Origin of the sequence: Yeguia hominis (assembly GCF_014384705.1) — a bacterium.
GTDB lineage: Bacteria > Bacillota > Clostridia > Oscillospirales > Acutalibacteraceae > Yeguia > Yeguia hominis.
The window spans coordinates 1-115,343 of record NZ_JACRSN010000003.1 but is presented as its reverse complement, the minus strand read 5'-3'; the positions used below and the strand labels follow the sequence as shown (position 1 = coordinate 115,343).

Genomic DNA, 115,343 nt, shown 5'->3' with positions numbered 1-115,343 from the left:
AATGCCTACAGACGCAGAAGGCATTTTTTGTTTTTTACGGGAGTTTTTGCAGCTTCTCGGTTTGGCACTTTTGGTTCTGCTTTCGCGCTTGCAGCACCAAGCGGGGTTTCCATCACAACGCGCAACAAGCTTTGCGGCGGCCTTTGCCGCCCGGCATACGTACAGCTTCGAGGTTATTATAGCATATTCCCCTCTTTTGTTAAAGAGCTAATTATGATAAAATAAAAATAGGATGCTTTGAAAACGGAAGCTTCTCCGGTTTCAGGCGGATTCATTCGTATTTTCACGACAGGAGACGGACACTATGGATTTTGATGCATTTAATGCCGGTATTGAACCGGGTGGACTGCGGAGCAAAAACGATATCCGGATTTTAATTTGTTACATGCTTTGCGGTGCTGGCGCACCGCTATCCAAAAACGATATTATCACCGTAATGGTAGAAAACGGATTTGCCAACTATTTTGAGGTTATGGACGCCATTTCCGGCCTGGCTTCTATGGGCAGTATCGATTCTGTTCCCGAAAATCCGGATCTTTTTTCCGGAAATGACCGGACACGGGAAATCTCTCAGCAGCTCAACACCACCTTGCCTTCTGCCGTACGCAACCGCGCAGTTGCTTGCGCGGTAAACTTACTTGCCGCGGCAAAACGAGAGCGCGAAAACAAGGTCGAAATTGAACACAGCAAAAACGGCTACAAAGTAACCTGCCATGTTTCCGGCGGAGAGATGGATTTGATGTCCTTTTCGCTCTATGTTCCGGATTTTGCACAGGCAAAGCTGGTCCGCAAACAATTCCTAAACGATCCGGAGCTTGTGTACCGCGCTCTGCTTGCGCTTGTAACCGGAGAGCAGGAATTGGTTGCAGATATCTTAAAAAGGCTATAATTCCGCTGAAAAGGCCCTCTTTTAAAAGAGAGCCTTTTTGTTTTCTTTTTTAGAGCAGATATTTTTCAATTGCTTTTGCCACACCGTCCTCGGTACAAGCGTCTGTCAACACCTTGGCGGCCGCCTTGGCTTCTGCGCTTGCATTGGCAACGGCCACGGAAAGCCCGGCGTAACGAAGCATGGAAACATCATTTCCGTTATCACCAATCGTCATCATTTCCTCCGCCGAAATTCCCAAAACCGCACCGAGTCCGCGCAGACCATCCGCTTTGCTGGTTGTGCGGTTGTTCAGTTCGATATTGGTAAATCCGGAACACGCGACGACGATTTCTTCCTGCTTTTCCAGGAATGCCATCAAATCTTCAAAAATAGTTTCCGGGACATACGGCATATTATATTTTTCCACCTTCACATCTTTACGGCGCAAAAAGGTGCGGAAATCATCCACAATATGGTACGTTTTATTTTTCATAAATGCAACCCGTTCGGGCGGATAGCCAAACTCCGTCTCCCGGCGTTCCCACATAAACCGATCCGTATACGCTTCTCCATTCACGTAGACTTCCGAAAAGACATGATACGGCGCAACCAAGTCAAAGCAGTGTTCTGCTAGAGACGACGGCATCATATTTTCATAGATCACCTTTTTTTCTTTCCGGTCATAAACCGCGGCGCCGTTCGAAGACACCACGTATCGGATAAACGGAAGCTCCGCAATAGACGGCGGAAGAAACGTGCGCATTCTCCCGGTCGCCGGAACGATTTCAACCCCCTGCTCATGCGCGCGGCGAAGCGCTTCTGCATTGCGCGGAGAAAGCGCATGCTGATGATGCAAAATAGTACCGTCCAAATCAAATGCAAAGAGCCGGATTTTCATAATATCGTTCCTTTCCCTCCGATCATTTCTGCCGCTTCCGACGATCGGGCCGATTGCCGGGCCGCCCGAAAAAGCAGAACGCTTGCCGGTTCCCGGGCGCGGAAAAGCCGTCCTGCGGACGGCTTCCCCCTGCGCGAATGCGCAGGCCTGCATCCGCCAAGGCAGATGCAGGATCCGCGCCGGAAGCTTTCAGGAAAACACTCTGCTTTCCAAAAGCCGGGCGGCCAAGCGTAGCCACCCTTCTATTCTGCTGGAACAGTATACCACATTTTTCAAAAAAATCCAACCCTGCAGCCTTTTCTGTATTTGCAAAAATTGCATATTGAATGCTTTTTCAAAACATGCTATACTTTGGAAAACACCCACAGAAGGGGGACCCCGCATGCTGCTTGCTGTAGAAATTGGAAATTCACAAATTACATTCGGCATTTACGAAGGCTGCAGCCTGTCCTACGCAGCACATGTCGTAACGGATCATCGTCTTACAGCCGATCAGTATGCCATTTCCCTCCATCAAATTCTCGATCTTTACCACGTCAACCGTGCTTTGCTAAGCGGATCCATCATCTGCTCTGTGGTTCCGGAGCTAACCGCGCCCATTGCAGAAGCGATTCACAAACTGCTCGGCATCCAGCCGCTTATTCTCGGCCCTGGCGTTAGAACCGGGCTTAACATCCGCATTGACAACCCCGCACAGCTCGGCTCTGACCTGGTTGCCGATGCCGTTGCCGCCATTGCGCAATTTCCGATGCCGTGCCTGATCTTTGACCTAGGAACTGCCACCAGCATCAGCGTTCTGAATCAAACCGGCACGCTGCTCGGCGTCAGCATCTGCGCAGGTGTCGGCATGATGCAGGAAGGCCTTTGCAGCCGCACAGCCCTTCTGCCGCATATTGATTTGACCATGCCGGATTCTCCGATTGGCCGAAATACGGTTCAGGCGATGCAGTCCGGGCTCCTTTACGGTGCAGCCGCCATGATTGACGGCATGGCCGATCGGCTGACCGAAACACTCGGAGCACCGGCTACGCTTCTCGCAACCGGATGCTATGCCCAAAAAGTTCTTCCCGCCTGCAAACGGGCATTTCTGTTTTGCGATCATCTCTTACTTGATGGTCTGCGAATCATCTATGAAAAAAACAAAAAATGAAAAATCTTTTTCGAATCGGGGCATTCTATCACTGGATAAAAGCAGGAAATTCCTGTTTTTAAATCATTATTTTGCGCTGCATCCCTCTTGGGAGCAACAGCAAGGAGGAATACCATGAAATCCAAAAAGACAAACATCCTGCGCCTGACCCTGCTCGCCATGCTGACTGCGATCATCCTGTTGGTGACGTGTCTGCCTCTGCAAACACTGGGGCTCGAAATTTCTCTCGCAATGGTTCCGATCTCTGTAGGAGCCGTGTTGCTTGGGCCATCCGGCGGTGCAATTTTGGGCGGCATCTACGGCATTTTCAGCTTTCTGCAGTGTTTGGGATTCTTAAAACCCAGTACACTCGGCATTGCGCTGTATGCCATTAATCCAGGGTTTACGGCTGTCACTTGCATCGTACCGCGTATCCTCTGCGGTCTGCTGGCGGGACTTATTTTTGTCGCGATCCAAAAAATTGACCGCACCAAATGGCTCCGTTACACGCTGGCCTGCCTTGCCTGCCCGCTTTTGAACACGCTGTTCTTTATGAGTGCGCTGCTTTTCTTTTTTGGGCAAACCGATTTGATCCAGGGATATATGCAACAGCTCGGCGTCTATAATCCGTTCCTGTTTGTTCTGGCGTTTGTCGGCATCAACGGACTGGTCGAAGCGCTCACCTGCTTCTTCATCGGCGCCGCAATCTCCAAAGCGCTTGCAGTGACTGCAAAAAAATTCCAGATTACACTTTGAGACAGCAAAATCGAAAAAAGGACCGGGACATTCTGCATGTTCCCGGCCCTTTTGTTTCTTTTTAAGCTGTTATTTTGCGCAGCAGCAGAATGTGGAACACTCTGTTTCGCTTTCTGTTTTCGGATCATTGCAGCAGCAGGAAACGCATACACAGTCCGCTTTGCACTGTCCTTCTGCATTATACTTGCAGTTGCACGCATCGCAGGAAATCTCCGACGAACGGTCCGGCTGCTCATACTGCACCGCGTTATTGGCTGCAGCGCTGTTTCTTTCAGCGTAAGAAGCGCAGCAAGTATCTTCGCTGGTTCTTGCCTGATGGCCGGAAACATGGATTCCCGGTTTGCAGCACTGATTGTTCGCATGATAAGCACACGTAGAAACGTTACATTCCAAATTCGACATCGTATCAAACACCTCCTGATTGTTACCCGTCCGCAATTCGTAGAGCCGGGCACTAAGAGATAGTGTTCCCGTCAAAGCGCAGAATATCCGAATTGGAATTTTTTTTAATTTTTATTTTTGATTGCGTCTCTTTCAGCATTCGGATGTAATGGTAGAAAATTGAAACCGTCTACTGCGATGCCACAGCATGCAGGATACTGCTCTTTCGAAGCAGCTGCCATTTTTTAAAGAAAAATCTGCATAAATTTTTCGCTTTTCTCAAAGCCGTAATCCGCATAGAGCAGGCTCCCCATTGCAGAGGCCGTAACCTGTACGGTTCCGCAGCCATACGTACGCGCCTCTTCGATCACGTGATCCAGCAACGTTTTGGCAAGGCCCTGTCTGCGGTATGCTTTGCGGGTATACATGCCGGATAGCAGCCCGATTTTTCCGGAAGGGTTCCCGCCATAGGGCGGTTTTTCTACAAAAGACATTCCGCTCACCGCAACCAGCTTTCCCTCGCAAACTGCAGCCCAGGAGACAAAGGTTCCGTCCGCCAAATGTGTTTCGTAGTAGCGCCGAAGCGCCGGCAACAGCATTTTCGGATTTTCCGCACCTTCCTCTGTAAGCTGCAAAATCCGCATTTCCAAAAGCGCATCCACCCATTCCAGCGTCAGCTTCCGGTACGTCATTTTTTCATTCCTTTCTCTAAAAAACGCCGTTCTGCAGAGCAGTAAGACTCCGCAGAACGGCGCATGAAATTTTCCTCAGCCTTTTTCCGCCATGAGTTCGCAAATCTGATTCGAGAACGCAACCGGATCCTCCACCGGCAGTCCCTCAATCAGCAGCGCCTGCGTGTAAAGCAGCTGTGCATACGCTTTGACCTTTTCCGGATTTGTTTCATAGAGCGCACTCAGCGTCCGGAATACCGGATGGGACGCATTGAGTTCCAGAACCCGTTCTGCATGTACCTTCTGTTCCGACGCCGGCATGCTGTTGAGCACCTTTTCCATTTCCAGGGAAATAGCGCCCTGCGCAGAAAGACAGACCGGGTGCGTTTTCAGGCGGGAAGACAATACAACATCCTTTACTTTTCCGCTGAGCGCTTCTTTCATGCAATCCAAAAGGCCGCGGTTTTCTTCCGCTTCTTTTTTCGCCTGCTCTTTTTCCTCACCGGTTTCGAGATCCAGCTTGTCGGAAGAGATGTTTTTGAATTCCTTATCCGCATATTTCATCATCATACGCAAAGCAAACTCATCGACATCGTCTGTCAGGAAGAGCATCTCATAACCCTTATCCCGCAGCAGTTCTGTCTGCGGAAGCTGTTCAATCCGGGCGATACTGCCGCCGCATGCATAGTAAATATCCTTCTGATCTTCTTTCATCCGGCTGACATATTCTTTCAGCGTCACCAGTTTCTTTTCTTCGGAAGAATAGAAGAGCAAAAGATCCTGCAAAAGCTCCTTGTGCATCCCATAATCGGCATACACGCCATATTTCAGCTGAAGTCCAAAGCTTTTAAAGAATGTCTCATATTTTTCGCGGTCATTTTCCAGCATGGAGAGCAGTTCGGACTGAATCTTCTTTTCGAGCCGCGAGGCAATAATCTTCAGCTGCCGGTCATGCTGCAGCATTTCCCGGGAGATATTGAGAGAAAGATCCTGTGAGTCGACCAAACCGCGCACAAAGCTGAAGCAATCCGGGAGAAGATCCGGACAACGCTCCATAATCATGACGCCGTTGGAATAGAGCTGCAGGCCTTTTTCGTACTCCTTTGTATAGAAATCCATCGGCGCTTTTGCCGGGATAAACAGAAGTGCATTGTACGTTGCCGCGCCTTCGGTACTGCTGTAAATCACCCGAAGCGGATCGGTATAATCGTAGAACTTTTCTTTATAGAACTGATTGTATTCTTCGGCGCTGACTTCGCTCTTCTTCTTTTTCCAGATCGGCACCATGCTATTGAGGGTTTCCAGCTCAAAATAAGTTTCGTAGTCCTCGCTCTTCGCGTCCTTAGGTTCAACGCCTTCTTTCAGCCGGGAATGCTGCATCTCCATCTGGATCGGGTAACGGATATAATCGGAATACTTTTTGACAATTTCTGCGAGACGATACGGCTCCAGATATTCGTCGTACGATTCCTCCTCGGTATTCTTTTTGATATCGAGAATGATTTTTGTCCCGTGTCCCTCCTTTTCGCAGGGATCCACGGTATAACCGGCAGTTCCGTGAGACTGCCACTGCCAGGCTTCGTCACTGCCATATGCACGGCTGCAGACCGTTACGCAATCGCTGACCATAAACGCCGAATAGAATCCGACGCCGAACTGGCCGATGATGTCAATTTCCTCTTTGGCGTCCATTTCCTTTTTAAAATTGAGGGAACCGCTTTTGGCGATCACGCCGAGATTGTTTTCGAGATCTGTTTTGGTCATGCCGCATCCATTGTCGGTGATGGTCAATTTGCGGGCATCCCGGTCGACATCAATCCGAATGTAAAAATCATCGCGGCTCAGACCGGTATCTCCGTCGCTGAGCGTTTTGTAGTACAGTTTATCAATTGCGTCGCTCGCATTCGAAATCAACTCACGCAGAAAAATCTCCCGATGGGTATAGATGGAATGGATCATCAAATCCAGTAACCGTTTCGACTCTGCTTTAAATTGTTTAACTGCCATAAACGACCTTCCTTTTCCACTGTTTTAGCACTCAAATGTTTTAAGTGCTAATTTTATTGTAATACATTGGAAGTTTGAAAACAAGAACAATTTGTAAATTTTTTCTTGCAGCCGAAAAAACAGCAGTTTCCGGCGCTATAAAAATTCGTCATAATCCCTCCGGAATTTTAACGTGCAGACCGGGCGGAGCACGCTGGCACGCGGAAACCTCGGCCGCCCGAAGGGCGGCGCCGAGCGGGCCGTTTTCGAACGGCCTGGCGCGTAAAACGCGCGTTTCCGCGTACCCGCGTGCTCCGCCCTGCCCCTATAGAAGCCGTCAGCCCTACCGCGCCTCTGCTTTCTTTCTGCCATTCATTTTTTGAAGCCGCCTTCGCGCCTACAGACGTTTTTTCATCGGGAGTTGTTTACTGATTTCCACACAGACTTGTTCTCCGCACCCCATGAAACCTGACCGAGCCCATGCTCTCCCTATCGCTTCCGGGTTTATGGGGTTGCACTATGGGGTTGCACCTTGTCTAAAAAACTTCTATAATAGACACAGAACAGTAAAAGGAGGCCACTCCCATGATCTCACCGCAAAAACACGAATTCATCGAATTCATGGTACAAGCCGGCGTTTTGCGTTTCGGCAGCTTTCAGACCAAAAGCGGACGCCTTTCCCCTTATTTCATTAACACCGGAAATTACCGTACCGGCGCGCAAATCTCCGCACTCGGCAAATTCTATGCCACGCTGATTTGGGAAACCTGCGGCAACCGATTTGACGCCATGTTTGGCCCGGCTTATAAAGGTATCCCGCTCGCCGCTTCCGCAGCCGCATTTCTCTATGAGGATTATCGAATTGACAAGCCCTATTTCTTCAACCGTAAAGAAATCAAAGACCATGGTGAAGGCGGCACCCTGATCGGTTACAAACCGCAGGACGGCGACCGCGTCATCATCATCGAGGACGTCATCACCGCCGGAACGGCAATTCGGGAAACGCTTCCGGTTTTGAAAGCAGCCGCAGATGTCACGGTCACCGACCTGTTCATCTCTGTCAACCGCTGCGAAATCGGAACACAGGCAGGCAAAACTGCCGTTTCTGAAGTCATGGACGAATTTGGCATCCGGGTGCATCCGCTCGTAACGGTGCAGGACATCTATGAATACGTAAAGGGATGCCCCGAATACGCCGAGAGCATCCCTCTGATGGAACAATACATGCAGCAGTACTGCATCTTTTAAACTGTAAACTAAAATTCAAATTGCCCCGCTTGCGGGAACACGATCCACTGTAATGACCGTACGCAAACTCGGGTCTTTTGCCTGAACACGCTTGCTGATCTCTTCGGCAAGCGTGTTTTCGTCACAATGATAGGAAAATGGCACTGCAATATCAAAAATTAAATTGGAATGCGTCGGCCCTTTCACCACCCGGAAGTCATGTACCGTAATCGCATCTGAAATTCCGCGCACAATGTCTTTCGTCATCTCACGCAACGCATTGGTCACCGCGTCATCCGTAACGATCGGATCCATATGAATAACCAGCTGGATATTGAGCTCCCGTTTGAAATCGTGTTCGATATTGTCGACAATATCATGGCTGACCATAATATCCTCGGAAGCCGGCACCTCACAGTGCACACAGGCAAAGCACTGTCCCGCACCGTAGCTGTGTACCATCAGGTCGTGCATTCCGATAATTCCGTCATAACTTAAAATCTTCTCGGTAATTTTTTGCGTCAATTCCCGTGACGGCGCCATTCCCAAAAGCGGATCCGCCGTGGAAATCAGCAGACGAATTCCGGAAACGATCAGATAAACCGCTACAGCAAGGCCCATATATCCATCCAGATTAAATCCGGTCAGCGCAGTGATCACCGTACCGAGCAGCACCGCGCCGGTTGCAACAACATCGCCGCGGCTGTCCGTTGCTGCAGCCTCCAGTGTTGGGGAATCAATCGCCTTTCCGAGCTTGTGATAAAAAAGCCCCTGCCACAGCTTTACGCAAATCGCACCGATGAGGATCAGAATGGTCAAAAGACCGAAGGTACTTTCTTCAGGCGCAAGGATTTTTTCAATGGAAGTCTGTGCAAGCTGAAACCCCAGAATCGCAATGATAAAGGAAATAATCAGCCCGGAAATATACTCCATTCGCGCATGCCCGAAGGGATGCTCTTCATCGGCAGGCTTTTCGGAAAGTTTAAACCCGACCATTGTAATGATCGAGGACGCAAAATCCATCAGGTTGTTGACTGCATCTGCCAAAATCGAAACGCTGTGAAAAAAGATGCCGATCAACAGCTTAGAAAGAAAAAGCAGAAAATTGGTTGCAATCCCCACAAGTCCGGCCAATTTTCCATAGCGCACATGCACCTGCGGATTGGAAACATCCTGATAATTCTTGATAAACAGTCGCAAAATTAGGGTTGTCATAAACGCCTCCCTGATTTTCTGATTTTAAATATGAAATCCAAACCGCAACCGCAGACGCACCTGCAGTTTTGCCAAACCTTAAACATGGAACAGCCAGCTGCGCCATTTTCTGCAATCTTTCGTAAAACACAATTCCATATCGAATCAATTTTTCCCGCTGCAAACATTTCGCCGCACAAATATAGACAACCCATCAGCAGTCGGCGTTCGCTGCCGGACTTATTCTAAATTCTTATTCCAAAGAATAGATTCCTATGCATAAAGCCTGCCGGATTCCGGTACAAGGAATTGGACTGCCGCCTTATTGCGGCAGTCAGCAAACCGGATTTCCGTCCGGAACCGCATCGTTCTCTTCTTCCTGTAAACTGCCGGTTCCCGCATCACCGGCAGTTCTGCGCGGCCGACTGCTCGCCCGCTTTTCATACGCGGCGGTTGTTTGTCTGCGTTGCATTCTATTCAGGCAAAAACAGAAAAACGCATGTTGTCGCAGCGTGCGATCTCCAAATTTTTTCCGATACAAAAAGGACGGGACTACGCCCGTCCTTTTCTATTTTTCAGCTGCATATTCCGGCGCATCGATTCGATGCGCATACCGGAAAATCCAAACGCCTTTTGCGCTTATTTCCGATTAAAAATCGACATGATGTCGATAAAGGTATCGTCATCATCGACATTCGGCACAGCACGGCTGCGATCCGAACGCGACTCCGTCGGAGAGGTCATCCGATCCGGCAATGTACGATCATCCGGACGCACGGTTGACTTCGTGCCCGGACGATACGGCTGCTGGCCGCCGTTCGGATAAGTGCTCGAAGATACCGCAGGACGAGTCGGGAAGCTGCCGGCGCCGCGCTGCTGTGCAGAAGCAGGATGCGCCGCTGCCGCCGGGGCTGTCGCCGCAGGTTTATTCTCCGGCTGTGCTGCTTCCGGTTCTTTCTCTTCGGCTGCGCCGTCGTGAGAGGTAAATCCGGTTGCAATAACCGTGATCTTCATTTCATCTTCCATTGACTCATCAAAAGCAGCACCCCAGATGATATTTGCATCTTCATGCGCCTGAGAAGCAATCATGGTCGAAGCAGTATCGATCTCATCGAGTCCGATATCGGGCGAAGAAGTAATATTGATGATGACGCCTTTTGCGCCGTTGATTGCCGTTTCAAGCAGCGGGCTGGAAATGGCCATTTTGGCTGCCTGCTCCGCCTTGTCTTTGCCGCTTGCGCTTCCGACGCCCATATGGGCATATCCGGCGTCCTTCATGACAGAAGTCACATCAGCAAAATCGAGGTTGACAAGGCCCGGAAGTTTAATCAGATCGGAAATACTCTGCACGCCTTGGCGCAGAACATCGTCCGCCATCATAAATGCATTCATCAGCGTAATTCTCTGCTCGCTGATGAGTTTGAGGCGTTCATTCGGAATGACAACCAGAGAATCCACATGTTCACGCAGGGCAGAAATTCCTTCTTCCGCCTGTTCCATGCGGCGTTTCCCCTCAAAAGCAAAGGGCTTTGTCACAATTCCAACCGTCAGGATTCCCAATTCACGGGCTGTTTCTGCGATCACCGCAGCCGCGCCGGTACCGGTACCGCCGCCCATGCCCGCAGTAATAAAGACCATATCGCTTCCACGAAGCGCAGCCGCAATTACTTCGCGGCTTTCTTCAGCAGATTTTGCACCGATCTCCGGCTTTGAACCGGCACCCTTTCCGTGCGTAACCTTTTCGCCGATCTGAATTTTCTGCATCGCCTGCGAACGGTTGAGCGCCTGGATATCTGTATTGACACTGATAAACTCTACGCCCTGCACCCCTGCAACGATCATGCGGTTTACCGCATTTCCGCCGCCGCCGCCGACTCCAACTACTTTTATGATAACGCCGTCGTTCATCTCATTATCGAGCTCGTATGGCATGTAACGCATCCTCCTTGCTTTTTATTGTCCTTCGGATGAATCCACACATATCTCACACACATCCTAGTTTTCCCATCGTGCCGCCGTTTTCCGGAAAATTCCGGGCTCGTCCATTCCGAGCGCAGCAAAAAGATATACATCAAGATCCACTCTACATAATTTAACACTTTTACCGGAAAATTTCAACCGTAATTTTTGAGATATCCAAAATAAAACGCACTTTTTTATAAACAATTTCTTAACTTTTTTAAATCGCAGCCGAACGCCCGAGAAAAACACGGTTCCGGCTTAAAAAATTCCGATATCGTGCGATTTATTCCGCCGTACTCTGATCTCCTCCTTCCGTCGGATCCGGGTCCGTACTGCTGGCAGTTCCGTCCCCTGATGCATCATCTCCGCCTTCCGAAGAAGCAGCGGAATCGTCCGGAGCCGAAGCGCTTGAAGCGGAAGAATCCGCATCTAAATCTGCCGGCGTGAACACAGCGCGATCCGTATCCGCCGCACGGGAAAGATCCAGCGTTCCGGCTGCATCCGACTCAATTCCGTTTCCGTCTTTATTCAGGATGATATCCATCCCAAATGCCACTTTGTATTCCAGATGATCCGGCACGCCGAGATTCATCGTCACCCGGCCGTCATACACCATTTTAATCTGTGCAAGATCCGTCAAGTCGATTTCAGTCACATGTTCAACATTGCCGGAAGCAATTGAATTTTGCAGCGAAACAAGAACCTTTCCGGCCTCCTCGTTTTTGAATTCCGCAACCTTTCCGGGTTCCGGAGAGATCAGCGTAATTCCCTTGAGGCTCATCTCCGACTCTACCGGTGTCTCCGAGATTTCCAGCACCTTGTAATCCTTGCTGAGCACAATATATTTCCCGCTCTGCTCGATCGTCCCCAGTTTTTCCGCTTCCGAGACCGTCACGACAATCCGGGAAGGAAATTTGCGTTTCACGGTTGCCTCCCCAACATAGGGCAGTTTCTGCTCAATTGCCAGGGCAGCTGCTTCTGTATCGGCTGTCAGAAGATTATCCTGCGGCTGAATGGGACAGGCAGACAGAATATCCGCTTCGGAATACCGGGAAGAGCCGGCCACCTGCACCTCAGAAACCTTCATAATCAAACTGCAAAAAATCACCACAGCCGCAATGACAACCGCAGCAAAAATGCAGACATAGAAAATCCGCATATTTCTCCGCCGTTTCTGTGCGGCATTATATCCGCGGCGCGGACCCTTCCGGACATGCACCGCTTCTTCCCGTCCCGAAGGCCGCCGATTCTGCGGAGATCTGTAAGATGACGCTGCCGTTCTATTTCTGTTTTCCATCCAAATCAATCCTTCCCGGACAACGGTCGTCCGTTTTCACTTCTCTCTATTTTGTATTCCTGGATTTCTATTAGGGGATCACTACACGCCGAATGTCTGCTCCAATCTGCTGCAAGGTCGTCTCCAAACCGGCGTATCCGCGATCGAGATGCCGCACACCGGTTATCCCGGTCGTGCCTTCCGCCGCAAGCCCGGCCAGCACCAGTGCTGCGCCGCCGCGCAAATCCGGCGCTTCGACCAGCGCGCCGGAAAGTTTCGGTACGCCCTCAACCACCGCCACACGCCCTTCGACCTTGATATTGGCGCCGAGCCTTGCGAGCTCTGCCGCATGTTGATAGCGGCTTTCAAAAACGGTCTCTACAAACAAACTGGTCCCTTCTGCAAGACTTGCCATCGCCATAACCGGCGCCTGTGCGTCGGTCGGGAACCCGGGATACGGCATCGTCCGCACATTCCGCAAACGGCGCAGCCTGCCGGGTGCCTGAATGGATAGGCTGTTTTTCTGCGCACAAACCGTGCATCCGGCCTCCTCAAATACGTCCATCACCGGATACAAATGCGCCGGGACTACATTTCTTAAAAGGAGGCTGCTCCCGGTAATTGCCGCAGCCGCCATATAGGTCGCCGCTTCAATCCGATCCGGGATCACCGTATATTCACACCCGTGCAGGGTACGAACGCCCTCAATCACGATCGTACTGCCGCCCGCTCCGCGTATCCGTCCGCCGCAGCAGTTGATAAAATTCGCAAGATCCACAATTTCGGGTTCACGCGCCGCATTGGAGAGAATGGTCGTCCCCTTTGCAACACTTGCTGCAATCAGCACATTTTCTGTCGCACCGACGCTGGGGAAAGAAAAATGAATCGGGCAACCGGACAGCCCCCCTTCTGATGTACAGTGCAAAAATCCGTGATCTTCCTCAATCCGCATGCCCATTTTTCGGAAAGCCTCTAAGTGCAGATCAATTGGACGCGGTCCGAGCTCACAACCGCCGGGAGTCGAAAGCTCTGCATATCCGGTTCTGGAAACCATTGCACCGAGAAATACGATTGAAGAACGCATCTCCCGCATCAGCGCGTCGGAAATTTCACTTCTGCAGACCGTTTCCGGATCCACCAGAATATCGCTGCCCTCCCAAACGACACTGCAGCCGAGCCGCTTTAAAATGGCCACAGCCGTGTACACATCTGAAAGCGCCGGACAGTCATGAAACAAAGCCGGTTCCCGGCAAAGCAGCGACGCCGCAAGCAGCGGAAGCGTGCTGTTTTTGGCTCCGTGTACCGTCACCTCTCCGCTCAGGCGATTTGGCCCGTTGACTGTGAGCATCTCCATCCACCATCACCCTTTCCTCCGCGCCGGAAGAACTCCGCCGCATCTGTTCCCATACTATGCACAGGAGGAAAAAAGGGTGAAATCCCGATTATGCCCGCTTTTCTCTCAATACAGACCGGATGGTCTGATAAATTCGCTCATTTGCGTCTGTAATGGCCATTTCCGCCGCGTGCGCACCCAGAGCAGCTGCGCCGCCAGGCTGCGCAAAGATTTCATCCACCTTTTGACAAAGTATTTCGCCGTTTAGGTCTTTTTCTTCAATCAAAGCCGCCGCGCCTCGTTTAACAAGCGCCATTGCATTGTGGTACTGATGATTTTCCGCAACATTGGGGGAAGGAATTAAAATTGCACCTTTTCCCTGCGCCTGCAGTTCGCTCAGCGTAATCGCGCCCGCACGGCAAATCACGAGATCCGCTGCAGCCAGGCACTCCGCCATATTATCGATATATTCCCGCAGGTCAATATTGCCGGCATCCTGAAGAGAAAGGCCCTTTTCCTCTAGAAGGCCGGGCATCCAGGTACCGTACTGGCCATAGCCATGAATATGCTGAAAGCGTCCGTCTTTTCCGCTGCGGACAAGCAAATCTGCAACCGCTTCGTTGATTGCACGCGCGCCGAGGCTTCCGCCGAACGAAAGGATCATCGGCCGTTCGTCGAGAGAAAGCGCCCGCCGGGCTTCTTCCCGTCTTGCCCGAATCACGGCAGGTCGTACCGGATTTCCGGTCAGTTCACACGAGACACCGGGAAAATAGGATTCTGCATCCGCAACAGCCAGCATCACGCGATCGACTTTTTTCGCAAGCATTTTCGTCGTAACCCCGGGATAAGCATTCGATTCATGAATCACGGTCGGAATTCCCAGCTTTGCAGCTTCCCGGATAACCGGCCCGCTCACATAGCCGCCGGTCCCCATGCAGATATCCGGCGCAAATTCGCGGAGAATCTTTCGTGCTTCTGCACTGGAAGTAAAAACGCGGACAGCAGTCCGGAGATTTCGCCCCACGTTTTTCAGCGTCAATTTTCGCTGAAATCCGGAAATCGTGATACTCCGGAACGGAAACCCCGCCTTCGGCACAAGCTTCTCTTCCATGCCGCCTTTTGCGCCAACATAAAGGATCTGCGTTTCCGGCTCACGCTCCCGGATGTACCCCGCCACTGCGAGAGCAGGATTGATATGTCCGCCGGTACCGCCGCCGGCAAATAAAATTTTCATACGCCGCACTTCCTTTGCCACATTCTCGTTTCAATGCTGTTTTCAAAATTTTTCAAGATTGGAATTTCGCGAAATTGACAGTACAATTCCCATTTGCGCAAGCAAAAGCACCAGAGAAGTTCCTCCGTAACTGAAAAACGGCAGGCTGATACCGGTATTGGGAATGGTATTGCAGACCACGCAGATATTCAGGATCACCTGCAGCCCGACCTGAACCGAAAGCCCGGTACCGAGCAGCATCCCAAATTTATCCTTGGCTCCAAGCGAAATGGTAATTCCGCGCCAAACCAGTAGCGCAAACAGGATCACAATAATCAGCGCGCCGAGGAACCCCAGCTCTTCGCAGACAATCGCAAACACAAAATCGTTCTGCGGTTCCGGAAGATAGAGGTATTTTTGGCGGGACTGGCCGATTCCGACGCCAAGCAATCCGCCGGAACCGACCGCATACAGCGACTGCCGCGTTTGCCAGGTATCGTCAATCAGCTGCTGCGTGGCATTGGAAAACGGATTCAGCCACGCTTCAATCCGGTCGCTTGCATATCCGATATCGGAAGCAAACAGCACAAGATATGCAATTACTGCACCGACCGCACCGATCGCAACCGCAAACCAGCGCAGTTTCACACCGCCGACAAACAGCAGCACACCGGCCAGCAGCACCATAATGACTGACGCCGAAACATGCGGCTCCGCCAGCAGCAGTACAACGGTTACAAGCAGAATAACCACAAACGGAAGAATTCCGATCCGGAAGGTGTCCATCTTCTTATAGTTGATGGAAATGAGGTGCGAAAAAATCAGAATCAACGCAAATTTTGCGACCTCTGAGGGCTGGAACTGTCCGAGCCCCGGAATGACAATCCACCGGTGCACATCCTTAATCGGCGGAAGCAGCAGAACCAGAACAAGAAACCCCCACGCTACCATCAGGATCGGGATCGCAAGCTTATGAAAGTGATGATAATCAAAAAAGGAAATCGCAAACATGGCGACGATTCCCAGCACAGCGAACAACGCCTGGCTGCGGATAAACATGTAGCTGTCGCCATAATTGTAATAGGCATATGCATAGCTTGCCGAAAACATCATGACAAGCCCAATCGAAACCAAAATCAGCGTTAAAAACAGGAAGGGCATGTCGAGTCCGGAACGCACAGAAAACAATTTAAATTGTTTCCGGATCCGCCTGACCACAGAATAATGCGGCTTTTCTGCCGGACGTCCGGGTGCGCCCCGCAGAGAAGCTCCGGATGCACCGGAGGCAGCTCTCTGGCGCGGCATCTCACCCATCCGCGGGTTTCGGCTGCGGCTACGTTCCATTTCGACACGCCTCCCTTCTTCTCTTGAATATGTATGACCAATTATGCGCCGAATATCACAAGCAGCAGCGCGCAAAGGCATCCTACCGCCGCCACTGCACTGAAAACGATACAAATTTTCATCTCGCTCCAACCGCACATCTCAAAATGATGGTGAATCGGGCTCATCTTAAACAGCCGTTTTCCGTGGGTCAGTTTAAAATAGCAGACCTGCAAAACAACCGAGAGAATTTCCAGAACATAGACGATTCCGATCGGCAGCAAAAGAATCGGCATATTCATTCCGAACACCAGCGCACAGACAATTCCGCCGAGGAACAGCGAGCCTGTATCCCCCATAAAGACCTTGGCCGGGTTAAAGTTCCAGATTAAGAATCCCATGCAGGCGCCCGCCATTGCAATGGCAACGATGCTCAGGCCGAACATATTGAGATATCCAGCCATAATCATCAAAAACACGCAGACAAAAAAGGTTACGGAACCGTTCAGGCCGTCAATTCCATCTGTAAAATTCACCGCATTGACGATTCCGACAATCAAGAGCGCAGAGAGGATCCAATACCAGAAACCGAGCTCCACCTCACCGACAAATGGAATCACCGTTGCAGTGCCGCCGCCCGACAATGCGATCGAAACCAGATATGCCGCCGCAACCACAAATTGCAGAACCAGCTTTTGCAGCGCAGAAAGGCCCAGATTGCGTTTTTTGACAACCTTGATGTAATCATCCAGAAATCCGATCAGACCATATCCGAGCGCCATGCCCAGGCCGGCAAAAATGCGCGCCTTCATCAGGAACGTTTCGCCGCCTTCCACGCCGTCGACAACCAGTGTCGAATAATAGCCCGGCAGACAAATCGCGACCGCAACACCAAACCCGATGATAAACATCAGGCCGCCCATTGTCGGGGTGCCCTCTTTCTTTTTGTGCCATTTCGGTCCTTCTTCCCGGATCATCTGCCCAAAATTGAGGCGTTTCAGAAACGGGATCATGGCCTTTCCGATCAGCGCCGTCACAATAAATGATGCAAGCGCCGCAACCAATGTCCAAATTCCGCTCATATCCGTATCCACCCTTTTCCATATTTTCGAGTTTTTTGAGCTGCAGTTTTTCAAGCCGCTGTCTGTTTCGTGCAATTCTGCATACATCCGCCGCAGAACGGAACGCACTTTCTCCCGCGTCCGGCGCGCATACCGAACGGCAGAAACTTCCTGACGCGATGAACGGCACTTCGTGCGCGTGTTTTCGTTCCATCCGGAACATACAGCATAGCCATGCTGTATTATACCACATCATGGCGCAATATGCACCGCAACCGCAAAAAAACTTTCCATTCTCACAAAGTTTTCCGCCCCCGGAGGATGCAAGTTTATCATAGCAAACCCGATCCGGCTTTTTCCGTCGAAATTCGGTGGATAGAATATCCGGAATGCCCATTGCGGCGCAGAATCACTGCACCTGGTCGAGTTCAATAAACATGACCTGCACAACCGTTCCGGGCTTGACGCTCTTTCCTGCCGCAACGCTTTGCGAATGGGCGATCACGTCGCTGCCGTTTGCAGCAGCACCGCCCAGCGTAATTTGAATCCCGCTGGCCGCGGCCGCCTCATTTGCTTCTGCCAGCGTCATCCCTTCAAAATCCGGAACAACCACACGTTCCTCCAGACTCTTGTTATCCGTAAACAGCACCACGGTTCCGCCTTTGGGAATGCTGTTGCCCTCATAGGGGATCTGATCCAAAACGGTATCGCCGCTCCCCTCAATCCGGCAAACAATCTCCGCGTTTTCCAGAATCGACTTTGCTTCCGAAACTGTTTTTCCGACAACCGCCGGTGTATCCAGATCCAATTCCTGCATTTCCGATTCCGTGTACTGCCGTTCCACGCCGAGATACGGCAGCACCTCTTCCATCACCTTGGCAAATACCGGTCCGGCAACCGCACCGCCATAGTAGCTGTCGCCCAACGGTTCATCGAACAAAATCAGCAGTGCGTACTGAGGATCATCCGCCGGTGCGAATCCGCAGTACGAGGCAATATACCGCATTTGCTCATCCGGATGTTCATTGTGCCAAGCAACCTTTTCGCTGGTACCCGTCTTTCCGCCGATCCGGAACCCTGCGACATATCCGTTCTTAGCGGTGCCGCTCTCCCCGTTTTTCTGCAAAATGGCGCTCAGCCGTTCAGAGATGTCCTCTGAAATCACCTGCCGCTTAATTTGCGTCTCTTTCACTTCTACGATATTGCCTTCGCTGTCTGTAATCCGATCCATCACATGCGGCGTGACCAGTTTCCCGCCGTTTACAATCGTCGCACAGGCCGTTACCATCTGCAGCGGTGTAATACTGAAGTTTTGGCCGAAGGAGAGCGTGGCCAGATCGGATGCATATGTTTCCAGGCGTTCTTCCGAAAAATAGATGCTTCCCGATTCTCCGGGGAGGTCAATTCCGGTCTTTTCTGTCAGCCCAAAGGCTTCAAAATATTTATAAAACGTAGACGGCCCGATTTTTTGCCCGATATCAATAAAGAACGGGTTGCAGGAGTTGCAAAGTCCCTCGACAAAGGTCTGCGTTCCGTGTCCGCCGTATCTCCAGCAGTTGATCGGTTTTAAAAAATCCGGATGATGGTATGCGCCGGTACAGGTATAGGTTGTATTTTCGTTGATGATGCCTTCTTCCATACCGATTGCAGCCGTCACCATCTTAAACACCGATCCGGGATAATAGGTGTCATTCACCGCCTTGTTCCGCCACTGCGCCTGCAGGGCGTTGTTATAAGCCTCGTCTTTTTCGTCTCCATCCGGCATTGCTTCGATCTCTGCGGCCAGCTCGGAATCCACAATCGAAAACGGATCGTTCGGGTCAAAGTTTCCGGCGCCCGCCATCGCAACGATGGCGCCGGTGTTGACATTCATGAGAATTCCGGCTGCGCCGTTTGCAACCTTGTTTTGCTCCACACCTTCATTCAGATGCTTTTCCAAAATGCTCTGCACGACCTCGTCGAGCGTCAAGTGCAGATTGTATCCGTTCTGCGGATCGATCTGCTGTTCATATTCAAACGGCATATCCGTCCCGACGGCGTTTTTCGCCGTCACCAGCCGTCCGGCCGTTCCGCTGAGCTCCGTATCATACTCCGCCTCAATTCCGGCAAGGCCCTGATCGTCCGTTCCGGTAAATCCGAGCACCGTGGAAGCCAGCGTCCCATAGGGATAATACCGCTTGTAAGCCTCTTCAAGAATAATCCCGCGGGAGATTTCCTTTTCCTCCATAAAGGCAAGAATTTCATCTTTGATTTCCGTCTCGACTTCCCGCTTCAGATAGGTGTAGTAGTTCTGCTGCTTTGCCTTTTCCATGATGGTTTCCCGATCCATATCGAGGATCTCAGAAAGTCCATCCGCAATGATCCCGCGCGTTTCGTCATCCTTAATATAGGCAGGCTCCAGAATCACCGTCCAGACGCTTGCGCTCTTGGCGAGAACATTGCCGTTCACGTCATAAATGATGCCTCTTTGCGCGCGCAGAGAAGTGTTCCGCAGGCTTTGCTCCACAGCACGCTGCTGCAGATCCTTTCCGTCCACAATGGTCACACGGAACAGACTTCCGATCACCAGCCCAAACCCTAAAACCGTAATTGCGATCATCACGACCAGTGTTCTGCGCCACATCCGAACCGAAGGTCCTTTTGCCATTTTTCCTGCCTCCTTCCCGCGCTGCGGGATCTTGTAAAAAGGAGAGCCGAGATTCTGCTCCCGACTCTCACTTTTCAAAAGCTTAACTCTCTACCTTTAAGCTTATTTTTCATCCACATGGATTATGATAGCCAACTCCAAATACTCTCCAGGAACAGCGTCAGCCAGTCCTTCTCTTCTTCAGCCTGCAAGACGGTTCCCTGATCCTGATCCGATACGCTGAAATACTGAATCTGACTCTGCGAAACCTTGCGCATGCCCAAATCTTCCGCTGCTTCCCGAACGACGGGCAGAGAATACTTTTCCGCCTGCTGTGCCTGAATTTGCGTCTCGATGCTCTGCTGTTCTGTCAGCGCCGTCTGTGCTTCGCTGACTTCTTCCGTCAGTTCGGTCAGAACAGCCTGGCTGTGAATCAGGTTCATGACAAACCCGAAAATCACCGCCGCAAACAGCACGCGCGTAACCGCACGCAAAACCTTGCCTTTATTCCGATGGACCGGATGCGCATCGGGAAATGCAAGAATTTTGCCTTTGGGCTGTACAGCGGGTTCCTGCTGCGGCTTTCTTACTGCAGCGGAAGCATGGCCATGATCTTCAAATAAAGAAAAATCATATGCCTCTGCGCGATCTCCCAACGCCATTCCGGTCACCTCCTTTGATCGTTTTGAATGTATCCTTTTACGGCTTGCAGGCCAAACGCTTACGAAATGCATTTTGCATTCCGTTTGTGCCGTCTTAAAAACACAAGATCTTTCAATCCGTCTTTGCTGCTTTTCGCCGTTAGTCTTCTATTTGCAGTTTTTTGCAGACACGCAGCCGCGCGCTCCGCGCCCGCATGTTTTCTTCCTGCTCTTCGGCTGACGGGCTGATTCCCTTTTTGAAAATCAGCTCCGCGCGCGGTTTTTTCCCGCAGACGCAAACCGGGAAATCCGGTGGGCAGGTACATCCGCTGCACCATTCGTTCATCCGGCGCTTCACCATGCGGTCTTCCAGTGAGTGGAACGTGATCACGGCAAGCCGTCCCTCGGGGCGCAGCATGGAAAACGCTGCGTCAAGCCCTTCGGAAAGCGCATCGAGTTCCCCGTTCACCGCGATCCGCAACGCCTGAAAGGTTTTTCGTGCCGGATGTTTTTCGTCCCTGCGCACCTTTGCGGGCACTGCTTCCTTGACAATTTCCGCAAGCGCCAATGTTGTACGAATCGGCTCGGTTTCCCGGGCTGACACAATGGCGCGCGCAATCCGCGCCGCATTTTTTTCTTCTCCATACCAGTCGAGAATCCGAATCAGTTCCTGCACAGAAAGCGTATTGACCAGATCTGCGGCAGAAACACCTTCCTGGCTCATCCGCATATCCAGCGGTGCGTCGGTGTGGTAAGAAAATCCGCGTTCCGGCGTATCAAGCTGATGGGAAGAAACACCGATATCCAGCAACACGCCGTCCACTGCTGTCACGCCGCACGTCGCGGCCAGCTCGTGCATCCGCGAATAATTGCCGCGGAGAATCCGGACATTCTGCCGTCCCTGAAATCGGGCTGTCACCGCTTCGATTGCATCCGGATCCTGATCGATCGCAAGAAGCAGTCCATCCTGAGAAAGCCTGTCCAAAATTCCGGCGGAGTGTCCCCCGCCGCCGGCCGTCCCATCGATATAGATCCCGTCCGGACGAACCGAAAGCGCATCGATCGTTTCGCGGAACAGCACCGGGCGATGGGAAAATTCCATTGTCAAGCCTCCTTATCAGAACTCCAGAAGCGTCATGGCCTCCATAATCGTTTCCTGCGTCTGCGATTCTGTAAACTTCTGCCAACGGGCAGTATCCCAAATTTCAGCTCGGGAGGAAACTCCCGCAACTGTTACATCCTTATCAAGCCCCGCATAATCGCGCAGCTGCTGCGGAAGCAAAATTCGGCCCTGCTTGTCCGGCTCCACCTCTGCGGCCCCGGAAAAGAAAAACCGCTGCAGCGCGACGGACTTGGAAATCGGCATGGCCTTCATCCGATCCTGCAAACGCTGCCACTCTGCGGCAGAAAGGACAAACAGGCAACCGTCCAGGCCCTTCGTGACATAAAAACAGTCCCCCAAATCCTCACGGAATTTTGCGGGAATCGTCACGCGGCCCTTTTGGTCCATATTATGTTGGTATTCACCGATCAACATAACTGCCACTTTCGGGAGAAATTTTGCACCAAGCAGTCTTTTGGCGCCACTTTCCCCCACCTTTCACCACTTTGTAGTTAAAATTATAACGTAGAGTCTACATAATTGCAAGTTGTATTTCTTGGATAATTCTGGAGAAATTCCGCTGATTTTGCGTCATTCCTAAATCTTGTTGCAATAAAAAAGAGAGACACAAGATGCAGTGCCTCTCTTTTTAAATCATTCAAAAAGTTTTCATGTAGAAAAATTGCGCTCTTTTTTATGCAAAAATCACAAAACGCACAAAAAAGAAGCGCTTTTTGGAGGAATGCGCTCCCCCAAAAAGCGTTTCTCGCATTTTTTCACAATATTCCACTTATTTTCCGCCGCGTTGGGTGGCTTTGATATTCTGCCGTGTCTTTCGCAGCTCCGAAAGCGTCGCTGCAAGGGCATCATCCGTACGGAGCATCAGATCATCCACGTAATCGTTGGAGGCCTGCCGCATTTCGCGCACCTTCTGCTGGGTCTGTTCGAGCAAGGCGTTTGCTTTATCCTGCGCCTGGCGCACAATGGTGTCCTGGTTTACCATAACCCGTGCGCGTTCCTCAGCCGTGCGGACGATAGAATCTGCTTCGCGCCGCGCATCATTCAAAATGTGAGAGCGATCTGCAACAATTGCCCGCGCCTGACGGCTTTCTTCCGGCAAGCATTCGCGCAACTCATTTAAGATGGAACGCACTTCCTCCGGATCTACCAGACATTTTCCACCGCTGAGCGGCAGCTTGGCTGCACGATCCAACATTTCATAAAGTTCGTCCAACAGTTCATCCACTGTTACTCTGCTCATCCGAGTCTTCCCCCTGTATACAACCGTTTCTTCAAATCCGACAAAATGCATTCCGGAACAAAATTGGAAATATCCCCGTCAAATCCGGCGATTTGCTTGACCATACTGGAGCTGAGATACATATTCTCCGCACTCGTGGTAAAAAACATCGTTTCCAAATCCGGATTCAGTTTTCGGTTTGTCAAGGCCATCTGGAATTCATATTCGAAGTCCGAAAGCGCCCGCAGACCCTTTACGATAATATGAATCCCGCAGCGGTGCGCATAATCCGCAAGCAGTCCTTCAAAGCCCACAAAGGAAATGTTTTGGATTCCGATCTCTGCGGTTGCACGCTTTAAAAACGCAAGCCGCTCTTCAATTGAAAACGCCGTATGCTTTTCCGGGTTGACGAGAACCGCGACGACCAGTTCGTCAAACACCTTGCATGCGCGCTGGATAATATCGAGATGGCCGAGTGTCACCGGATCAAAGCTTCCGGGATAAATTGCCGTTTTCATTCTGTTTCCCCATCCTTATGCCGGTAAAAAGTCAGCGCAATTTTCCCATACCGGTATGTTTTCTTCTTTTCAAAGGGTCCGCGCGATTCCGGCGCCTGCATGTCCAGCGGATGCTCACAGATAATCGTTCCGCCCGGCTGCATGATGGCCGTCGTCTTTTCAAGTGCATTCCACAAAAGTCCGCTCTGATAAGGCGGATCTAAAAAGGCAAGATCAAAAAGCCCTTGGTTTCGCGCAAAAAATGCCAGATAGTCCATCCGCAGGAGTTTCGATTCCCGTTCGAACGCACAAACCGCAATATTTTTTTCAATGACCGAAGCCGCTTCTTTTCCGGCTTCGACAAAAACGGCTTCCCGCGCACCGCGGCTCAACGCCTCAAGCCCCATTTGCCCGGAACCGGCAAACAAATCCAAAAACCGTCTGCCCGCAATTTCAAACTGAATGGCGCTGAAAAGCGCCTCTTTCACCCGCTCCGGTGTCGGGCGCGTATGGTCACCCGCCGGGGTTTGCAGACGCTTCCCCCGCGCAGAACCTGTAATAATTCGCATATGCATTCCTCTATTTCTCAAGGTATCAGCCTGTGTGTATTATCCCATCTATCCGATAGGATGTCAAGTAGTGCGGCTGGCATCCGTCTTTTTCCCCGGTCACGGCTCCTGATGAAAATAATCATAGATCTTTTGCGCCGCAGGCCGATTCATGCCTTTTACTGCAAGCAGTGTATCCACATCCGCTTCGCGAATTGCCGAAATCGTTTTAAAATAGGAAAGCAGCGCGCGTGCACGCGCCTCCCCGATGCCCTCAATCGCGGTCAGTGTGGAAGAAATCGCACGCTTTTTTCGCTGCTGCCGATGATAGCCGATCGCAAAGCGGTGAACTTCGTTTTGGATTTCCGACAAAAGCGTAAAAGCCCGGCGTGAAGAGGTAATGGAAATCTCTCCGCCGTCCGTCGAGATTGCGCGGGTCCGGTGCTTATCGTCCTTCACCATTCCGAAAAGCGGCACGGAAATTCCAAACGCTTCGAGTACCGGCCGAACCGCCGAGACGTGCCCGCGTCCGCCGTCGAGAAGAATCAGATCCGGCAGCTTTCCAAAGCCTTCCTCCCGGTTTTCTGCCTTTTGATATTCTTCAAACCGCCGAGAAAGCACTTCCCGCATGGAGCCGTAGTCATCCTGCCCGACAACGGTCTTAATTTTGAATTTCCGATAGGCGGATTTGAGCGGCCTGCCGTCGCGAAACACCACCATTCCGGCAACGTTTTCTTCGCCGGCCAAATTGGAAATATCATAGGATTCGATATATTCCGGAGGCTTGGAAAGCCCCAACAGGCGCGCCAGTTCATCCAGCGCCGAAGCCTCCCGCCCGGACTTCTCCTTGCCCTGTGCAAGCTGTTCCGCAGCATTTGCCCGGCACATTTCCACCAGCTTTTTCTGCTCGCCTTTTTGCGGAACGGAAACTGTCACGCGCCGTCCGGCCTTTTCAGAGAGCCACGCTTCCAACAGCGCCGGATCCGAAACCGCCTCATCCAGCGTCAGGCGCGGCGGGATCTGTTCGCGCATGGAATAGTAACGCTCCAGAAACTCTGTCCGCATCTCCTCCGGGTTTCCGCAGTCCTCCAGCAAAAAGGATTCCCGATCGCAAAGACGCCCGCCTTCAAAGCGAAACACCTCAAAGCAGGTTCGCCGGGTGTCCTGTACCATCGCAACAACATCCTGCTCTGGAAATTTCCAGGCAACTACTTTTTGCCTCTCGTTCATCCGGCGGATCGCCTGGATTCGATCGCGCAATCGTGCGGCGCGTTCAAATTCCAGATTTTCTGCCGCTTCATTCATCTTTTCTGTCAGTGCTTTCAGCGATGCATTGCTGCCGCCGCGCAGAAATTCCAACGCCTCCGCGACAATCTCCCGATATTCCTCCCGGGTCATCTTGCCGCGGCAAGGCGCACAGCACTGCTCAATAAAATAGTTCAGACACGGCCTCCCGCGGCCGATTTCCTGCGGAAACCGTCTGGAACAAGTCGGCAGCCGGAAAATTTTCTGTGCTTCGTCCACCGCCTGTTTGAGCGTCCAGGCACTGACGTACGGGCCGATATATTCCGCGCCGTCTGAACCTTTCTGTTTGGCAATTGAAATTCGCGGCCAGTCCTCCTGCGTCACCCGGATATACCGATATCCTTTATCGTCCTTTAACAGAATATTATATTTGGGCGAATATTGTTTAATCAGGCTGCATTCCAAAACCAGCGCCTCAAATTCGCTGTCGGTTACAATATATTCAAAGGTATCCACGTTTCGCACCATGCTGCGAACCTTTTCCCCGTGGTTTCGGTCGGAGCCGAAATATTGGCTGACCCGGTTTTTCAGCGCTTTCGCCTTGCCGACATAGATGATTTTTCCGCTCTTGTCATGCATCAGATACACGCCCGGCTGCAGCGGAAGCTGCATCGCGCGCGTACGCAGCTGCCGCAGCTTCGGATTTTTCTCCTGCATATTCCGCCTCCTTCCAACAGGAAGATACAAAAAAAGCACCGCTTACACGGCGCTTTTTCAAAATTCTGCTCTTACTCGGTGAATCCGGACTCTACAAGCGCGACCAGATTATCCACAGCCTCCTGCTCATCAGAACCGTCAGCGATAATTCGGATTCCGGTGCCGCCCACAATTCCGAGCGAAAGAACGCCCAAAAGGCTCTTTGCATTCACGCGCCGTTCTTCTTTTTCCACCCAAATGGAAGATTTATATTCATTGGCCTTCTGAATAAAGAACGTTGCCGGCCGTGCGTGCAAACCGACCTGATTTTGCACCATAACTTCTTTTGCGTACATAGAACACACACTCCCATCAAGGCTTGACTTTGCACAAAATTCGAGAAAACATCCTGAAATTCTTTCAAACACTTCATTTATTATAAGCGCAAAAAACGCATTCGTCAATAAAGAATCAAATTTTTGGATTGATGCCCATCTGCCAGAAATCCGGCTCCCCGCCATTTGTGCACAACGCCAAGATTGTTGAATTATTTTTGTGTTGTCTTTCTTTGGTCATTGTATGCATCCGAACCGGAAAACGTCCCTGCTGCTTCCTGCTCCAGCGCCTCCAGCAACTTTTGCTCCCGTTTATCCATCGAATATTGCGAAAACAAGTCCGGGCGAAACACTTTGGTCCGCAGGAGAGACTGTGCCCGGCGCCAATCTTCAATTTTGGCATGGTTTCCCGTCAGGAGCACCGGCGGAACCGGACGTCCGCGCCAGACTGCGGGCCGGGTATACTGCGGATATTCGAGCAGCCCGTTAAAGTGGCTCTCCTCTTCAAAACACAAATCATCAGAAAGGACGCCGTCCATCATTCGGCAAACTGCATCCGTCATGGCAAGCGCCGGCAGCTCTCCGCCGGTCAAAACAAAATCGCCGAGCGAAATTTGTTCATCCACATAAGCGTCCAACACCCGCTCGTCGACGCCTTCATAATGTCCGCAGATAACCGCGATCTCTTCGAACTTTGCCAATTCCTTGACCCGCTCTTGTGTCAGGACTTTCCCGAGCGGCGACATATAGATCACATGCGGTTTTCTTCCCAACAGTGAAATCAGATCGTCCATACAAGCGGCAATCGGCTCCGCTAACAGCAGCATGCCCATTCCGCCGCCAAATACACAGTCGTCGACCCGTTTATGCTTATCAAAAGCATAGTTCCGGATCTGATGGCAGCAAACCTGCACCGCACCCTTTTTGCGCGCCCGGCCGATAATGCTCTCTGCCATAACCGCTTCGCACATTTCCGGAAACAGCGTAATCAGATCAATCCTCATCGTCAAAAATCCCCCTGATCGGCCGGATTTCCATCCGGCCGGCATCCAGATCTGTCCGAACCAGCATGTCAGCGACCGCCGGAAACAAATAGGTCTTTCCGGCTTCGTCCCGAATTTCATACACGTCATTCGCACCGGTTGCAAACACATCCGACAGCGTCCCGTACCGGCGTCCGCTGTCTGCGTCAAATACGGAAAGTCCGATCAAATCCTGAATAAAGAACCGCCCTTCCGGAAGATGAATGTCGCCCCGCGCAACATACAGAATTTTTCCGCGTAAGGTGTCCGCCGTTTCGACCGTGTCAACGCCTTCGAGGGAAAGCAGCACGAGCGTCTTATGCGCACGCGCACTGCGCACGCGGACAGGACGCGTTCCGGCAGCATCCCAGTAAAGTGTCTTCCGCTTTGTCAGAAAAGACGGCGCGTCGCACCACGGCTCCACCCGCAGTTCTCCGCGTACGCCGTGGGTTCCGACAATCTTTCCGATTTCCAAAAACTCCTTGCGCATGACGTTCTCCTTCCGTATCTTGGCACAAACAAATTGCAGGGGACCGCACAAAGCGTTTCCCCTGCTTTTCGCCATTTTGCATGCGTCAGCCGATTTCCACTGCAACCTTTGTGTTGCCGCGGGTCGCCGCAGCGCGCATTACCACACGGATTGCCTTTGCAATCCGGCCCTGTTTTCCAATGACACGACCCATATCGTCGTCCGCAACATAGAGATGATAGACAATCGTCCCATCCTCAAGCGGCTCGTCCGCTTCGACACGCACCGCGTCCGGTGTTTCCACGAGACCGCGTGCGATCATCGCCAGTAACTCTTCCATTGAATTCCTCCGTTATTCAGATCACGCCGTGCTTTTTGAAAAGCGCCTTTACAGTATCGGTCGGCTGTGCGCCGTTGGCAATCCATTTCTTTGCCTTCTCCGGATCAACCTTGACAACAGAAGGCTCTTCCATCGGATTGTAATATCCGATTTCCTCGATGAAACGGCCGTCACGCGGATAACGGGAATCCGCTACCACGATCCGATAAAAGGGAGATTTTTTTGCGCCCATTCTGCGAAGTCTGATTTTTACTGCCATAGTGTTTACCTCCAAAATTTCATTCATTCATTTTTTATGATTTCAAAAGGATATTCCTTTGTGAACCGAATTTAAAACGGCATCCCGCCGGGCGGCATTCCAGGCATTCCGGGCATTCCGGTGAACCGGCGTTTTCCCTTGCCCTTTTTGCCGAACTGCTTCATCATCTTCTGCATCTGCTCAAACTGCTTGAGCAGCCGGTTGACGTCTTCGACCTTCATCCCGCATCCTGCGGCAATTCGCTTTTTCCGCGAAGAATTGAGGATTTCCGGCTTTTCGCGCTCCTGCGGCGTCATAGAAAGAATGATCGCCGCGGTGCGGTCCATCTGCCGGTCGTCGATATCTACATCATCGAGCTTTTTATCCATTCCGGGCAGCTTCTGCAGCACACTCTTGAGCGGCCCCATCTTTTTGACCTGCGCAAACTGTTCGAGCAAGTCATTGAGGTCAAAGCGGTTATTGAGCATCTTTTCAGCTGCTTTGGCCGCCGCCTTTTCGTCGAGTTTGCTCTGCGCGTCCTCGATCAGCGTCAGGACATCGCCCATACCGAGAATCCGGGACGCCATTCTGTCCGGATGAAATGCCTCCAGATCATCCAGCTTTTCGCCGGTACCGGAAAATTTAATCGGCTTGCCCGTTACCGCGCGGACCGAAAGCGCCGCGCCGCCGCGGGTGTCGCCATCCAATTTTGTCAAAATCACACCGGTGATATCGAGCAGCTCATTAAACGTTTTCGCCACATTGACCGCTTCCTGACCGGTCATGGAATCCACAACAAGCAGAATATCCGTCGGCGAAACTGCCTCTTTGATGTTCCGGAGCTCGTCCATCAGCGCTTCGTCAATTTGCAAACGGCCCGCCGTATCGATGAGCACATAGTCATTTCCGTAATCTTTGGCATGGCGAATCGCTTCCCGGCAAATTTTCACCGGATTTTCCGTTCCCATCTGGAAAACCGGAACGCCCGCCTGTGAGCCGACCACTTCGAGCTGTTTGATTGCCGCCGGACGGTAAATATCGCCCGCCACGAGCAGCGGACGGTGTCCCTGCCGCTTCAGCATTTTGGCAAGTTTGGCTGCATGCGTCGTTTTACCGGCGCCCTGCAGACCGCAAAGCATCACAACCGCCGGCGGTTTTGCCGGAGAATTGAGCCTTGCCTGTTCTCCGCCCATCAGCGCCGTCAACTCTTCGTTGACAATTTTAATTACCATCTGCGCCGGCGTCAGACTCTCCATCACTTGCGCGCCAATTGCACGCTCCGTTACCGTTTTGGTGAAATCTCTCGCGACTTTATAGTTGACGTCCGCCTCCAAAAGCGCCAATCGCACTTCGCGCATCGCGTCGCGGACATCCGCCTCGCTCAGCTTTCCTTTGGAACGCAGCCGCTTAAACGCATTTCCGAGTTTTTCAGAAAGTCCTTCAAATGCCAAAAAGCTCCACCTCGCTCTCTTTTCCGCCGCAGTCTATGCGGCCGTTTTCTGCGGTTTTTTCCGCAATTTTATTCGCACAATTGCTGTGCAGTCTCAATAATCGATTTGACCTCTGTATCGATCTCAAAGGCAAATACAAACCGGTTGTTATATTCTGCAATTCTTCCGGCAGCCTCGCAGATTTTTTCAAGCCCGTCCTGCATTTCATGAAAGCGCTTTGCCATTCCGAGCCGGTCTTCCATTTCCAGCATCTGCTGCTCCGCACGTTTGATGGAATCCCGTACGCCTTGACGCGTAATTCCCTGATTTTCTGCAATTTCTGCGAGGGAAAGGTCATCGTTATAGTAGAACTCGATCATCTCACGCTGCTTTTCTGTCAGCATATCCCCGTAAAAATCCAGAAGCACGGAAATTTCCAAATTTTTCGGCAAGGTTCTTCCCCCTCCCATCGCATTTATTCTGTAAAGTCTACAACTTTACACCTGATGAATTATACAACAAAACCGGCCTGATGTCAAGTCTATTCCTTGTCATTTCAAAAAATTTACAGATTTTCCGAAGAAAATCCGCACCGTCCACAACTTGCAGACGATGCGGATGCATTTTGGAAGGATCACGCCAATTCCGCTATGGTAACGCCGCTCTCTCCTTCTCCATACGTACCCAGTCGGAATTTTCGAATCGCCGGATGAATTTTCAGGTGCTGCTGCACCGCGGAACGCAGTACGCCTGTACCTTTTCCGTGAATAAAGGTGATTTGTCCGACGCCGGACAGCATCGCCGCGTCAATCGCACGGTCCACATCCAGCAGCGCCTCCTCCACGGTCATGCCGCGCAGATCTACTTCGGTCATCGGTCTGGACGGAGATACCGACCTTGTCACCGTTCGCTGCGGTTTCGGAAGCTTGGCGGTTTTTTCCTTTAACAGCCGCAGGTTTCGGACATCCACGCGCGTCTTGATGATGCCGGCCTGTACTTCTGCTGACATGCCGTCTTTGGAGACACTGACAACCGTCGCTTTTTTGTCAATATCATAAATCAGCACCGAATCTCCCGGCCGGAGTGCACGCGGCAGCGTATAGGCATCTTCTCGGCGCTTCGTCACCGGATCAGCTGATTTCTCCAGTTCGCGCAAACCTGCACGCAGCTTTGCCTTTTCCTCCTGCGTCGCTGCCTGATTCTGCCGGCGGCGCAGCTGCTCCATCTCGTCCAGCAGCGCATCCACCTGCCCGCGCGTTCTGGAAACCAACATCGCCGCGTCGTTTCGCGCGCGTTCGAGTTCCTTTTTGGCATCCGCTTCTGCTTTGGCAATCAGCGCCTTTGCCTCTTCGCTGGCACGTTGCGCCTCCAAACGGTACTGTTCCGCCGCTGCGTGTTCCTGTTCCAGTTCCTTCCGGTTTTTCTCCAGCTTTTCGACAACGTCTTCAAAACGGGTGTCTTCCAGCGAAACCAGTTCCCGGGCGCGCTCCACAATCCGGAGATCCATCCCCAGCCGTTCCGAAATTGCAAATGCATTTGACCGGCCGGGTACACCGATCAGCAGTTTATAGGTAGGCCGCAGTGTCGCGACGTCAAATTCACAGCAGGCGTTCTCAACGCCCGGCGTTTGCAGGGCATACTCCTTGAGTTCCGCATAGTGCGTGGTTGCTGCAACCCGAGCGCCTTTTTCCCGAAGCGTCTCGAGAATTGCCATGGCAAGCGCCGCGCCCTCTACCGGATCTGTCCCCGCACCCAATTCGTCCAGAAGCACCAGGCTCTTTTCATCCACGGTTTCCAGCATATGAATGATGCTGGTCATATGCGAAGAAAACGTCGAAAGCGACTGTTCGATACTCTGTTCATCTCCGATATTCGCATACACCCGGGAAAACACAGAGAGTTCGCTGTTTTCCGCAGCAGGCACCATCAGCCCGCACATGGCCATCAGGGTAAACAGGCCGATCGTCTTGAGCGCAACGGTCTTGCCGCCGGTATTCGGCCCGGTGATCACCAGCGTATCAAAGGTGTCTCCCAGAGAAATTTCTGTCGGAACGACCGTTTCTTTTGCCAGCAATGGGTGCCGCGCACAATGTAAAACCGTCTTCCCGGTTTCGTTAAGTTTCGGCGTGACGGCCTTCATCCGGTAACCGAGAGATGCCTTTGCAAAGATCACATTCAGCGCAACCGCCGCATCGTATCCTTCCAGAATCGGGTCGGCAAAGGTGCCGGTCTCCGCAGAAAGCAGCGTCAGGATCTGCTCAATTTCCGCTTTTTCCTCCGACTCCAAAACCCGCACTTCGTTGTTGGCTTCCACCACGCCGATCGGTTCCACAAAAACCGTCGCACCGCTGGAAGAGGTATCGTGAACCAGACCCGGAATTTCCGAACGGCATTCCGCTTTTACCGGCACCACAAACCGGCCGGATCGCTGCGTCACGATCGGTTCCTGCAAAAAGCGCTGATAATGCGGAGAACGCACCATTTTATCAAGCTGTTCCCGCGCCCGGGCAGAAGCATTCCGGATTTTCCGGCGAATGTCATGCAGGCGCGGAGAAGCGGTATCGGCGACCTCTTCCTCCGATACGACCACACTGTCGATGCGTTCCTCAAGATATTTGTTCGGCGCAACCCGGTCAAACCGCCGGTCAAGCGCCGTCTTGATGCCTGCACTGCGGGAACGCCATTCCACAATCGCGCGAAGCGTCCGCAGGACCGCCGCAATCCGCAAAAACTCCGTCAAATTCAGCGCACCGCCGGCCTGCGCGCGCCGAAGCGCATTTCGGACATCGGAAAGCCCGCCAAACGACGGCGCCCCGTATTTTGCCATCAAAACAAACGCGCCGTCGGTTTCCTCCAAACGGCGGCAAACCTCCGGATACGAAGAAGAGGGTTCCAGCGCCAGCGCTGCTGCCCGTGCGTCCGGACAGGCCGTCTCTTCTGCGACCATCTTTAATACTTTATCGAGCTCCAAAGCCCGGCCGTCATACTGCATGGATTGTCCTTTCTGCTTTTCTTTATGAAGCATCTGCTGCCATCGGTTTTGTCCATGCGGCATCTGTGCTGTTTCCAAAAAATTCCACCCGCTTCCCGCAAAAGCGGAGCTCGTTCCGGAAACAAAACAGCGAAATGCCCTGCAATCGCACTGCGTTCGCCCAAAGCGCACGATTCCACAAAAGCCGATGCACATTCGTTTTGTTAAACAGTCAGCCGTTTATAAAAATCCAACGTCGGCAGAGAATGGCCCAAACAGGAAAGCAAATATGCCTCTGCGGCATTTGCCAAAGCAGCCGTCCCCTCCGGCGAAAGTGTAAAGGAAAATAATTTGTCAAATTCCGCGTAGATGATATGGCGCAGCGCCTGAAGCACACCGCGTGTCAAGGCAACCGCCGGCATTTCCTGCGGACTTTTGCAGGCGTCGCAGACAAGAATGCCCTTTTGCGGCAAAAAATACATGGTCTCTGCTTCATAGCAGGCACACTCTGAACAGGCCACCAGATCCGGCATATACCCTGCAAGCGCAAGCAGTCGCATCTCAACCGTTGCCTTCAAAAGAAGCGGCGGCCGGGAACCCTCGCAGAGAAAATGCAGCGCATTGAGCAGCAGGCGCAAAAACGGCTCGGAAGGCGTGCCTTCCGGCGCAAATTTTCCGGCAAGCTCGCAAAAATACTGCGCAAGCGAAAGCCGTTCGATATCCGAACGCAGCTCGAAAAAAACTTTGATCGGTCTTGCGTCCCCGATGATGTACTTTTCCCGTCCGCGATAGATCGTCAGACGGGAATAACAGAGCAGCTGCGTTGCCGAACTGCCCCGGTTTTTCAGATCCTTGGCTCTGCGCACAAACGCACGCAAAAGGCCTTCGTCCCTTGTCAGAACCGTGACCAGCCGGTCACTCTCACCAATGGCCTGCTCCCGGATAATCAGGCCGTCCGTGTAAATCTGCATGATCTCCCTCCGGCTCCTGCTTTTGCGCGTGCAGCCTCTGTTCTCTGAGCTGCGTATATCGAATATATGCCGCAATGCTCCCGGTTTGCTGAAAACTTATCCATGCTGTTTTTTCGTCCATATCGCCCAAACCCTCCTATACGGCAGATGCCGTTCTTTGTCAATAGGAAGTATTTACAGCGCATATAGGCGCTTATCAAAGGAAAAAACAAGCAGTTTTTACTCGTCCAGATACCGGCTGTCATATCCGAAACTCTGCAGAAGATTCTGGCGGTTGCGCCAGTCTTCCTTCACTTTTACCCAAAGTTTGAGATTCACTTTGCAGCCAAAAAACTTTTCCATGTCTACACGGGCAAGCGTCCCCACTTTTTTGAGGGTCTCTCCGCCTTTTCCGATAATGATTCCCTTGTGTCCGTCCCGCTCGCAGATAATCGTCGCGTCAATATCCAGAATTTCACTGCCGTTTTCCCGCTCCTGCATGCGTTCCACCGCAACGGCAATACCGTGCGGCACTTCTTTATCCAGCAGACGGAGCAACTTTTCGCGCACAATTTCCGCTGCCAGCACCTTATCGGGCTGATCGGTCAGCGCTGTATCGTCAAAGAAGTGCATTCCCGGCATACTCAGTTTGGAAAGCTCCGCAATCAATTCCTTGATCCCGCTATGATTCATCGCAGAAACCGGAACGATTGCTTCAAAATCAAATTTCTGACTGAACGCCGCAATTTCCTGCATCAAATCGGACTTCTCCTTCAGCAGATCGATCTTATTGATCGCCAGTACCGCCGGAATTCCCATGGAGCGAAACCGTCCGATCAGTTCTTCGTCCGCGTAGGAAATGCCCGCGCCGGCTTCTGCTACCAGCAGGCAGGCATCCACACCAGCCACCGACTGATTGACCGCCTTGACCATATAATCGCCCAGGCGATTGCGCGGTTTATGCAGACCCGGGGTATCCGTAAAAACAAGCTGCGTCTCTCCGCGTGTCAGAATACCGGTAATCCGGGTGCGCGTCGTCTGCGGTTTGCGCGAAACGATTGCAATCTTTTGCCCGATCATCGCGTTTAAAATCGAAGACTTTCCGACATTCGGGCGCCCGACAATCGCAATAAATGCAGTTTTCTGTCCATTTTCCTGTTGTTTTTCCATCCGGTTCTCCTTATCGTGTTCTTATCTTTCCATACCGTCCTGTGATTTGGAATTTCGTATCCAGAAGCGGGGTCCGCGGACAATATAACAAACCGCCAATGCCGTCAAAACAGCCAGCACACCCACCATCCAAGGCCGGGCGCAAAACCAGCTCCACAAAAACCGGAACGATTCCGGCCGCCAAAAAAGCACCACACCGACCGCCACCGCAAACAGCGCACACACCAGCACACCGCCTGCGGCCAAATCTTTGACCTTCCCGATCAGCGGATCATACTGATCGTTCACTGCGTCCGCCAGTTTTTCGATGGCGGTATTCAGCAGCTCCGCCGCCATAACAAGCGCAATCGTCAAAAAGAGCGCCGCATACTGCCCGAAAGACAACTCAAAAAAGAACGAAAAGACGAATACATACAGCGCTGCCACTGTATGTATCCGCATATTTCGTTCTTGTGTAATCCCATATCCAATTCCTCGGAACGCATCCCGAAAGCTTTTCGAAAGACGATGTCCGTGCTTATTCATCTTGCCCCAAAACATAGCTTCCCGTGCTGGGCAGACCAAGCTGCGAGAGCACAAGCTCCTCTTTTTCACGCATCCGGACACGGTCAAGGCCGCCGGTCTCATGATCATAGCCGAGCAAATGCAGCATCGAGTGCGCTGTCAGATACCCCACTTCGCGTTCCAGACTATGGTCATAACATTTCGCCTGTTCCATTGCCTTCTGAACGGAAATAACGATGTCGCCCAAAATTTTGGCGCCGGTTTCCGGATTCTCGTCGTAGACGCCGTTCTCTCCCATCGGGAAGGACAGCACATCTGTTTCGGTGTCCTTATCGCGATATTGCCGGTTCAGTTCACGGATCTGATTGTTGTTGACAAATGTCACACTGATCTCCGCAGAGGAGTTGAAATTTTCCATTTTTAACACCGCGTTGCAGCAACGCCGGATCAGCATCCGCAAGCCGGTGGGGATCTTCACGTCTTTTTGTTTGTTTGAAATAATAACCCGAATCTTTTCCATTTTACACACACCCGCTCCCTTATTTTTTACGGATTCCTGCAAACATCCGCCCGGCACACGACCGGCGGTGGCTTCTGCGAACCTCTTCGCAGAAGGCGTGCATTTTCGCTTTGAACTGTGCTTTTTCAAAGGTCAAAACGCGCGCTCTTAGCATAAATCTTTTTTATTATTATACAACAATTGTATGCGCTTTGTACAGGCCTTTTTTTACCAAAGAATTTTCGCATCTCTGCTGCATTTTTCCGATAAATTGCATAGCCGGTCTTTTTGAGCGCCCGGAAATTCCCCGTTTTTGGCTTTTTCTTTAGATAAATTGCACAATTCACTTTCTGGTTTTCTATATCCTGCAAACAAAAAAATCGGCGGCAACCACACGCTGCCGCCGACGAAGTTTCCGTCTTATTTGGGTCGTCTGCTCATTGTCGGACGGCTCTTTTTGTCCTGCTGCTTTTCTTCGTATTTATCAAAAGCCTTTACAATATCGCGAACCAGTTTATGCCGGATCACGTCCCGGTTCGTCAGCCGGACAACCGCAATATCCTCGACATGATGCAAAATCGAAGCGCACTTTTCAAGACCGGAATCACTCAGTCGCGGCAAGTCAATCTGCGTCACATCGCCGGTCAGCACCATTTTGGACCCTTCTCCAAGGCGGGTCAGCGCCATCTTCAGCGTCGGAAGCGATGCATTCTGGCTCTCGTCGATAATGACCCGCGCGCGGTTGAGCGTCCGTCCGCGCATATACGCCAGCGGCGCAATTTCAATCACACCGCGTTCCTGATACTTTTTCACATGCTCTGCGCCTAAAATATCGTTAAGCGCATCGTACAGCGGGCGCAAATACGGGTCCACCTTCTGCGCAAGATCTCCCGGCAAAAAGCCCAGGCGCTCTTCGCCTGCCTCAATCGCCGGACGGCTCATGATAATCCGCTCGATCTCTCCGCGTTTGAGCTCCTGAACGGCCTGCGCAACTGCAAGGAACGTCTTTCCCGTTCCGGCCGGCCCAATCCCGATTACCACCGTATTGTCCTGCAGCGCCTTGACATAGGATTTCTGCCCCACAGTCTTGCATTTAATCGGCTGGCCGCGGTGGGTAATCACAACCACATCTGCCATCGCACGGAGCGTTTCCTCGACGCCGCCTTCCTGTGCCAGTTCCAGCATCCGATACACCGTATCGGTATTGATCGTCTCGCCGCTATCATACGCGCGCTGCAGAGAGCGCAGCGTTTCTGCCGCAACTTCGACACTGCGTTCCGATGCACCGGAAACCGCAACAAATGTATCTCTTGACTGAATCGAAACCGAGAGCGCATCCTCCAAAATTCGGATATTTCCATCGTGAATTCCGAAAACCGCCATCTGTTGATCGAGAGACTGAAATTCAATCTGTTCCACCTAAATTATGCCCTCCTCGCCTTTCAGCCAAATCGCCAGCTCTTCCTGTTTATTATAATGCACCCCGGACATTTTTTCAATAGGCGCATTCTGCCGTATTCTGCCGAAGCGCCTGCAAAAAAGTCCGGGTTGCAAGCGGCCCGGACTTTTTATAGATTCAGTTTTCATAGAGTTCCTTGGCCGTCCGAAATGCTGCCCAGGCCTTCGGCCAGCCCGCATAAAAGGCAATGTGCGTAATGGCTTCCGCCATTTCTTCCCGCGTTACGCCGTTTTCCTTTGCACGCTGCATATGATGCTGCAATGAGCTGTCCAGAATTCCGCTTGCAATCAGCGCTGTCACCGTAATCAGGCTGCGGTCCCGCGGAGAAAGCTCCGCTTCCCGCGACCACACCTGTCCGAACAAGACATCGTCGTTTAATTCCGCAAATTTCGGGGCAAATTCTCCCAGTGCATCGCGTCCTGCCGTTACTTGTTTCATTTCTGTTCCTCCCTGCTGATTTTCGCATATTCTGTATCGCTGACCGGTTCGCACCATTCGGTCCGACAGTCTTCCCCCGGCGCCTCAAACGCAATATGGCTAAACCAGCTATCCGCTTTTGCGCCGTGCCAGTGTTTGACATTCGCCGGAATCACAACCACCATACCCGGAATCAAGCTGACCGCTTCCTTGCCCGCTTCCTGATACCAGCCCTCTCCGGCTGTGCAAATGAGAATCTGCCCGCCGCCGGCCGACGCATGATGGAGATGCCAATTGTTGCGGCATCCCGGCTCAAACGTGACATTCGCCAAAAACACCGGGCAGGTTTTCGGATCTGTCAGCGGATTGAGGAAGGAATTCCCCTGAAAATACTGCGCGTAGCCGGTATTTTCCGCACCGGTTCCAAAGACGTTGGCTTCTGCAAAATCCTCTTTCTTGAAAATTTTCATGATACACACTCCTTTTCTGCAAACAATGCCCGGACACGCTGTGCCCAAGCATAAATTTCTTCCTCCGGTATTTCCAAATGGCTGCCGCCCTCCGAATCAAACGCAACCTGCATTTCACAGGCTGTAGCGGCGCACGCCGCCTTCATATCACGGATTACATGCCCCGGCCAGCCGCCGTTTGTCATAAATGGGATCACTGTTTTTCCATTCCAGTTCTGGCTGTGCAAAAATGTCCGGACAGCCGGAGCCATCGTATACCACCAGGTCGGCGTTCCCGCTGCAATCACATCATATTGCTCCAAATTCATCGAAAGCGGTTTCTGCTCTGGTTCATATCCGCGCCGGACTTCTTACCGGCCTTGCTCGACGGCCGCATCGCAGCTTCCTGTGTACGGCACTGCGGTGTCAATTTTTTCCAGATCGCCGCCGGCGATTTCCTGCAGCGTTTTTGCAATCCGTTCTGTATTTCCGTTTGACCACGAATAATATACAATTTCCAGTTTTTTCATCGTCAGCCCCATGTTTTCCGAATTCATGTTTCTAGCAGTGTGTCGGATGATCCACTGCGATACCGCGGGATGCCGCGGATTCCAACCCCTTCCGTCATGGCCGTACGCTTGGCGATATCGGGACTTTCCCACATCATACTGTGGAAATCCCGCTGCCTGCATACGCGCAGAACGGAGGACGCTGCGCCAGCGTCTCCGCACTTTTCGCGCTGCTTTTTCTGTGTTTTCAACCGACACCGACCGGTATGCGTCCTCGAAATCACTTCCTCACGGCAATCCTACACAGCCGGCATCCCTTCCATTTGCCTTTTCATCCGCATACAGATGTCCTCTAGACCGCTCGTTCTTGACACCCAACCTGCGTTGTGCTATGATCATCGTACAGCATAAACCTAACTTTAGGTCAAGATCATTTTTTACGGAGGAACGTTCATGTATACCATCGGACAGGTCGCAAAACTCACAGGTCTCCCCATTTCGACGCTTCGCTATTACGACAAAGAGGGACTGTTTCCACAAATGCAGCGCACTTCCGGCGCCCGAGTTTTTGAAAAACGGGAACTCGATGCAATCCGGATGATCACATGCTTGAAAAAATCCGGGCTGGAAATCCGGGAAATCAAACAGTTCATGCAGTGGTGTACCGAAGGCAGCAAAACGTATCCGCAGCGATTGGCGCTCTTTCAGCGTCAAAAAGAAAGCGTAGAGGCCGAAATGGAAAACCTGCAGAAAACGCTGGATTTACTCCGGTTTAAATGCTGGTATTACGAAACGGCCCTGCAGGACGGCGGCGAAACCCGCTTACATGCGATGATGCCGGATCATTTCCCAGCGGACATCCAGCCGCTCTACAACCGCACACACGACCTTCCCGTACCGGAGACAGATCCGCACAACCCCTAAAAGGAAGAACCTGAAACCGATCCGTGTCCCTGTGCTAAGCTTATGTGCCTGTACCGACTTATCAAAAACAGCCCGCATGTTCTGGGGTTTATTTTCAGAGAGTCAAAACCGCCGGCTAAGCCGGCGGCTTGAATAAGCCCTAGAAGGGCTTGGTACAGACGCAGCCCCTGAAGGGGCGCCGAAGGGGTTTGCCGACCGCATTCCTTCCTCCGGCAGCCTCTAAAGGGGCTTTGTTTTATGCCTTCTTGTTCACGCTACCCGTAAACGGGTCTACGAATTCTTTCAGTTCGACCTGATCCGCTATCTGATCCTCGGTTAGCTGGTTCGTATTTGCTTTTTATTTCTTCCTACCGTATCCACATAATATCCTCGCGCCCAGAAATGTCGGTTCCCATACTTGTCTTGAGGGTTGCGTGCCTGTCGAATATCATCAGACTGCTCTTTCCTTTGCGATATCCCATGATTTGCGATACGCTGTACTTCGGCGGAATCCTGATGCGCATATGTACGTGGTCTCTGCACAGCTCTGCTTTGATGATTTCGATTCCTTTTTGCTGGCATAGTTGCCTCAATATCTTCCCAATATCTACCTTGATTTCTCCGTATATCGCCATTCTCCGATATTTCGGCGCGAATACTACGTGGTATTGACATCTCCATGTCGTATGATCTAATCTGTTTATGTCTTTTTCTTTCATGTGAAAGTCCTCCCTGTTTTGATTGTTGTGTGGTCGGCAAACCACTTCTAATCTAACAGGGAGCTTTTTTCTTGTCTATTCTACTCCTCGCTATAAGCTATTTTTTTACCCCCGGCATAGCCGGGGGTTGCCTTTGGTACAACCAAAGCAAAAAAACGGCGCCGCAGCAGCGGTGCCGTTTTTGCTTTGTAAAAACAATATAGATTCTGTATGGTTTTTCTGAAGAGCGAACTTCATATTCTGCTTCCGCGCGTCTCAGCCCGTCACCTGTGCTTCCACCAGGCTCTCGCCGCAGTACTTCTCGCGCAGCTTCGGCTTTTCAATTTTACCCGTCGGATTGCGCGGAACCGTATCAAAAATAATTCTGCGCGGACGCTTATAGCGCGGCAGCGCTTTGCAGAATTCCGCAAACTCCTGCTCTGTTGTGGTGTTGCCGGGCTTGCGCTCGATGATCGCTGCCGAAATCTCCCCAAGCCGCTGATCCGGAAGGCCAATTACAGCGACATCCTTCACGGCGTGATGGGTCCGCAGAAAGTCCTCAATCTGCACCGGATAGATGTTCTCCCCGCCGCTGATGATCACGTCTTTTTTCCGGTCGACCAGGAAGATAAAGCCATCCTCGTCCTCTCTGGCCATATCGCCGGTATAGAGCCAACCGTCCCTCAACACCGCAGCAGTTGCGGCCGGGTCATTGTAATAGCACTTCATGACGCCGGGACCCTTGACAACAAGCTCTCCGACCTCTCCGCGCGGAACCGGGTTTCCGGCTTCATCTGCGATTTTTGCCTGCCACTGATAGCCCGGTTTTCCAATTGCGCCGACCTTATGAATATTCTCTACGCCCAGATGTACACAGCCCGGACCGGTCGATTCGCTCAGGCCGTAGTTGGTATCATATAGATGATTCGGGAAATACCGCTTCCAACGGCGGATCAGACTCGGCGGCACCGGCTGTGCGCCGATGTGCATCAGGCGCCACTGGTCCAGCTTATAATCCGAAAGCTTGACTTCCCCGCTTTCAATCGCATCGAGAATATCCTGCGCCCACGGAACAAGCAGCCAGACAATCGTTGCCTGTTCGTCGGAAACCGCTTTTAAGATCCAACGCGGTTTGACGCCGCGCAGCAAAACGGATTTTGCCCCCACAAGAAAACTTCCGAACCAGTGCATCTTCGCGCCGGTATGGTAAAGCGGCGGAATGCAGAGGAAAATATCATCCCGCGTCTGCCCGTGATGGTTTTGCTCGGTATAGCACGCCGACATCAGGCTGGCGTGCGGATGCAGAATCGCCTTTGGGAACCCGGTTGTGCCGGAAGAAAAATAGAGTGCTGCGTCATCTTCATCGCAAAGCGGAATGTTCGGCGCAGTATCCGGCAGATTTTTGGTCAGCTTATCATAGCTTTCTGCAAACGTCGGACAGGTTTCGCCGACAGCAAGCCGCAGCGCAACCTGCGGAATCCGGTCGCAGATAGCTTCCACGCGTCCGATAAATTCCGGCCCGAAAACCAGCGCAGTCGATTCCGAAAGCTCCAGACAATACTGGATTTCCTCCGCCGTATAACGGAAATTCATCGGAACTACGATGGCTCCGGTTTTGAGAATTCCAAAATAAATCGGCAGCCATTCCAGACAGTTCATCAGCAAAATGGCAACCTTATCGCCCTTTTTGATTCCGCGTGCAAGCAAAAAATTCGCAAATCGGTTTGCTTTTTGATCAAATTCACGCCAGGTCATTTCCCGCCGGTACTCTTCTGTCGGCGCAGTCTCGACCAGATCGTATTCCTTCCACGTCACCTCGTGTTTTTCCTGCAGCTCTGGATTCACTTCCACCAGCGCAACATCGTCGCCGTACAGATCGGCGTTCCGTGTCAGGATTTCCGTAATCGGCATATTTCCGTCTTCCTTTCATTCTGAGTCCCGTAAAGCCGCCGAAATTTGCAGCTTTGTCTGCTATTATAAACCCTTTTTTTGCGTTTGTGAATAGGATTTGCTCATTTAAAGCATAAAAAAGTTAAATCTTTGCTGATTTAACCCGATAAATTAAAAAACGCCGCATTTTTTCTGCCGTCCGGCGCGTTTTCCCCCAATCTTTTTTCCGTCGGCAATAAGGGAAAACGCACCCAACAGGATATCTTCCCTGCACTTTTTGCCAGGCGCGTGTCGGCCCATCTGCGTCTCAAAAGCCAAAAATCACGCAAAAACCAGTTCCGGCAAATACAAACCGTTTTGCCGAACAGAACTGTCCGGGAAAAACCGCCTTCCCTTTTCTCAAGCCTCGGAGCCGAAAGCAAATTTCCTTCATTTCCGAATAAATTTTCCCAAAAAAAGCAAGCCGGTACAGAACGCGTCTGCGCCGGCTTGCTTTCCATTATACGTACTTTTATACTTTGAACCTATGAAAAACGCGGTTCAGCGAAGCTGCCCGGTTGCGAACAGGTAATCGTCAATATAATTGCCGATTCGGTCTTCAATGAGTGCTTCCGGATCCTTCGAAAGCACGCCCTCCCGCACCTTGCTGTACTGCAGCGGTAAATACTGGCTCAAAAGCGTGTCGGGAATTTCTGCCTCCCGCAGATTCTTCATCAAACGCGCAATCGACGCTTTGACCGCTTCTTCCGGCATATAATACCGCGCGCGGTCAGAATAGCTGTATGTCCGTGCAAGCTGCTTTTCCGCTGCCGTTCCGTGATAATGCTTCTGCCAGTTTTCCGGTTTTTCCAGCATGGTTGCTTCAAGAATCCGGTTGAAATCGCTCAGCCAGATATTTTTGCCGGAGAGCAACGCTTTTTCGATCTGCTCCAGCGCCAAGACCGCTTCCCGCATGCCAAACGTCAGAGCCGGTCCGACTTTCAGAATTGCAATCCCATCTTCAACCATCTGCCGAAGTCCCTTGCGGGTCTGGTAATCTGTCGAGTGTCCCTCAAATACCATCGCCGGATACTCCGCCAAAACAGCCGTCAGCGCCGCCGCCTTTTCGCGGTTGTAGTCAAATACTTCCGCATCACCGAATTCTACGCCCGGCTGCACAACCACGCCGATGACGCGGCTCCAGGCATCCGAGAGTCCGCGGCGGGTAAATTCCTCCTGGAACACCGCAATCGTGCGCCGGCAATCTTCCGGACGCGTAACACTGATGCCGTCCTCTGCTTCCTGCGCACCGCCCGGAATCGGCACCTCGCTGCCGATAATATAGCAGGGCGCCTTGGCGCCTTTTCCTGCAATCGATGCATATGCCTGTTCCGCAACTGCGCAAAGCTCTGCACCGCGCCGTGCAATGACCGCATCGGAAAGCGGCTCGTCCCGGCTGTCATCCGCAAGCCGCATGCTGGTATCCAGGTGAATTTTTTCAAATCCTGCCAGCACATAGCTTTCTACCAGTTCCTTTGCCTTTTCCATGGCCTCTGCTTCCGGAAGTCCGCTCCAGGTCAGCGGTCCCAGATGATCTCCGCCGAGAATGACGGTTTCCTCCGAAATTCCGATTTCCCGGACAAGCCCTTTGACATAGGCGTAAAAATCTGCGGGTTTCATGCCGGTATATCCGCCGTACTGGTTCACCTGATTGGCAGTCGCCTCAATCAGCACCGGCGTCCGGTTTGCCTTGCCGCGGGCAAGCGCTGCGCGCAGCACAGATTCATTTGCGCTGCAGCAGGAATAGATGCCTGTTGCAACACCGTTTTTCTGATCTGCCACCATTTTCTGCAAGAAATTCATACTGTCTTTCCTTTCTCACGTTTCAGCAAATTCCGTACCGGAATGAACGCGCAGCAAGCCCTGCTGCGCGCGTTTCACCTGGACTGCGGATCCTTCTGAATCATTTATTCTTCCCAAGAACCAGCTTCCGTTAAATCCGCCGCTTCTACCTGTGCAATATAGGGAATCGACGGCGCAGCGCCCTTTTTGCCGACTGCCAGCGCCGATGCCTTGGAGGCAATCTGCAGTGCCTCCTGCGGGGAATGTCCCGACACCACCGACGCAATAAAATAGCCGGTAAAGGTATCCCCTGCCGCCGTGGTGTCGACAACCGGCACAGAGAAAATCGGATGCTTAAGCCGCAGGCGTCCTTTCCCATATCGGACGCCGCGCGCGCCCAGCGTCAGGACAATTGCCGCATCAGGATACCGCTCCGTCAGGCGATCGAGCAAAACTGCGTCCGGCCCGTCACCGCAGAGATCCGCCGCCTCGATCTCATTGAGCAAAAAGGTATCCACCCACGCAAGCGGCAGCGCGGAAATTGTCTCATTCATCGGAGAAGGATTGAGAAAAATCCGCATCCCAATTTCATGCGCCTTTTCCATAATATATGGCAGCGCGCTGATTTCATTTTGCAGCAGCAAAACATCTCCCGCTTCAAACTGCGAAAGCACCTTGTCTGCAAACGCCTGTGTGATCTCCTGATTTGCGCCGCCGTAAAGCAGAATGCAATTCCCGCCTTCGGGATCCACCTGAATCATCGCGTGACCGGAAGCACCCGCAGAACGCGCCAAAAACCGGGTCTCTACACCGTTTTGCTGCAGCATTTCCAAAAGCATCTCGCCGTCCTGCGCGCCGATCTTTCCGGCATGAAACACCGTAGCGCCAGCACGGGCCAGCGCAATCGACTGGTTGAGTCCCTTGCCGCCGCAAAAGACCTCCCGCGCCGTAGAGCTGAGCGTTTCACCTGGACGCAAAAAATGCGGAACGTGATAGACGTAATCGATGTTGAGCGAACCGAAATTTAAAATTTTCATGACAAAGCGCCTCCTTGCCCGAGGCCGAAATTTCTGCGCCCAATGGATCCTGTCCTTTATTGAATGGGTTCAAAGTCCGCCGCACCGTGTTTGCACAGCGGGCAGATATAATCTTCCGGCAATGCATCGCCTTCATAAATATATCCGCAAATTTTGCAGACAAAGCCTTTTTTGCCTGCAGTCTGCGGCTTCGGCTTAACCTGCGCCTGATAATACGCATATGTCATGCTTTCTTTCGATGAAATGACCCGCGCCTCGGTCACACTGCAAATAAACATGCCGTGCGTACCCAAATCGACGTATTCTTCCACTTTCAGAGAAAGGAATGCGTTAATATACCGCGGCAGAAACGCCAGACCATTATCCGAACGAAGCGGTGTGCAGTTCGCAAATTTATCAGCAGACCGTCCGCTCTGGAACCCGAACGTCTCAAACACCTGGAACGGTGCATCCGTAGACAGGCAGTTGACATTAAGAATGCCCGTCTGCTTGATCACGTGATGGGAATAGTTCTGCTTATTGATCGTCACTGCGATCCGGTTCGGCGTATCGGTTACCTGCGACACCGTATTGACAATCAGACCGTTATCCTTTTTTCCATCGTTTGAAGTCACAACATACAGCCCATATCCGATTTTAAAAAGCGCAGTCAAATCGTTCTTGTTTGCCGTTTCGCTCTGCTGCTCCAAATAATCATGACAAAGCTCTTCCGAGAGCGCCTCCAGCTGTGCGCTGCTTTCCTCATTCAGCGCCGAACGGATCCGCACCGTCGTCTCGGTAAAGGTCAGATTTTTGCACGGCTCCAGCATCTGCTTCATGGTTTTTGCCGCAAGCGGTGCCCAGGACCCGTTTTCAATCAGCGCAACGGTCCGGTTCTGATAATTACGCTCGGTCAGGTGGTCGATAAACTCCCGCATAAAGGGGAAAATGCCGGCGTTATAGGTCGTGGTCGCAAGCACCAGCTTGCTGTAACGGAACGCATCCTCAACAGCCTCCGCCATATCGCAGCGTGCCAGATCATTCACTACAACCTTGGGACACCCCTTTGCGCGCAGTTTTTCTGCGAGTTGTTCGACTGCCTTTTTCGTGTGTCCGTAAATCGAAGTGTAGGCAATTAAAATGCCTTCGGTCTCCGGCGTGTAGGAAGACCAGGTATGATACAGGTTCAGATAGTGGCCCAGATTTTCGCGCAGCACCGGTCCGTGCAGCGGGCAGATGATTGCAATATCCAGCCCCGCCGCCTTTTTGAGCAGGTTCTGCACCTGTGTGCCGTATTTTCCAACAATTCCGATATAGTACCGGCGTGCCTCGCAGTCCCATGCCTCTTCTGCATCCAGCGCTCCAAATTTGCCGAACCCGTCCGCAGAAAAGAGTACCCGGTCTTTGTTGTCATAAGTGACCATCACTTCCGGCCAGTGCACCATCGGCGCAGTGACAAAGGTCAGCGTACGGCCGCCGAGAGAGAGGGTGTCCCCTTCTCCGACCACCACTTTCCGATCCGAAAAATCTGTACCGAAAAATTGCTGCATCATCGTAAACGCCTTCGCCGTTGCGACGATCTTGGCATGCGGATAAACCTGCATAAAATTCGCAATATTCGCGGAATGATCCGGCTCCATATGCTGTACAATCAGGTAGTCCGGCTGGCGTGCAGCAAGCGCCGTCTCAATATGATCCAGCCACTCATGCGTAAAGCGCGCATCCACGGTGTCCATCACCGCAATTTTTTCGTCCAGGATCACATAGGAATTATAGGCCATACCGTTTGGAACAATATATTGCCCCTCAAACAAGTCAACGTCGTGATCGTTTACCCCGACATACCGAATCGTATCTGTAATTTGCATTCTTGATCCCTCCAGAAAACTTATGATGACTCGCGGTCAGTTCTATTATACCGGCCTGTTTCGCCGGAGTAAAGGAGAATTTGTAAATTTTTCTCAAATTGATCACGTGTCTTATTTTGGGAATTCAGCGAAATCCATTTTGGACTCTGTATTTTCAAACGCCCAAAACTACGAACAAAGGAGGAAACCACTTGGCATAAACCTTTTTTTGGAAAATCCGCCCTTTATAGAAAAGATGGCTTGATTTTGCATAATCTTTTAGGTATAATGACTATATTCTAAGATCAGATTTTCGGAGGGATTCCATGGCGCATGAAGAGTACGAGATCATTGCACATCCCAAAATTCAACATGTTAATATTTTTCTCGTAAGTCTGGCTTATCGGAACCCGCATATTCACAGCGAATTGGAGGTCTGCGCTGTTTTGCAGGGAGAAGCCGCTGTTTTTCTGAACGGCGAAACCCACACAGCCGGCAAGGGAGATATTGTGCTGCTTAACCCGGATCAGCCGCATGAAATTCGGTCGGTCGGCGACCAGAACACGCTGATTCTGGCTATTCAGCTCTCCCCAAAATTTTTCGCCAATTACTCCCCTTCCGGCTACAACATCGAATTCGAAGAACTCTTTGCCGCCCGCGGGGACGACCCGTCTCAAAAACTATTTGAGATGCTGCTTCAAATGGCACGCGCTTATTTTACAGGCGGCATCGGCTATGAATTTCAGTGTGTCGGGCTGGTCAATCTGATGCTGGCGCAATTTTGGCAAAATCTACCTTACCGGTTTATCGGAGAAAAAGAACGCGCTGAAAAAGATCTGCGTACCCGCCGGCTTTCGCGAATCACCCAGTATATCAACGAGCATTACACGGAAAAGCTGCTGCTCTCTGACATTGCGGCGCTGGAGGGACTTTCCATGTCCTATCTCTCTCATTTTTTCCGGGATAATCTCAATATTACCTTTCAGGAATACCTCAACAATATCCGCTTTGAAAAAGCCCTGCAGCTGATGGAGAGAACCAAAAAGAAGCTGATCGATATCAGCATGGAAAGCGGATTTTCCGACAGCAAATATCTCAACCGGATGTTCTTTGAACGGTTTCACTGTTCTCCGCGCGAATACCACAAAAATCTGCGCAATGCGCGGGAAGGCCGTGCGTCGCTCGGCTGTATTCAAACCTTTTACACAGAAGAAGAAAGCCTCGCCTTTCTTTCCGGATTTCAAAACACGTGACCTGTTACGGTACAAAAAAGCGCTGGATGCTTCTGCATCCGGCGCTTTTTTGTGTTCCTTCTGAGAACTCTCGCTGTCAACTTGTCCGATTTCGGACAAAAAACAGCTCTATTTTGGCCGCAGCAGAAAACATTCCATATTTTAACGTAAAAACAGCAAAATAATCGTATGAAAATGACAAGTTTGTAGATGTAGTTTTTCAAAAAAAATGGCATAGTTAAACTAACAAATCCATAACAGGAAGGTTGTTGTATAATGTCAAGATTTCAATTTTCCGTCGGCCCCTGGAATGTCCACAGTGGCGCTGACTCCTATGGCCCTGCAACCCGTGACGAGATCCCCTTTGAAGAGAAAGTAAAGAAATTTGCTGAGCTCGGATTTTCCGCCGTCCAGTTCCATGACGACGACGCGGTGCCGAACATCAACAATCTCTCCGAAGAAGAGATCAAAGCCGAAGCCCGCAAAGTCAAAGCGCTGCTTGACCGTTATGGCCTCAAAGCCGAATTCGTCGCACCGCGCCTGTGGATGGATCCGCACACCATTGACGGCGGATACATGTCCTCTTGCGAAAAAGACCGCGAGTTTGCTATGTGGCGTTCTTATCGTTCGATCGATATCGCAAACGAACTCGGCTGCGACAAAATCGTCCTCTGGCTCGCGCGCGAAGGCACCCTCTGCGCAGAAACCAAAAGCCCGGTCGAATCGACCCGCCGTCTGATTGAAGCAATCGACAAGATGCTCGATTACGACAAGAAGATCAAAATCCTCATCGAACCGAAGCCCAATGAGCCGATCGATCGCAGCATCTGCGGCACTATCGGCCATGTCATGGGCGTCTCCGCTGCGACAAAGGATCCTTCCCGTGTCGGCGGCCTGCTCGAAAGCGCACATGCCATCCTCGCCGGACTCGATCCGTCGCATGAAATCGGCTTCGCTATGGCGATGGGCAAACTCTGGGGCGTTCATCTCAACGACCAGAACGGCATCAAATTTGACCAGGATAAGACCTTCGGCGTAGAAAACCTGCGTCAGGCCTTCAATCAGATCAAAGTGCTCGTAGAAAATGGCTACGGCAAAAACGGCGAGTATGTCGGACTCGACGTAAAAGCAATGCGCACTACCAAAACCGAGGACAGCTACAAGCACCTCGAAAACAGCCTGCGCATTGCCAAAGCGCTTGAAGAGAAAGCCGAACGCTTCGATTATAGTTTCCAGAAAAAGTGCGTGGAAAGCCGCGATTTCGAAGCGCTTGAAATGTACGTCATGGATCTCCTGATGGGCTTAAAATAACCGATTCTCTCTTACTTTTATAGATTCCTTCTTATTTTGGACACCACATCAGCTGGAAAACGGCGGCCTGCGGGTTGCCGTTTTTCACTATGCAGCACACTTTTCCCCTCTGCACGGATTTTTGCCGCAGAAACTACAGCCGAAAGATTAACAGCTAAAAGTCAAGTCTAAAAATGCAGGATGGATGTAAAAAGATAGGCAGTAAAAAAAGATGCTGCGAACCAGACGGCAATGACGCCGAATTCCATTTCATCAATCTCGTCACCCAATTCGTGGATAAGTTTGATGGCATGCTTTCATTTCAAAGATGCAGCGGGTATCTGTGTACCGATGGAGTTTCTCGCTGCGTCACGAATTTAAATTACTTCGGCCCGGTTATATCTACTTTGGGAAGCAGTATAAAGCAAATTTGCAAAATGGACTTTGGCATATGGTTTCATTTGGTGACGCACTTAAATAGCGTAAGAAGCGGCTGTATGTACAGTGGGAAAGCGTTTTTCTAACTTATAGGAAACAAGATGTTGACCAATCTGGAAACAGAGGATTCCAGCCTTGTTCTTTCAGAAATTTTGTCAAAGCTGTCTCTTGTTAGTGACTTTCGTTTGGAATTATGGTATACTATGTCTGTATAGGGTTGAGACCCACATCAGACATTTGCATAAGTGCAATCGCTCTTGCATCCACCCGACCGGTCTTCGTTTTTCTAAGGCTTAAGCTTTTACGGTAGAGGTTGGTGTGCAGAAGATTTATGACATAGGAGGTCAGGCCGTTGCCGAGAAAGAACTGAGAAGTTTATAACTGTCATGTCCGATCGTCTCAAGCCTATCTTTATTTGTTGCCGTTCCCTGTACAGGAAACAATCGTTTGAAGGAAGCGCACAAAATGTTCTTGTCAGTTCGGAACAGGAAAAGTGTCACAAAGGACTTTGCCTTCCGAATCCAATCGAACAGTTGTGCTTGGCCTTTGCAACACCGATTCCGACACAACCCATTTCACTAACCACCTCCGACAGATTGGTTTTTATGCTGTTGTCCACAGGGTTCTTTTCTCTTGTAACCTCGTTTTAAATAAACTGTCATAGCCATAGCGATAGAAGCCATATCCCACACTGTTTACAGCGTCGCACATGTCCTTGCAGAGGGACCTTAATCACTACTAATTTATGATACGAGGAGTCTTTCTCTATGAACAACACAAACAATCTGAAAGCTGTTGTCGCCGGCCATGTCTGCCTTGATATCACACCCGTTTTTCCGCAAAACAACGCCACGCTCTCCGATGTCATGGTTCCCGGACGCCTGACCAATGTCGGCGTTTCCGACATTCATACCGGCGGCGCCGTGTCCAACACCGGACTCGCCATGCAGTTCTTTGGCGCGGACACCGTTCTGATGGGCAAAATCGGCGATGACGATTTCGGAAAAATCGTGCGCGACCGGTACCATGCACACGGTATCGCCGACAGCATGATCGTCTCGTCGGATTCCACCTCCTACAGCGTTGTGCTGGCCGTTCCGGGCAGCGACCGGATTTTCCTGCACCATACCGGTGCAAATGATACCTTCTGTTTTGATGATCTCGATTTTTCCAAAATCGCCGATGCAAAGCTGTTTCATTTCGGATATCCCCCGCTGATGCGGAGCATGTATGCGGACGGCGGATCCGAATTATTGCGAATTTTCCAAAAGGTCGACGAACTCGGCGTCGTCACCTCCCTTGATATGGCGGCCGTAGATGCCAATTCCCCTGCCGGGCGCGCAGACTGGGAGGGCATTTTGAGCCGTGTCCTGCCGCATGTCGATCTCTTTGTACCAAGCGTCGAAGAGCTCTGCTACATGCTCGACCGTGAGCGCTATGCCGATTGGCTGCAGCGCGCAAACGGCAAAGACGTCACACGGTTTATCTCCGTCAGCCGCGATATTGCACCGCTCGGAGAAAAGCTGCTGCAGATGGGTGCGAAAGTCGTCCTCATTAAAAGCGGCGCGCCTGGACTTTACTACTGCACTGCAGGCACCGACGCAATTGCCAAGATTGAGAAAAAACTCGGATTTGCACTCGAAGGCTTTGCAGACCGCAGCGGATTCGAGCGCAGCTACGAGGCAGAGTGCGTACGTTCCGGAACCGGCGCAGGCGACACCAGCATTGCGGCGTTTTTAACCGCAGTCCTCAAAGGTTATTCCTTTGACACCTGTGTCCAACTGGCTGTCGGTGCAGGCACCTGCTGTGTTTCCGCCTATGATGCACTCAGCGGATTGCTTCCTTTCGACGCCATGCTGAAAAAAATGGAAGCTGGCTGGCCAAAAGAAAACATTCCGGTCATCGAATAAAGGAGGCATTCCCATGCAAAAAAAGAAAACAGCCGTCATGTACGGCGCGGGCAATATTGGCCGGGGATTTATCGGGCAGGTTCTGCACGATTCCGGCTATGAGGTTGCCTTTGTAGATGTCGATCAGAATTTGATTGACGCATTTAACCAAACCGGTTCGTATGTCATCACCGTCGTGGAGGGCGACCGTGCAGAAGAAAAGGTCATCGGCGACGTCCGCGGCGTCAACGGTATGGATCTTGACGCGGTTGCACACGAAATTGCAGAGGCAGATGTGATGGCCGTTTCTGTCGGAATGCGGATTCTTCCCCGCATTGCCGGAAATCTTGCCGCCGGCATCCGTCTGCGGGAAAAATTGCATCCCGGCCTTCCGCTCAATCTGCTGATCTGCGAGAATCTGCCGGATCCCGAAGGCTTCGTGCGCAAGCTGCTGCTCGAGGCGCTCGGAGAAGATCAGGCGCTTCTGGAAAATGTCGGGCTGGTTGCAGCAACCATCGGCCGGATGATTCCCCCGCTGCCGCCGGAGAAGCGTCGGGTCTGCACCGATATTCATGTGGAGCCCTTCTGCAGTCTTCCGGTTGATGCAGATGCATTCCGCGGAGAAATCCCCGCCCTGCGCTATTTGGAGCCCTATTCCCCGTTTGCGTTCTGTGAAGAAAAAAAACTCTATATTCACAACATGGGACATGCGCTCTGTGCTTATTTCGGCGCGCTGAAAAGGTATCGCGCAATCTGCGAAGCGATTGCCGATCCGGTTATCGCGTTTCTCGTACACGGCGCCATGATTTCCAGTGCAAACGCCATCGCGCAGGCTTATGGCGAAGACGCTGCCGCGGTCACTGCCTATGCAGAAGATCTTGTCCGCCGGTTCGGCAATGCCGCTCTTGGGGATACGGTTGTGCGCGTAGGAAAGGATCCGCTGCGGAAACTCTCCCCGAAAGACCGTCTGCTCGGTGCGCTTTCGCGCTGCCAATCGCAGAAAATTCCTGCCCCGCAGATTTTAATGGGAATCGGCGCGGCACTGCATTTTCAAGATGCCGAGGATCCTTCTTCGCTGGAATTGCGGCGTCTCCTTGCAGAACAGGGCGTCGCACAGTACCTGCAAAACGCGTTGGGACTTTCCGAGGCAGACGCCCGTGAGACCGCGTGGTACTATCAAACATTGCCGGCATTGCTTTCCTGATCCAGCAGGTTTGCAGGCAGGAACCATTCTTCTACATAAACAATGGAAACCATCCGAAGGTCATTTTCTTCGGATGGTTTTTAATTGACTTTTGGCGCGGTCGCTTCTATACTGAATTTGTACGCAAACCTTGAGATGCCTGCTTTCAAACGATTTCCAAGCAGCCTTTGCATGCCGAAAGCATGCGCAATTTTATCTTTTCTGACGTCCGCCAAACGAACTCTATGCTTCCCTTGCCGGTTTGAACCCTGCGAATGCAGCGATCCGCAGACACACGTTCAAGGTTTGTACAAACCCCGGATTCCATAGACTACCGCTGGTTTTGCCAAAGCACCAACTGCCGCTTTATGCATGGAAAGCAGAATGCGCGGCCTTGCGCAGGATATCCCATTCAGCGTGCGCCTGAACGCGTTTCGGTTGTTTCTTTTCTGAGATATACTGGGCCGTACGCCCATTTTGCACACCTCGGATCCAATGTAACCTTTTCAAAAAGGAAAGATCCCATAGATTCACAAGAATGAACCCACCTGCAGCGTGTCCGGCGTTTTTCGCCTTGCGGCCGCAGACCGCCTGCGTCTCAAAAACAAAATCCATGCAAAAATGCATTGCTGATCGGTGCAAGTCTTTTGAACTTGATTGCCAGAAAAAGGCTCTCCGCGAATACTTGCGGCAAAGAACTTGACGCAACATGGACGCATTCTCTGTCTGTCAAAACCGCGCCTTTTCTTAATCAATTGATGATACAGAAACCGGAGGAATGTTTATGTGGCTAATTTTCGCGCTGCTGTCCGCAGTTTTTGCAGCGCTCACCTCGATTTTGGCGAAGATCGGAATTGAGGGTGTGAATTCGAATCTTGCAACTGCGATCCGAACTGTTGTTGTCGTAATCATGTCCTGGGGCATGGTCTTTCTGACCGGCACACAGGGCGGAATTTCGGAAATCAGCAAAAAAAGTTGGCTGTTTCTGATTTTATCCGGTCTTGCAACCGGCGCTTCCTGGCTATGCTATTACAGGGCGCTGCAAACCGGTGCCGCGTCTAAAGTTGTACCGATCGACAAGCTGAGCGTCGTCATCACGATTCTTTTGGCGTTTATTTTCCTGCACGAAGAGGTCACAATCAAATCTCTGGCCGGATGCGTCCTGATCGGAGCCGGAACGCTCCTGATGGTACGATAACCATCCCATTTTCAGGGCCCTTCCGCAAACGCCGGATTTGCTCAGTTTCCTGCATCCAAATTAAAAGGCAGATTGTATGGAATGCTTCCATATCCTCTGCCTTTTCTTTGTTTCCAAAATCATGAAAGACATCTCCCGCTGCAGCAGCTTCAAAATATTCATCCGGTCAAAAGCCCAGAAAAAATTTAGGCGGGCTTTTAAACCGCTTGGGCCTTTCATATCCCGCATTTTTTGTTACCCTTGTTCTATAAAAAATGCAGCAGTTATGCCCGGTCATGATTTTTAAACTGTACGAGACGCCTTTCCTGCCAAGAAAAGCAAGCTTTTCCAAAGATTTACCGGGCAGCAAATTGTGCAACATCAAAAAGCCGAAATCTCCTCACGCCTTCTGCGCAAGGAGATTCCGGCTTTTCATTTTCAGAAGCAACTCGTTCAGGAGAGTACACTCAAATCAAGCGCATGCAGTTCTGCATACATCGGCTCGGTCGCTGCCGCACGTGCCGCATCGTCCGGATACAGATCCATCAGAAGAATTCCCATCAGCTTCTCCAGTTCCATATGCGGGAAGAAGGTGATGTATTCGTCGAGGAGCGTAGAATCCGCGCCATAGGACGCAAGATGCCGATACAGAATTTCTTTTGCACGCGGATCGTGCATAACAGTGTCGAGCATGGTATGGCAGTTATAGTTGTACGCGGTGATGCCTTTTGCCACAAAAGCAGCTTCTGCCGCAATATGGCGGGAAGAATTGCCGACCAGCACTTTGTAGGCGCCCGCTTCGCTGATCCACGCATGCAGCTCCGGATCATAAGAAGCAAGATCTGCCGCAGTCAGCACGAAGGAAATTTCTTTCTCTTCGCCCGGATTCAGGAAAACCTTCTGGAAGGCTTTCAGCTCTTTGACCGGTTTGACCAGTGTGGAAACCGGATCCTGCACATAAAGCTGAACCACTTCTTTTCCCGCAACCGCGCCGGTATTCTTCACCGTAACGGCAGCCGTGATGCTTTCGCCGCAATCCATATCCATCGTATCCCGATCCAAACGGAGATTGCCGATCTCAAAGGTTGTGTAGGAAAGTCCGAATCCAAACGGGAACATCGGGTCGACATCTTTGTAGTCATAGTAACGATAGCCAACAAAGATTCCTTCGCCATAGGTGACTTCGCCTGCACAGCCGGGGAAGTTGCCATAAGTCGGGCAATCCTGATAACGTTTTGGGAACGTCAGCGGCAGTTTGCCGGAAGGATTTACCTCACCGAACAGCATTTTAGCGGTAACGCGTCCGCCCTCCATGCCGGGGAAGAACACGCAGAACATTGCGTCGCAATCATCGACATAGTCGCGTACGTCGACCGGTCCGGCAACGTTGAGCACAACGACAACTTTTTTGCCCTTTTCCTTGGCCTCGCGAACTGCAGCAAGCAGCATCGCTTTCTCTTCCGGCTCCAGATCCATATCCGGACGGTCGCTGCCTTCCTGTCCGTTTGCAATTGCGGTGATTACCACAACATCCGAAGCCTCGTCGATCCGGCCAAATACGACGTTTTCTTTTCCGGTGATCGCTTCGCTCTCTTTGACCATGCTGGTGGACTGGTCGGTGTATACCACTGCACTGCCGCCGCCGGATTCCACAAACTGCATGGAGTGTTCGCCGATGAAGCTGAGCTTCGCGCCTTTGGCAAGCGGCAGCAGGCCGTCATTCTTCAGGAGCACGATGCCTTCCGCCGCAGAGCGGAACGCAGCCTCGCGGGAATATTCACGATCGATATCAAAATTCCTGTGGCCTTTCATGACCGGCATATCCAAAAGCATCACGAGCAGATTTTTCACCGCTTCGTCCAGCGCTTTTTCGTCCAGTGTGCCGTTCTTTACCGCCTCGATAATCGGCGTTACATCGCGCTTGCCGGGCATATCCAGATCGTTTCCGGCGCGCACAGCGTCTGCCTTGTCATATGCTGCGCCCCAGTCGGAGACGACCATACCCTCATAGCCCCATTCTTTGCGGAGCACATCGATGAGCAGCCACGGATTCATCGCGCAAGCGGTTCCGTTGATTTTATTGTAAGCGGACATCAGGCTCTTGACGCCGCCGTCCTGCACACAGGCCTTGAAGCCCGGGAAATAGATTTCATACAGTGCGCGAAGCGGGATCTGTTCGTCAACATTCTGCCGGTGCGTCTCCTGGTTGTTCGCTGCAAAGTGCTTGACGTTCGCAACGAGGCCTTCATCCTGCACGCCCTTGACAAATTCCGGCGCAAGCTTCACGGTCAGACACGGATCTTCTGAATACCCCTCAAACACACGGCCATTGCGCGGATCGCGGTGAATGTTGACGTTCGGAGAACCGAGCACCATATCTACCTTGTAGGCATCCATTTCCTTTGCAACTGCATTGCCGCAGAGGTAAACGGTCTCCGGATCCCACGTTGCGCCCAGCAGCATTCCCGGCGGGAAGCAACCCGGCAGCTTATGCCCGGGGTAAATTTCATCCATGTCCTTTTCAATCAGATCGTAAATTTTCCGGCTGTCTTCGTCCATCTTCTCAGGTGTCAGAAGATTCTCCAGAATATTCATCATTTTATTTGCGCTGACCTGACGGCGCAGGCTGGTGCCTTTGGCGTCGCCGCGCTCATAAATATGGTTGCAGATATCGGTATAGTACTGATAGAAGTTCACACCTGTACCGCCGTCCAGCACGCGAGCGGAGGGGATTCCCAGACGCTCAATTCCAAACGTCGTAAAAGCGGAATCACCGGTTACGAAAAGTGCTTTTTCCTCCAAGGTCATCTCCGCAATTACGGCGGGAATGGAGGCTCTGTCTTTCAGTTTTACTGTCATGGTATTGCTCCCTTCTCTGCTTTCATTTTCGGTCAATTGTGCAGTGTCAGACAAGCGCGCTTTCCTCGGTCGGGCCCCAGAAACCGTTTCCGATAAAGCCCGCAGGAAGCGCCTTCGGCTGCTCGAATGTCGATTCCAGCCGGACAATCTGCTCTTCTTTCGCCGCACGCAGAATGCCGTGCAGCATTTCAAACACATGATAGGCCATTTCCTTCGAAGCACGGTGCGGCCGGTTTCCACGGATGGCCCAGGCCATCTCTGCCGCGCCGATTCCACGCGACTGCTCTGTATAACCGTGGGTATACGGGAATTCAAAGGTCTCGCCCTTCGTTTTCTTGACAGAAATCTTGCTGTCAAACATATTCGGATCGCCGACATAGAGGATCCCGTCCGTTCCATATATCTCAAAGAGGACGGTCTCATCGAGAATCGAATCCGAATTCATATGGAACGTTCCCAGCACGCCGTTTTTATAGCGCAGCGATGCGGTTACAACGTTTTCGGTTTCCAGCGTATACGGCTCTCCAAACGTCCGGTTCGTGACGCGCCGATCCACGCGTTCCGGATTGTAGCAACGCGAAAATGCTGCGACAGACTCCGCCGGGCCGAAGAAATTCGCCAGCGCCGTCAGATAATATCCGCCCATATCAAAGGCAATTCCCGCGCCTTTCATGCGCAAATGCGGCAGCAGTTCGCCGAAGATTCCATAATCCCGGTTAAGTGACGCCACAAAGGAAAGCGGCTCGCCGATCAATCCGGTCTCCATGACATACCGCGCCGTTTGAATGGCGCCGCCAAGGAACGTATCCGGTGCTACACCCAGCCGCAGGCCTTTCTCATCGGCCAATGCGCAGAGCTCTTTGCCCTCTTCCAGCGTGACCGCGATCATCTTCTCGGAAAAAACATGTTTTCCGGCAAGCAGCGCCTGCTTGGTAATCGGATAGTGCGCTGCCGGTGTCGTGAGATTGATCACCATCTCGATCTCCGGGTCTGCAAGGATTTCATCAAACGTCAATCCGCGGATACCGTATTTTTCTGCGCAGGCATCCCGTCTTGCGAGATCGAGATCCGTACAGGCGACCACGTCCAAAATAGAAAAATGCTTGCGGATGGAATCCAAATATACGCTGCTGATCGATCCACAGCCGACCACTGCAACTTTCATTTTTTCAATACTCATCGGATCCTCCTCCTTCTTTACAGCAGATCTTTCAGGCTATCTGCCGGATCGCGCTCCGGAAAATATTCCAGTCCGACATACCGGTCATACCCAGCCTCTGCCAGCTTTTTAAATAAATACGGATAGTTCAGTTCGCCGTTATCCAGCTCGTGCCGTCCGTTGCTGCCTGCACAGTGAATGTGCCCGATTTTTTCAAGGTTCGGCAGCATGTGCCGGAGAATATCCCCTTCATTAATCTGCTGATGATAAATATCAAACAGCACCTTGACATAAGGGCTTCCGACTTCCTCGATGATCGCAAACGCCTCTTTCGAGGAGCTCAAATAATAGCCGATGTGATCGACATAAATATTGAGCGGCTCCACAACCAGCGTCACACCCGATTCTTCAAGCACCGGCAGGCTTGCGCGGAGCGCTTCCACGATGGCTGCGTGCTGTTCCGCACGCGGTGCGCCGGTGTCGTCGCCGACTGTTGCAATCATGGTCTTGCAGCCCAGGCGTTTCGCCGCCGCAGCGGAATCGCGTACGCCGCAGACAAAGGCGTCTCGGTTCTTCGGATCCGTAATCTGCGTTGCACGGGTGCAGAATACTGCAACCTGCAGACCGGTTTCCTCCTGCAGCCGAACAAGTCCATCGAGGTCTTTGTCCTCCCAGGACCAGAATTCGACCGCTTTCGCGCCGGCCCTCTGCGCCGCACGAACGCTTTCTAAAAAGTCTTTTCCAAAATAAAGCGAATCCACGCAAACAGAAACTTTCATTTTCTTGACTCCTTTTCAGAAATGATACAAAAGGGACGCGAAAAAGATGCGCTCCCCGCTAATCACAATCATAACAGGCAGCGCCGACCCAGAAAAGGGTATTTTGCGAGTATTTTCATGGACAAATCCGACTTTTTGCAAGGGGAAGGGCGCCGCCGGAACAGAACCGACCTGCTGCCGGCGGCGCTTAGGAAACTCGATGTCTCAGGACTGGTTCCAGAGACGCTCAAGATATTCCCGACATTGAATCATTTCCGCTGCAAAATCGGAATCCGCTTTCTGCGGGACGTATTCAACCGCCATGTAGCCGTCGAATCCGCTTTTTTTGATGCGGGGCAAAAGTGCCGCAAAATCGACCATGCCCTCGCCGTGCAATACGCCAACCATATAGCGGCCGTTTGCACAGAAATCTCCTACACCGTAGCCCGGCGTCGGCGTCCCGTCAGAAAACCGCATGTCTTTGAGATGCGCATGAGAAAGATACGGCGCTAATTGATCATAGAATTCGACCGGATCATCGCCCTGCGCAATCATGTTTCCGGTATCGAATACATGCCGCAGGCCGGGCACCTTTTCGAGCAGCGCAAGAACTTCCTCGGCACTGCACATCGGGAAGGTGATATCCGGTGCATCTTCAATCACCACTGTGATTCCTTTTTTGTCCGCAAGTTCCACCGCATAGGCAAGATCTTCCGCAAAAGCCTCCGCCACTTTTTCACGCGGAACGCCGCGGATAAAGTCTGCGTATCCGCCGGGTGCAAACATGTAAACACCGGCGCCCAGTCTTTCGGTCAAATCGAGATTGCGGCGAATCTGCTCTCTTGCACGCTGGGCTGCAGCCGCGTTCCCAATTGCCGGAGACGGGACAAAATCAATGTAACAGGCAACTTTGAGCCCCAGTTCCTTGAGCAGTGCACGGATTTCCTCTTCGGTTCCATGCGCAAAGTCATAGGAACAGAGATCCACCGCTTCAAATCCGGCGCGTTTGACTGCAGTATAGACTTCCCGCAAAGATGCATGTTCGTTGCGATGCAGCATAAACAGCGTAATCAAACTCAGTTTCATTTGCTGCAGGCCTCCTCTCCTCCTGTAATCTGGAAGGAACGGTCGGTGTATTCCATCAGCTCAATGCGGTTTCCGTCCGGATCCGCAATCCAGAGCTGATAGGTATAATCCGGCCCGAGGGCAATATCGGTAATCAGGCGAACCCCTTTTTCGATGAGCTCCGCCTTCGCCGCTTTGAGGTCCGGAACCTCCAGGCTCAAATGGAGATATCCAATATGGTTGTCGCTCTGATCGAGCGCGGGAACGTCATCGTACGCCGGGAACAGTTCCAGGAACTGCCCGGGGCGCACCTCAAGATAGGTCAGCCACGGTTTTTCGGCAATTTCCGCCAAGCGCGCACGCTGCGCCTCTGTGCCTTCCTGCTCTTTTAACAGCTCAATAAACGCACTGTTCGGAATCGTAAATTTCCGCTGAAAGCCCAGCTCGTCACAATAAAACCGCAGAGACGCTTCGAGATCCCGCACCTTATAGGAAACGTGCGCAATGTTGTTATATTCCATAGAGCAGCGCCTCCTTTAGCCTTTGACCGCACCAGCCGTCATGCCTTCGATCAAATATTTCTGCGCGAACAGCATGAAGAGCACGGTCGGAATGGTCGCAATCGTCGAAGCAGCCATCAGGTTCGGCCAGTCTGCACCATTCTGCTGCACAAAACGCTGCAAGCCAACCGTTATCGTCATAACCTGATCTTTCCGCAGAAAGATGCTGGCGAGTGTATATTCGTTCCAGGCGTTGAGAACGGTGAAAATGGCGACCGTTGCAATACCCGGCAGTGCAAGCGGCATGATGATTTTAATGAATGCCTCAAAGCGCGTACATCCGTCTACAATTGCGGCGCCCTCGAGATCTCGCGGAATGGAATCAAAAAAGCCTTTGAGCATCCAGATGCAGAATGCGAGGTTCATCGTCGTGTAGCTGATGCCAACCGACCAGAGCGTGTTGACCATCTGCAGCTTGTTGTAAATGACATAGAGCGGCATGAGCAGCAGCATCACCGGGAACATCTGTAATAACAGCAGCAGAATGGAATAAAACTTAAAATACGGTCCCTTAAAGCGGGAAATCGCATAGCCGGCAAAGGAAGCCACGATTATACAGATCAGCGTTACACTGCCGGCAACGATCAAGCTGTTGAGAACGTTGCGCATAAACGTCGTCTTAAACAGAACGGTTTCAAAGCTGCTGAAGCTGATCTGATCAAAACTCGCGGGAAATAGCGAAATGGTTGTAAGCGCAGCCTGGCGTTCTTTAATCGCCGTGCCCAACATCGAAATAAAGGGCAGGCAGAGTACAAAAAGAAGCAGTACTAGCACAAGATAGGTCAAAATATCGAGAAAAATAATTTTCTTTGTCTTTTTCTGTTCCACATTCATCTTTGCCCTGCCTCCTATTCCTCATTATTGGTTTTCATTACCCGCAGATAAATGAGCGCGACAACAAGCAGGACAATCAGCATCATACTCGCCATCGATGAAGCATACCCGATATTACTCCGGTAAAACGCCGTGTAATAGGTCAGGATTGGCAGCGTAAAGGTCGCGTTGTTCGGGCCGCCGTTGGTAATCAGATAAATGTTATCAAAATGGTTAAAGACCCAAATAAACATCAAAATAGTCGAAATTGCACTGACGCCCTTGATCATCGGCATCGTGATATAGCGGAAGGATTTCCAGAACCCGGCGCCATCGATATAGGCAGACTCATAAAGATCCTTCGGGATGCTCTGCAGGCCGGCCAGGATGACGATCATCATAAACGGATAATCTCTCCACATATCCGTGAAAATAACTGTCACCCGTGCAAACTTTTCGTCGGCCAGAAAAAGAATTGAATTGTCAATCAGACCGATGCTCTTGAGGAACTTGTTGATCCAGCCGACCTGATCGTTCATCAGCCAGATCCAGTTGGTCGAAGCAACCGACGGCGCAACAATCCAGGGCAGAAGCGCCAAGGTACGGAAAACGCCGCGGCCTTTGATGTGGCGATTCAGAAGCATCGCCAGGAAGAGTCCCAGCAAATAAGCGATTGCGACGGTTGCAAATGTATAAATAAAGGTGTACAGAATTGCGGAATGGAATTCCGTATCCTCAGTGAACAATTTGATATAGTTGTCAAAGCCGTTAAACGCGCGTTTTTTAGGCTTTTGAAGGTTGTAATTCTGAAAACCGAGTAAAATACCCTGAAACAGCGGATAAATACTGACGACTAAAATCAGGATGGAGGCGGGGATGGTCATGAGATAACCCAGTCGGTTGCTCTCCAGCCTGTTATGTTTTCTTTTCACTGCGCCTTCCCCTTTCGCTGAAAAACTCAGATTTTTATAGCATGATCGGCCAGAAAGAAATCTGACTGGCCGATCACAACATGGTTTATTCTACACAGGAATGTGCAAATGCTTATTCTGCGTAGTCGTCGATGCACGCCTGCAGATTCTTGTTGCAGGTTTCCAGCGCTTCTTCTACGCTCTTGCCGGAGAGAACGAGCTCAACAGCATCGCCAGCGATCTGCTCGCCTTCGACCTGTGCAAACTGCGGATACAGGTTCTCACAGGGATAAACCGGAGTCTGGCCGTTGGAAACTGTATACTTATAGGTATCCATTCTCCACTGGCTGGTGGAATAATACTCATCCTCATAGTAGGAGGAACGCGCCGGGAAGTTGCCCTGCTGGCCCTTCGTCATGAGCGGAAGATTGTTCTCTGTCCACCATTTGAGGAAATAGCGGGAAGCGTTCGGATATTCGGTCTGGCTAAAGCCGTTGATGCCATTGATACAGTTGATATATTTACCCTTGCCGTTTGCATCCGGACCGGAAACGTTCGGCAGAACGCGGGTAACCTCTTCAATCTCGGTGCCTTCGCAGAAGTTGCCGGACACACCAACCAAAATGCTGCTCTCGCCTGCGAGCCAGATTTTCTGTATATCAGCATCTTTATAGCCTGCGGAGCCTTCACTGACAAGACCGTTGTCATAAAGCTTTTTCAGGAATTCATAGATATGAACATTTTTGTCGCTGAGCATATCTGCTTTCGTGTCCGCTGTGGTCAGACCGGAATCGTTGGTTGCTGCAAGCGTAAATGAAACGTGTCCGCCCGTCTGGTCTCCCGCTCCCATGAGCACCGGGATCTTATCCGGGAATTTCTCTTTCAGCGTCTGCGCCGTCTCCACGAACTCATCATAGGTAGTCGGCAGATCGGTGATGCCGGCCTCCTCAAAGAAGTCGCTGCGATAGAGAATCTGCTTGGAATCCAGGCCGAACGGAATGCCGTACTGAACGCCTTCATACTGATAGAACGTCCACATATACTCCGGAATTTCGGTCAGGATGGAGCTGTCTTCTGCTTTCCAGGCTTCCATGATCGGATCGAGGTCAAGGCTCTCGCCCATAACCGCGTACTGGATCGGGTTTGCAGAAGGACCGGTCGCAACATCAGGAGCCGCGCCGCTCGTAACAGCCGTCAGGAATGTCTCATAGTAGCCGTCCCATGCGATCATCTGCATATCCACTTTAATGCCGTACTCGTTTTCCGAATTAAAGCGGTCAACAAGCTCTTGTACAACAGCCTGATAGTCCGACGTGCCGCCCCACTGCATTTCCCAGTAGGTGATGGTTGCATTCTCTTCAATTTCATCCATGAAAAGGCCCGTACCGGCCGGCTCGGAGGAATCAGAGGAATCATCCGAAGACGGCATTTCGGAGGAGGAATCTGCTGTGCTGGAGGAGCTATCCGGGGTAGACGACGAAGCATTGCCGGAACATCCGGCCATCATGCACAGAACAAGTGCCAGGACCATAACGAGTGCCAAAACTTTTTTCTGCATTTGTGTCTCTCCTTTTCTGTTTTTAGTTTCATTTAATTTGCCCTTCTAAAAACTGTACATTACAGAACGGTCATTTTTACAGAGGATTTTCGCCCCTTGGGGAGGAAATCCTCTATTTTTGTACTGTTCCAAAAGGCACACTATTTTGAACAAAATCATGCAAAAAAATGCGGACAATTCATCCTTCCGTCACGATCACGCGCAAAAATGTACAATTAAATGAAACTAAATGTATTGTTTTTAGCTTTAATATCATAATACACAGTTTCAATTCAGATTTCACTGACTTTTTTGCTGTTTAGATCGGACAAATTTGCGATTTTAAGATTTTTTTAATAAACTGGTAATATTTTCTAAACGTTTTCTTTGAAACACCCTTTCCCATACGATTTTTGTTGTTGCTTTTGCGCAGTTGATGCCGGATTTTCAATAGAACTTTTTTAGTCAATTTGCATTTAAATTGTTATTCTATCTCACAATCTGTGTTTTTTCGTGTTTTTTTCACAACTCGGAAATTTGCACAGCTTCCGATCGTTTTGATATTTCATAAGAATGGATGCTTTCCTTCTTTATCTTTATCAAATTGACGCTCCCATCTGCCGTGCCATCTCGAGTGCAGGGTGCCCTTCGATTTCACCGACCGCGTTTACCCCGCCTGCAAACACGGTGCCGGCAAGAGTTACACCATCAAAGCAATCCATCCAGCCCACTAGGCCGCTGACCGCCTTCTGCGGAACCTCCGGTGCATCTTCAGCTGCTGTGGTCAGCATATAGATCGGAATGCATACGCCGATCCATAAAGCGAATTTGCACGGTCCAGCAGCGTTTTCATCTGCCCGCTCATCTCGTAATAATAAATTGGCGTTACAAACACAATGACATCGGTGCTCCGCATATCTTCCGTCAGCGCGAGCGCATCGTCTCTATCACGCAATGATGAAGCTTTTGACAGGCCAGACATCCTTTAACAAAAGGCAATTGACTTTCCGCGCAGGGTTCTTGTCTGCACAGTATGCCCTGCGCGTTTGGCGCCTTCCGCAAACGCATCGGCAAGCGCTTCGGAATTGCTCCGATTCCGCAGACTTGTGGAAAGAATCAGAATCTTTTTGGACATTTTAAGCCCTCCATTTCCGTTTTGTTTTCTTTTATTTTTGATTGTATACCATAAGCCCTGCTTTATATCGACATAGTTTAATAAAATTTCATATTTTATCATGATTTTTTAGAGATTCTGTTTAGCACAGCATTACACTACTGCATTTTCTTCTCTATTGCGCTAAAATTGGCCGCACCTGAATTGTTTTCGCCAAAAAAGATGTATATTTTTTGCATTTGAGCCGGGAAGGCTTGCAATTCTGCGCAAAAGGAGTATATTAAAACTGACAAAATCGTAAAAAGTGCCGGAAAGCACCCCCAAATCCGGCACATTTTGCGGATTTCCCTGCATTTTACAGGTTTTCTGAAAAACGCTTTTCACAGATGCCTTTCTTGCAATACAAGCCGTGCGAAAACGACACGCATGTTCCCATCCCCCGGAAACAAAGCGCCTTTACGGCCGCTTTTCTATCCTTCACAAAATTTAAAGGAGGTTCTATCTATGCCAACTTGGCTGGACAACGCAATTTTTTACGAAATTTATCCCCAAAGTTTTCAGGACACCAACGCAGACGGAATCGGAGATCTGCAGGGTATCATCCGTCGTTTGGACTACATTCGCGATCTGGGATGTAATGCACTGTGGCTGAACCCCTGCTTTGATTCCCCGTTTACCGATGCCGGATACGATGTCGCCGACTACAAAAAAGTGGCGCCGCGTTATGGCACCAACGAAGATCTGAAAGCGCTGTTTCACGAGGCACACAAGCGCGGGCTGCATGTGATTTTGGATCTGGTTCCCGGACACACCTCCGTGCAGCACCTCTGGTTCCGCAGTTCCATGCAGGCGGAGCCCAACGAATTTTCCGGCCGTTATGTCTGGAATGATAACATCTGGGATCCCTTCGAGGGCGTCCAGAACATTACCGGCTGCATTCGCGGAATTTCCGACCGCAACGGATGCTGCGCCGTAAACTTCTTCTCCACCCAGCCCTGCCTCAACTATGGATTTGCCAACCCCACGGAAAGCTGGCAGTGTGCGCCGGATTCCAAAGACGCGCTGTCTACCCGTGAGGCGATGAAGGATGTCATGCGGTTCTGGCTGCAGCTCGGCTGTGACGGATTCCGCGTCGACATGGCCGGTTCTCTGGTCAAAAACGATGAGGACGGCCAAGAGACCATCAAGCTCTGGCAGGACTTCCGCAGATTTTTGGATGAAGAATTCCCGAATGCCGCGATTATCTCCGAATGGGGCGATCCCGCGCGTTCGCTTGCGGGCGGATTCCATATGGATTTTCTGCTGCATTTCGGTCCTTCTCATTATTTGGATCTCTTCCGCTGCGAAACCCCGTACTTCTCCCGAAAAGAGGGCGGAAGCATCACCGAATTTGCCAAAACCTACTGGAAAAATTATCAGCGCACCGACGGCAAAGGCCTGATCTGTATTCCTTCCGGCAACCATGATATGCCGCGTCTTTCTCACTATATCGATATCGAAGAAGAAAAACTGGTATTCGCCTTTTTGCTGACCATGCCGGGCGCACCGTTCCTCTATTACGGAGATGAAATTGGAATGCGCTACTTAGAAGGGCTGACCTCTGTGGAAGGCGGCTTCGAACGAACCGGAGCGCGTTCTCCCATGCAGTGGGATCACACCGCAAACGCAGGATTTTCTTCCGCCTCTCCGGAACAGCTATATATCACCATAGATCCTTCTGCCGACCGGCCAACCGTAGAAACTCAGACTGCCCAGGCGGATTCGTTATATCACGAAATTAAAAAGCTGATTGCGCTTCGTCTTACGCACGAACCGCTGCAGAGCAACGCTGCTTTCCAATTTCTCCATGCGCAGGAGCATCAGCCGCTGGTCTATTTGCGAACCGGAAAAACCGGCTCTGTGCTTGTGGCCATCAATCCGGCAGAAACGCCGGCATCCTGTGAAATCGACGAATGCGGATTCGAAGATGTCCTTTATTCCTATCACGGACAAGCCGTTTTGGAAAACGGCCTCCTGCATGTACCGGCCTGCAGCGCAACCATCTTGGCAAAGAATGTATAATTGATTATAAACAAACAAGCCCGCTGAACCGTTTCTCCGTTCAGCGGGCTTGTTTTCTATAATCTGGGAATAAACCGTTCTCGATTCGAAATCAGCGCTTTTTCCGTGGAGATTCGTTCCGAACGCCTCCGATGAATCGACACGATTTGAATCCGGGGAATTTTCACTTTGCATGCACAGCATCCGGCCCATACAGTCCGGACAAATCCTGCGCCACAAGCTGCGGATGGTATGGGCCTACTCATAGCGTTCCATGACTTTTTCCGCACAGCGGATGCCGTCTACCGCAGCAGAAACAATGCCGCCAGCATATCCCGCACCTTCTCCGCAGGGAAACAGGCCGTCCGCTTTCGGAGAACAAAGGTGCTCTCCGCGCAAGACCCGAACCGGCGAAGAACTTCTGGTTTCCACACCGGTCAGCAGGGCATCCGGAAATGCAAAGCCGTGCAGTCTGCCGTCGAGCCGGAGAATGCCTTCCCGCAGGCTCTCCGTAATCCATTCTGGCAGGCAGTCGTCCATTGCAGAGAGCGCTACGCCGGGCAAATAACTCGGCTGCACCGATCCGAAGCTTCTGCTTTTCCTGCGCTGCAAAAAATCTTCGACACGCTGCACCGGCGCCGCATATCCACCGCCGCCCACAGTAAACGCCTGCTGTTCCAACCGGCGCTGCAGCGCAATTCCCGCAAGCGGATGATCGCTGCCGAAATCCTCCGGCTGCACGCCGACCAACAGCGCTGCGTTGGCATTTTCACCATCCCGGGCAAAAGGACTCATCCCGTTCGTCACCACGCCGCCCGCTTCGGAGCTCGCACACACAACGCTGCCGCCCGGACACATGCAAAAGGTATAAACGCCGCGGCCGTTTGGCAGATGGACATTCAGCTTATAATCCGCCGCGCCAAGCGCCGGATGCCCTGCCGCAGGACCGTATTGCGCTTTATTAATGCATGTCTGTGGATGCTCAATCCGCACGCCAATCGAAAACGGTTTCGGCTCAATGGGAAGCTTTTTTCCATACAGCATGGAAAAGGTATCCCGCGCGCTGTGGCCGACCGACAACACCAGTGCAGAACAGGGAAAGGTCTGCGCTGGGGCGCCCTGCCGGGTAACCTCCACTTTGCAGAGCCGTCCGTCCCGGATTTCCAACCCCGTCAGCGCCGTATAAAACTGCACCTGTCCGCCAAGGCGCAGGATTTCCTGCCGGATCTCCCGCACAACGCCGGGCAGCCGATCCGTTCCGATATGCGGTTTTGCCTCATAAAGGATCTCTTCCGGCGCACCGGCCGCCGCCAGTTCCGCAAGCACCTTGCGCGCACGCGGATCATGTGTGCCGGTTGTCAGCTTTCCGTCCGAAAACGTGCCCGCGCCGCCTTCTCCGAACTGGATGTTGGCATCCGGAGAAAATGCGCCGCCGTTTCGGAATGCCGCAACGCTTGCCTGCCGCGCTTCTACCGGCGCGCCGCGTTCAAAAACGATTGGACAAAGGCCTGCCTGCGCAAGCAGAAGCGCCGCAAACATGCCTGCCGGCCCGAACCCGGCAACCACCGGCGGCTGCGCCGGTTTTTTCTTTTCCGGCACCCGGTAGGAAAGCGGTTTTTCTGCACAAAGCTTTGGACCACCGCGTTTTTTGAGGAGTTCCCCCTCTTTTTTCCCGAGTTCCGCCAAGACGGTATAAACGAAATGGACGTCCTGCTTTTTTCGGGCGTCCACGGACTTTCGTGCAATCCGAAAATTTGCAAGTTCCGATGCGCTGACGCCGAGCCGTTTGGCGGCGGCGCGCTTTAAATCCTCCGTCGTACTGTCCAGAGGCATTGCAAGTTCTGAAATTCGTATCATGTTCTTCCTGCTTTCCCGATTGATCCCCACTATTTTGCGGCTGCAAAACCCGCTGCCATTCCGGTACTCCATGCCCAGTGCAAATTGTAACCGCCGCAGTCTCCGTCCGGATCCAGAAGCTCCCCGGTCAGAAAAAGATTTCTGCAAATGCGCGATTCCATGGTTTGCGAAAAAACTTCCCGCAGCGGAACGCCGCCCGCCGTAACCTGCGCTTGCCGGAAGCCCGCCGTCCCGGTTGCCGTAAACCGAAATGCTTTCACTGCGTGCGCACAGGCAGAAAGATCGCATCCATCCGGAAACAACCCCGCCCGTTTGAGCGCCTCCTGCGCCGCGCGCTTGTGGAGCATTCCCTCTAAAAGCACCGGCAGCTGTTTTTCTCCAAACCGGCGCTGTTTTTTCGCCAAAAACGCCCGGACTTCCGCTTCCTCGTAATCCGGAAGCAAATCCACAAGTATGCTTGTCCCCGGCGATGCCTTTTTTCCGACAAACCGGGAAAGTTGAAACATGCAAATCCCGGAAAGCACACCGTCGCCGAATTGCAGCTCGCCAACCTCACTTTTGAGCGGCGTATCGCCGCGATACAGGGTGACTTTCGCCCGGCATCGAATGCCTTTCAGCGCGCGCACCTCGTCCGGCCGGACGGTAACCGGCGCAAGAGCCGGCCGAAGCGGCGTTACGGTGTGGCCGAGGGACTGTGCAAGCGCATACCCGCCGACCGCACAGCCGAATTGCGGAGCTGCCATTCCTCCGCACGCCAAGATCACTTTTTTCGCCGTCACCGGCTCCGGGCCATCCAGAATAAACCCGCCGGAAGACCGCTTGCGGATTCTGGAAACCGGGTTTGCAGAAATCGTCTCAACCCCAAATGCCTCCAGCCCCCGGCGCAGCACATCCGAAACGGCGGAAGCCTGTCCTGCATAGGGATAGACCCGGCCCTCCGCATCAGGCCGGCACAAAAGTCCCAAATCCTCAAAAAAAGAGAGAACGCGTTTTGTCGGGTAGGCTTCAAGCACCTTTGCGATCTCTGCACGTTCTCCGTGATAATGGGAAGGCGTCATCTGCAAATTGGTCAAATTGCAGCGGCCGTTTCCGGTCGCCAAAAGCTTTTTTCCGACCCGATCCGCGCCTTCCAAAAGCATCACCGGACGGGTTTGCGTTTCCCGTTTTGACGCAAGCGCCAGCGCCGCCATCATGCCGGACGCACCGCCGCCGACAATTGCTGTATCCACCTGATGCATTTCATCAAATCCTTTAAATAATCATTCCGAGCAGTCCGTAAGAAATCGCGCACATAATCAGATCTGCAATCAAACTTCCTGCCGCAATTGACAGCATCGCATGTTTAAAGCGTATCTTAATGACCGCCGCAACCAACGCACCGGTCCAGGCGCCGGTTCCGGGCAGCGGAATCGCCACAAAGATCATCAGCCCCAGCGTTTTATACTTTTCGATCGACGCAATTTTCCGATTCGCCTTTTCTTCGAGCCGGTTGGCAAACCGGACAAGTTTCGTGTGTTTGAGCCATTCCAGAATCTGCCGAATAAACAACAGAATAAACGGAATGGGCACCAGCGTCCCGACCGCACAGCAAAGGAAGGCCCGCCACATCTCCACATCCAACAGCTTTGCTGCTAAAACACCTCCCCGCAGTTCCAGCACCGGAATCATAGAAATCAGAAACACGGTAAACTCGCCGGGAATTACTCCGTTGAAAACATCGACAACAGATTGTACGACTGCATCCATTTTTTCGTTCCTTTTCTTTTCATGGTCTACTTGATCCTTTTCAGTATAGCGTACCCGCTTTCCTGTTTAGTTCTCATTCCGAATTAAAATATGAAATCCTTATGAATCCTCAAACGCCCTTAAAGGGCTCTATCCGGGCGATCCGGCTGTGCGCATCTTTTCCCGAAAAAAGGATCCGCCTTGTTCGAAAGGCGGATCCTGAAAAAACGCAACTGCAAAATCTTACTGCGTACAGAGCTGGTCCAGTGTTCCGAAGGTATAACCCGCATTTTCCCACTCGGTGAGCAGTTCGTCGAGGATTTCCGCGTTTGTCTGCGAAGTGCTGTGCAGCAGCACCACCGCGCCCGGATGAATCCGCTTCGTCAGCTTGGAAAGCGCCTCTTCGTGGGAGGGCTGCTGATCGACATACCAGTCCACATAGGCAAGACTCCAAAACACCGTATGATAGCCGAGCTCCTTGGCCATGGTCAGATTGCTCTCGCTGAATTTTCCCTGCGGCGGTCGGTAATAGTTCGGCATTTTCTCTCCGGTTACCGCCTGGTAAGCCGCCTCGTTTTTCTGGAGTTCTTCCCGGAAGGACTCCAGATCCGATATTTTCGACATATCCGGATGAGAATAAGTATGATTGCCGACCAGATGGCCTTCCTCTACCATTCTCTGAACCAAATCCGGACTGGTTTCGATATAATTTCCCACCACAAAAAACGCCGCCTTGACCTGGTGCTTTTTCAGCGCATCCAAAATTGCCGGCGTATAGCCGTTTTCATAACCTGCGTCAAAGGTCAGGTAGATGACCTTTTGATCCGCCGCGCCGGCATAGTAAGCGTCATATTGCAGCAGGTAGTCCGGCGCCGCATTGCCGACCGGCGTTTTTCCCTCTTCCTGAAAGCTCAGCCCCCAGTTGGTGATTGCAGTCTCCTCGGCGTCTGCCGGATGTGTGGGAATCCAGACCGCACAGAGCACCACCGCCAAAACCAAAGCCGCCGCCATTCCCCAGAACTTCTTTCTGCCCACCGTTACAAACATCCATACCGCCCCCGCATATCGTTGTATTTCCATATATACGGACGGCAATCCCTGTTTATTCTACGAATTTTTCGGGCTTGACCGCCTGGTCAAGCAGTAGACGCTATAAAATCCACACCGCGCTCCGGCCTTTTCTGCACGCCAAAGCCCGTTCCCAATGGCGCTGCCTTTTTTCCGTTCGCTTTCACATGCATCTATGAAAAAAGCGGCTTCCCGGGGAAATTCATCCCCGAAAAGCCGCCTGGCGGTTTTCAATATACACGCTTTCAGATATTGCCGGTCCTTGCATTGGTTTCTTTTGGCAGTTCTGACCACCGGAACGGGGGTAACTGAAATGCATGCTGCCTTTCGCTTACCGTTCGTACTTGGCCATGCAGCTCGGATAAAGATATCCGTAGGTATTCACACGGTAATTGGCGTTCGACATATCCGCTTCCGCATAATTTGCAAAGGAAAACACCTTTGCTTCCGCAAGACGCCGGTACAGCAGTCCCGGAATGCAGTTGCCGCCCGCAATATGCCAGGCGAGCATCTCCGAGCCGAATGCCACCGAATCTGTATAGGCAAGATCATAGGTCAGTCCGGAAGTATCGTCCAGCCGGACATATCCTGCCCGAACCCAGTATTTGTTTCCGTTTTGGAGCTTGATCTGATACCAGGTTGTCTGTGTTTGTGCATCATGCTTGGCCGAGAGCACCGTAACGGAAGCGCCGTTATAGGTGGAAGTCGCCGCTTTGGTGTCATCAATTTTCCGGTAAAGGTTTGCTTTTGCAGTCATTTTTGCAGAACGTCCGGATCCAAACTTCACTTTCGAGACATCCACACTGTTGAGTAGAATCGTCCGCAAATCGAACGCGGTTCCGCTGTTATTCCAATATCCGGCGCCGACATTGTAAGAAAAGCTGACCATCGCGTCGAACTGACTCTGGCTGACCTTGAGGTTGTTGTTCGTAATGAACCGATTGACCTCCGTCGTATAAGAGCGCTCGTTCGTCACGCTGCACAGCAGCGCCCAGGCTTCTGTTCTGGTCATATTGTTGTAGAACTGCTCGCCTTTTGAAACGACATACCCGTATCCGGTCGTCGGAATCCCATAGGCAAGCGTATCTGCATAAACACCTTTGCTGTAACCCTCAAAGTGCGAAATGATTTTGAGCATCTCGTCGCTGATCCGACGTTCGCCATATGCGGTTGTCGTCTGATCCGTCGTCTCGACAACAAAGGCCTCCATCTCTTCATACCCGCTGCTCCAGCCGGACGAATTCTGTGCATAGACCTTCACCGTGTAGGACCCGGCTTTTGAAAATTTCACGCTCTGTTTCCAAACCCGCGTTGCATTTTCCGCCATGCCCTCGTCGGCTTCGTTCGTTTCTGCCTGATATTTCTTCACCGTATAGGACTTTGTGCTGCCGCTTTCCGTCTCCACCACAAATTTTACTGCGCTGCGGCTGGTATCCGTAATGGCGACAAGCTCCATCTCGGTATTGACCCCGACCGTATTCGGCGAAGCATACACAAATTTCACCGGTTCCGCTTCCGTAACCTTTACCGAACAGGTTGCTTTGTTTTTGCCGGAGCTGTCCATCGCGGTGATCGTCGCACTGCCTTTGGACACCGCATAGATATATCCGTCGTGCACGGTTGCGACATCGGGGTTGCTGCTGGACCAGAGAATCACCGATCCGGAATTTGCCGCACTGGCCGTCGTGTACATCGTTTTTCCCTGCGGAATTTTCACAGAAGTGTGCGAAAGCGTAATTTCACCGGAACTTCCCGAAACATAGCGGATATAGTCCGTACTGACATATCCGGTATATCCGCTCGCAGTCTGCACCTTGACCCAGCCTGCCTTAGCTTCCTCCAGCACTGTCAAAATTGTGCCGGAAGGCAGGGTCGTAATGATCTCATAGGACGTATCCGGACCTTTCCGCAGATTCAGCCCGGTCGTGGTCTGCGCATATTTCACCTCCGGCGCGGGCGCTTCTTTCACCGTAACCTTGATCGTCTTTTTGATGCTGCCGAGTTTGACCGTAATCGTGGCGCTGCCGGCGCTCACAGCTTTGATCGTATATCGATAAACATTTGAGGATGCCGACTTGTACGAAACCGTCGCCACTGCTTTTTTAGAACTCGACGCCGAAGGTTTGGTTCCGTCTCCGTTCGTAACGGTCGCTTTGAGCGTGTAGGTATCGCCGATCTCCATTGTGCGGCTGCTGGCATTGAGTTTCATCGTGGTCTCAGCGGCCGGCTCGGGATCCTGCTCTGCGGATGTCACCTTGATATAATCCGTACTCACGTACCCCGTTTTGTTGCTCGCAGTTTTTACCTTGTACCAGCTTTTGCTCGTCTTTTCGAGGATCGTCACCTTCGTGCCCTTTGCAAGCGTTGTGACGATGCCGTAGGACGTTCCCGCGCCTTTGCGCAGATTCAGGACATCCGTTGTTGTCGCGGTGCCGAGGTTCTTCTCCGGCTCCGATGTATTTCCGGAAGAACTGCTGTTCACTTTCAGGTATTCGACGCTCACATACCCTGTCTTGTTGCTCGAGGTCTTGACCTTGTACCAGCTTTTGCTCGTCTTTTCGAGGATCGTCACCTTTGTGCCCTTCGCAAGCGTTGTGACGATGCCGTAGGACGTTCCCGCGCCTTTGCGCAGATTCAGGACATCCGTTGTTGTCGCCGTACCGAGGTTTTTCTCCGGCTCCGATGTATTTCCGGAAGAAGAATTGTTGCTGTCTACTTTCAGGTATTCGACGCTCACGTACCCCGTCTTGTTGCTCGAGGTCTTGACCTTGTACCAAGTTTTGCTTGTCTTTTCGAGGATCGTCACCTTCGTGCCCTTGGCAAGCGTTGTGACAATGCCGTAGGACGTTCCCGCGCCTTTGCGCAGATTCAGGACATCCGTTGTTGTCGCGGTGCCGAGGTTCTTCTCCGGCTCCGATGTATTTCCGGAAGAACTGCTGTTCACTTTCAGGTATTCGACGCTCACATACCCTGTCTTGTTGCTCGAGGTCTTGACCTTGTACCAGCTTTTGCTCGTCTTTTCGAGGATCGTCACCTTCGTGCCCTTTGCAAGCGTTGTGACGATGCCGTAGGACGTTCCCGCGCCTTTGCGCAGATTGAGCGCTGCCGTTGTTGTCGCCGTGCCGAGTTTTTTCTCCGGCTCCGATGTATTTCCGGAAGAAGAATTGCTGCTGTCCGCTTTCAGGTATTCGACGCTCACATACCCCGTCTTGTTGCTCGAGGTCTTGACCTTATACCAGCTTTTGCTCGTCTTTTCGAGGATCGTCACCTTTGTGCCCTTCGCAAGTGTTGTGACGATGCCGTAGGACGTTCCCGCGCCTTTGCGCAGATTCAGGACATCCGTTGTTGTCGCCGTGCCGAGGTTCTTCTCCGACTCCGATGTATTTCCGGAAGAACTGCTGTTCACTTTCAGGTATTCGACGCTCACATACCCTGTCTTGTTGCTCGCAGTTTTTACCTTGTACCAGCTTTTGCTCGTCTTTTCGAGGATCGTCACCTTCGTGCCCTTTGCAAGCGTTGTGACGATGCCGTAGGACGTTCCCGCGCCTTTGCGCAGATTCAGGACATCCGTTGTTGTCGCCGTGCCGAGGTTTTTCTCCGGCTCCGATGTATTTCCGGAAGAACTGCTGTCCACTTTCAGGTATTCGACGCTCACATACCCCGTCTTGTTGCTCGAGGTCTTGACCTTGTACCAAGTTTTGCTCGTCTTTTCAAGGATCGTCACCTTTGTGCCCTTCGCAAGCGTTGTGACAATGCCGTAGGACGTTCCCGCGCCTTTGCGCAGATTCAGGACATCCGTTGTTGTCGCCGTGCCGAGGTTTTCTGACGCCGCCAGTTTCAGATACTCCACGCTGATATAGCCGGTATTCCCACCGGACGTTTTCACTGCATACCATTTGGAATTGCTCGTATCGGTAACCGTCACCGTTGTCCCCTGCGCAAGCGTCGTCACGACGGAATACGAGGTACCCGGGCCGGATCGGAGATTTACCGGGTCGGTCGTCGTGGCTGTGGTCTGTGCCCGAACCGTCACGGAAAGCGGCAAAGAGGAAGCCGCAATTCCAAAAACAAGTAAAAATGCTGTCAAAAATGCGATGATTCGTTTCCAGGTTCCTGTTCCTTTTTGCATGTTACCACTCCTAAGCCATGACATTTCATTTGCACAAAAATTTCTGTATTGCAAAGCATCAAAGATGCGGTTTATGTTTACCATAATCAAAATTATTATAAAGGAGTTCCACACAAAATGCAACCAAAAGCAGCAAAATGTCAGACTTTTTTCACTTTGTGCCGGTATTCCTTTTGCGCTGCAGCATGGTACACCGATTTCTGTAAAAATTCACCATCTTTCCCGGGCACGTCGATGAATTTTCCGTCCGGCAACGCCGAAAAGCAGGACCTTTTTCACATGCGTCAACCCTCGAATGACCTATTAAAAAAGCGCCTGTTTTGCATTTCCATATGGAATCATTCTCCGGATCAAAACTGACAAGCGCCCATTGTTTCATGCAAATCTGACTTAACTTATAAAAACACCGTTTATGTGACCCGCTTTCTGCAAAACATCTGGCATTGTGTATCGACCGCAATGCCGGTCGATACACAAAAAAGCACTGCGAACGCTGCTTTTCAGCGCCGCAGTGCTTCTATTCTTCATCCAACGTCAGGAACGGCTCAATCTGCGCATAGATTTTCTCGCCGATCCCTTTCACGTTTTTGAGTTCCTCTTTGGTTTGAAACGGACCATGTTCCTCACGATACGCCACAATCCGCTCTGCAATCACCGGTCCGACACCCTTGAGTGCATCGCTGAGTTCTTCCGCACTTGCCGTGTTGATGGAAACCGTTGCTGCCGCAGCATGATCGGCTGACAAGACATCGGATGCTACGGAATCCGATGCCGCTGCGTCCGTGGACGCCGGATACGATTCTGTAAATCCGGATTTCTCCGCACAGACTGATCCTGCAGGCTCTGAAGATGGCTGTGCACGGACAAACGTCACGGATGGGGTAAAAAAGAGATTATAGAAGAGGATTCCGGCGAACAACAGAACCCCCACACCGAGCAAAATGCGGGTTTGCCGATTCATACGCATGCCTCCGTTATTCGATTGGCGTCAGCGTGTGCAAAAAGCGCAAAAAGGAGTCCGGCAGCGGGCTTTCGAACTCCAAATACCGTCCATCCCGCGGATGCACAAATCCGATTACCCGCGCATGTAAACACTGTCCGGCAAGTGCTGTGATCACCTTTTTCGGCCCGTAGACCGGATCTCCGGCAATCGGATGGCCAAGATAAGCCATATGCACCCGGATCTGGTGCGTCCGCCCGGTTTCCAAACGCAGCCGAATATGCGTAAATCCGCGATACCGGCGAATAACCGTATAATGCGTGACCGCCGGACGCCCGTGTTTCGGCTCCACGGCCATCATTTTTCGCTTGACCGGATGGCGGCCGATCGGTGCGTCGACGGTTCCCTCGTTTTCTTTGAGATTTCCGTAAACAACCGCTTCATAAATCCGGGTAAAAGAATGCGCCTGAATCTGCTTTGCCAACGCTTGGTGCGCCGCATCGTTTTTGGCGACAATCAAAAGGCCGCTCGTATCTTTATCGATTCGGTGGACAATTCCCGGACGGATTTCCCCGTTAATTCCGGAAAGGGAATCTCCGCAATGATACAGCAGCGCATTGACCAGCGTGCCGTCGTAATTACCAGCAGCCGGATGCACCACCATGCCCTTCGGCTTATTGACAACCAGCAGATCGTCGTCCTCGTACAAAATCTCCAGCGGAATGTTTTCCGGCTTCGCCGCAATCGGCTCTGGGTTCGGAATCTCAACCACCAGCACATCCCCCGGCTTCGGCATCGCGCTTTTTTGCGCACAAACGCCGTTTAACAGCACATGCCCCTCTGCAATCAGCTTCTGCGCCGCAGAACGGGTCAGGCTTTCCTCGGCATCCGCAATCAATTTGTCAATCCGGGCCGCCTGCTGTTCAGGAATCGAGATTTGAATCTGTCTGCTCATCGGCTTTCGGTTCCTTTTTCTTTTTCTGCATTTCGAGAAGCAGGACATGTAAAATGGCCAGAATTACGCCCACCGTGACGCAGCAGTCTGCGAAGTTGAATACCGGCGGAAAAAATGAAATTTTGATAAAATCGATCACATATCCCAGCCGAATCCGGTCAATCAGGTTTCCGATTCCACCGGCAACAATCAAAATACAGGCCGCACGGGAAAGAAAATTATGGGAACGGTAGCGAAACAAAATCCAAAGCAACAGAACGCAGCAAATGCCCGTCACAACAGAAAGTGCAATCGTCATGCCCTGCATCATTCCGAATGCAGCGCCGCGGTTTTCCACATATGTGAACGAAAGAAAATTCGGGATCGCCTCTACTGAATTTCCTCCCTGCAGCAAGTCAGCTGCAAAATATTTGATTCCCTGATCCACTCCGATTGCCAGAACAATCAGCACAACGAAAAGAACCGGCATGGAAACACGCTCCTCTTTTAAAATGGGGTCAAGAATGGGCGGGCATTCCTACCCGCCCATTGTCCGGCTGTTTATTGCAGCGCCTTTGCGCATCTGGCGCAAACTTCCGGATGCTCCGGATCGCTGCCGATGGTGTGGCTGTAGCTCCAGCAGCGCGGGCACTTTTCGCCCTCCGCATGCAGAACCGTAACCGAAACGCCGGGCAAATCGCCGTGATACTCGCCTTCGCCGCCTTCTACGATTTCAATCTGAGAAACAATGAATGCTGTTGCCAGTTCATTTTCTACAGATTTTGCAAATGCGTAGGTCTCTTCGTCACAGAAGAGCCGCACCTTTGCATCCAGGGCTGCGCCGATCACTTTCTCGGAACGCGCCAGCTCCAGCGCCTTTTTCACGACATCGCGAATCGCATGAATTCGATCCCACTGTTCCATAAACGCATGTTCCGCTTCCAGGTCTTTCGCCTGCGGAATCTCGTTGAAGACCACATTTTCGACATCGTCCGACGCCTTATGCGGCATCGCATGCCAGATTTCATCCGAAGTAAACGCCAGGATCGGCGCCATCAGTCTGGTCAGCCCGTCAAGGATCTGATACATGGCCGTCTGCGCCGCACGGCGGGCCACGCTGTCTTTCTTTTCAACATACAGACGATCCTTAATTACGTCGAGATAGAAGTTCGACATATCGACCACACAGAAGTTGTGAATTGCGTGGAACGCCTGATGGAACTCAAAGGTGTCATATCCACGGCGCGCCTTGCGGACAAGCGCCTCAAATGCACAGAGCGCCCAGCGGTCAATCGGCTGAAGTTCTTCTGCAGTAACCGAATCGCGATCCGGGTCAAAGCCGTTGAGATTGCCGAGAATAAACCGCGCAGTATTGCGGATCTTGCGATACGCATCGGAAAGCTGTTTGAGAATTTCTTTGGAAATCCGGATATCCGCGTGATAGTCGGAGGATGCCACCCACAGCCGCAGGATATCTGCGCCGTACTGATTGACGATCTCACTCGGATCGATTCCATTGCCGAGCGACTTCGACATTTTCCGGCCTTCGCCGTCTACAACCCATCCATGGGTGACAACTGCCTTGTACGGTGCGGTTCCGCGCCAAGCGACAGAGGTCAAAAGGGAAGACTGGAACCAGCCGCGATACTGGTCGGCGCCCTCAAGATAGAGGTCGGCGGGCCAGTGCAGATACGGACGGGTATCGCAAACCGCAGCATGCGTCACGCCGGAATCAAACCAGACATCCATGATATCCAGCTCTTTGGTAAAGGCCGTTCCACCGCACTTTTCACAGACGGTGCCTTCCGGCAAAATCTCCGAAGCGTCGTGGAGATACCAGGCATCACTGCCTTCCCGGCGGAACAAATCCGACACTGCGCGCATCGCTTTTTTGGAAATCAGCGCTTCGCCGCAATCCTTGCAGTAAAAAATCGGGATCGGGACACCCCACCGGCGCTGACGGGAAATACACCAGTCATTACGGTCGCGCACCATGGAAGCGATGCGCTCTTCTCCCCAGCCGGGGATCCATTTCACCTTCCGGATGGCTTCGACAGCCTGCTCCTTGATGGCTTCCACAGAGCAGAACCACTGTTCTGTCGCACGGTAAATAACCGGCTTTTTGCAGCGCCAGCAATGCGGATATTGGTGAATGATTTTTTCAATGGCAAACAGTGCGCCGGAAGATTTGAGCTCCTCTGCAATCGCAGCATTGGCTTCTGCAGTTGTCAGACCTTCAAATTTTCCCGCCTCTTTGGTCAGGCGGCCATGGCTGTCCACCGGAACCACAATCGGAATCTCCGGGTAATGGTCGCGGCACACTTCATAGTCCTCAACGCCGTGGCCAGGCGCGGTATGAACGCAGCCGGTACCGCTCTCGAGCGTCACGTGATCTCCCAGGATCACGAGGGACTCCCGCGGCAGGAACGGATGCGCAGCTTTCATGTATTCGAGATCAGAACCGAGGAATTTTCCGACCACTTCATACTCTGTAATGTTGGCAGCTTCCATCGTAGGTTTTGCGAGCGCCTCCGCCATCACATAATATTCTTCGCCGGCTTTTAACAGCACATAGTCGAACTCCGACCCCAGGCAGATTGCAAGGTTTCCGGGCAGCGTCCAGGTCGTTGTCGTCCAAATGACGAAATAGACCTTCTCCGGATCCACGCCGAGCGCACGGAATTTGCCCTGATCGTCTGTTACACGGAATTTGACATAAATCGAATCGCAGGGATCTTCCATGTATTCGATCTCCGCTTCGGCCAGTGCGGTCTCACAGTCCGCGCACCAGTACACCGGCTTGAGGCCCTTATAAATATAGCCCTGGGAAGCCATCTCCGCAAAGAGTTCAATCTGTTTGGCTTCAAATTCTTTATTGAGTGTGATATACGGATTGTCCCACTCTCCGAGACCGCCCAAGCGTTTAAACTGTGTGCGCTGGTCGTCGAGGTAGCCGAGTGCAAATTCCCGGCAGATTTTCCGCAGCTCAACGTCGGAAATTGCGGTGGAATTGCTGACGCCGGCCTTTTTGCGTGCCTTCAGTTCTGTCGGCAGGCCGTGCGTATCCCAACCCGGAACATACGGCGCCTGAAAACCGGTCATATTTTTATAGCGGACAATGATATCCTTCAGCGTCTTGTTGAGGGCTGTGCCGAGATGGATGTCTCCGTTTGCATACGGAGGGCCATCGTGAAGAACATAAAGCGGTTTGCCCTCGTTCTTTTTCATCAGCTTTTCATAGGTCTTGTTTTCTTCCCAGTGCGCCAGCATCTCCGGCTCCCGTTTTGGAAGGCCGGCCTGCATGGAAAAGTCTGTTTTCGGAAGATTCAGCGTGCTTTTGTAATCCATTGTTCTGCCCCACCCATTTATTCCTGTTTATTTTATTTCTTTTTGCGCTTTTTAAAGAAGCCGGTCGGCTCGTCGTCGTCATCCTCGTCGGAAATATCGTAATCCTCGCCGAAGTTCAGCGTTTCATAGCGGTGCTCCCGCTGGGGCTGTACCTGCGTAAACCCCTCGCCGTAAGACATCGCCGGCTGCTGCTGTGCATAGGCCACGGTCGGCTGCGCTGCCGGAGCGGGCTGCACAGGCGCTGCATACTGCGGTTCCGGCTTTTGAGCCTGCGGCGCAGGTGCTTCGTGGCGCGGCGGCTGGATTGCCGGTACATATTGCTGCGGCACAGCGGCCGGTGCTGGCGCAGGCGCGGGCTGCGGCGCGGGTTCCGGCTGAACCGGAACCGGTGCGGGCACCGGAGCAGCTACCGGAGCCGGAACAGGCTGCGGCGCAGGAGCCGGTGCAGGCGTATACCGCACTTCCGGCTTTGTCTCCTTTTTGGAGGGAATCTCGTCGATCAGCGTCAGATGCTCACGATACATTGCAATCAGCTTTGCACGGAAATCCGACACGGACGTTTTCATGTCATCGAGTTCTTCTTTTTTTCTGTCAATTTTAGACTGCACCGACTGGATTTGGCTTTCCGCCTCTTCCTTGGCGTCTTTTAACATCCGGTTTGCCTGTTCGGAAGCATCCTTGACCATCTTATCCGCACGGGCTGCCGCATCTGAAAGCATCTGATCCGCTTTTTTCTTTGCGTCCCGCACAGAGGCTTCCGCCGTCTTGTGCGCGCTGATGAGCGCATCCTTAATTTCATTTTCTTCACTGCGGTATTCTTCCACACAGTCAACCAGGACATCCATCTTTTCGACGAGCTGTTCGTTTTCTTTTTTCAGCTCTTCACAGGATTCCTTCTGCTCGTTGTATTTATGCAGCAGCTCTTCATAGGACTCTTTGACAACATCCAGAAAATTATCGACGTCATCTGTGCGGTATCCGCCGGAAAAACTTGCTCTTCCGAAGCTCGCATTTACGATATCATCCAACGTGATCATGCCAATTTCCTCCAAATCATCTTAAAAAATCTCTGCGCAGGGCAGAACGGGTCTCCTTAAAAGTAGACCCCGTTATTTTCCAGTTCATCGAGCACGTCGTCTCCCATCAAATCCACGTTATACGGTGTGATAATGAAGGTGTCGGTTGCGACGCGTTTGATTTTTCCGCCGTTTGCATAGGCAACGCCGCTCAAAAAGTCAATAATCCGGCGCGAAACGTCCTTATTGGTATTTTCCAGATTGAGCACAACGGTATGCATCTTCAAAAGTTCATCGGCAATATTGCGGGTTTCTTCGCCGAAGCGTTCCGGACGGAACAAAACGACCTGCAGCTGTGTCGTCGCGTGGATATTGACGACCTTGTTGCCGGATGCACCGGGATCCGACGCCGCACGGCGTGCCGGCCCGCGGGAAGGATAGCCCCCGTCCCGTTCGCGGTAACTTTCCCGTGTTGCGAAGTTTTCCTGCGTCCGTCCGTGGTCTGCATAGTCTCCACGTCCCGCATAAGAATCTCTCCGAGATGCTGGCGCCTCTGTCTCCTCCGGCTCTTCCTCGTAATACTCCTCGTATTCATCATCCGGCGGATTCCACATTTTCTGAAGCTTCTCAACCAATCCTGCCATTCGGCCCAGCCTCCTTCTTTCAGTCATTTTATCAATAGATCCGTTTGCCGAAGAGCGACGACCCTACGCGAACGAGCGTTGCGCCGCATTCGACCGCCTGCGCATAGTCCGCAGACATGCCCATCGACAAAACATCGATATGGTCTCTTTTATTATCCGATTTTTTCTCCTTTATGTCAACATAATATTCGTACATCTTTGAAAAATACGTCATTGTTTGGGAAAGATCGTCAGAAACCGGCGGAATTGCCATCAAACCACGCAGCCGAATCGACGGAAGCGTCGAAATTTCGTCCAGAAGTTCGTCTAAAGCTTCCGGCAGCACACCCGATTTATTCTCCTCACGTCCAATATTGACTTCGATAAGAATATCCGTGGAGAGCCCCTGGTACACGGAAAGCCGAGAAATTTCCTTTGCCAGCTTCATGCTGTCCACAGACTGAATCATGCCGACCCGGCCGACAAGATATTTAACCTTGTTGGTCTGCAGATGCCCGATAAAATGACACGCGCAGTCAGAAAGATCCAGCGCGTCATATTTGTCCAGCAGCTCCTGGACGCGGTTCTCGCCGATATGATCCACGCCGAGATGAATCGCGTGGTTAATAACCTCCACCGGGACGGTTTTGGTTGCAGCAAGCAGCGTCACATCTTCCGGCGCGCGTCCGGATTTCAGCGCCGCCTCTGCAATTCGTTCCCGGATCTCCTTTAAATTTTCCTCGACGCTCAGAAATCTCGTCTGCAAGGCGTCATCATGCAACAGGCCTTCCATCATATAAATCCTTCCCTTCTACAACAACTTCATCATATAGTGCAATGGTATTCTGTGTGTACAGTTCCTCGTTTTCTCGCAGATCTGTCCGGCAGATCACATACCCGTTTACCGTCGCGTCGCTGAAAATCTGGACAAATTCCAGCGCCGCACCGTTTACCCGATAGACACCGCGGACATTTTTATGCAGCTTCGTGGTTTCATTGCCGTCCGCATCGGTGACAACCGCTTCCACATCCGCAAAATGGATCGCACTCTGCGGAACCATTACGCCGGAGTAGGCATCCAGCTGCACCTCAACCTGCTGCGATCGGATCGAGAGCAAACTTCCCTGCAGATAAGAACATTTTAAAATGACCGCCGCGTCGCTGTCAAACGACGCCTGGTTGACGGCCGCCACCTCTGCCGGGACCCGTTCTTCCGAGACAAACGGCAGCGAGAGATACACCCGGTTCGGGTAAGACTCCAGGATCGACTTGAATTTCACCGCATCCTCCGCGTTTACGGTGAACGCCAGATACCAGTTGAACTGGTCATAGATCTTGCCGATAGTCCCTTGCGGCAAATCGGCTTTGACCGGTTCTGTCTGGAGTTGTTCCGCAGTAAGCGTTTCCGCGCTTTTATAGTCATACGCGCCTTCATATCCGTCCGCACGGCTGACAAAGCACCCGGCAGACGGTGCAATAATCTGTTTGACCGCACTCGCTGTCGAAGCGCGCAGCGAGGCAACCTCTTCTTCCAATTCTGTAATCCGGCTGCCATAGCCCTCCGCCTTGCCGGTCACGATGCCTTTTTGGTTGATGAGATGCAGAAACTGATCCCGATCGTCGTCGAGCACCGACCAATCCCGCTTGCAGATGCCGTTTACCACACGGATCAGCGCAGCGTCGATCTTCTCGTCAAGCTTTCCGGGATCCAGCTGATAGGTTTCCGTCGGCTGGTTGAGCTGCCGGAGCTGTTCGATTTCTTTTTCGAGCGAGGCGATTTCTTCCCACTTTGCAACATCACTGTCGCTTGCATAAACCTCCGCGAGGACTCCCCCGTTTGCAATGTGGCCGCCGTCGGGAACAAGATATCGGATAGCGCCGTCGGTTTCCTCCGTCAGCAGCGTTTCACTCCGGATCGCTACCGCCGAAACCTCGAGTGCATCCCAGGTCGTCCCGTACATTGCGGTCTCAGTGCGCACGTCGCTGCGCTGCACGCCGAACGCCTGGTAACAGACAAACACAAGGAGCAAAACCGCAAAAACAGAAATTGCGATTCGTCTGGCCTTCGGGCTGTTCATCCGGTTTTCCTCCTTCCATTCTTTAAAAAATCTCTTCTTCCTGCAGAATCCGTTCCGCTTCGGCGAGCAGGTGTTCAAAACTCCCGCACCGATCCGCTTCAATCCAGTGCAGGCCACTTTCCCGCCTGAGCCAGGTCAGCTGCCGTTTGGCATAGCGGCGGGTTTCCCGCTTGATATTCTCCTTGGCTTCTTCAAGAGAAACCGTTCCCGCAAAATAGGGCAGCAGTTCTTTATAGCCAATCGCCTGCACTGCGGTTGGACCGCAGCCGGAAGCAAAAACAGCCTGCGCTTCCTCTAAAAGCCCGCTTTGAAACATCGCATCGACCCGGTCATTGATCCGCTGGTAGAGCACTTCCCGATCCGCGTAGGTAATGGCAATCTTTCCGGCGCGGTACCGCTCCGGCATCTGCTGAGAAACGGCGTTTTGCTCGGTGATGGTACGTCCGGTCTTTTGATAGAGTTCCAGCGCACGGACAATCCGTTTGCAGTCGTTCGGATGCAGCCGCTCTGCGGTTTCCGGATCGACAGCACGCAGATCTTCCAAAAGCGCCGCACCGCCTTCCAGCGCCGCGCGCTTTTGCAGCGCCGCCCGGATTTCGGGGTTCTCCGGCTCGTCAGAAAACGGCCGGTTTTGCAGAAGCGAACGCAGGTAAAGCCCCGTTCCGCCCGCCAGCACCGGCAAATGTCCGCGTGCGGCAATTTTTTCAATGCAGGACGCGGCCAGCGTGACATACTCCGCGACGCTGAAGCGTTCTCCCGGCGGAAGGATGCCCAGCAGATGGTGCGGAATGCCCAGCATTTCCTGCGGCGTCGGCTTTGCCGTTCCGATTTGCATGCCCCTATAAATCTGCATGGAGTCCGCAGAAACAACCTCTCCGTTGTGGCGCAGGGCAAGTTCTGCTGCAAGGCGCGTTTTGCCGGATGCAGTGGGACCGTAAATGACGGCAACTTTGCGTTTTTCCTCCATCCGCGCACCTCCTCTTTTCACGCTAGTTCTGTCAATGCGGCCAAGCGCCGCAAAATCATCCGTACGATTTAAACCCGGCCGAATTGCCGATCGAATTCCCGTTTAGAAATTTTCACCGATACCGGTCTGCCGTGCGGACAATAGCGAATTTCCGGATTGGCCTGCAATCTGCGCACCAGATCTACAAGCTCCTCCATGCTGCTCTCTTTGCCCGCCTTGATGGCCGCCCGGCAGGCGATATTGTGATACAGCCAGTCCAGGCGCTCCGTCGTCACATCCGTGCGGTGTTCGGCAAGATATCCCGCGATTTCCATCACTGTGCCGGCGGCGCTTCCCGCATCGAGATAGAGCGGCACACTCCGGATCAAAATCGTCCCCGGACCGAAATCTTCCGCCTCGAATCCCGCTTCCTGCAAAATTGGAAGGTTCTCCAAAACCGCCGCATATTCCTCTTTGCCCAGTGTCACGGAAATCGGCTGTAACAGCTGCTGCGCACTGGCGCCGGCAGACGCTTTCAGCTTTTCGTAGAGCATCCGCTCATGCGCTGCGTGTTTATCAATCAGCAGAAGCTGGTCCTTTCCGTACTGCGCTAAAATGTAAGTATCAAAGATTTCCCCGCACACGCGAATCTCCTGCTCCGGCTCCGTTTTCAGCGGCATCTCCGAACACGACTCGGCCGGTTTGGGAGAAGGGTTCCAATCGGGGTTCTGCGATATTTTGGGAGAAGAAAGCGCTGCACCCGCTTCCGGCGCAGTCGCTTCTGGCGGCGTCTGCGGCACCGGCTCTGCCGCCGGGCGAGGCGTTCGCTGAAGGGTCTCCAGCAAAACGGACGCCGTCTCTGGCTGCTGCACCGGTGCAGTCCTGCGCGCACCGCTGTCCTGTACAAAATAAGATGGCACGGAAGCCGGCTGCTGCGGCTCCGGCCGATAAACAGCATCCGTGCGCCGCACAGGCGTTTCTGGCAGGCGGGTCTGCACCGGCGGTTCCGGACGGCGCAAAAGCGGACCGGCCTGCTTTTTGGAAAGCTCCGCCGTTTTTGTCTCATCTCCGCGGCTGAGCGCCGTTTTGACGCCGTGATAGACGCTGTCGAAGATCGGACGCTCATTGATAAATCGCACTTCTATTTTCGCAGGGTGTACATTGACGTCCACCGCTGCGCAGGAAATAGAAAGATGCAGCACACAGGCCGGAAATTTTCCGACCATCAGCGTCCCCTTAAACGCTTCCTCCAGCGCGACCATCGCCGTACGGCTTTTGACATACCGCCCATTGATGAAAAATTGCTGCATGCTCCGGTTCGGGCGGCAGCTTGCCGGGCGGGTGATATATCCCCAGACCCGGATCTGATTGTAGGTGTACTCTACCGGAATCAGTCCTTTTGTAAAGTCCCGGCCGTAAACCGCATAGATCGCCTGTTTGAGATCTCCGCTTCCGGGGGTATGCAGCGTTTCTCTGCCTTCCCGCAGGAAACGGAACGAAATTTCCGGATGCGACAGCGCAATCTTATCCATTACCCCGGCAATTGCGTTGGCCTCCACCAGATCTTTTTTCAAAAACTTCATGCGGGCAGGTGTGTTGTAAAACAGATCCCGCACCAGGATCGTGGTTCCGACCGGGCATCCCGCATCGCTGCAGGATTCTTCCGCTCCGCCTGAAATGACATAGCGCGTGCCGCTGAATTCCTCCGCCGTACGCGTCAGCAGTTCTACATGAGAAACCGCTGCAATCGAGGCCAACGCCTCTCCGCGGAATCCCAATGTCCCGATTGCATCGAGATCGTCCGGGCGGCGGATCTTGCTGGTGGCGTGCCGCAAAAAGGCCGTCGGTACATCCTCACGCGCAATTCCGCAGCCGTTGTCCGTCACGCGCAGGAAAGAAATCCCGCCGTGCTGAATCTCTACAACAACAGAGGACGCCCCCGAGTCAATCGCGTTTTCAACCAGTTCCTTGACAACCGAAGCCGGCCGTTCCACAACTTCTCCGGCGGCAATCAGTTCCGCAAGATGCTTTTCCAGCACCTGAATTTTTCCCAAAGCGCATCCTCCTTTCAAAAAAACCTGTATGTTCTGTTTTTACGACTCGTTTGCAAGCTTCACAAGTTCAAAAAGCCGGTTCATGCACTCGATTGGCGTCAGGGTGTTGACATCCAGCGACCGCAGTGCGTCCAGCGCCTTTGTGCCGCCGGACGGCGTCAGCACAAGCTGCGTTGTCTCCGCGGAATCTGCTCGGCGGCCCTGTTTTTTCGGGGTCACTTCTTTCCCCGCTTCCAGCTCGGCAAGCACGCGCTTGGCGCGCCGCACCACCTCGTCCGGCACGCCCGCCAGCTTTGCGACCTCGATGCCGAAGCTGTCATCCGCGCCGCCGCGGACGATCCGCCGCAAAAAGGTGATATCGTCTCCGCGCTTTTTGACGGCAATGCTGTAATTTTTGACGCTCTGCATCAAATCCTCCAGCGCCGTCAATTCATGATAATGCGTCGCAAACATCGTCTTGGCGCCCAAAAGCTTGGGATCCGCAACATATTCCAAAACCGCGCGGGCAATGCTCATACCGTCAAAGGTCGAGGTTCCGCGCCCGATTTCGTCAAAAATAATAAAGCTCTTTTCCGTGGCGTTTTTCAGAATATCGGCGACCTCCGTCATCTCCACCATAAAGGTCGACTGTCCTGCGGAGAGGTCATCCGAAGCGCCAACGCGCGTGAAGATGCTGTCCACGATGCCGACCTCTGCAAAGGAAGCCGGCACAAAACAGCCGATCTGCGCCATCAGGAGAATCAGCGCCGTCTGCCGCATGTAAGTAGATTTGCCCGCCATATTCGGGCCGGTAATAATCGCAATCCGATTTTCGCCCATATCCAGCGTCACGTCGTTCGGCACAAACGGTGCGCCGCGCAGCAGTTTTTCCACAACCGGATGGCGGCTGTCGCGCAGAATCAGACGCCCGTTTAAATTGACCTCCGGCCGGACATAATCGCCCGCTGCCGAAACCGCCGCAAAGGACTGCAAAACATCCAGACGGGCAATGGCGTTCGCCGTACGCTGCACACGGCCGAGTTCCGCCGCAACCGTTTTGCGGACCTGATCGAACAATTCGGATTCCAGCCGAACCGCCTTGTCGCTGGCGCCGAGAATCCGGTTCTCCAGTTCCTTAAGCTCCGGCGTGATAAACCGCTCACAGTTTGTCAGCGTCTGTTTGCGGATATAATCGTCCGGCGCATCATTTTTATAGCTGTTGGAAATTTCGATGTAATAGCCGAATACCCGGTTGTACCCGATCTTCAGCTTGGGGATTCCCGTACGTTCCTTTTCGCGGGCTTCTACCGCCGCAATCAGGCCCTGGGAATTGGTCATATCGCTTTTGAGCTGATCGAGTTCCTCGTTGTACCCCTGCCGGATCATCCCGCCTTCCCGGATGGTAAACGGCGGCTCGTCCACAATTGCGCGGTCAATCAAAGAGGAGAGATCCTCCAGCACGTCAACCGACCGGTGGATTTCCTGCAGCAGCGCGCTGGTTTTTTCCGCGGTCAGCGACTTGAGCGCCGGCAGTTTTTTCAGCGCTGTGCACAGCGCGCGCAACTCCCGGCCGTTTGCCGAACCGTAAACAATGCGGGTCATGATCCGTTCCAGATCAAAAATTCCCGTCAGCGCCTGTGCGATCTCGTCGCGCAGCATCGCATCGCGGAAGAGTTCCTCCACGGCGTTCTGCCGCCGGGAAATTTGCGCAGGACTCACCAGCGGCTGTTCAATCCAGCTGCGCAAAAGCCGCTTGCCCATTGCCGTCCGGGTTTCGTCAAGCACCCAGAGCAGACTCCCGCGTTTTTCCTTGTTGCGCATGGTTTCAATCAGTTCGAGATTTCGGCGCGTATTGGTATCCATTCGCATAAACTGGGCTTCCGAATAGAGCGTCAGTTCCGTCATACGTTCCAGGCCGCCGCGCTGCGTTTCAGCAAGGTAGAAAAGCAGTGCCCCTGCCGCAGAAACAATCAGCGGCTTGTCCGCAAGCGAAATCGCCGAAAGCGATTCTGCGTGAAACTGGCTGCACACGCGCTCTGTACAGGCGTCTAAAGAAAACTGCCGTTCCTCCAGACACTCCACCGAAGCGGAAAGCTTTTCCCGCATAAAATCGGGCAATTCAGAAAGATTGAGGCCTTCTGGATTTAACAAAATCTCGCGCGGAGAAAACCGCGCAAGCTCGTTGAGCAGCGTTTTTTCAAGTTCATCCGGCGTGTTCTCCGAAAGCTGCGCCGCCTCCATCGCGCCGGTGGAAACATCTGCAAAGCAGACGCCCGCCGCCGCACCGGAAACACAAATGGACGCAATATAATTGTTGCGCGCCTCGTCGAGCATGCTGGTCTCCATCACCGTACCCGGCGTGATGACGCGGACGATATCCCGTTTGACAAGCCCTTTTGCCAGTGCAGGGTTTTCCATCTGCTCACAGATGGCAACCTTGTAGCCTTTGGCCACAAGACGTGCTACATAGGATTCATAGCTGTGAAACGGCACCCCGCACATCGGCGCGCGCGCTTCCAGGCCGCAATCCCGTCCGGTCAGCGTCAACTCAAGCTCCCGGGAAGCAAGCTTTGCGTCCTCAAAAAACATTTCATAAAAATCTCCGAGTCGGAAAAAAAGCAGCGTGTTGGGGTACTGCTTTTTGATCTCGAAGTATTGTTTCATCATCGGGGAAAGATCTGCCATTCTACCCTACCGCTGCCTTTCTGTTCTGCAAGCTGGGCGCTCAGTGACACCCGCCGCAGGTACCGCAGTTTCCTGTGCACGAAGAAGGATCATAATCCGCCGTCGCAGGGTCCTCTCCTTCGGCGCAGAGCGTAATGATGCTCGTCAAGCGCTGCACCAGATGATCCATCTCGCGCTTTGTCGTCTGATAAACAGCCATCTTTTCATTTTCCATAATTTCGCGATACAGTTTGCGCAGATCGCTATTGAGCGTTTTGAGTTTTTCTTCGTCGCGCGCTTCTTTGGACGCTTCGTTGTTGATTGCCAGTTTTTTCAGGTTAAATTCTCCGATCATGCCCTGAAGCTTAACGTCCTCGTCTGCACTCTGCGAGGCAAGACGCAGTGCAAGATAGCGGTCATCCTGCTGCAGCTCTTTGCCGATTTCTCTTGCCAGTTCTACGAGCTTCATTGTTTTGTCATCCATAATAAAATCCTCCATTTTTTCGATTTTTTAATGAATCGTTCTCCAGTTTTCCTTTCAGCACCCAGATGCCCGCTTCGATCACCCGGACATCGCGAAACGTCCCGATCATTTCCTCTGAACCGGGGAACTCGATGATGACGTTTCCGTCCGTACGTCCGCTGAGCAGCCCGGATTTCGCGCGTTCCTCCACAAGAACGCGTTCTACCCGGCCGACCATTGCGGCGCAGCGCTTTTCCGCAATTTTTTCCTGTGTGCGCAAAAGCTCGTCCATCCAGCGCGATTTTTCCCCGCGCGGAACCGGATCGGGCATCTTTGCGGCACGCGTTCCTTCCCGCGGAGAATAGATAAATGTGTAAAGCGACGTAAATCCGACCTCTTCGATCAGAGAAAGCGTCTGCTGGAATTCTTCGTAGGTCTCGCCCGGAAATCCGACAATGACATCCGAGGTCAGCGACGCGTCCGGAATTTTTTCCCGGATATACCGAACCAGAGAAAGGTATTTTTCCCGGTCGTAAACACGGTTCATTTCTTTGAGAACCCGGTCGCTTCCCGACTGGAAAGGCAGATGAATATGATGGGAAATATGGCGGCTCTGCGCAATCGTGTCAATCAGCTCATGCGTGGCGTCCTTCGGATGCGACGTCATGAAGCGGATCCGATAGTCGCCGGGAAAAGCATCGAGCTTTTGAAGCAGCTGTGCAAACGAGATCGGGGTTTGCAGCGTTTTTCCGTAGGAATTGACATTCTGACCAAGCAGTGTGATTTCCTTATACCCTGCTGCCAGAATTTCTGAAAATTCCTGTATAATCGCCTCCGGCTCCCGGCTGCGCTCTCTGCCGCGGACATACGGCACCACACAATAGGAACAGAAATTGTTGCATCCGTACATCACGGTCAGCCAGGCTTTATAGGCGCCGTCCCGCTGTACCGGAATGCCCTCCACAACGGTATCTTCCTCTTCTCCGCGCGAAAACACCCGGCAGCTGTCCGTCAAGACGGTGCTGAGCATTTCGGGCAGCCGGTGAATTCCATGCGTTCCGAAAACCAGATTAACAAACGGAAACGTCTTGCGAATCCGTTCGGCGGCGTGCTCCTGCTCCATCATGCAGCCGCAGATGGCGATGATAAGCGAAGGCCGGCGGCGTTTGAGATTTTTCAGGGCGCCGATATTGCCGTAAACCCGATCCTCCGCATGTTCGCGGACTGCGCAGGTATTAAAAAGGATCAGATCGGCCTTGTCGGCCTCTTCGGTAAAGGAGAAGCCCATCTGTGCAAGTTCGCCTTTGATTTTTTCGCTGTCTGCAACGTTCTGCTGACAGCCATATGTCCGCACGAATGCGAGCGGCTTTTCGCCTGCCGCACGAACTTTCATGATTTCCCGGACATTTTTCTGATAAACAGACTGCGCTTCCAATTGGGAGGAACAGTCCTTATGATGCATCGCGGTCATTTCGATACTCCTGTCATTCCAATATCCGATCAATTATACCACACATTCCAAAACGCTTCAAGCACGGCGACGGATTCTTCACGAAACGGACTGTAGGACTACAATACATATTGGACAATTGAATAAAAAGGCATGAGAGATAGGGTCTCATGTGCTAAAGTTAAGTTGTTACACACCAACTAGACGAAAGGAGACCATATCCCTCATGAAAAAGAGTATAACACAAGACATGGCATATCGGCAATCCCTAATGAAGTACGCGGAGAAATACGGCGTCAGCCGCGCCAGTCGGAAGTACAACAAGAGTCGGTCGTACATCTACTTCTGGAAGCAGCGCTGGGACGGAAGTGTGGCGTCCCTGGCCTGCCAGTCTAGGCGGCCGCACAGTCATCCGAATCAGCACACGGAGGCCGAACGGAAGCTCATCCGCGACATGCGCCGCAGGAACCCGACCCTGGGCATGATCGAACTTTGGCACCGCCTGCGGCAGCGCGGCTATACACGCTGTCCGGAAAGCCTGTTCCGAGTTATGCGCAAAATGGGCCTGTTTCCCGCCGAAAAGCCCAAAAAGACATACAAGCCCAAGCCGTATGAGCAGATGACCTATCCCGGCGAGCGCGTTCAGGTCGACGTGAAAGTCGTGCCGCGCAGCTGTATCGCAGATCCGAACCTTCGCCTGTTCCAGTACACCGCCATTGACGAGTTCACACGCCTGCGTTTCCTCGCCGCCTATCCGGAACAATCTACCTATTCCTCGGCGGATTTCCTGCGCAGACTGACAGTGTGGTATGCGCGCCGCGGCATCAAGGTGGGGTGTGTCCAGACGGACAACGGCTTCGAGTTTACGAACCGTTTTTCAAACAGCAAACGTGATTTACCGACGCTGTTTGAAAAGGCTGCCGCTGAGCTGGGCGTTCGCCCGTATACCCCGCGCCGCAACGGCAAGGTCGAGCGCAGCCACCGCGAGGATCAGAAGCGTTTTTACTCCTGCCACGCTTTCTATTCTCTGGATGATTTCGCAAAGCAGCTTGCCGTTCACAATCGCCGCTCTAACAACTTACCTATGAGACCCCTCCGCTGGCTCTCTCCCTCCGAGTTCGCTGTCCATTTTGTTTGACAAACCTACAGGCGACGAATTCTTCACGAAACGGACACAAATCCAAACCACCGGTTGAACCGGTGGTTTGCTCCACCCCCTAAAAGGGGTTTCGAAAGTTTAGCACCGCATTACATTCTCCGGCAACCGCTCACGTGCGGTTGTCTTTTTTTGCCTACTTTTTCTTGTCACACGTAAACGGGTCCGTAATTTCTTTTATACTAATCTGGCCTGCTGCATAATCTTCTTCTAACTGATTCCTTATGTATTCCGCTATAACTTTTTTATTTCGACCGACTGTATCTACATACTATCCTCTACACCAAAAATTTCTCGACCCATACTTGTACTTCAAATTCGCATGCCTGTCGAAAATCATTAAGCTGCTCTTCCCCTTGAGATATCCCATGAATTGTGCTATACTTAATGTGCGGTGGGATACTCACCAGCATATGTATATGGTCGGGGCATGCTTCTGCTTCTATTTTTTATACTCCCTTTTGATTCCATAATTTCCTAAGTATTGCTCCTATATCCTTTTTCATCTTGCCATATATTTCTTTTCTCCTATGCTTTGGAGCAAAAACTATATGTACTGACACCTATATTTGCTGTGGGCTGTGCTTTTTATCTCATTTCTTAACTTTCATTTGAAAAACCTCCTGTTTTTTAGTAATGCGGTCGCCAAACCACTACTTTTTTACAAGAGGTTCTTCTTTTTTCAAGGTCTTTCCGCTCGCACCAAGCTCTCCTTGTTTTTTTGTCGCTCCGCTCTTTTTTCTTCCCTCGGTAGTACCGAGGGTTTATTTCCACGTCTAAAGACAACAAAAAAATGCCGCCGATCCAATTTGACCGGCGGCATCTGCTACCCGCGTTTCCAAAGCCGTCCCTGCAGAAGCGGACGGGAAAAGTGAATATTAAACCAAACAATGATCGGCCCCATAAAAAAGGCGGTAATCAGCGTGCCGATGCCCGGCCATGCCCCGCAGAGCATCCCGACCAGAACGCAGAGCACGTCGGTTCCGATCCGGCAATACTGAAACGGCGCGACCTTTTTATCCCCGAGGATTAGCGCATAGGCATCGTAGACCGAGACGCCGAGATCCGCCGTATAGTACATCGAAGAAGAGAAACAGTTGAGCAAAATGGCGGCCAGCATCAGTCCAAACCGCACAAGATACGAAGGCTCAATGATCATGCGGTCAAGAACATAGAGACAGCCGTCCACAATAAATCCGCTGAGCAGCATATTAAAGACCGTTGCAAGGCCGATATAATGCCGGTTCAGGAAAAAGACACCGATCAGCAGAACAATCGAAAAAATTGTGTAAATCGTTCCAAACGTCAGACCGGAAACATTGGAAAATCCGGTTACAATACAGGTGAACGGGTCCGTGCCGAGTGCCGCTTTTTTAAAGATGCCGACGCTGATTCCGCAGAGTGTGACGCCGAAAATGGTCATCAGAACTCTTTTCCAGGAGAGATTTTTCATTTTGCTTCCAGCCTTTCTCAAAGAAAAACCGCCAAACGTGCCTTTCGCGTCCGGCATCATGTGCAAAACCTACCAGTGATGGGCAAGGACAACCGCGCCTGCCGACGATCTGAATTCCTGTAAAAACCGACTTATTATACCATCCGGTTTTTCAAAATACAAGATGTAAAAAGCGCAGGTTTTCTTTGTTTTTTATGCTTTTTTGTATGAATTTACAAATCCCAAAAACGTTCTGCCGCGCCTTTCCGTTTTGGAAGAAATTGCCAGCGTTGATCCCGCCGACGAACGCTCCCTGATTTTTTGCCCTGTATCCGCCCGTCCGGACTATATGTTGCCTTTTCCGACAAAAAAGTCAAATTTTTTGTTGACAAGCCGGATTGGGTATTGTATAATACGAAAGGCTCGAGGGTTCCTTTGCGGACGTAGCTCATCTGGTAGAGCGCCACCTTGCCAAGGTGGAGGTAGCGAGTTCGAGCCTCGTCGTCCGCTCCAAAATCGGCAAGTTTCGATAGAAGCTTGTCGATTTTTTATTTTCCATGAAGTCCTTCTTCCTTTTTGCGTTTTGAATTCTCCGGAATTGTGAAAACCGAACATGCGAAAGGCATTCCGAAACACCGCAAGGGAAAACCCATCGCACACTTGTCTAAGTGCGAACGCAAAAGGCCTGCGCAGATGCGCAGGCTTTCTTTTTGCATACGCAATGTTACTCTGCGGACGATTCGGCCTTAACCGGCGTTTTCTGCAGGAACCGGCCGAGGAAGGAAATTCTGCGGTTTAAAAAACGCGCAATCGTCCCGACCAAAAGCGCCGCCAAAACCGTGCCCTCACGGATTCCGGCCAGTTTATGGAACAGCAAAAGACTGATCACGCCCGCCAGCAGCACCATTGCCGAATCAAACGCAACTTTCGTCTTGCCGAAATCGGTGTGGAACGCCAGAGAAACCGCGCACACGAACGCCTCTCCGGGAAGCATCACCACGTTTGCCGCCATTTCCAGATAGACGCCGGTTCCCAAAATGCCGCAGCCGATCAACAGGTAGAGCAGCTTGAGCAGATACGCATCTGTTTGCAGGAAAGAGAGCATGTCCATGGAAAGATCAATAAAACAGGAAAATAAGAAGGAAAAGGGAATCTGCAAAACCCAAATGAGCGGAAACGTTTTGCGCAGCAGCAGAACCTGCAGCAAAACCAGCACCAAACTCATGTAGAGCGTAAACATGCCGAGCGTCGGAGAAAACCCGAGGCTGAGCGTATACGGTACGCTGGAAATCGGCGAAGTCCCGAGATCTGCCCGGGTGATAAACGCAATTCCCAAAGAATTGACATACAGCCCCAATAAAAACAGCAGATACCGCTTGATTTGCTCACGCATGGGAAATCGCCGCCTTTCCTGCGGCTTTCCGGAGCTTTAAGAGCAAATCTGTGAAAAGGGTTTTCTCCGCTTCTGAAAAGTCCGCTAAAAGCGCCGCCTCAATCTTCCGGAAGCCCGCCTGTACTTCCTCTGCTTTTTGGACGCCTTTCTGCGTCAGATAGACCGAAAATGCGCGCCGGTCTCCATTTTCCTGCCGCCGGCAGAGCAAACCGGCCTCTTCCATTCGGTTTAAAAGTCCAACGATGGTCGCGGCATCGATCTGACAGGCCGCTGCAAGTTCCTTTTGAATGCAGCCGTCGTGCTCCAAAAGATAATCGAGCACCTTCGGCTGTCCCAGTGTCAGGCCGCTGCCGGAAAGGTGCTGCATAATCTGTTTTTGAAAGACCGCGTGGTTATAAAGCAATAAATAGTGCAAAGAATGTTCCATGTGCCCTCCTAAATTATTAGGATATTAATTATTAGGATTCTAATTATATCGGAAATTAGGGTTGTTGTCAAACAAAATTTCGCCGGAAGCAGGATCCTGCCTCTCTAAAATGGCCGTACCAAGCGAAAATCAGGCAAAAATCGGAATTTTTTTATTGGAAGGGTTGACATCCACATGGGAATTCGGTATAATAATTCCCATGTGATACGATACACAAACCCCTGCCTTTGGGCGGATGGGAGGGAAATAAATGGCTGAAGTCAGGCTGAAGGACAATGAGTCCCTTGACAGTGCCCTTAGACGTTTTAAAAAACAGTGCGCACGCGCGGGTGTCATTGCTGAAGTCCGCAAGAGAGAGGCTTACGAAAAGCCCTCTGTAAAGCGCAAGAAAAAGTCCGAAGCGGCGCGGAAACGCAAATATTACAAATAATTTTTGCGAACAACAAAGCGGGTGTTTTGCCCGCTTTGTTTTTGTTTTATTACGCTGTCGCTGCAAGGATCCTGCCCCGGAAAAGGCCGCCCGAAAAAAGGAGAATGGTACATGCTCAAACCGGATCTGCTGTATTCCCGCATTACAGAACTTACACCGGAGGCTTTGCGAAAGCTCGGCGTCCGTGCGCTGCTGCTCGATGTCGACAACACGCTTGCCCTGCACGGAAAGCCGGAGCCGCTTCCCGGAACGCAGGACTGGGCGGCACGGATGACTGAAGCAGGCTTTGCGCTGCTGATTCTTTCCAACAACACCGACGCGCGCGTCGCGCCTTTTGCGGCCAAATACGGTCTCCCCTTTTTGTCAGGCGCAGCAAAACCGCTGCCCGGCGGATTTCGGCGCGCGGCCAAAATTCTGAAAACGCCCCGTCGGGAATGTGCGGTTGTCGGCGACCAGATTTTCACCGATCTGTTGGGCGCGCGGCTTTCCGGCATGCGCGCAGTGCTTTTGGAGCCGGTCGAACTGGAAAGCGGAAAGCTGCTCCAATGGAAACGCCGCTGGGAAAAACGGCTGCGCAAACGCTATCAGGCGCTCCGGTAACACCAATCCCCCGAACCGGCAGGAACCGGAATTTTTAAAAAGCAGACCCCTCGGCCTACGGTTCCGATCATAGGCCGGGGGCATTTCGCAGACACCTAAAATGCAGATGACGGCACGCACTGCTCTCTGAATCGGAATTTATGCGGATGCAACATGCAGTTTCGAGACCATCCATCTGCTGGCTGTCAGCACACTGTGACCGGTTTTGCCAAATCGGTCACAGCGTACATGCAAAGAACTCTAGGAAGGCGTAGTTGGATGCCTGGGCAACGGGCAAAATCGACTTCCGGCAATAGGGCAAGTCTTTTATGACATCGCGGCGGTTCCGGCCAGTCCGCTGGTTGCGTCCGCCGGATTGGTGTTTTTCTTTTAAAATTGCGCATTTGCCGCTGAAAGGGCTTGGCGCTGTGACGGAAGAACCCCGTGAAAACCGGATACATTCGGCAAAAGAGCTGATAATCCTTGAAAAACATTGCAAACGGCTTGAAAAACTTCGGAAAATATTATAAACTAAGAAGAAGAATCTTGAATCATTATATTTTGGAGGACAGTGTATATGATCTCTGCAGGCGAATTTAGAAATGGTGTCACTTTTGAGCTGGACGGAAACGTCGTCTCGATCGTGGAATTCCAGCACGTGAAACCCGGAAAAGGCGCGGCGTTTGTCCGTGCAAAAATCAAGAACGTGATTACCGGTGCGGTGACAGAGCGTACCTTCAACCCGAACGACAAGTATCCGCCCGCGTTCGTCGAGCGTAAGGACATGCAGTACCTCTACAACGACGAGGGTCTCTATTACTTCATGGACGAAGAAACCTACGAGCAGATCCCGATCAACAAGAGCATCCTCGGCGACAACTTCAAATTTGTCAAAGAGAACATGATCTGCAAGGTGCTTTCTTATAAAGGATCCGTTTTCGGCGTAGAGCCGCCGAACTTTGTTGAGCTGCAGATCGTGGAGACCGATCCGGGCTTCAAGGGCGACACGGCGACGAACGCAACAAAACCGGCCAAGCTGGAAACCGGCGCAGAAGTGAAGGTTCCGCTGTTTATCGACAACGGAGAAATGATCCGAATCGATACGAGAACCGGCGAATATATGGAACGTGCGTAGTCCAAACTAGAGTGAACCCCTGTTCAACGAAAACCGAAAGGATGGTTTCTATGACAAATACAGAAAAAGCGGCATATTTGCGTGGTTTGGTAGAGGGTCTGGATCTGGATCCTGAGAAAAAGGAAACCAAGGTACTCCGCGCGATGATGGAACTGCTTGAGGATATGGCGCTCTCCGTGCAGGAACTTGAGGACGCTTATGAGGATCTTGCCGAACAGCTGGACGAGGTTGACGAAGATCTCGGTACGCTGGAGGAAGAATTCTACGGTGAGGACGAAGACGAAGAAGGCTGCTGCGGCTGCTGCGGGGATGACGACGAGTGTTACTATGAAGTCACCTGCCCGAACTGTCAGGAGACGATCTGCCTTTCCGAGGAAATGGTTCTCAAGGGGTCTTTGGACTGCCCGAACTGCGGCGAGACGTTGGAGTTTGACATCGACGATGTCGTAGACGAAGACGAAACAGCAGAAGAAGAAGAAATTTAATCCGTTTGTATCTAGAACCCCACCTTGCCCGGCAAGATGGGGTTCTTTGCTTTTGCGCAACATCCGAAAACAAGATGGATGGACTTGCCAAGCCGACAGAAATGTCGTATAATAATACCTTGTATCGGCGGAAACGCTAATTATTGTAGTATCGTAACGCGAAAGCGGGGTTTTTGTTTGGGACGTTTTTTTCGGGATCTGAAAAAATACCGCCATTATGCGGCTTATGCGGTGAAATCCGAACTGAAAAGTGAGGTTGCAAACTCCAGGCTCAGCTGCCTTTGGTGGGTTTTGGAACCGATTTGCTTCATGTTGGTCTATACGTTCATGGTTCAGGTGATCTTCCGCGCCAAAGAGCCGTTTATGCCGGTTTTTGTGTTCGTCGGCCTGACACTCTGGAATTTTTTCAACAAATCCATTTTGCAGAGCGTAAAGCTGGTGACCAATAACCGCGCCATTGTCTCCAAGGTCTATTTGCCGAAATTCATTCTGGTTCTCATCAAGATGGGCGTTCTTGCTTTCAAAATGACCATTTCTATTTTGCTGACATTTGTCCTGATGGCCATTTACCGTGTCCCGGTCACCTGGAATATTCTCTATCTGGTTCCGATTTTCCTTGTGCTGTTTCTGGTTACGTTCGGGCTTTCCACCATCATTATGCATTTCGGTGTATTTGTCGAGGATCTTTCCAACGTCTGCAACATCGTTTTGCGTCTCGTTTTTTACCTTTCCGGCGTCTTTTATTCGCTTTCGACCCGGCTTCCCGAAAAATATAACAGCTGGCTGATCCTCCGGATCAATCCGATCGCTTTTTTGATCGATCAATGCCGGCGTGTGATGATTTTCGAGTCGCATCCGAGCTACATTTCCCTGCTGCTGTGGCTGCTGATGGGAATTCTGCTCTCTGTGATCGGCGTCCGGTTGATTTACAAGTATGAAAACAGCTATGTTAAGGTGATGTAATGGCCAGTGCAATTATCGTAAAGGATCTTCATATCCGTTATAAAAGCTTCAAATCTTTTTCCATAAAAAAGGCGCTTCTCATGCTCGGCCGAAACAAGGTGGATACCTTTGAATCCGTGCGCGGCGTCTCCTTTGAGGTGGAAGAAGGCAGTATTGTCGGAATCATCGGCAAAAACGGCAGCGGAAAATCAACGCTGCTGCGCTCGATTGCCGGCATTTTCTCGCCGGACAGCGGCAGCATTGAAACGTTCGGACACTCGATTTCTCTGCTTTCGATCGGTGTCGGCTTTCAGAAAAAGCTTTCCGGCAAGGAAAACATCTTTCTTTCCGGGCTTTTGCTGGGCTTTACAGAAAAACAGGTCGCGGCCAAAATGGATGAAATCATCGAATTTTCCGGACTCGGCGAATTTATCAACAAGCCGGTGAAAACGTACTCCAGCGGCATGTACTCGAAGCTTGCGTTCTCCATCACCGCGGTGCTCGAACCGGAAATCATGCTGATCGACGAGGTCTTGAGCGTCGGCGATGAGAAATTCCAGAAAAAGAGCTACAACAAAATGAAAGAGCTGATCAGCGACAGCAAACGGACCGTCGTGATTGTTTCACACAGCCTCAACACCGTCAAAAAGCTCTGTAATCGGGTTATTTGGCTGCATGAAGGGAAAATTAAGATGCAGGGAGATCCCGACGAAGTCATCAGCGCCTACAAGGCTTTTATGGCCTGACAGAGAAATTACAAAAAATCGCAAATTTTTATCTCAGATTCCTTGACACTGCTGTATTTTTCTGGTATACTATATAAGCTGTCTCAAACAGAGGATACAGCAGCACAATATGAGCCATTAGCTCAGCCGGCAGAGCACCTGCCTTTTAAGCAGGGTGTCCGGGGTTCGAATCCCCGATGGCTCACCAAGTCGGAGCAAAGCGAACTTTGCTCCGACTTATTTTTTTGTCTGCGACAGAAAAGAAGGCATCCGCCTGTCCCCTTGGCTCCTCCTTTTTACAAAAAATTCACGCTCGGCTCACCTGTCCGGATCAAAACGCCCCGCACGACGGCTCGCTGCAACTTTTGCGCGCTCGAGAGCGTTGGGGCTTCCGGCGCCGAAAGGAATCTTTTTTCATGTGGCTTTCCCAAAATCGGCAGGTATCGCAAGATGCTTTCCGATTTTATTTTTTGAAAAGCCCGTCCTTGGGAATCCCCGTCCCCCATTGGTTTTTGGGACGCAATTTATAACGGCATATCACAAAAGCAAATTTTGCAGAACTTTATCCTGCTTTTTCACGTTCAGAAATCCATCCATTTTTCACACCGGAGCAGAGCGGCCGTTCCGCACGTCGGAACAGCAAAAACATTCGAACACCGAAAAAGCTTGCACACGATCCTGCATAGAGATTCGTCCGGATTGTGCGCCTTACGCCTTTTTGAGACCCGCGGTCTGCTATTTGCGGCCGCAGGTCTTTTCTGTTTTGTTGGAAACGATTCTGTTTGCGTTTTAACAAACGCGCTTTCAGAACACAAAACCGGCGCAACGCCCGCTTTCCTCCGGTTCTTTGCAAGAAAGCAGATCTAATCCGCTTTTTTACATCTTTTTCCAAAATTTTTCTAAAAAGAGGGCTGCCCTGCAATGGCTGTTGCAGGCAAGCTTGCACCCGCTTCGCGCTTTACTCTGCCGGCGGCGACTCCTGCTTCGGAACCTCCTGTGAAAACAGCGGCGTCTCGACTGCAATATTTTCTTCGCAGACATAACTGCCGGTCAAACGGTAGGTGCCGTCCTGAAAGGAAAACTGCGTCTCCCGCGTCCGGATTTTGGCCTCCGGAAAGGTTTCTTCTTCCATGCGCCGAAGCTCGGTCTCTGCCGCCGCTTTGGCCTCTGCTTCACTGAGCGTAACTTCCCGCTGTGCAAGTTCGCTCCATTTTTCCGTAAAAATACTGATGGGCAGTGTGACATCCCCGAGCATAAACGGGCTTTTGGCCGTCTCGCGGCGATAAGGACCCTTCGGAATGCCCACAAAGGTCAGCGGAATCTGCGCGCCGAAGATCCGTGTGCTGCACCGCCAGACAACCTTTCCCGTCGGTTCCCAGAGCAACTGTTGTTTCTGGATTTCCGCTGTCAGCGTCCGGCGCGTCTCGGCTGTGACAATCCCCGCCGCATGCTGCAGCCGAACGGCGCCTTCCGCATCCTCCACCACGCCGCGGATCAAAAGATCCCCCTGCGTAACGGCATCCCCGACCTTTACTGCAGCTTCTCCCCCAAAGACTTCCATGCGGATGACCTGCCCCGCATCGGAAGCCACGACATTTCCCGGCGTTTTTTCGTCGGCGATTTCCGGAGTTTGAATTTTTTCGCGCAGTTCAATCGAAACGGTGCTGCCCATGGTGTTGACCGCAACCCAGCCGGTTTCCGGCAGCGCCAGCATGAGTTCCTTTGAGAGCGCGGCCGGATCGACCCCGCTTTTCAGGCATCCGACGTACAGCCCGCGCTCTTCGGCTGCCGCCAGGACATCCGTCGGATCCAGCGCCACGGTTCCGTGTACTTCCACCGTCCAGACATACAGGGAAAGCACATAATAGATCGCAGCAAACAGTACGACGCCCAGCGCAAGGCCTTTCCGGTTGCGGCACCGGTGGATTCCAAACGGAATTCCCCGCTTCCGGGTGATCCGCAAACGGGTTCCGCACTTGCGCGCAAGCGGCCACAGCGCCCGATACGCACGCACATGGACCGACGCGGTGAGGCGTCCTTCCTGTTTTTGCATGCCCCAAAGCCGGATGCCGGCGTGTGCGGCCAGATTCAGGAAGCGTTCCGGACTCCCGCCGGAAGCCGTAAACCGGACATAGCCCAGCATCCAGCGGGTAAGATTTTCCGTTACCATCACCACGCACCACCTGTCATGTGTATTCTACAGAAAGCAGAACGCCCTCCACAACGAGGGACGCACTGTCCATACATTTGATATGAAGCCCCCGCCCTTTGATCCGCAGGATGGTTTTTCCCGCACGCACCCGGACAAGCTCGCTTTCATATTCCAAAATTCCCGAACAGCCTTCGATCACCGCCTGCCGGTTTCCGAAAAGTTCCATCCGCAGCCCGCTGAACGCAACCGGCGGCCGAAGCTGCAGTCCTTGTCTGCGCCGTCCATCCCGGCTTTTCGTTTTTTCTGCCACACTTGCCCTCCTTTTTGCGCGCCGCACTGCCCCGATGCAACACACAGTTCTGCGTGCTGCCCGGCTGGCATCCGCTTTCCGCATCATTTTGGACCGGCCCAGCCTGCAGAACCTTTGACTCTCATGGTTTGTTTTCCAGCAAAGACCGCTGCGTCTCCCCTTTTCTACGCTGTTTTTGAGGCATTCTGTCTTTGGGGACACCGAACCAGAATGCCGCCGCACATAAAAAGCGGAGGCGCATCTGCGCCTCCGGTTCGCAGCTATTAAGTTCTATGCAAAAAGGCGGCAAAACATTCGCAGCACTGTCTATTTCACGCCATGAACGCCCTTGTACCAGGCAATTTTCTTTTCGATTTTATCGAGATGCACCTTCATCTCCTCGATTTCCGCTAAAATATGCCGCCGGTGCGCTTCAAAGATTTCCAGCCGCTCCTGAATGGTTCCGTCGCCTGCATCACAAAGCGCAAAATACTGCTGCATGTCCTTAATCGGCATGCCGGTCGCGCGCAGACAGCAGATCATACTCAGCCGATCAAGGTCCGCATCGGTATAGACCCGCACACCTTTGGCGGTCTTTTGCGGCGCCAGAATGCCCTCTTTTTCATAATACCGCAGCGTGTGCGGCTGAAGCCCAAACCGCTGTGCAACTTCCGAAATGCTGTACCCTTGCATGATCATCCACTCCAAAAAAGCGTTCTTTCTCTATAGTGTAGGGCACGGGTTCCGTTCTGTCAATCGACAAAACAACAAAACCGGGCACTGATTAAAGTTCACTTCAACTGTAATTTTTTCTGAAAATCATTTTTGCGCTTGACTTAAAGTGAACTTTAAGCTGTATGATTAAATTAACAAAAAACAGAAGGAGTTTCGATCGCATGGAAACAAGAATTTATAAAAAGACCGGAAAACCCATTTCGCTTCTCGGATTCGGATGCATGCGTCTGCCGCGCCTGAACGACGAAAAGCCGGACATCGACATCTCCACTGCAGAAAGCATGATTGACCGCGCCTACGCGCGGGGCGTCAACTACTTTGACACCGCTTATATGTATCACGAAGGAATGTCCGAAACCTTTCTCGGCCACGCGCTGAAAAAATATCCGCGGGAAAGCTTCTATCTCGCAGATAAGATGCCCGGGTGTATGGGAATTGTGCATTCGCTCGAGGACGGCAAACGGATCTTTGCCGAACAGCTCCAGCGCTGCGGCGTAGACTATTTTGATTTCTACCTGCTGCACAACGCTGCCAGCATTGCGCACTTTGAAGAAACCTATCTCAAAACCGGCGTCCTCGACTATCTGCTGGAAGAAAAAGCCGCCGGACGGATCCGCAATCTCGGATTTTCCTTCCACGGCAATTTGGAAACCTTTGAATACCTGATGCAGGCACGCAAGTGGGATTTCGCGCAAATCCAGCTCAACTATCTGGATTGGGACGGCCAGGGCGCCGGAAAGCTTTACGCCTGTGCTGTCGCGCACGATGTCCCGGTCATCGTGATGGAACCGGTCAAAGGCGGCACCCTCGTCTCTCTGTGCGATGAGGCCGTCAACATTCTGCACGCTGCCGACCCGCAGCATTCCGTCGCCTCCTGGGCCATCCGGTTTGCCGCTTCTCTGCCCGGTGTGCTTACCGTGCTCAGCGGCATGAGCACTCCGGCGCAGGTTGAAGATAACCTCGCGACCGTCGGCGCGTTCCAACCGCTCAGCGAGGCGGAACGGGAAGTGCTGCAAAACGCCGTCTCTGCCTATCTTGCAAAACGCGCGGTTCCCTGTACCGGCTGCCGGTATTGTATGGACTGTCCCGCAGGTGTCGATATTCCCCGGGTCTTTTCCGTCTATAACACCTGCGCGGTCAAAAGCTTGCTGCCAAACGCCACGCAGGACGAAGCGGAACGCCTCGAAAAAACAGCAGCCTTCCAGAAGGCTTACGCGGAGATTCCGGAAAGCGCCCAGGCGCACAACTGCGTTTCCTGCCTTGCCTGTGAGCAGCACTGTCCGCAGGGCATACAGATTCATCAGCTGATGGCCGAGATCAGCAAGCTGGAACCGGCACGGTAAGGCTTTGTTTTTCCAAACACAGGCTGTCTTTTGAACGCTAGTTCTTAAAGGCAGCCCTTTCCTGCTACGGCGCTTGCTCGATAAAACGGCAAATGCAGACGCCCCCGGTGGGGTACGGCGGCTGCACACACGAAAAACAACTTCCGTTGGCGCACCCGGCGGGTGCATCTGGCGCGCGGAAAATGGCCGGATCGTTCGGCGATTCGCACCGAACGTGAAACGACATTCCGCAAAAATGCAAACAAAACAGGCTCTGCGGCGCTTTTGAATGCGTCCCTGCAGAGCCTGCTTTCTTTTTCTGTATGATCGTATGATGATTCGCCGGGTTCCACTTTTAAAATGCGAAATCGGCATTGGGGACCGCCGCTGGCGGAACCTTGCGCCAATCGAGGCTGCTTTCAAGCTCTCCTGCGGTTTTATAGCAGACAAATTCCTTGCGTTCATGCAGATTGCAGCGCGCTCCGCTTTCCTGTGCCGTAACGAATGGTGGCATCCATTCTCGCAACGTTTCATTTGCTGTTCCCCGGCATTTCGCCGCACGGACTGCGTTTTTTATTTAAACGACAACTAGAAAAATCAGCACGATCGATTCTTGCAAAACCGCCGCACCGATCTGTCGGGCCGCAAAAGCGCATGCACTGAGGAGTCCCCCTGAACGCTTACACAAAAATCAAACGCATCCGCGAAACGGTCCCCTGCGCGATCGATGCTTCTTTTGTTTCCGAATGGATCGATTTCATGGGAATCACCGGCGGGCGGAGCCTGCATCCTAAATTGGGGCAATTCTTGCGTTTACATGGTTTGATTTTTGCAGTTTATCAAGTTTTCTCAGGACCTTGCTCTTTGCGGGATTATCAGTCCGCCGGTATCCATTCTTTTGGCATGTGTTTCTTCTCATAAATGGCAGCCGCAATGCACCAGACTACGATAGCGCGATTGGTGCTGCTCTGGCTCATAACGGACATCCACGTGGCGACAGGCACCAGCAAGGTCTGTGCAATATCCGGAATGACTGCGAGCAGAATATTCCATGTGACCGGATGAAAAACGAGCATCCATAAATTCTATCCAATTCCATTATCAGAAAGGCGCCCTCTCATAGACATTTCTACGGGAAGGCGCCTTTTTTCTTCTGATAGGTGGTCAAATGCGCGGCAGCACGGCCGAATATAACGAAAACCTCTGCATCCATTGGATACAGAGGTTCCATCATCTGGTGCGCGAGACGGGACTTGAACCCGTACGTCGTAGACACACGCCCCTCAAACGTGCCTGTCTGCCAGTTCCAGCACTCGCGCATATTCGTGGAAGCTGAATCGCCGCTCCACCTTTTCCGCCGTCAGAAAGGATCCGTTTTCGATCCAGTACCGAATCAGCGAGATTTATTATAGCATTTATCATGATTCAAGTCAAGTAGTATTTTTCATTTTTCTGTAGAATTTCCAAAAACCGACGCAATCTGCGCCCAAAATTCCTCGCGGGTCAGGAGAAAATTGAGAACCGAAAGCATCCCGTTGGTCGAAAGCTTTTGCGGAAGCTGCAGAGCAGCAAGCAATTTCTGGCGGCGTGCCGCGCTGTTTTCGCTGCCGGTGAGTCCCGCTTCGTATAAATCGCCCTTTGTGATGGCCGCTTTCGGCGCACAGGTTTCCTGCGCGCCGTCTTCGCACAATACGCCGGCGCGAGACAGCGCCTGCAGCAAAACCTCCTTCGGCACGCCCTCGACACCGAGTAATCCTTCCTTTGAGGGCTTCTCCTTTCGCGCTTCTTTGCCGCGCAATTCCGGAATATAGGCGTGCTTCACCGTGCCGGGCGGAACCAGTCCGGCCAGATGGTTCCGAATGACAAATCCTGCGCCGTCGCTGTCTGTAATCACGAGGATGCCCCTTGTTTTGGCAAGCCGCTGAATCAGCGCGCGCTTTTGCCGGTCTTTAAAAATGCCGAATCCGTTCGTCTCGATAATCAGCGCGTCGATCAGAGACGAAAGCTTAATTTTGTCGTATTTTCCCTCTACGATGACCGCTTCTTTGATTCGCAGCACAATGCGCCCTCCCTTTTATCGCAGCAAAAAGAGCCTTGCAAACAGTTTTTCCAAAAGGATCCGTCCGTCGGCCGCCGAGGACTTGAGCGCCAGATCCGTTTCCAAAAGCGCCTGCAGGCTTGCGCGCAGCGTTTCCATCGAAACGCCCCGCACGTCGCGCTCCGCAGCGCGCAGCCGGAACTCTTTTCCGCGGTAGTCAAATACTTTGGCCGGAAGCTCCGCGCCGCCTCCGCCTTCCAGAGCCGCCTTCACACGGTACAAATCCAGATACGACGAGGCAAGCACCGCAAGGATCGTCACCGGCTTTTCATTCTGCTGCAGAAGGGTCTCGAGCAGCGCATACGCCCGGTCGCTGTTGCCCGCAACCAGCGCCTTGGCAAGCAGAAACACGGTTGTCTCCGCATTGCGCACCGCGACCTGGTCAATCGTCTCGCGTGTAATTTCGCCTTCTTTGGTATAGGCGCAAAGCTTTTCCGTTTCATGCAACAGCGTCTGCAGATCATTGCCGCAAAGCTCCATCAGCAGCCCTGCCTCCCGTCTAGACAGCGTGCAGCCCTGCTTGGCCGCATATGCGCACAGAAGCTTTTCGATCTCCGCAGAATCGCGTTTTTTGCACTCCACTACCGCGCCGTTTTTGGCGGCAAGCGTCAAAAACGACTTCCATTTGGCGGATTTTTTTCGTTCCACCCGGATGGCCGGGCTATATAGAACCAGTACGGTGGTTTCGGGAATTTCCGTAAGCAGCTTTTTCCATTTGGCCGTCTCCTCCGCAGAAAAGGCCTCCGGGTTCCAGTTCCGCACCGCAACGCATTTTCGTTCCGCCAAAAACGGCAGCGTCGCGACGGCGTCGCTCACGGCATCGATAGAGACATCCAGCCCGGAAAAGCGCTGCAAATTAAAATCCGGGAACTGCTGCCCTGCCGCTTTGGCAATCAGGCGTTCCGCGTGTTTCGCAACAAAGTAAGACTCATCCCCGAACAGGACATATAAGCGCTCCAGGCGCATGGTATCGATCTGTTTTTTCAGTTCGCTTTCTGAAATTTCCGGCATCAGCGTTCCCTTCCGATCGTATAGGTTTCTTCTTTGAGTGTGATGACAAGGTCGCCTTCCCCGCCGGTTGCCGTCATCCATCCGGAATTTTCTCCGGCGGATTGCATCCACGCCTCTGCGGTATCCCGGTACGCACTGAGGATCGTATAGGCCGGCGCGCATCGGGATGCATGCTCCACAGTTTCCGTGCAGACCAGCACATCGGCGCAGGCAGCCGCATCCGACAGCAAAGAAAGGTCTGCATGCGCTCCGCAGAACAGGATGTCTGCAGCATCCGTATGCAGAAGCACCGCCGATCCTTTTCCGGCTTCCAGGAAGGTTACGCTTTTATCATCCCATAACGGAGCGGTATCTGTCAAGTCACAACCCGCCGCTTCTGCACGATCCCGCAAATTGCGCTCCGTATATCCGTCGAGATAAACGCCTTGCCGAAGCATCAGGAAAGACGGATCTTCTTCCAGCATGGCCGTTGCTGTCTGATACTCCTGATAGCTGTCCTCCAGCACTGCGATTCCGCGCAGCCTGCGCACGCCCGCTTCCGAAAAAATTGTCTGTGCCGTTTTTTCGGAGAAGCCGCCGCAGCCGATCAGGACGCCTTCTCCGTCTTTCGAGACGACTGCGCAGAGTTCATTTCCGGTGTCCGCGATCACAATCCGTGTCGTGCCGGCTCTGGAAAGAAGGAACGACCCGATTCCACCGGCCAAAATGCAAACGGAAAGCACAGCCGCGATCCGGCGCATGCGCACACCGCCGGACAGAAGCAGACAAAGACCCGCCAGCAGCGCAGTCGCCGCCAGCCAAAATAGGACAAATCCGTACGTTGTCGGAACGCTGGCATAGGGAATTTTCGCAAGCGTTCGGCTAATCCACATCATGTACGACGCAAGCCATCCGGCGGGCACCGCAAAAACGGGAGCCAAAACAGCGCCGACAAACGGAATTTGATAAAGGATTGCCGAAACCGCCGTCAGCTCCAGCATCCAGGAGGAAGGCTCCAGCAAAAACAAATTCGACACCGGCGCGACTAGGGAAACTTCGCCGAAAAGGAGAATCGTAACGGGAAGCGTCAGCGCAAGCGACGCCAACGTTCCGCTGAGCACCGAAATCAGCACCTCAAAAACGCGCCGCAGAACGCGCGGCCGCTTCTCCGGCGAAACCCAATTTTTCATCCAGTTCTGCAGCCGGGCGGAAAACAAAATCATGCCGAGCGTCGCCATCACCGAAAGCAGCAGACCGACATCCGCCGCCGCATACGGCGAACGCAGGCACAAAATCAGAACTGCGGCGCCTAAGGACGAAAGGGAATCCGCTTTCCGGTTTACAATCTGCGCAAACAGGAAAATCAAGTACATGATTCCGCTGCGCAGAACCGAAGCCGTAAACCCGGTCACCGCCATAAACACTACAACGCCCATCATACAGATTCCCGCGCAAAGCGGTTCCGGCAGGTGAAGCTTTCGCAAAAAGACCATCAGCGCTGCAAGCAGCGCCGTCAGATGCAAACCGGAAACCGCCAAAAGATGGGAAGCCCCGACCCGGCGGAAATCGTCGATGGTCTCTTCCGGAACCGACGACTTGTCTCCGAGAAGAACACCGCTGAGCAGTCCTGCCTGCGCATCGGGCAGCATGGAAAACAGGGCGTTCTCCGTCTTTTGCCGAAGCTGCAGCGCATACGCATACAGCGGCTTTTTTCCGGCGGGTTCGTATTGCGGTTCTGTAAATTCGTTTAAATACGCCAGAATCGGGATGCCTTTGGACGCATAATAGGCGCGTGAGGAATATCCCTCGCCCTTGGCCGGCAGATAAAAATGCAGACGGCAGGTAATCCGGTCATACGGCTCGGCCGGCAGGAGACGCTTCGAAGAAAAGCGGAGTTTCGAAACATGCGGCGCATCCGCAAGCGCAATCGTATCGATATCCAGTTCATAGTAATACTTTCCGTACCGCGCTTCCGGCAGCTCGCAGAGCGTTCCGCTCACCTCTGCATCCGCACCGGCAAGCGTTTCCGCAGGTGCAATCCACCGGGTATGGTACACGAAGAAGACAAAAAATGCAGCTGCAAGCGTCAGAAACACAACCGGAAAGACCCGGCCCAGCCGAGTGGGTCTGAAAAGAAGCGTAAAAAGGCACAGCGCCATGCAGACGATTGCCAGAATAACCGCGGCTTGTTTTCCAAACACGACTGCTGCAAGCAGCGCCGCGAGATAGGAAAATCCGATCAGCATCAGCGGCCGCTCCAATTTAGACGCAGACGCCGCCGGGTTTTTACGCTCGGCAGGATTGTTCCAAACCTTTCGCATTGGCCCTCTCCTTTCCACCTGCTTTTGGCTGCTTCCCAAATACATTTTTTAGAAATGCTGCCGTATGGTTGCATATTTTAAATTTCGCACACTTTTATGCAGCCTCCGGCGCCCGTAAAAGCGTCTCCGGACGCGAACAGAGAATCCGCTTGTCCCGCGTACCAAAAAGCCGCCAAACAGGATTCTCCCATCGGCGGCCTTTGAGCCCGTTTATTTTTCTTTGAAGAAGAGCGGCAACGGCTCCAAAAAGAGAATATCGTCGCGCTCTGCGGCGTCTCCTTCAGCAAGAACGCAGGCGCGTCCCACCACATTGCCGCCGATCTGCGCAAGCAGCTCCTCGAGCGCAGCAAGCGACTCTCCGGTGCTGATAACGTCATCGACGATCAGGATCCGCTTCTCTTTCAGCGCGGCACAGTCGTCCTCTGAAAGATACAGCTTCTGAATATGATCCGTCGTGATCGACTTGACCTCTACATGGATCGGGTTGCGCATATAGGCTTTGATGCCTTTCCGCGCGACCACGTACCGGCGGCAGCCGATCCGTGCCATTTCATACGCAAGCGGAATGCCTTTGGATTCCGCCGTGATCACAACGTCGTGCTCCGGGCACTTTGCAAGTAGCGCCTGTGCTACCTTTTCCGTAATTTCCACATCTCCGAACATCACAAATCCGGCGATGTCCAGCGTGTCGCTAATCGGGCAAATCGGAAGCTCGCGCTCACAGCCCGCAATGGTCATTTTATATACGTCCTGCAATCCTAACTCAACCTTTCCAAAAATTCACGCCAAGTACCCGTCCGGATCAGCCGGGCGGCCACTGCATCTGACGTCCGCCGAGCAGGTGGAAATGCAGATGCTGCACCGTCTGCTGGCCGTCTTTTCCGCAATTATTGACAATTCGAAATCCGTTTTCCAGACCCAAATCCGCCGCGAGTTTTGCCGCAACTTCAAAAATATGCGCAACCGCCGCGCTGTTTTCCGGCGTAATCTCCTGTGCGGAAGCAATGTGTGCTTTCGGGATGATCAGCACATGCACCGGCGCCTGCGGATCCAGGTCGTAAAACGCACAGACCTGTTCATCTTCATAAACCAGATTCGAAGGGATCTCTTTCGCTGCAATTTTGCAAAAAATGCAATCCATATCGGTTCCCCCTTTCGTTTGACGATTTTTCCGGGTATCTCGTTATTTCGTCATCTCTGCAACCGCCGCAACCGCTGCATCCAGCGCCGCGCCGACCTGATCCGGCTTTTTCGCGCCCGCCATTGCAAAATCAGGACGTCCGCCGCCGTTTCCGCCGGCCGCCTGAGCCGCTGCGCGGGCAATTTTTCCGGCATTTGCACCCTTTTGCTGCGCGTCTTTTCCGACCGCAACTGCAAAGGTTACTTTTTCACCGTCGACGCCGGCAAGCACGGCCACCGCATCCGCATGCGACTGGCGAAGTTCATCGCACATTGCGCGCAGCGAATCCGCAGAAGCGCCGCCAAAGGAAGCCGCCATCACTTTCAGGCCGTTGACCGCTTTCGCGCGATCCAAAAGGCCCGCAGACTGCATGCCCGCAATCTTCGCATTGAGCGACTCGATAACACGGTCTTTTTCTTTCAAATCCGCGCTCATCTGCGCTGCCTTTCCGGCAAGCTCCGCTGTGCTGTTCAGGCGCAGGGCAGAAACGGTATCCTGCAGGATTTTCTGTTCCTTTTCCAGCAGCGCCAGCACGCCGGTACCCGTTACCGCCTCGATCCGACGGACACCTGCCGCAACGGAGCCTTCCGACACGATCTTAAACAGGCCAAGCTTCGCGGTATTGTCCACATGCGTTCCGCCGCAGAACTCGAGCGAATACGCTCCGGCGCGCACCACGCGGACAATATTGCCGTATTTTTCACCAAAGAGCGCCATTGCGCCGAGCTTTTTGGCCTCTTCGATCGGCATTTCTCTGCTGTCAACCACGGTAAAGCTCATGATTTCCTGGTTGACAAGCGATTCGACTTTCTGCAGTTCTTCTGCCGTCAGCGCGGAGAAGTGCGTAAAGTCAAACCGGACATGCTGGGCATTGACCAGCTGGCCGGCCTGCTCCACATGGGTGCCGAGCACCTTCCGCAAAGCCGCCTGCAGCAAATGCGCCGCCGTATGGTTGCGCATAATCGCCATCCGGCGTTCTTTCTCAACCTTTGCCGAGACAGAATCCCCGACGGTAAAGGTGCCCGCCGTGACGGTCGCTTTATGCAGGAAAATTCCGTTATGATTCTTGACGGTATCCGTCACACCGGCCTGTGCGCCGTCGTGTTCGATGACGCCGGTATCGCCGACCTGGCCGCCGCTCTCAGCATAAAACGGCGTCCGATCCAGCACAAACACCGCCTCATCTCCGGCGGACACGGTGCTCACGCGCTCGCCGTCCCGGATCATCGCCAGGATTTTCGCGTCTGCTTCCAGAACCTCATAGCCGAGGAACGCAGTCGCCGCGGTATCGTCCAGCAGATCCGCTTCGCCCGCCCAGGCGTCCGCGCCGGCGTTTTTCCGCGCCGCACGCGCGCGCTCTTTCTGTTCCAGCATCCGCTGGTGGAAGGTCTCTTCGTCGACCGTCATTCCGCGTTCCGCGAGGATTTCCTTGGTCAGATCGAGCGGGAAGCCATAGGTATCATTGAGCAGGAACGCGTCGTCGCCGGAAAGCACCTTGGTGTCCGCGCGTTCAATAAAGGATTCGAGAATCTGCAATCCCTTGTCGATGGTGCGGGAGAAACTCTCTTCTTCGTTTGCGATGATTTTCAGGATCATATCCTGCTTTTCGCGCAGCTCCGGATATGCGCCCTCGTTCTCCGCAATGACCGTCTCTGCAACCTCGGCGAGGAAGGGACGCTTGATGCCGAGCAGACGGCCGTGACGCGCTGCACGGCGCAGCAGACGGCGCAGAACGTAGCCGCGTCCTTCGTTCGACGGCATAACGCCATCGCCGATCATGAAGGTCGTGCTGCGGATATGATCCGTAACCACGCGCAGCGAAATGTCGCTCTTTTCTCCGGCGCCGTATTCCACGCCGGAAATCCGGGAAACGTGCTTCATAATATTGCGCACGGTATCGACGAGGAAGAGGTTATCCACGCCCTGCATAATGCAGGCAAGACGCTCAAGTCCCATTCCGGTGTCGATATTCGGGTGCTCCAGCAAGGTGTAGTTTCCTTTGCCGTCGCTGTTAAACTGCGAAAATACGACGTTCCAAAATTCGACATACCGGTCGCATTCACAGCCGACTTTACAGTCTGGCGAGCCGCAGCCGTGTTCCGGTCCGCGGTCAAAGTAAATCTCCGAGCAGGGTCCGCAGGCGCCGGGGCCGTGCTCCCAGAAGTTGTCTTCTTTGCCCATCCGGACAATGCGCTCCGCCGGAATCCCGACCTTGTCCGTCCAGATTTTGACGGTCTCGTCATCGTCCTGATACACCGTTACCCAGAGCTTGTCCTGCGGCATATGCAGCACTTCCGTACAAAATTCCCATGCCCACGGAATGGCTTCCTCTTTGAAGTAATCCCCGAAAGAGAAGTTTCCGAGCATCTCAAAGTACGTGCCGTGCCGTGCGGTAATTCCGACGCGCTCAATATCCGGCGTGCGGATACATTTCTGGCAAGTCGTCACGCGCGATCTCGGCGGCGTCACTTCACCGGTAAAGTATTTTTTCATCGGCGCCATTCCGGAATTGATCAGCAACAGGCTGTTGTCGTTTTTCGGCACCAGCGAAAAACTTCCCAGCCGCAAATGGCCCTTGGACTCAAAGAAGGAGAGGAACTTCTCCCGAAGCTCATTGAGCCCTGTCCACTGCATTTCATTTGGCATCCTGCCCAGCTCCTTTTCTGCAAAAAAATAAGACTTCCCCGCCGCCATGGGACGGAGAAATCCGCGGTACCACCCAAATTGCGCGATTTTCGCGCCACTTTACCCCTTAACGCGGGAAACGCCGCGGCTCTTCGCCGCAGGACGCTGCAGCAGTTTGCCACAGGAGAGGATGGCCGGAACCGCCGCCGCCTGGCTGTCTCACAGCGCGGAATTCTCCGCAACAGCCTCTCTGAAAAGCACGAACCGATTCTTTGTCCCCATCGTCTTTGCAATTTTACAATTCGGTTTTATTATAAGCGGTTTTCTTCTTTTTGTCAATTTCCAAACGTGCAAAACCCCGGCAAAAAAGCAGAAAAACACAAATTTTTCAGAAAGGCCTGCCGCAGCCGACACGCGTTTTTTTGCGTACGCGCAGAATTCTTGCAAGGGCGATATGATAAGGTAAGATAAGTTGCGCAAATTGAAACGAGCAAAAAAGAAGACATCGCTTGCAGGCTCTGGTAGAATGAAGTCACAACACAAACATTCGAAAGGAGACAGCAAACGATGTCCGAGAAAATTGTACAGCTGAACGAGGAAGTAATCAAGGGGTAGATCAGGGAATTGGTGCGAAGCAGCGCGGAAGAAACCCTGAACGAGCTGCTGGAAAAGGAGGCGGAGTCCCTGACGCAGGCGGCCCGCTGCGAGCGCAGCGAGGCCCGTCAGGGCTATCGCAGCGGCCACTATGACCGGAACCTCACCACGACCTCCGGCGATGTCACGCTCCATATGCCGCGGCTCAAGGGCGTGTCCTTCGA

103 protein-coding genes, 3 tRNA genes and 2 pseudogenes are annotated in these 115,343 nt (G+C 52.3%); 22 read left to right on the top strand and 86 right to left on the bottom strand.

The genetic code is table 11. The features are described from left to right. Positions 1 to 304 precede the first annotated feature (304 nt). The gene (locus tag IAG03_RS02980) at positions 305 to 889 is read left to right on the top strand and encodes a DUF4364 family protein (protein WP_249318252.1); all 585 of its coding nucleotides are present in this window, start codon (positions 305 to 307) and stop codon (positions 887 to 889) included. Positions 890 to 938: 49 nt separating this feature from the next. On the opposite strand, the gene IAG03_RS02975 is transcribed toward IAG03_RS02980, so the two are convergent. Beyond that, the gene (locus IAG03_RS02975) at positions 939 to 1,766 is read right to left on the bottom strand and encodes a Cof-type HAD-IIB family hydrolase (RefSeq protein WP_249318251.1); all 828 of its coding nucleotides are present in this window, start codon (positions 1,764 to 1,766) and stop codon (positions 939 to 941) included. Between the two features lie 382 nt (positions 1,767 to 2,148). On the opposite strand from IAG03_RS02975, the gene IAG03_RS02970 reads away from it, so the two are divergent. Both IAG03_RS02970 and IAG03_RS02965 read left to right on the top strand, forming a co-directional pair. Then, the gene (locus IAG03_RS02970) at positions 2,149 to 2,916 is read left to right on the top strand and encodes a type III pantothenate kinase (protein WP_249318250.1); all 768 of its coding nucleotides are present in this window, start codon (positions 2,149 to 2,151) and stop codon (positions 2,914 to 2,916) included. Between the two features lie 114 nt (positions 2,917 to 3,030). After that, positions 3,031 to 3,651 (top strand): ECF transporter S component, encoded by a 621-nt coding sequence (locus tag IAG03_RS02965; protein ID WP_249318249.1) that lies wholly within the window; start codon positions 3,031 to 3,033, stop codon positions 3,649 to 3,651. 69 nt (positions 3,652 to 3,720) lie between these two features. Here the strand turns inward: IAG03_RS02965 and IAG03_RS02960 are convergent, their stop codons facing one another. From IAG03_RS02960 to htpG, 3 genes are all read right to left on the bottom strand, one after another. Next, entirely contained in the window at positions 3,721 to 4,053 is a 333-nt protein-coding gene (locus tag IAG03_RS02960) for a DUF1540 domain-containing protein (RefSeq protein WP_249318248.1), read from the bottom strand. 224 nt (positions 4,054 to 4,277) lie between these two features. Further along, a complete protein-coding gene (locus IAG03_RS02955) occupies positions 4,278 to 4,724 on the bottom strand; it encodes a GNAT family N-acetyltransferase (RefSeq protein ID WP_249318247.1) in 447 nt (148 codons plus the stop codon). A 75-nt stretch (positions 4,725 to 4,799) separates the two neighbouring features. Continuing rightward, on the bottom strand, positions 4,800 to 6,710 hold the full coding sequence (htpG, locus tag IAG03_RS02950; RefSeq protein WP_249318246.1) for a molecular chaperone HtpG: 1,911 nt from the start codon (positions 6,708 to 6,710) through the stop codon (positions 4,800 to 4,802). Between the two features lie 564 nt (positions 6,711 to 7,274). Here htpG and pyrE point away from each other — a divergent pair. Then, positions 7,275 to 7,937, top strand: coding sequence for an orotate phosphoribosyltransferase (gene pyrE / locus IAG03_RS02945; RefSeq protein ID WP_249318245.1), 663 nt, complete (start codon positions 7,275 to 7,277; stop codon positions 7,935 to 7,937). 15 nt (positions 7,938 to 7,952) lie between these two features. Here the strand turns inward: pyrE and IAG03_RS02940 are convergent, their stop codons facing one another. The 32 genes from IAG03_RS02940 to IAG03_RS02785 form a co-directional block, all read right to left on the bottom strand. Further along, complete coding sequence (locus tag IAG03_RS02940) at positions 7,953 to 9,131, bottom strand: cation diffusion facilitator family transporter (protein ID WP_249318244.1); 1,179 nt, start codon at positions 9,129 to 9,131, stop codon at positions 7,953 to 7,955. A gap of 618 nt (positions 9,132 to 9,749) precedes the next feature. Beyond that, positions 9,750 to 11,042, bottom strand: coding sequence for a cell division protein FtsZ (gene ftsZ, locus IAG03_RS02935; RefSeq protein WP_249318243.1), 1,293 nt, complete (start codon positions 11,040 to 11,042; stop codon positions 9,750 to 9,752). A gap of 313 nt (positions 11,043 to 11,355) precedes the next feature. After that, complete coding sequence (locus tag IAG03_RS02930; protein WP_249318242.1) at positions 11,356 to 12,231, bottom strand: cell division protein FtsQ/DivIB; 876 nt, start codon at positions 12,229 to 12,231, stop codon at positions 11,356 to 11,358. A 208-nt stretch (positions 12,232 to 12,439) separates the two neighbouring features. After that, entirely contained in the window at positions 12,440 to 13,702 is a 1,263-nt protein-coding gene (gene murA, locus IAG03_RS02925; RefSeq protein ID WP_249318241.1) for a UDP-N-acetylglucosamine 1-carboxyvinyltransferase, read from the bottom strand. Positions 13,703 to 13,790: 88 nt separating this feature from the next. Continuing rightward, entirely contained in the window at positions 13,791 to 14,915 is a 1,125-nt protein-coding gene (gene murG / locus IAG03_RS02920) for an undecaprenyldiphospho-muramoylpentapeptide beta-N-acetylglucosaminyltransferase (protein ID WP_249318240.1), read from the bottom strand. 42 nt (positions 14,916 to 14,957) lie between these two features. Then, positions 14,958 to 16,238, bottom strand: coding sequence for an FtsW/RodA/SpoVE family cell cycle protein (locus IAG03_RS02915; RefSeq protein ID WP_249318239.1), 1,281 nt, complete (start codon positions 16,236 to 16,238; stop codon positions 14,958 to 14,960). Positions 16,239 to 16,279: 41 nt separating this feature from the next. Continuing rightward, positions 16,280 to 17,299, bottom strand: coding sequence for a phospho-N-acetylmuramoyl-pentapeptide-transferase (gene mraY / locus IAG03_RS02910; RefSeq protein WP_249318238.1), 1,020 nt, complete (start codon positions 17,297 to 17,299; stop codon positions 16,280 to 16,282). 388 nt (positions 17,300 to 17,687) lie between these two features. After that, the gene (locus IAG03_RS02905; protein WP_249318237.1) at positions 17,688 to 19,925 is read right to left on the bottom strand and encodes a penicillin-binding transpeptidase domain-containing protein; all 2,238 of its coding nucleotides are present in this window, start codon (positions 19,923 to 19,925) and stop codon (positions 17,688 to 17,690) included. 122 nt (positions 19,926 to 20,047) lie between these two features. Then, entirely contained in the window at positions 20,048 to 20,566 is a 519-nt protein-coding gene (locus tag IAG03_RS02900) for a Rel homology DNA-binding domain-containing protein (RefSeq protein ID WP_249318236.1), read from the bottom strand. A 139-nt stretch (positions 20,567 to 20,705) separates the two neighbouring features. Then, entirely contained in the window at positions 20,706 to 21,647 is a 942-nt protein-coding gene (rsmH, locus tag IAG03_RS02895) for a 16S rRNA (cytosine(1402)-N(4))-methyltransferase RsmH (protein WP_249318235.1), read from the bottom strand. 15 nt (positions 21,648 to 21,662) lie between these two features. Continuing rightward, positions 21,663 to 22,082 carry a division/cell wall cluster transcriptional repressor MraZ gene (gene mraZ / locus IAG03_RS02890; RefSeq protein WP_249318234.1) on the bottom strand — a complete coding sequence of 140 codons (420 nt, stop codon included), beginning with the start codon at positions 22,080 to 22,082 and terminating at the stop codon, positions 21,663 to 21,665. Positions 22,083 to 22,437: 355 nt separating this feature from the next. Beyond that, positions 22,438 to 22,908 carry an ATP synthase subunit B family protein gene (locus IAG03_RS02885; protein ID WP_249318233.1) on the bottom strand — a complete coding sequence of 157 codons (471 nt, stop codon included), beginning with the start codon at positions 22,906 to 22,908 and terminating at the stop codon, positions 22,438 to 22,440. Continuing rightward, complete coding sequence (coaD, locus tag IAG03_RS02880) at positions 22,905 to 23,405, bottom strand: pantetheine-phosphate adenylyltransferase (RefSeq protein WP_249318232.1); 501 nt, start codon at positions 23,403 to 23,405, stop codon at positions 22,905 to 22,907. The genes IAG03_RS02885 and coaD overlap by 4 nt, the downstream gene beginning before the upstream one ends. Then, the gene (gene rsmD / locus IAG03_RS02875; protein ID WP_249318231.1) at positions 23,402 to 23,953 is read right to left on the bottom strand and encodes a 16S rRNA (guanine(966)-N(2))-methyltransferase RsmD; all 552 of its coding nucleotides are present in this window, start codon (positions 23,951 to 23,953) and stop codon (positions 23,402 to 23,404) included. The genes coaD and rsmD overlap by 4 nt, the downstream gene beginning before the upstream one ends. 99 nt (positions 23,954 to 24,052) lie before the next feature. Continuing rightward, positions 24,053 to 25,894, bottom strand: a complete 1,842-nt coding sequence (uvrC, locus tag IAG03_RS02870) for an excinuclease ABC subunit UvrC (protein ID WP_249318230.1) — start codon at positions 25,892 to 25,894, stop codon at positions 24,053 to 24,055. A 71-nt stretch (positions 25,895 to 25,965) separates the two neighbouring features. Continuing rightward, positions 25,966 to 26,229, bottom strand: coding sequence for an HPr family phosphocarrier protein (locus IAG03_RS02865; RefSeq protein ID WP_249318229.1), 264 nt, complete (start codon positions 26,227 to 26,229; stop codon positions 25,966 to 25,968). Between the two features lie 191 nt (positions 26,230 to 26,420). Further along, complete coding sequence (trmD, locus tag IAG03_RS02860) at positions 26,421 to 27,212, bottom strand: tRNA (guanosine(37)-N1)-methyltransferase TrmD (RefSeq protein WP_249318228.1); 792 nt, start codon at positions 27,210 to 27,212, stop codon at positions 26,421 to 26,423. Next, positions 27,202 to 27,720 carry a ribosome maturation factor RimM gene (rimM, locus tag IAG03_RS02855; protein WP_249318227.1) on the bottom strand — a complete coding sequence of 173 codons (519 nt, stop codon included), beginning with the start codon at positions 27,718 to 27,720 and terminating at the stop codon, positions 27,202 to 27,204. Before rimM ends, trmD begins: the two co-directional genes overlap by 11 nt. A gap of 85 nt (positions 27,721 to 27,805) precedes the next feature. After that, positions 27,806 to 28,039 carry a KH domain-containing protein gene (locus tag IAG03_RS02850; protein WP_249318226.1) on the bottom strand — a complete coding sequence of 78 codons (234 nt, stop codon included), beginning with the start codon at positions 28,037 to 28,039 and terminating at the stop codon, positions 27,806 to 27,808. Between the two features lie 16 nt (positions 28,040 to 28,055). Further along, entirely contained in the window at positions 28,056 to 28,298 is a 243-nt protein-coding gene (gene rpsP, locus IAG03_RS02845; RefSeq protein WP_249318225.1) for a 30S ribosomal protein S16, read from the bottom strand. Between the two features lie 71 nt (positions 28,299 to 28,369). Further along, entirely contained in the window at positions 28,370 to 29,728 is a 1,359-nt protein-coding gene (gene ffh / locus IAG03_RS02840; RefSeq protein WP_249318224.1) for a signal recognition particle protein, read from the bottom strand. A gap of 68 nt (positions 29,729 to 29,796) precedes the next feature. After that, on the bottom strand, positions 29,797 to 30,159 hold the full coding sequence (gene ylxM / locus IAG03_RS02835; RefSeq protein ID WP_249318223.1) for a YlxM family DNA-binding protein: 363 nt from the start codon (positions 30,157 to 30,159) through the stop codon (positions 29,797 to 29,799). Positions 30,160 to 30,341: 182 nt separating this feature from the next. Beyond that, a complete protein-coding gene (locus IAG03_RS02830) occupies positions 30,342 to 32,699 on the bottom strand; it encodes an endonuclease MutS2 (protein ID WP_430472433.1) in 2,358 nt (785 codons plus the stop codon). Positions 32,700 to 32,902: 203 nt separating this feature from the next. After that, positions 32,903 to 33,649, bottom strand: coding sequence for a DNA repair protein RecO (gene recO / locus IAG03_RS02825; protein WP_249318221.1), 747 nt, complete (start codon positions 33,647 to 33,649; stop codon positions 32,903 to 32,905). A 219-nt stretch (positions 33,650 to 33,868) separates the two neighbouring features. After that, positions 33,869 to 34,798: a GTPase Era gene (gene era / locus IAG03_RS02820; protein WP_249318220.1), complete on the bottom strand. Its 930-nt coding sequence runs from the start codon at positions 34,796 to 34,798 to the stop codon at positions 33,869 to 33,871. Positions 34,799 to 34,819: 21 nt separating this feature from the next. Beyond that, positions 34,820 to 35,323 carry a diacylglycerol kinase family protein gene (locus IAG03_RS02815; protein WP_283242975.1) on the bottom strand — a complete coding sequence of 168 codons (504 nt, stop codon included), beginning with the start codon at positions 35,321 to 35,323 and terminating at the stop codon, positions 34,820 to 34,822. Beyond that, on the bottom strand, positions 35,316 to 35,822 hold the full coding sequence (gene ybeY / locus IAG03_RS02810) for an rRNA maturation RNase YbeY (protein ID WP_249318218.1): 507 nt from the start codon (positions 35,820 to 35,822) through the stop codon (positions 35,316 to 35,318). Before ybeY ends, IAG03_RS02815 begins: the two co-directional genes overlap by 8 nt. A gap of 399 nt (positions 35,823 to 36,221) precedes the next feature. Then, on the bottom strand, positions 36,222 to 37,220 hold the full coding sequence (locus IAG03_RS02805; protein ID WP_249318217.1) for a PhoH family protein: 999 nt from the start codon (positions 37,218 to 37,220) through the stop codon (positions 36,222 to 36,224). 157 nt (positions 37,221 to 37,377) lie between these two features. Next, complete coding sequence (locus IAG03_RS02800; protein ID WP_249318216.1) at positions 37,378 to 37,698, bottom strand: carboxymuconolactone decarboxylase family protein; 321 nt, start codon at positions 37,696 to 37,698, stop codon at positions 37,378 to 37,380. Further along, entirely contained in the window at positions 37,695 to 38,147 is a 453-nt protein-coding gene (locus tag IAG03_RS02795) for a cupin domain-containing protein (RefSeq protein WP_249318215.1), read from the bottom strand. The genes IAG03_RS02800 and IAG03_RS02795 overlap by 4 nt, the downstream gene beginning before the upstream one ends. After that, the gene (locus tag IAG03_RS02790; protein ID WP_249318214.1) at positions 38,144 to 38,455 is read right to left on the bottom strand and encodes a flavodoxin family protein; all 312 of its coding nucleotides are present in this window, start codon (positions 38,453 to 38,455) and stop codon (positions 38,144 to 38,146) included. The genes IAG03_RS02795 and IAG03_RS02790 overlap by 4 nt, the downstream gene beginning before the upstream one ends. Before the next feature lie 42 nt (positions 38,456 to 38,497). Continuing rightward, positions 38,498 to 38,656: a flavodoxin gene (locus IAG03_RS02785; RefSeq protein ID WP_249318213.1), complete on the bottom strand. Its 159-nt coding sequence runs from the start codon at positions 38,654 to 38,656 to the stop codon at positions 38,498 to 38,500. A gap of 432 nt (positions 38,657 to 39,088) precedes the next feature. Here IAG03_RS02785 and IAG03_RS02780 point away from each other — a divergent pair, with 432 nt between their 5' ends. Next, positions 39,089 to 39,559, top strand: a complete 471-nt coding sequence (locus tag IAG03_RS02780; RefSeq protein ID WP_249318212.1) for a MerR family transcriptional regulator — start codon at positions 39,089 to 39,091, stop codon at positions 39,557 to 39,559. Between the two features lie 235 nt (positions 39,560 to 39,794). Here the strand turns inward: IAG03_RS02780 and tnpA (IAG03_RS02775) are convergent. From tnpA (IAG03_RS02775) to IAG03_RS14495, 5 genes and pseudogenes are all read right to left on the bottom strand, one after another. Continuing rightward, positions 39,795 to 40,257: pseudogene (tnpA, locus tag IAG03_RS02775) on the bottom strand (IS200/IS605 family transposase). Between the two features lie 255 nt (positions 40,258 to 40,512). After that, positions 40,513 to 42,147, bottom strand: a complete 1,635-nt coding sequence (locus IAG03_RS02770; RefSeq protein ID WP_249318211.1) for a class I adenylate-forming enzyme family protein — start codon at positions 42,145 to 42,147, stop codon at positions 40,513 to 40,515. Positions 42,148 to 42,666: 519 nt separating this feature from the next. After that, positions 42,667 to 43,968, bottom strand: coding sequence for a class II D-tagatose-bisphosphate aldolase, non-catalytic subunit (locus tag IAG03_RS02765; protein ID WP_249318210.1), 1,302 nt, complete (start codon positions 43,966 to 43,968; stop codon positions 42,667 to 42,669). Positions 43,969 to 44,072: 104 nt separating this feature from the next. After that, the gene (locus tag IAG03_RS02760) at positions 44,073 to 44,984 is read right to left on the bottom strand and encodes a ribokinase (RefSeq protein WP_249318209.1); all 912 of its coding nucleotides are present in this window, start codon (positions 44,982 to 44,984) and stop codon (positions 44,073 to 44,075) included. Positions 44,985 to 45,040: 56 nt separating this feature from the next. After that, a complete protein-coding gene (locus tag IAG03_RS14495) occupies positions 45,041 to 46,831 on the bottom strand; it encodes a flavin reductase (protein ID WP_249318208.1) in 1,791 nt (596 codons plus the stop codon). A 305-nt stretch (positions 46,832 to 47,136) separates the two neighbouring features. On the opposite strand from IAG03_RS14495, the gene IAG03_RS02750 reads away from it, so the two are divergent. The 4 genes from IAG03_RS02750 to IAG03_RS02735 all read left to right on the top strand — a co-directional run bounded on the left by IAG03_RS02750 (position 47,137) and on the right by IAG03_RS02735 (position 52,863). Continuing rightward, entirely contained in the window at positions 47,137 to 48,063 is a 927-nt protein-coding gene (locus IAG03_RS02750) for an AraC family transcriptional regulator (RefSeq protein ID WP_249318207.1), read from the top strand. A 255-nt stretch (positions 48,064 to 48,318) separates the two neighbouring features. Continuing rightward, positions 48,319 to 49,353: a TIM barrel protein gene (locus IAG03_RS02745; RefSeq protein WP_249318206.1), complete on the top strand. Its 1,035-nt coding sequence runs from the start codon at positions 48,319 to 48,321 to the stop codon at positions 49,351 to 49,353. 1,184 nt (positions 49,354 to 50,537) lie between these two features. Then, positions 50,538 to 51,680, top strand: coding sequence for a carbohydrate kinase family protein (locus IAG03_RS02740; RefSeq protein WP_249318205.1), 1,143 nt, complete (start codon positions 50,538 to 50,540; stop codon positions 51,678 to 51,680). 13 nt (positions 51,681 to 51,693) lie between these two features. Next, a complete protein-coding gene (locus IAG03_RS02735) occupies positions 51,694 to 52,863 on the top strand; it encodes a mannitol dehydrogenase family protein (RefSeq protein WP_249318204.1) in 1,170 nt (389 codons plus the stop codon). A gap of 345 nt (positions 52,864 to 53,208) precedes the next feature. Here the strand turns inward: IAG03_RS02735 and IAG03_RS02730 are convergent, their stop codons facing one another. After that, on the bottom strand, positions 53,209 to 53,553 hold the full coding sequence (locus tag IAG03_RS02730) for a hypothetical protein (RefSeq protein WP_249318203.1): 345 nt from the start codon (positions 53,551 to 53,553) through the stop codon (positions 53,209 to 53,211). 73 nt (positions 53,554 to 53,626) lie between these two features. Between IAG03_RS02730 and IAG03_RS02725 the strand changes: the two genes are divergently transcribed. After that, positions 53,627 to 54,040, top strand: coding sequence for an EamA family transporter (locus IAG03_RS02725; RefSeq protein WP_249318202.1), 414 nt, complete (start codon positions 53,627 to 53,629; stop codon positions 54,038 to 54,040). Positions 54,041 to 54,472: 432 nt separating this feature from the next. On the opposite strand, the gene IAG03_RS02720 is transcribed toward IAG03_RS02725, so the two are convergent. The 11 genes from IAG03_RS02720 to IAG03_RS14345 form a co-directional block, all read right to left on the bottom strand. Continuing rightward, a complete protein-coding gene (locus tag IAG03_RS02720; protein WP_249318201.1) occupies positions 54,473 to 56,878 on the bottom strand; it encodes a glycoside hydrolase family 3 N-terminal domain-containing protein in 2,406 nt (801 codons plus the stop codon). A 46-nt stretch (positions 56,879 to 56,924) separates the two neighbouring features. Continuing rightward, a complete protein-coding gene (locus IAG03_RS02715) occupies positions 56,925 to 58,058 on the bottom strand; it encodes a Gfo/Idh/MocA family protein (protein WP_249318200.1) in 1,134 nt (377 codons plus the stop codon). A gap of 17 nt (positions 58,059 to 58,075) precedes the next feature. Next, complete coding sequence (locus IAG03_RS02710) at positions 58,076 to 58,816, bottom strand: hydroxypyruvate isomerase family protein (protein WP_249318199.1); 741 nt, start codon at positions 58,814 to 58,816, stop codon at positions 58,076 to 58,078. A 204-nt stretch (positions 58,817 to 59,020) separates the two neighbouring features. After that, positions 59,021 to 59,881 (bottom strand): sugar phosphate isomerase/epimerase family protein, encoded by an 861-nt coding sequence (locus IAG03_RS02705; RefSeq protein ID WP_249318198.1) that lies wholly within the window; start codon positions 59,879 to 59,881, stop codon positions 59,021 to 59,023. Beyond that, positions 59,878 to 60,381, bottom strand: a complete 504-nt coding sequence (locus tag IAG03_RS02700) for a VOC family protein (RefSeq protein ID WP_249318197.1) — start codon at positions 60,379 to 60,381, stop codon at positions 59,878 to 59,880. Before IAG03_RS02700 ends, IAG03_RS02705 begins: the two co-directional genes overlap by 4 nt. Before the next feature lie 15 nt (positions 60,382 to 60,396). Continuing rightward, positions 60,397 to 61,254, bottom strand: coding sequence for a carbohydrate ABC transporter permease (locus tag IAG03_RS02695; protein WP_249318196.1), 858 nt, complete (start codon positions 61,252 to 61,254; stop codon positions 60,397 to 60,399). A 14-nt stretch (positions 61,255 to 61,268) separates the two neighbouring features. After that, positions 61,269 to 62,165, bottom strand: a complete 897-nt coding sequence (locus IAG03_RS02690) for a carbohydrate ABC transporter permease (protein ID WP_249318195.1) — start codon at positions 62,163 to 62,165, stop codon at positions 61,269 to 61,271. Positions 62,166 to 62,277: 112 nt separating this feature from the next. Further along, positions 62,278 to 63,702: an ABC transporter substrate-binding protein gene (locus IAG03_RS02685; RefSeq protein WP_249318194.1), complete on the bottom strand. Its 1,425-nt coding sequence runs from the start codon at positions 63,700 to 63,702 to the stop codon at positions 62,278 to 62,280. A gap of 578 nt (positions 63,703 to 64,280) precedes the next feature. Further along, positions 64,281 to 64,472 (bottom strand): hypothetical protein, encoded by a 192-nt coding sequence (locus tag IAG03_RS02680; protein ID WP_249318193.1) that lies wholly within the window; start codon positions 64,470 to 64,472, stop codon positions 64,281 to 64,283. After that, the gene (locus tag IAG03_RS14350; RefSeq protein ID WP_346726094.1) at positions 64,466 to 64,597 is read right to left on the bottom strand and encodes an NAD(P)H-dependent oxidoreductase; all 132 of its coding nucleotides are present in this window, start codon (positions 64,595 to 64,597) and stop codon (positions 64,466 to 64,468) included. The genes IAG03_RS02680 and IAG03_RS14350 overlap by 7 nt, the downstream gene beginning before the upstream one ends. Positions 64,598 to 64,666: 69 nt before the next feature. Then, on the bottom strand, positions 64,667 to 64,816 hold the full coding sequence (locus IAG03_RS14345) for a flavodoxin family protein (protein WP_346726093.1): 150 nt from the start codon (positions 64,814 to 64,816) through the stop codon (positions 64,667 to 64,669). Between the two features lie 483 nt (positions 64,817 to 65,299). Here IAG03_RS14345 and IAG03_RS02670 point away from each other — a divergent pair, with 483 nt between their 5' ends. After that, positions 65,300 to 66,856: an alpha-amylase family glycosyl hydrolase gene (locus IAG03_RS02670; RefSeq protein ID WP_249318192.1), complete on the top strand. Its 1,557-nt coding sequence runs from the start codon at positions 65,300 to 65,302 to the stop codon at positions 66,854 to 66,856. 237 nt (positions 66,857 to 67,093) lie between these two features. On the opposite strand, the gene IAG03_RS02665 is transcribed toward IAG03_RS02670, so the two are convergent. From IAG03_RS02665 to miaB, 18 genes are all read right to left on the bottom strand, one after another. Next, the gene (locus IAG03_RS02665) at positions 67,094 to 68,692 is read right to left on the bottom strand and encodes an NAD(P)/FAD-dependent oxidoreductase (protein ID WP_249318191.1); all 1,599 of its coding nucleotides are present in this window, start codon (positions 68,690 to 68,692) and stop codon (positions 67,094 to 67,096) included. A 29-nt stretch (positions 68,693 to 68,721) separates the two neighbouring features. Further along, a complete protein-coding gene (locus IAG03_RS02660; RefSeq protein WP_249318190.1) occupies positions 68,722 to 69,930 on the bottom strand; it encodes a BaiN/RdsA family NAD(P)/FAD-dependent oxidoreductase in 1,209 nt (402 codons plus the stop codon). A 13-nt stretch (positions 69,931 to 69,943) separates the two neighbouring features. Then, entirely contained in the window at positions 69,944 to 70,438 is a 495-nt protein-coding gene (locus IAG03_RS02655) for a COG2426 family protein (protein ID WP_249318189.1), read from the bottom strand. A 222-nt stretch (positions 70,439 to 70,660) separates the two neighbouring features. Next, positions 70,661 to 71,464 (bottom strand): delta-lactam-biosynthetic de-N-acetylase, encoded by an 804-nt coding sequence (gene pdaA, locus IAG03_RS02650; RefSeq protein ID WP_249318188.1) that lies wholly within the window; start codon positions 71,462 to 71,464, stop codon positions 70,661 to 70,663. A gap of 352 nt (positions 71,465 to 71,816) precedes the next feature. Next, a complete protein-coding gene (locus tag IAG03_RS02645; protein ID WP_249318187.1) occupies positions 71,817 to 75,614 on the bottom strand; it encodes an SH3 domain-containing protein in 3,798 nt (1,265 codons plus the stop codon). A 517-nt stretch (positions 75,615 to 76,131) separates the two neighbouring features. Further along, positions 76,132 to 76,575: a ComEA family DNA-binding protein gene (locus IAG03_RS02640; protein WP_249318186.1), complete on the bottom strand. Its 444-nt coding sequence runs from the start codon at positions 76,573 to 76,575 to the stop codon at positions 76,132 to 76,134. 13 nt (positions 76,576 to 76,588) lie between these two features. Beyond that, positions 76,589 to 77,509, bottom strand: a complete 921-nt coding sequence (locus IAG03_RS02635; RefSeq protein WP_249318185.1) for an RluA family pseudouridine synthase — start codon at positions 77,507 to 77,509, stop codon at positions 76,589 to 76,591. Then, positions 77,478 to 77,978 (bottom strand): signal peptidase II, encoded by a 501-nt coding sequence (gene lspA, locus IAG03_RS02630; RefSeq protein ID WP_249318184.1) that lies wholly within the window; start codon positions 77,976 to 77,978, stop codon positions 77,478 to 77,480. The genes IAG03_RS02635 and lspA overlap by 32 nt, the downstream gene beginning before the upstream one ends. A gap of 71 nt (positions 77,979 to 78,049) precedes the next feature. Then, positions 78,050 to 80,836 (bottom strand): isoleucine--tRNA ligase, encoded by a 2,787-nt coding sequence (gene ileS / locus IAG03_RS02625; RefSeq protein ID WP_249318183.1) that lies wholly within the window; start codon positions 80,834 to 80,836, stop codon positions 78,050 to 78,052. A gap of 32 nt (positions 80,837 to 80,868) precedes the next feature. Further along, positions 80,869 to 81,873 carry a DivIVA domain-containing protein gene (locus IAG03_RS02620; protein ID WP_249318182.1) on the bottom strand — a complete coding sequence of 335 codons (1,005 nt, stop codon included), beginning with the start codon at positions 81,871 to 81,873 and terminating at the stop codon, positions 80,869 to 80,871. Positions 81,874 to 81,929: 56 nt separating this feature from the next. Then, entirely contained in the window at positions 81,930 to 82,496 is a 567-nt protein-coding gene (locus IAG03_RS02615) for a cell division protein SepF (RefSeq protein ID WP_249318181.1), read from the bottom strand. Between the two features lie 31 nt (positions 82,497 to 82,527). Then, on the bottom strand, positions 82,528 to 83,271 hold the full coding sequence (locus tag IAG03_RS02610) for a YggS family pyridoxal phosphate-dependent enzyme (protein ID WP_249318180.1): 744 nt from the start codon (positions 83,269 to 83,271) through the stop codon (positions 82,528 to 82,530). Continuing rightward, on the bottom strand, positions 83,249 to 84,553 hold the full coding sequence (locus IAG03_RS02605) for a biotin/lipoyl attachment domain-containing protein (protein WP_249318179.1): 1,305 nt from the start codon (positions 84,551 to 84,553) through the stop codon (positions 83,249 to 83,251). The genes IAG03_RS02610 and IAG03_RS02605 overlap by 23 nt, the downstream gene beginning before the upstream one ends. Before the next feature lie 22 nt (positions 84,554 to 84,575). Beyond that, on the bottom strand, positions 84,576 to 85,520 hold the full coding sequence (gene miaA / locus IAG03_RS02600) for a tRNA (adenosine(37)-N6)-dimethylallyltransferase MiaA (RefSeq protein ID WP_249318178.1): 945 nt from the start codon (positions 85,518 to 85,520) through the stop codon (positions 84,576 to 84,578). A gap of 68 nt (positions 85,521 to 85,588) precedes the next feature. Further along, a complete protein-coding gene (gene mutL, locus IAG03_RS02595; RefSeq protein WP_249318177.1) occupies positions 85,589 to 87,553 on the bottom strand; it encodes a DNA mismatch repair endonuclease MutL in 1,965 nt (654 codons plus the stop codon). Positions 87,554 to 87,592: 39 nt separating this feature from the next. Continuing rightward, complete coding sequence (gene mutS / locus IAG03_RS02590; RefSeq protein WP_249318176.1) at positions 87,593 to 90,217, bottom strand: DNA mismatch repair protein MutS; 2,625 nt, start codon at positions 90,215 to 90,217, stop codon at positions 87,593 to 87,595. Between the two features lie 40 nt (positions 90,218 to 90,257). Next, positions 90,258 to 90,680: a YlbF/YmcA family competence regulator gene (locus tag IAG03_RS02585; RefSeq protein WP_249318175.1), complete on the bottom strand. Its 423-nt coding sequence runs from the start codon at positions 90,678 to 90,680 to the stop codon at positions 90,258 to 90,260. Then, entirely contained in the window at positions 90,673 to 92,130 is a 1,458-nt protein-coding gene (miaB, locus tag IAG03_RS02580; RefSeq protein ID WP_249318174.1) for a tRNA (N6-isopentenyl adenosine(37)-C2)-methylthiotransferase MiaB, read from the bottom strand. Before miaB ends, IAG03_RS02585 begins: the two co-directional genes overlap by 8 nt. Before the next feature lie 205 nt (positions 92,131 to 92,335). On the opposite strand from miaB, the gene IAG03_RS02575 reads away from it, so the two are divergent. Beyond that, a complete protein-coding gene (locus IAG03_RS02575) occupies positions 92,336 to 93,247 on the top strand; it encodes a DDE-type integrase/transposase/recombinase (RefSeq protein WP_249318173.1) in 912 nt (303 codons plus the stop codon). Between the two features lie 154 nt (positions 93,248 to 93,401). Here IAG03_RS02575 and tnpA (IAG03_RS02570) read toward each other — a convergent pair. Next, positions 93,402 to 93,857 (bottom strand): annotated as a pseudogene (tnpA, locus tag IAG03_RS02570) (IS200/IS605 family transposase). A gap of 234 nt (positions 93,858 to 94,091) precedes the next feature. After that, complete coding sequence (locus IAG03_RS02565; RefSeq protein ID WP_249318172.1) at positions 94,092 to 94,718, bottom strand: YczE/YyaS/YitT family protein; 627 nt, start codon at positions 94,716 to 94,718, stop codon at positions 94,092 to 94,094. 416 nt (positions 94,719 to 95,134) lie between these two features. Here IAG03_RS02565 and IAG03_RS02560 point away from each other — a divergent pair. After that, positions 95,135 to 95,210 (top strand) — tRNA-Gly (locus tag IAG03_RS02560). A 211-nt stretch (positions 95,211 to 95,421) separates the two neighbouring features. Here IAG03_RS02560 and IAG03_RS02555 read toward each other — a convergent pair. Together IAG03_RS02555 and IAG03_RS02550 are read right to left on the bottom strand one after the other, a co-directional pair. Next, positions 95,422 to 96,090 carry a YczE/YyaS/YitT family protein gene (locus IAG03_RS02555; RefSeq protein WP_249318171.1) on the bottom strand — a complete coding sequence of 223 codons (669 nt, stop codon included), beginning with the start codon at positions 96,088 to 96,090 and terminating at the stop codon, positions 95,422 to 95,424. Next, positions 96,083 to 96,517 carry a MarR family winged helix-turn-helix transcriptional regulator gene (locus IAG03_RS02550; protein WP_249318170.1) on the bottom strand — a complete coding sequence of 145 codons (435 nt, stop codon included), beginning with the start codon at positions 96,515 to 96,517 and terminating at the stop codon, positions 96,083 to 96,085. Before IAG03_RS02550 ends, IAG03_RS02555 begins: the two co-directional genes overlap by 8 nt. Positions 96,518 to 96,767: 250 nt before the next feature. On the opposite strand from IAG03_RS02550, the gene rpsU reads away from it, so the two are divergent. From rpsU to IAG03_RS02515, 7 genes are all read left to right on the top strand, one after another. Then, entirely contained in the window at positions 96,768 to 96,947 is a 180-nt protein-coding gene (gene rpsU / locus IAG03_RS02545) for a 30S ribosomal protein S21 (protein WP_249318169.1), read from the top strand. 111 nt (positions 96,948 to 97,058) lie between these two features. Next, on the top strand, positions 97,059 to 97,547 hold the full coding sequence (locus tag IAG03_RS02540) for a YqeG family HAD IIIA-type phosphatase (RefSeq protein WP_249318168.1): 489 nt from the start codon (positions 97,059 to 97,061) through the stop codon (positions 97,545 to 97,547). Between the two features lie 556 nt (positions 97,548 to 98,103). Continuing rightward, positions 98,104 to 98,661, top strand: a complete 558-nt coding sequence (gene efp / locus IAG03_RS02535) for an elongation factor P (protein WP_249318167.1) — start codon at positions 98,104 to 98,106, stop codon at positions 98,659 to 98,661. Positions 98,662 to 98,711: 50 nt separating this feature from the next. Further along, positions 98,712 to 99,146, top strand: a complete 435-nt coding sequence (locus IAG03_RS02530) for a CD1247 N-terminal domain-containing protein (RefSeq protein ID WP_249318166.1) — start codon at positions 98,712 to 98,714, stop codon at positions 99,144 to 99,146. Positions 99,147 to 99,323: 177 nt separating this feature from the next. After that, complete coding sequence (locus IAG03_RS02525; RefSeq protein WP_249318165.1) at positions 99,324 to 100,109, top strand: ABC transporter permease; 786 nt, start codon at positions 99,324 to 99,326, stop codon at positions 100,107 to 100,109. After that, positions 100,109 to 100,834: an ABC transporter ATP-binding protein gene (locus IAG03_RS02520; RefSeq protein WP_249318164.1), complete on the top strand. Its 726-nt coding sequence runs from the start codon at positions 100,109 to 100,111 to the stop codon at positions 100,832 to 100,834. Before IAG03_RS02525 ends, IAG03_RS02520 begins: the two co-directional genes overlap by 1 nt. Positions 100,835 to 100,945: 111 nt before the next feature. Continuing rightward, positions 100,946 to 101,021: transfer RNA gene (locus IAG03_RS02515), tRNA-Lys, on the top strand. A 750-nt stretch (positions 101,022 to 101,771) separates the two neighbouring features. Here the strand turns inward: IAG03_RS02515 and yqfD are convergent. The 3 genes from yqfD to IAG03_RS02500 all read right to left on the bottom strand — a co-directional run bounded on the left by yqfD (position 101,772) and on the right by IAG03_RS02500 (position 103,947). Then, complete coding sequence (gene yqfD, locus IAG03_RS02510) at positions 101,772 to 102,983, bottom strand: sporulation protein YqfD (RefSeq protein ID WP_249318163.1); 1,212 nt, start codon at positions 102,981 to 102,983, stop codon at positions 101,772 to 101,774. A 16-nt stretch (positions 102,984 to 102,999) separates the two neighbouring features. Next, positions 103,000 to 103,275, bottom strand: coding sequence for a YabP/YqfC family sporulation protein (locus tag IAG03_RS02505; RefSeq protein ID WP_249318162.1), 276 nt, complete (start codon positions 103,273 to 103,275; stop codon positions 103,000 to 103,002). A gap of 306 nt (positions 103,276 to 103,581) precedes the next feature. Beyond that, positions 103,582 to 103,947 carry a MerR family transcriptional regulator gene (locus IAG03_RS02500; protein WP_249318161.1) on the bottom strand — a complete coding sequence of 122 codons (366 nt, stop codon included), beginning with the start codon at positions 103,945 to 103,947 and terminating at the stop codon, positions 103,582 to 103,584. Between the two features lie 203 nt (positions 103,948 to 104,150). On the opposite strand from IAG03_RS02500, the gene IAG03_RS02495 reads away from it, so the two are divergent. Next, positions 104,151 to 105,332 carry an aldo/keto reductase gene (locus IAG03_RS02495; RefSeq protein WP_249318160.1) on the top strand — a complete coding sequence of 394 codons (1,182 nt, stop codon included), beginning with the start codon at positions 104,151 to 104,153 and terminating at the stop codon, positions 105,330 to 105,332. A gap of 854 nt (positions 105,333 to 106,186) precedes the next feature. On the opposite strand, the gene IAG03_RS02490 is transcribed toward IAG03_RS02495, so the two are convergent. The 8 genes from IAG03_RS02490 to alaS form a co-directional block, all read right to left on the bottom strand. Beyond that, positions 106,187 to 106,387 (bottom strand): hypothetical protein, encoded by a 201-nt coding sequence (locus tag IAG03_RS02490; protein WP_249318159.1) that lies wholly within the window; start codon positions 106,385 to 106,387, stop codon positions 106,187 to 106,189. A gap of 159 nt (positions 106,388 to 106,546) precedes the next feature. Continuing rightward, a tRNA-Leu gene (locus tag IAG03_RS02485) sits at positions 106,547 to 106,630 on the bottom strand. A 125-nt stretch (positions 106,631 to 106,755) separates the two neighbouring features. Continuing rightward, positions 106,756 to 107,370, bottom strand: a complete 615-nt coding sequence (locus tag IAG03_RS02480) for a DUF4093 domain-containing protein (protein WP_249318158.1) — start codon at positions 107,368 to 107,370, stop codon at positions 106,756 to 106,758. Between the two features lie 15 nt (positions 107,371 to 107,385). Further along, entirely contained in the window at positions 107,386 to 108,420 is a 1,035-nt protein-coding gene (gene holA / locus IAG03_RS02475) for a DNA polymerase III subunit delta (RefSeq protein WP_249318157.1), read from the bottom strand. Next, positions 108,420 to 110,720 (bottom strand): ComEC/Rec2 family competence protein, encoded by a 2,301-nt coding sequence (locus IAG03_RS02470; protein WP_249318156.1) that lies wholly within the window; start codon positions 110,718 to 110,720, stop codon positions 108,420 to 108,422. Before IAG03_RS02470 ends, holA begins: the two co-directional genes overlap by 1 nt. A gap of 210 nt (positions 110,721 to 110,930) precedes the next feature. Beyond that, positions 110,931 to 111,458, bottom strand: coding sequence for a phosphoribosyltransferase family protein (locus IAG03_RS02465; RefSeq protein WP_249318412.1), 528 nt, complete (start codon positions 111,456 to 111,458; stop codon positions 110,931 to 110,933). 64 nt (positions 111,459 to 111,522) lie between these two features. Next, positions 111,523 to 111,861, bottom strand: coding sequence for a histidine triad nucleotide-binding protein (locus tag IAG03_RS02460; protein ID WP_249318155.1), 339 nt, complete (start codon positions 111,859 to 111,861; stop codon positions 111,523 to 111,525). Between the two features lie 42 nt (positions 111,862 to 111,903). Then, entirely contained in the window at positions 111,904 to 114,534 is a 2,631-nt protein-coding gene (gene alaS / locus IAG03_RS02455) for an alanine--tRNA ligase (RefSeq protein WP_249318411.1), read from the bottom strand. Between the two features lie 606 nt (positions 114,535 to 115,140). On the opposite strand from alaS, the gene IAG03_RS02450 reads away from it, so the two are divergent. Then, a partial coding sequence (locus IAG03_RS02450; protein ID WP_249318410.1) for a transposase occupies positions 115,141 to 115,343 on the top strand: 203 nt, incomplete at its 3' end.

Bases quoted from the DNA above. Each gene is read 5' to 3' on its own strand.
- IAG03_RS02980 (WP_249318252.1), top strand. From the start codon at position 305: ATGGATTTTGATGCATTTAATGCCGGTATTGAACCGGGTGGACTGCGG.
- IAG03_RS02975 (WP_249318251.1), bottom strand. From the start codon at position 1,766: ATGAAAATCCGGCTCTTTGCATTTGATTTGGACGGTACTATTTTGCAT.
- IAG03_RS02970 (WP_249318250.1), top strand. From the start codon at position 2,149: ATGCTGCTTGCTGTAGAAATTGGAAATTCACAAATTACATTCGGCATT.
- IAG03_RS02965 (WP_249318249.1), top strand. From the start codon at position 3,031: ATGAAATCCAAAAAGACAAACATCCTGCGCCTGACCCTGCTCGCCATG.
- IAG03_RS02960 (WP_249318248.1), bottom strand. From the start codon at position 4,053: ATGTCGAATTTGGAATGTAACGTTTCTACGTGTGCTTATCATGCGAAC.
- IAG03_RS02955 (WP_249318247.1), bottom strand. From the start codon at position 4,724: ATGACGTACCGGAAGCTGACGCTGGAATGGGTGGATGCGCTTTTGGAA.
- htpG (WP_249318246.1), bottom strand. From the start codon at position 6,710: ATGGCAGTTAAACAATTTAAAGCAGAGTCGAAACGGTTACTGGATTTG.
- pyrE (WP_249318245.1), top strand. From the start codon at position 7,275: ATGATCTCACCGCAAAAACACGAATTCATCGAATTCATGGTACAAGCC.
- IAG03_RS02940 (WP_249318244.1), bottom strand. From the start codon at position 9,131: ATGACAACCCTAATTTTGCGACTGTTTATCAAGAATTATCAGGATGTT.
- ftsZ (WP_249318243.1), bottom strand. From the start codon at position 11,042: ATGCCATACGAGCTCGATAATGAGATGAACGACGGCGTTATCATAAAA.
- IAG03_RS02930 (WP_249318242.1), bottom strand. From the start codon at position 12,231: ATGCGGATTTTCTATGTCTGCATTTTTGCTGCGGTTGTCATTGCGGCT.
- murA (WP_249318241.1), bottom strand. From the start codon at position 13,702: ATGGAGATGCTCACAGTCAACGGGCCAAATCGCCTGAGCGGAGAGGTG.
- murG (WP_249318240.1), bottom strand. From the start codon at position 14,915: ATGAAAATTTTATTTGCCGGCGGCGGTACCGGCGGACATATCAATCCT.
- IAG03_RS02915 (WP_249318239.1), bottom strand. From the start codon at position 16,238: ATGGAACGTAGCCGCAGCCGAAACCCGCGGATGGGTGAGATGCCGCGC.
- mraY (WP_249318238.1), bottom strand. From the start codon at position 17,299: ATGAGCGGAATTTGGACATTGGTTGCGGCGCTTGCATCATTTATTGTG.
- IAG03_RS02905 (WP_249318237.1), bottom strand. From the start codon at position 19,925: ATGGCAAAAGGACCTTCGGTTCGGATGTGGCGCAGAACACTGGTCGTG.
- IAG03_RS02900 (WP_249318236.1), bottom strand. From the start codon at position 20,566: ATGGCGTTGGGAGATCGCGCAGAGGCATATGATTTTTCTTTATTTGAA.
- rsmH (WP_249318235.1), bottom strand. From the start codon at position 21,647: ATGGAATTTTCCCATCGCCCGGTGCTGTTCCGCGAAACGATCGATGCG.
- mraZ (WP_249318234.1), bottom strand. From the start codon at position 22,082: ATGTTGATCGGTGAATACCAACATAATATGGACCAAAAGGGCCGCGTG.
- IAG03_RS02885 (WP_249318233.1), bottom strand. From the start codon at position 22,908: ATGAGCAGAGTAACAGTGGATGAACTGTTGGACGAACTTTATGAAATG.
- coaD (WP_249318232.1), bottom strand. From the start codon at position 23,405: ATGAAAACGGCAATTTATCCCGGAAGCTTTGATCCGGTGACACTCGGC.
- rsmD (WP_249318231.1), bottom strand. From the start codon at position 23,953: ATGCGAATTATTACAGGTTCTGCGCGGGGGAAGCGTCTGCAAACCCCG.
- uvrC (WP_249318230.1), bottom strand. From the start codon at position 25,894: ATGCAGGAGAAAAATCCGAAGCTGCGGCAGCTGCGTACGCGCGCGATG.
- IAG03_RS02865 (WP_249318229.1), bottom strand. From the start codon at position 26,229: ATGTACGCAAAAGAAGTTATGGTGCAAAATCAGGTCGGTTTGCACGCA.
- trmD (WP_249318228.1), bottom strand. From the start codon at position 27,212: ATGAGGATTGATCTGATTACGCTGTTTCCGGAAATGTGCGAAGCGGTT.
- rimM (WP_249318227.1), bottom strand. From the start codon at position 27,720: ATGCGCAAGGAGTTTTTGGAAATCGGAAAGATTGTCGGAACCCACGGC.
- IAG03_RS02850 (WP_249318226.1), bottom strand. From the start codon at position 28,039: ATGGAAGAGTTACTGGCGATGATCGCACGCGGTCTCGTGGAAACACCG.
- rpsP (WP_249318225.1), bottom strand. From the start codon at position 28,298: ATGGCAGTAAAAATCAGACTTCGCAGAATGGGCGCAAAAAAATCTCCC.
- IAG03_RS02830 (WP_430472433.1), bottom strand. From the start codon at position 32,699: ATGCAGTATGACGGCCGGGCTTTGGAGCTCGATAAAGTATTAAAGATG.
- recO (WP_249318221.1), bottom strand. From the start codon at position 33,649: ATGCAGATTTACACGGACGGCCTGATTATCCGGGAGCAGGCCATTGGT.
- era (WP_249318220.1), bottom strand. From the start codon at position 34,798: ATGGAAAAACAACAGGAAAATGGACAGAAAACTGCATTTATTGCGATT.
- IAG03_RS02815 (WP_283242975.1), bottom strand. From the start codon at position 35,323: ATGAATAAGCACGGACATCGTCTTTCGAAAAGCTTTCGGGATGCGTTC.
- ybeY (WP_249318218.1), bottom strand. From the start codon at position 35,822: ATGGAAAAGATTCGGGTTATTATTTCAAACAAACAAAAAGACGTGAAG.
- IAG03_RS02800 (WP_249318216.1), bottom strand. From the start codon at position 37,698: ATGAAACAAGTAACGGCAGGACGCGATGCACTGGGAGAATTTGCCCCG.
- IAG03_RS02795 (WP_249318215.1), bottom strand. From the start codon at position 38,147: ATGAAAATTTTCAAGAAAGAGGATTTTGCAGAAGCCAACGTCTTTGGA.
- IAG03_RS02790 (WP_249318214.1), bottom strand. From the start codon at position 38,455: ATGAATTTGGAGCAATATGATGTGATTGCAGCGGGAACGCCGACCTGG.
- IAG03_RS02785 (WP_249318213.1), bottom strand. From the start codon at position 38,656: ATGAAAAAACTGGAAATTGTATATTATTCGTGGTCAAACGGAAATACA.
- IAG03_RS02780 (WP_249318212.1), top strand. From the start codon at position 39,089: ATGTATACCATCGGACAGGTCGCAAAACTCACAGGTCTCCCCATTTCG.
- IAG03_RS02770 (WP_249318211.1), bottom strand. From the start codon at position 42,147: ATGCCGATTACGGAAATCCTGACACGGAACGCCGATCTGTACGGCGAC.
- IAG03_RS02765 (WP_249318210.1), bottom strand. From the start codon at position 43,968: ATGAATTTCTTGCAGAAAATGGTGGCAGATCAGAAAAACGGTGTTGCA.
- IAG03_RS02760 (WP_249318209.1), bottom strand. From the start codon at position 44,984: ATGAAAATTTTAAATTTCGGTTCGCTCAACATCGATTACGTCTATCAC.
- IAG03_RS14495 (WP_249318208.1), bottom strand. From the start codon at position 46,831: ATGCAAATTACAGATACGATTCGGTATGTCGGGGTAAACGATCACGAC.
- IAG03_RS02750 (WP_249318207.1), top strand. From the start codon at position 47,137: ATGGCGCATGAAGAGTACGAGATCATTGCACATCCCAAAATTCAACAT.
- IAG03_RS02745 (WP_249318206.1), top strand. From the start codon at position 48,319: ATGTCAAGATTTCAATTTTCCGTCGGCCCCTGGAATGTCCACAGTGGC.
- IAG03_RS02740 (WP_249318205.1), top strand. From the start codon at position 50,538: ATGAACAACACAAACAATCTGAAAGCTGTTGTCGCCGGCCATGTCTGC.
- IAG03_RS02735 (WP_249318204.1), top strand. From the start codon at position 51,694: ATGCAAAAAAAGAAAACAGCCGTCATGTACGGCGCGGGCAATATTGGC.
- IAG03_RS02730 (WP_249318203.1), bottom strand. From the start codon at position 53,553: ATGTTGCGTCAAGTTCTTTGCCGCAAGTATTCGCGGAGAGCCTTTTTC.
- IAG03_RS02725 (WP_249318202.1), top strand. From the start codon at position 53,627: ATGTGGCTAATTTTCGCGCTGCTGTCCGCAGTTTTTGCAGCGCTCACC.
- IAG03_RS02720 (WP_249318201.1), bottom strand. From the start codon at position 56,878: ATGACAGTAAAACTGAAAGACAGAGCCTCCATTCCCGCCGTAATTGCG.
- IAG03_RS02715 (WP_249318200.1), bottom strand. From the start codon at position 58,058: ATGAGTATTGAAAAAATGAAAGTTGCAGTGGTCGGCTGTGGATCGATC.
- IAG03_RS02710 (WP_249318199.1), bottom strand. From the start codon at position 58,816: ATGAAAGTTTCTGTTTGCGTGGATTCGCTTTATTTTGGAAAAGACTTT.
- IAG03_RS02705 (WP_249318198.1), bottom strand. From the start codon at position 59,881: ATGAAACTGAGTTTGATTACGCTGTTTATGCTGCATCGCAACGAACAT.
- IAG03_RS02700 (WP_249318197.1), bottom strand. From the start codon at position 60,381: ATGGAATATAACAACATTGCGCACGTTTCCTATAAGGTGCGGGATCTC.
- IAG03_RS02695 (WP_249318196.1), bottom strand. From the start codon at position 61,254: ATGAATGTGGAACAGAAAAAGACAAAGAAAATTATTTTTCTCGATATT.
- IAG03_RS02685 (WP_249318194.1), bottom strand. From the start codon at position 63,702: ATGCAGAAAAAAGTTTTGGCACTCGTTATGGTCCTGGCACTTGTTCTG.
- IAG03_RS02680 (WP_249318193.1), bottom strand. From the start codon at position 64,472: ATGCTGACCACAGCAGCTGAAGATGCACCGGAGGTTCCGCAGAAGGCG.
- IAG03_RS14350 (WP_346726094.1), bottom strand. From the start codon at position 64,597: ATGCGGAGCACCGATGTCATTGTGTTTGTAACGCCAATTTATTATTAC.
- IAG03_RS14345 (WP_346726093.1), bottom strand. From the start codon at position 64,816: ATGTCCAAAAAGATTCTGATTCTTTCCACAAGTCTGCGGAATCGGAGC.
- IAG03_RS02670 (WP_249318192.1), top strand. From the start codon at position 65,300: ATGCCAACTTGGCTGGACAACGCAATTTTTTACGAAATTTATCCCCAA.
- IAG03_RS02665 (WP_249318191.1), bottom strand. From the start codon at position 68,692: ATGATACGAATTTCAGAACTTGCAATGCCTCTGGACAGTACGACGGAG.
- IAG03_RS02660 (WP_249318190.1), bottom strand. From the start codon at position 69,930: ATGCATCAGGTGGATACAGCAATTGTCGGCGGCGGTGCGTCCGGCATG.
- IAG03_RS02655 (WP_249318189.1), bottom strand. From the start codon at position 70,438: ATGGATGCAGTCGTACAATCTGTTGTCGATGTTTTCAACGGAGTAATT.
- pdaA (WP_249318188.1), bottom strand. From the start codon at position 71,464: ATGTTTGTAACGGTGGGCAGAAAGAAGTTCTGGGGAATGGCGGCGGCT.
- IAG03_RS02645 (WP_249318187.1), bottom strand. From the start codon at position 75,614: ATGCAAAAAGGAACAGGAACCTGGAAACGAATCATCGCATTTTTGACA.
- IAG03_RS02640 (WP_249318186.1), bottom strand. From the start codon at position 76,575: ATGAATCGGCAAACCCGCATTTTGCTCGGTGTGGGGGTTCTGTTGTTC.
- IAG03_RS02635 (WP_249318185.1), bottom strand. From the start codon at position 77,509: ATGAGCAGACAGATTCAAATCTCGATTCCTGAACAGCAGGCGGCCCGG.
- lspA (WP_249318184.1), bottom strand. From the start codon at position 77,978: ATGCCGGTTCTTTTCGTTGTGCTGATTGTTCTGGCAATCGGAGTGGAT.
- ileS (WP_249318183.1), bottom strand. From the start codon at position 80,836: ATGGATTACAAAAGCACGCTGAATCTTCCGAAAACAGACTTTTCCATG.
- IAG03_RS02620 (WP_249318182.1), bottom strand. From the start codon at position 81,873: ATGATCACGTTGGATGATATCGTAAATGCGAGCTTCGGAAGAGCAAGT.
- IAG03_RS02615 (WP_249318181.1), bottom strand. From the start codon at position 82,496: ATGGCAGGATTGGTTGAGAAGCTTCAGAAAATGTGGAATCCGCCGGAT.
- IAG03_RS02610 (WP_249318180.1), bottom strand. From the start codon at position 83,271: ATGATGGAAGGCCTGTTGCATGATGACGCCTTGCAGACGAGATTTCTG.
- IAG03_RS02605 (WP_249318179.1), bottom strand. From the start codon at position 84,553: ATGAACAGCCCGAAGGCCAGACGAATCGCAATTTCTGTTTTTGCGGTT.
- miaA (WP_249318178.1), bottom strand. From the start codon at position 85,520: ATGGAGGAAAAACGCAAAGTTGCCGTCATTTACGGTCCCACTGCATCC.
- mutS (WP_249318176.1), bottom strand. From the start codon at position 90,217: ATGGCAGATCTTTCCCCGATGATGAAACAATACTTCGAGATCAAAAAG.
- IAG03_RS02585 (WP_249318175.1), bottom strand. From the start codon at position 90,680: ATGGATGACAAAACAATGAAGCTCGTAGAACTGGCAAGAGAAATCGGC.
- miaB (WP_249318174.1), bottom strand. From the start codon at position 92,130: ATGACCGCGATGCATCATAAGGACTGTTCCTCCCAATTGGAAGCGCAG.
- IAG03_RS02575 (WP_249318173.1), top strand. From the start codon at position 92,336: ATGAAAAAGAGTATAACACAAGACATGGCATATCGGCAATCCCTAATG.
- IAG03_RS02565 (WP_249318172.1), bottom strand. From the start codon at position 94,718: ATGAAAAATCTCTCCTGGAAAAGAGTTCTGATGACCATTTTCGGCGTC.
- IAG03_RS02555 (WP_249318171.1), bottom strand. From the start codon at position 96,090: ATGCGTGAGCAAATCAAGCGGTATCTGCTGTTTTTATTGGGGCTGTAT.
- IAG03_RS02550 (WP_249318170.1), bottom strand. From the start codon at position 96,517: ATGGAACATTCTTTGCACTATTTATTGCTTTATAACCACGCGGTCTTT.
- rpsU (WP_249318169.1), top strand. From the start codon at position 96,768: ATGGCTGAAGTCAGGCTGAAGGACAATGAGTCCCTTGACAGTGCCCTT.
- IAG03_RS02540 (WP_249318168.1), top strand. From the start codon at position 97,059: ATGCTCAAACCGGATCTGCTGTATTCCCGCATTACAGAACTTACACCG.
- efp (WP_249318167.1), top strand. From the start codon at position 98,104: ATGATCTCTGCAGGCGAATTTAGAAATGGTGTCACTTTTGAGCTGGAC.
- IAG03_RS02530 (WP_249318166.1), top strand. From the start codon at position 98,712: ATGACAAATACAGAAAAAGCGGCATATTTGCGTGGTTTGGTAGAGGGT.
- IAG03_RS02520 (WP_249318164.1), top strand. From the start codon at position 100,109: ATGGCCAGTGCAATTATCGTAAAGGATCTTCATATCCGTTATAAAAGC.
- yqfD (WP_249318163.1), bottom strand. From the start codon at position 102,983: ATGGTAACGGAAAATCTTACCCGCTGGATGCTGGGCTATGTCCGGTTT.
- IAG03_RS02500 (WP_249318161.1), bottom strand. From the start codon at position 103,947: ATGCAAGGGTACAGCATTTCGGAAGTTGCACAGCGGTTTGGGCTTCAG.
- IAG03_RS02495 (WP_249318160.1), top strand. From the start codon at position 104,151: ATGGAAACAAGAATTTATAAAAAGACCGGAAAACCCATTTCGCTTCTC.
- IAG03_RS02490 (WP_249318159.1), bottom strand. From the start codon at position 106,387: ATGCTCGTTTTTCATCCGGTCACATGGAATATTCTGCTCGCAGTCATT.
- holA (WP_249318157.1), bottom strand. From the start codon at position 108,420: ATGCCGGAAATTTCAGAAAGCGAACTGAAAAAACAGATCGATACCATG.
- IAG03_RS02470 (WP_249318156.1), bottom strand. From the start codon at position 110,720: ATGCGAAAGGTTTGGAACAATCCTGCCGAGCGTAAAAACCCGGCGGCG.
- IAG03_RS02465 (WP_249318412.1), bottom strand. From the start codon at position 111,458: ATGACCATTGCGGGCTGTGAGCGCGAGCTTCCGATTTGCCCGATTAGC.
- IAG03_RS02460 (WP_249318155.1), bottom strand. From the start codon at position 111,861: ATGGATTGCATTTTTTGCAAAATTGCAGCGAAAGAGATCCCTTCGAAT.
- alaS (WP_249318411.1), bottom strand. From the start codon at position 114,534: ATGCAGTGGACAGGGCTCAATGAGCTTCGGGAGAAGTTCCTCTCCTTC.